The sequence below is a fragment of the Afipia birgiae 34632 genome (assembly GCF_000308295.2).
Taxonomy (GTDB): Bacteria; Pseudomonadota; Alphaproteobacteria; order Rhizobiales; family Xanthobacteraceae; genus Afipia; species Afipia birgiae.
Genome location: NZ_HG326652.1, coordinates 1,904,322 through 2,019,664, shown reverse-complemented (window position 1 = coordinate 2,019,664; position 115,343 = coordinate 1,904,322). Strand labels below are relative to the sequence as shown.

Genomic DNA, 115,343 nt, shown 5'->3' with positions numbered 1-115,343 from the left:
GCGGCTGACGAACATTTCGCGGCCGCCGGTACCCAGCGCAGCTGCGCGGCCGAGCATCGACGGTGTTTCGATGGTGCCGGGGCAGATCGAGTTACAGCGGATGCCCTTGGTGATGAAATCGACAGCCACGGCGCGGGTTAATGCCGCGACGGCGGCCTTCGTCGCGCTGTAGACGTAACGATTTGGCGCCGCCTTGAACACACCGGCGGCAGAAGCGATGTTCACGATCGATCCGCCGCCGCCCTCCAGCATCGAAGGCAGGAACGCGCGGATTGTGCGATGCATCGACTTGACGTTGAGGTCGAAGGAAAAATCCCAGTCAGTATCGGAACAGTCCAGTACGGTGCCGTTGTGGACGAAGCCTGCGGCATTGAGCAGGATGTCGACCTTGCCGACCTTTCTGGCCATCGCTTCGACTGCCGCTGTGTCGCGCACATCGAGTTTATGTGTTTCGGCGACGCCTTCCTTTTTCAAGGCGGCGAGGCCGACCTCATCGATGTCGGTCGCGATTACGGTAGCGCCTTCGCGGGTGAAGGCGAGGGCGCAGGCGCGGCCGATGCCCGCAGCGCCTGCGGTCACGAACGCGCGCTTGCCTTTCAGTCGGTCAGACATGTTTTGTCCTCATGTTGATTGGTTGTCATTGCGAGGAGCGAAGCGACGAAGCAATCCAGTTTTCCGTCGTTATTTTCTGGACTGCTTCGCTGCGCTCGCAATGGCGCCGACTTAGTGATTATCCCGTGCGACGCCGATGGTGCCCGCGATGTTGCGATAACGCGTCGCAAGCTCGAGGCACGCTCCGGTCGCCTGCTGGCCGACGGTGTCGCGATAGAGCTCCTGCCATGGTGTCTGGTTCTTCGGGTAAGGGAAGCCGCCCTTGGCCATCAGGTCGGCATGGCGTTTCTTCACCTCGGCATCTGAGATCAGGATGTTCGCCTCGCCCTTTTTGAGGTCGATGCGCACGCGGTCCCCGGTCTTCAGGATCGCGAGCCCGCCATTGGCCGCAGCTTCCGGCGACGCATTGAGGATCGACGGCGAGCCGGATGTGCCGGATTGCCGTCCGTCGCCGATGCAGGGGAGTGAGGTGATGCCCTTTTTGATCAGCGCAGCAGGCGGCTGCATGTTCACGACTTCCGCGCCGCCGGGATAGCCGATCGGCCCGACGCCGCGCACGAACAGCATGCAGTGCTCGTCGATATTCAGGGATTCATCGTCGATGCGGTGATGATAGTCCTCCGGTCCCTCGAACACGATGGCGCGGCCCTCGAAGGCTTCGGGGTCCTTGGGGTTGGAGAGATAGCGGTCGCGGAATTCCTTCGAGATCACGCTTGTTTTCATGATCGCCGAGTCGAACAGGTTGCCGCGCAGGACGAGGAAACCGGCATCCTTTACCAGCGGCTTGTCATAGGTGCGGATCACGTCGCTGTCGGGCGCGGCCGCGTCCCTGCAGTTCTCGCCCATGGTCTTGCCGTTGACGGTCAGCGCGTCCTCATGAATGCGCTTGTGCTTCATCAGTTCGCGCACCACCGACGGCACGCCGCCTGCGCGGTGATATTCCTCGCCGAGATAGAACCCGGCCGGCTGCATGTTCACCAGCAGCGGCACGTCGTGGCCAATCGTCTGCCAGTCCTCGATGGAGAGATCGACGCCGATATGCCGGGCCAGCGCGTTGATATGGATCGGCGCGTTGGTCGAGCCGCCAATCGCCGAATTGACAACGATGCAGTTCTCGAACGCCTTCCGGGTCAGGAAGTCGGAGGGCTTGAGATCTTCCCACACCATCTCGACGGCGCGTTTGCCGGTTTCATAGGCAATCTGGCCGCGCTCGCGGTAAGGCGCCGGGATCGCCGCGCAACCGGGCAACGAAAAGCCGAGTGCTTCCGCAAGCGAGTTCATGGTCGACGCGGTGCCCATGGTGTTGCAGTGACCGACGGACGGCGCGGACGAGGCCACAATATCCATGAATTCGTCGTAATCGATCTTGCCGGCCGCCATTTCCTCGCGCGACTTCCAGACGACGGTGCCGGAGCCGGTGCGTTCGCCATTGAACCAGCCGTTGAGCATCGGTCCGCCGGAGAGAACAATGGCAGGAATGTTGACAGTTGCTGCGGCCATCATGCAGGCGGGGGTGGTCTTGTCACATCCCGTGGTGAGGACCACGCCGTCGAGGGGATAGCCGAACAGGATTTCGACCAGGCCGAGATAGGCAAGGTTGCGGTCGAGCGCGGCGGTCGGGCGCTTGCCGGTTTCCTGAATGGGATGGGTGGGGAATTCCATCGCAATGCCGCCGGATTCGCGGATGCCTTCGCGGACCCGCTGCGCTAGCTCGATATGATGCCGGTTGCAGGGCGAAAGGTCATTGCCGGTCTGGGCGATCCCGATGATGGGCTTGCCGGATTGGAGCTCATGCCGGGTGAGCCCGTAGTTCAGATAACGCTCGAGATAGAGCGCCGTCATTCCGGGGTTGTCCGGATTATCGAACCAGAGCTGGGAACGCAGTTTTCGCTTTGCGCCATTTTTTGTTGCGGCGTGGTCGTCGTTTTTTTTCACAAGATTTCTCCCGCACTGCACACTTGTGCATCCGCGCATAGGTAATGTTTGCATGTCGAAGCGGCATCTGCAACGCTGTCAGTTCAAACATCCGATCTTTGGGACAGAACCGGAAATCTCTGCTAATACGTCTGTCTAATAGCAAGAACGGGCAAACCGCAGAGAATAGGTCGACGCGCTTCCGAACATCGAAACAAAAAACAGAGCAGCGACGGCTTTCGCCGGACGACGCCGAGGCGACAGGGAGGAGAAGCTATATGGCGTCCGTGCATATTCACGACGTGCGTAAATCGTTTGGCGGATTTGAAGTTCTGCACGGCGTGACTGTTCCGATCGAGGACGGGGAATTCGTCGTTCTGGTCGGTCCCTCCGGTTGCGGCAAGTCGACCTTGTTGCGGATGCTGGCCGGTCTGGAAAAGATTTCTTCGGGAACGATTTCGATCGGCGATCGCGTGGTCAACGATGTCCAGCCGAAAGAGCGGGATATCGCCATGGTGTTCCAGAATTATGCGCTGTATCCGCATATGACAGTAGCCAAGAACATGGGGTTCTCGCTCAAGCTGCGTGATGCGCCGCAGGGGGAGATCGACAAGCTCGTGCAGCGGGCTGCCGACATCCTGGCCTTGACGCCACTGCTTGACCGTTATCCGAGGCAGCTGTCCGGCGGGCAGCGTCAGCGCGTCGCCATGGGCCGTGCTATCGTGCGCGATCCCCAGGTATTTCTGTTCGATGAACCGCTCTCGAATCTGGATGCGAAGCTGCGCGTCGCCATGCGCACCGAGATCAAGGAACTGCATCAGCGGCTCAAGACCACGACCGTCTACGTCACTCACGACCAGATCGAGGCGATGACCATGGCGGACAAGATCGTCGTCATGCATGACGGAATTGTCGAGCAGATGGGCTCGCCGCTCGAACTTTATGATCATCCGGACAACAGGTTCGTCGCCGGCTTCATCGGTTCACCGGCAATGAATTTTCTCGAAGGCAGGCTGGTTGGCAGCAACACGCCTCACGTCGAAACCGCAAATGGCAGCAAACTTCCGCTGGCCGCGTCGCGCACTGGCCTGGATGGCAAGCCGGTGATCTACGGCATCCGCCCGGAGCACCTGGAGTTTGCCGACGACGGCATCGAAGCCGAGGTCATTGTGGTCGAGCCGACGGGATCGGAAACCCAGATCGTCGCCCGCATCGGTCAGCAGGATCTGATTGCAGTCATTCGCGACCGTCGTCCGGTAAAGCCCGGCGACAAAGTCAGGCTGCGGCCGAATCCGGCAGCGGCCCATGTCTTCGACAAGGAGACCGGAAAGCGTTTGATCAACTAGCGTTACGTTGCACCGAAAATCATAGCCAACAGCCGGCCGAAACAATCAAGAGCCGGTACAACAGGGAGAAGTCAATTATGAGCAGCTTCACACCAGATCGCCGTTCGCTTCTGAAAGGCGGCGCGTCCGTACTCGCGGGCGCTGCGACCGTATCCGCCGATCAACTGCTTGGTTTCGCCAAGGCTTGGGCGCAGACCGCACAGTGGAAGCCGGAAAAGGGCGCCAAGATCAATCTGCTGCGCTGGAAGCGGTTCGTGGAAGCCGAAGATGTCGCCTTCATGAACATCATCGCAGCCTTCACCAAGGCCACCGGCGTTGAAGTCAATGTTTCCAATGAATCCTACGACGATCTTCAGCCCAAGGCGTCGGTTGCGGCCAACACCGGGCAGGGCCTCGACATGGTGTGGGGTCTTTATTCGCTGCCGCATCTTTTGCCGACGAAGTGCGTCGACGTCACGGACGTCGCCGATTATCTCGGCAAGAAGTATGGCGGCTGGGCCGAGTCCGCGAATGCCTATGGCAAGGCGAAGGACGGGAAGTGGATCGGCATCCCGGTCGCCTGCACCGGCGCGCTGATGAACTACCGCATCAGCTCGATGGAAAAGGCCGGATTCAAGGAGTTCCCGAAGGACACGGCGGGCTTCCTCGAACTGTGCAAGGCGCTCAACAAGAACGGCACGCCTGCAGGCATGGCGCTCGGCCACGCATCGGGCGACGCCAACACCTGGTTGCACTGGGCGCTGTGGACGCATGGAGGCTACCTCGTCGACAAGAACGACAAGGTGATCATCAACTCACCGGAAACCGCGAAGGCGCTCGAATACATCAAGGAGCTTTACGGGACCTTCATTCCCGGCACAGCGTCGTGGAACGACAGCTCGAACAACAAGGCATTTCTAGCCGGACAGCTTCACTGTACCGTCAACGGAATTTCGATCTACGTGACGGCATCGAGGGAAAACAAGGCGATCGCCGACGACATGAACCACGCCTATATGCCGATCGGCCCGGCTGGCAAGCCGACCGAACTGCATCTGCCGTTTACGATGCTGACCTTCAACTTCACGAAGTATCCGCAGGCGTGCAAGGCACTGACTGCGTTCATGATGGAGGCCGATCAGTTCAATCCCTGGCTGACGTCTGCGTCGGGTTATCTGTCGCCATTCCTCAACAGCTATGACAACAACCCGGTATGGACATCGGATCCGAAGAACACGGTGTATCGCGACGTTGCCAAGCGCACGTTGACACCAGGCGGTCTCGGCTCGCTCGGCGAAAACGCGGCGGCGGCGATTGCCGACTTCGTGGTCGTCGATATGTTCGCCAACTACTGCACCGGACGTGAGGATCTGAAGGGCTCGATCGCCTTCGCCGAACGTCAGGCCAAGCGGTTGTATCGCTAACTTCTAGCATCGCCGGCGCGGGCACATCTCGCGCCGGCGATGTTCTAAATCAACCATCTGTGCGTGATCTTTCCGCAAGGCCGGTTTCCATTTGCGGACGATGCGACAAAGGTTCGGACCATGACCGCGATCCCTGCAAGCGCACCCGCCGCGAAGCCTTACGTCAGCACGCAGTCGACCTGGCAGCGCCTGATGACGAATAACAACTGGGTCGCATTCTGGTTCATGCTGCCTGCGGCGGGTTTTCTGATCCTGTTTCTGGCTTATCCGCTCGGCCTCGGCGTCTGGATGAGTTTCACAGACGTGCGCATCGGCCGCGACGGCGTTTTCATCGGGCTCGAAAACTATCAATGGCTCTGGGAAGACGGCGTCTTCTGGCTGTCGGTATTCAACACGCTCGTCTATACGATCGTCGCCAGCGCCATCAAATTCGCGCTTGGGCTCTATCTCGCGCTGCTGCTCAATCGCAGCATGCCTTTCAAGGCGCTGATCCGCGCCGCTGTGCTGATCCCGTTCATTGTGCCCACGGTTTTGTCGGCGATCGCGTTCTGGTGGATTTACGACTCGCAGTTTTCGATCATCTCGTGGTCGCTGACCAAAATGGGGTTGATCAATCAGAACATCAATTTTCTGGGCGACTCCACCTGGGCGCGCGTCAGCGTCATCATCGCCAACATCTGGCGCGGCGTGCCTTTCGTCGCGATCACGCTGCTGGCCGGCCTGCAGACGGTGTCGCCCTCGCTCTATGAGGCCGCAACGCTCGACGGCGCGACCAACTGGCAGCGCTTCCGCTACATCACCTATCCGCTGCTGACGCCGATTATCGCGGTGGTCATGACATTCTCGGTATTGTTCACGTTCACCGATTTCCAGCTGATCTGGGCGCTGACGCGCGGCGGTCCGGTCAATGCCACGCATCTGATGGCGACGCTGAGCTACCAGCGCGGTATTCTCAGCGGCCGGCTGGGCGAGGGGGCGGCGATTGCAACCGCCATGATTCCGTTCCTACTCGCAGCCATCACCATCTCATGGTTCGGTATGCAGCGGCGCAAATGGCAGCAGGGGTCCGACAATGACTGATCACGCCGCGCCGCTGAAGTCTCTGGTTTTGCGCGAACGGGGCAAGCCCCGCGCGCGCATGGCGCAAATGGCAGCAGGGGTCTGACAATGACTGATCACGCAGCACATCCGCCAGCAGCCGCAACGCAGTCGTCGACCGACAACAGCGAGGGCATGAGCTATCTCGAGACGCTGCCCAGCAGGATTGTCACGCTCTATATCCCGCTGTTCATCATGGTCGTGATCCTGCTGTTCCCGTTCTACTGGATGGCGTTGACATCGATCAAACCCGACGAACAGCTGATCGACATGGAGACTTACAACCCGTTCTGGGTTGTTAAGCCGACGTTGAAGCATATCCAGAAGCTGCTGTTCGAAACGCAGTATCCTCGCTGGCTGTGGAACACGATGTATGTCGCCGGTGCGGCAACACTTATCTCGATCATTGCCAGTGTGCTGGCGGCCTACGCCATCGTCCGCTTGAGGTTCAAGGGCGCCAATGCCGTCAGCGCCTCGATTTTTCTGGCCTATCTCATTCCGCCGTCGATCCTGTTCATCCCGCTGGCGTCGGTGATCCATTCATACGGCCTGTTCGATTCGCCGCTGTCGCTGATCCTGGTCTATCCGACGCTGTTGATTCCGTTCTCGACCTGGCTGTTGATGGGGTACTTCAAGACCATTCCCTATGAGCTGGAAGAATGTGCGCTGATCGACGGCGCCAGCCGCTGGCAGATTTTGACCAAGATCGTATTGCCGCTGGCGGTGCCGGGGCTGATATCAGCGTTCATCTTCTCGTTCACGCTGTGCTGGAACGAGTTCATCTACGCGCTGACGTTCCTGTCCTCGACGCAGAACAAGACGGTCCCCGTCGCCATCGTCAACGAATTTGTCGACGGCGACATCTACAAATGGGGGTCGCTGATGGCGGGTGCGCTGGTCGGTTCGCTGCCGCTGGTCATCCTCTACGCCTTCTTCGTCGAGCACTACGTGTCCGCGATGACCGGTGCGGTGAAGGAATAGGCTTGATATCAAGAAGAAACTTCACGGAAGGACGAAGGCTTTGCATATTCTTGTTCTCGGCGCGGCCGGTATGGTCGGGCGCAAACTTGTCGATCGGCTGACGCGCGATGGCAGACTCGGCAAGTCCGAGATCACGCGCATGACGTTGCAGGATGTCGTGGCCCCGGCGAAGCCAAACGCATCGATTCCTGTTGAGGTCGTGACGTGCGATGTTGCCGAGCAGGCCGCAGTGGCAAAGCTGGTGGCGGCAAAGCCGGATGTGATTTTCCATCTTGCTGCGATCGTGTCGGGTGAGGCGGAAGCGGATTTCGACAAGGGTTACCGGATCAATCTCGACGGAACACGCTATCTGATCGATGCCATTCGGGCCATCAGCGGTGGCTACAAGCCGCGCGTGGTGTTCACCTCATCGATTGCGGTGTTTGGCGCGCCGTTCCCGGACAAGATCGGTGACGAGTTCTTCACGACGCCGCTGACGAGCTACGGTACCCAGAAGGCTATCGGCGAGCTTCTGATTTCGGATTATACCCGCAAGGGCCTGCTAGACGGCGTCAGCATTCGTCTTCCCACGATCTGCGTGCGGCCCGGTTTGCCAAACAAGGCTGCTTCGGGCTTTTTCTCCAACATCATCCGCGAACCATTGGCCGGCAAGGAAGCGATCCTTCCTGTGTCCGAGGACGTTCGCCATTGGCATGCGTCGCCGCGCTCAGCCGTCGGCTTCCTGCTGCATGCCGCGACCATGGATACCGGTAGCATCGGCCCACGCCGGGCGCTAAGCATGCCGGGGCTCTCGGCGACGGTGGGCGAGCAGATTGCCGCGCTGACACGTGTGGCGGGTCCAGGCGTGACGGCGCGCATCAAGCGTCAGCCGGATCCGACCATCGTTGGCATTGTGGCTGGATGGCCTCGCGACTTCGTCACTGACCGCGCGCTCAAGCTCGGTTTCACAACCGCCGAGAAAACGTTCGACGATATTATTCGCATTCATATCGAAGACGAACTCGGCGGCACATTCGTAAGCTGACAACCCCGGTAGAACGATGACGACAGTGGCCTGCATTGGCGAATGCATGATCGAGCTGTCGCAAGGCGCGGGTGACCAGCTCACGCGCGCCTATGGCGGCGACACGCTGAACACGGCGGTCTATCTCGCGCGCCTCGGTGTGAATGCGGACTACATCACCGCGCTCGGCGATGATCCGTTCAGCGACGAAATGGTCGAGGCCTGGAAGGGTGAGGGCGTCGGCACGACACACGTGTCGCGCGTGCGCGGCAAGCTGCCGGGTCTCTATGCGATCCGGACCAGCGAGGCAGGCGAGCGGTCGTTCTATTACTGGCGCGAAAACGCCGCGGCGCGCATGCTGCTCGAACCGCCGGAAACCGGTGCGATGCTCGCGGCGCTGTCGGGCTACGATATGGTTTATCTCTCAGGCGTCACACTGTCGCTCTACAGCGCCGATGGCCGGCAGCGGCTGATCGATGCCCTGCGAAAGGCGCGCGAGGGTTCGACCCGCGTGGCGTTCGACACCAATTTCCGTTCGCAAGGCTGGCCGGTTCTGGACACTGCGCGTCAGGTCTATCGCGATATACTGGCCGTTGCGGACATTGTGCTGGCCTCTGTCGACGATCTCACTCCGTTGTTCGGAGCGCGCATGCACGGTGAACTGATCGACCGCATGGCCGCACGCGAGGTCGTGCTGAAACTTGCCGTGCCGGGCAGCGTTGTCAGACATAACGGCGCGGAGCATACCGTGAAGGCGGAACCGGTCAGCAGGGTGGTGGACACCACGGCGGCAGGCGACAGTTTCGCTGCGGCTTACCTTGCAGCCCGGCTGGACAGCGCAACGCCGGTCGAGGCGGCGCGGGCCGGGCATCGTCTGGCGGGTGTCGTGGTCGGCCATCGCGGCGCGATCATCCCGCGCGAGGACATGCCGCCGGAGGTCAGCCCGCCATGACCCGAATGGAGCGATCATCATGACCGGCCTATCGGCGTCTGAAAGACAGGCCGCGCTTGAGAAGATCCTGACCCCGGCGCGGATCGTTCCGGTGCTGACCATAGACCGCGTCGAGGATGGCGTGCCGCTGGCCCGCGCCCTCGTGGCGGGCGGTGTAAAGGTTCTGGAAGTGACGTTCCGCACCGAAGCCGGAGCCGCTGCTGCAAAGGCGATCATCGCCGAGGTTCCGGAGGCCGTTGTCGGGATCGGCACCGTGCTCAATGCGGACGACCTTGAGCGTGCAAAGGCGCTCGGCGCGCGGTTCGCGGTCAGTCCGGGCGCGACGCCCGAACTGCTCAACGCGGCGGCCACGAGCGATCTGCCGCTGCTACCTGGCGTGGCCACCGCATCCGAAGTCATGCAATCGCTGGCGAAGGGATTCAGTCTGCTGAAGTTTTTCCCCGCGGAGCAGGCCGGTGCCATTCCGATGTTGCGGGCGTTGGCGGGTCCGTTTCCCAATACGCGCTTCTGTCCGACCGGCGGAATTGGTGCTGCGAACGCTGCAATGTGGCTGGCGGAACCAAATGTGATGTGCGTCGGCGGCTCCTGGCTGTGCCCGGCGTCGGACATCAAGGCCGCCAACTGGGAAGTCATCACCGGCCGCTGCATTGATGCGATGAAGCATCTGCGGCGGAGGTAGGCCCCGTCTTTGGCTAACGCCGAAAAGTTGAGTCTCGCAAAGTGGTTACGGCCGTGGCCGTAACCGGGCTGGAAACGAAAGCTGAACTTCAGATCAAGTTGCGCGTGAAGATGAGAAGCGCCGCTTAAAGACTCTGTTCGGTTCCTAAAATCCCATCGCGGCGCCGTCGCTGCGCGGGTCGGTCGCGCCCTCGAACATGCCGTCGGCATGTCGTACCACTGCACCGGCATGACCCATGGTCGAGGTGAAGTCCGGCAGGATTTCGATGTCGTGGCCGACGTCCCGCATCGCCTGAACCACCGCCGGATCGAAACGGTTCTCCAGCTTCAGCGTCACGGTGGCATCGCCCCATGTTTTGCCGAGCAGCCAGCGCGGCGCGGTGACGGCCGCCTGTAAGCCTTGGCCGTACATGGCGTAACGGCTGAACACGGCGGACTGGCTCTGCGGCTGGCCTTCGCCGCCCATGTTGCCATAGACCATGCGGCGGCCGTCGTTGAACAGCGCCATTGCCGGATTGAGGGTATGGAACGGCTTGCGGCCGGGGCGCAGCGCGCGGGGACCATCGCCCTCCAGCAGGAAGCTCGAGCCGCGGTTCTGCCAGACGATGCCGGAGTTCTCCAGCACGCAGCCGGAGCCGAATTCGAAATAGATGCTCTGGATGAAGGAAACGGCGACGCCGTTGCTGTCGATCGCGCCCAGCCAGACGGTGTCGCCAGGATTGGTCGGCACCGGCCACGGCAGCGCGCGGTGATGAGCGACGCGCGAGGCGAGTTCGTCAAGAATCTCAGGCGTCAGATAGTGTTCGGCTTGCTCCGCCATAAATGCGGGATCGCCGACGATGCGGTCGCGGACCAAGAATGCCTGCTTGGTGGCTTCGACGATGCCATGAAGGTATTCGAAGGTCTCCGCCTCCTTGATGCCGAGCCGCTCGAAGATCGCGAGGATCATCAGCGAGGCGAGGCCCTGCGTCGGCGGCGGGAAATTGTACAGGGTCGCACCCTTGACGGCGACAGACAGCGCATCGCGGCGCTGCGCCTTCTGCGCGGCAAGATCGGCGAGTGTCACCGGCGATCCGCAGCGCGCGAGATCCGCCGCGATTTCCTTGGCGAGTGCGCCTGTGTAGAAATCCATCGGTCCATGGTGGCCGAGCCGCTTCAGCGTCGCGCCAAGCGCCGGCAGCTTCATCAACTGACCTTCCTTCGGCAGCTTGCCGCCGAGCAGAAAGGTATCGACGAAGCCCGGCGAGTCCTTCAATTCGGCGAATTTCGTCTCGGTCAATTCCTGCTGGGTTGCAGTCACCGCAAAGCCGTTTTCAGCCGACCACACCGCATCTTCCACCAGACGCGACAGCGGAAGCTTGCCGCCCATTTCCTGGTTGATCGCGATCACCTCGGCCCAGCCGGACAGCGTGCCGGCGACGGTATTGGCGGCGAGAGGACCGCGCGGCGGAATCGCGGAAAGGCCTTTGCCTTTATAGAATTCGGGTGTTGCCGCCGCCGCAGCCGCGCCGCAGCCATCCACTGCGATTGGAGGTTTGCCGTCTTTCGAAATCAGCCAGAAGCCGTCACCGCCGATCGAGTTCATGTGCGGATAGACCACCGGCAGGCTCGCGGCCATGGCCAGCGTTGCCTCGATGGCATTGCCGCCCTCGCGCAGCACCCGGAGTCCGGCTTCGCTGGCGAGATGATGGGGCGAGGTCACCATGCCGCGGCGGGAGCGGGGCGTATTCAGCATCGATCGTATCCATGTTCTAGCGTTGATGCGCCGACAATGGACGCGATGCCCCTATGTAAGTGAAAACTTCACTTTTTGCAAAATGCAAAATGCCCGGTTTTCACCGGGCATTTGCACGGGAGGAGCCGCTATTCGGCTGGCGCCGCCACGGGAGTACCGCCGACGGCAAGGCCGAACCACTGCGCGCGCCAAGGCTTCAGCACAAACAGCGCCAGCAGGCCGGTCAGGACGTCCATGACAATGATCAGGCTGAAGACCGGCATCCAGCTTCCCGTGGATTCGCGGATCATCGCCGCGACAGGACCGCCGAGCACGGAGCCGACGCCTTGCGCCATATAGAGGAAGCCATAGTTGGTGGTCGCATTCTTGGTGCCGAAGGTGTCGGTGAGCGTCGATGGAAACAGCGAGAAGATCTCGCCCCATCCGAAGAACACGACGCCCGATAACAGAACAAACGCGAGTGTGTTGTCGCGGAAGGCAACCATCAACGCGATGGCTACGCCCTCGAAGATGAATGCAAGGCCCATCGTGTTCTCGCGGCCGATCCGGTCGGAGACCCAGCCAAAGAACGGCCGTGTCAGGCCGTTGGTGATGCGATCGATGGTGAGCGCGAGCGGCAGCGCGGCAAAGCCCCAGACCATGACATTGGCGACGCCGAAGTCTTTTGTGAAGTTCGCAAATTGCGAAATCACCATCAGCCCGCCGGTGGACATCATCGTCATCATAACGAACATCAGCCAGAAGATCGGCGTCCTCAGCATTTGCTTCGGTGCGTAGTCAACGGCCGTGGTTGCGACCTTGATCGAGGTTGCCGCAGCCGCGGTTTCGCCGGGTTTAGGATTGCGCAAACCGAGCGCGGCGAGGAAGCCGACGGCTCCGAGAATGATGCCGAAGGTGATCAGCGTCGCCTGATAGGTCGAGCTCTTCAGCATGGCATCAATGGGGAAGGTGGTCAGGATGGCACCGAAGCCATATCCGGCAGCAACCATCCCCGTCGCGAAGCCGCGCCGGTCGGGGAACCAGCGCACCATCAGGCCGACAATGCCGATGTACACGATGCCGGTGCCAATGCCGCAAAACAAGCCATAGGTTGCATAAAGCGCGGTCAGGGAAGTTGCGTAAGCCGAAAGCACCCAGCCCAGTCCGCTCAGAACGGTGCCCACGGCGATCAGAAGCCTTGGCCCGAAGCGGTCGATCAGCCAGCCCTGTGCGGGCGATAGCCACGTTTGCAGGACGATAAGAAGCGAGAAGGTGATCTGGATTGCGGGAAGCGTTGCGCCCGTGGTGGATTGAAAGGATTTGACGAACAGCGTCCAGACATATTGCGGGCTGGAGATCGCCATCATGGCGATGACGCCCAGCAACAGTTGAACCCAACGTGCGTTACTTGTCTTTGAATCGGTCGTGGCGCTCATCCCGGTCTCTCCATGTTGTTGGAGAAACACAGCAAGGCATGTGCCACCTACCTCATTCACGCTATGCGTTTATGAAGTGGCGGCACATCCATTTTGTAGGGAATGAAACTTCCGAGAAGGTGTTGGTTACACCTTCACCATTCGCTTGCCGCGATTTTCGCCAGCAAGAAGTCCGATCAGCGCCTTCGGGGTATTCTCAAGGCCACTGATAATGTCTTCCTGTACCTTGATCTTGCCCGCCTTCACCCACGACTGGAGATCGGCCATAGCGGCCTCGCGCTGGTCGTTGAAGTCGGTAAAGATGAAGCCCTGCACGATCAGGCGCTTGACGACGATCAGACCCGGGACGCCCCTGGGGCCATGGGCCGGCGGTGTGCCGTCATATGCCGAAACTGCTCCGCAGCAGGAAATGCGGCCGTGCTGGTTCATCTGGGGCAGGCAGGCCTCAAAGATATCGCCGCCGACATTGTCGAAATAGACGTCGATGCCGCTCGGCGCGGCGGCCTTCAAGGCCTTGAACACGGGCTCGGACTTGTAATCGACCGCGGCGTCGAAGCCGAGCTCCGAAACCAGCCAGTTGCACTTCTCCTTGCCGCCCGCGATGCCAACGACGCGGCAGCCCTTGATCTTGGCGATCTGGCCGACGAAGGAGCCGACCGATCCTGCCGCCGCAGACACCACGACGGTTTCGCCGGCCTTCGGCTTGCCGACATTGAGCAGACCGAAATAGGCCGTGAGACCTGCCACACCATAGACGCTCAACAGATTGGTGATCGGATCGATGCGCGGCACTTTGACCAGATGCTTTGCGCGGACGGCGGCGTAGTCCTGCCAGCCGGTATCGCCGAACACCAGATCGCCGGGCGCGAAGCCGGGCGCGTTGGATTTCACCACTTCGGCGATCGCGCCGCCCGCCATTACCGTATTGGCCTCGACGGCGGCGCGGTAGGTCGCGCCCTGCATCCATGCGCGGTTGGCAGCATCGAGCGAGATGTAAAGCACCCGCAGCAAGACCTCGCCGTCCTTGGGCTCTGGAATGGCGGCTTCCGCCATCTTGAAATTCTGAGGTAACAGCTTGCCGGTGGGTTTTTCGACCAGCAGGATCTGGCGGTTGGTTTGTGTCATGGGCGGTCCTCCGCAGGCTTGCGTCTTTTGTATTGCGACGATAGCAGCCTTTGATCCAGGATTGGAGCCGGGCGGAACCAGGGCTGCCGAGCGGGCGGGCGTTGTTCCCGGAATGGTCCGCAGCTCGCTTATCCGAATAAGGTTGCGTTGAGCGCGGGGCTACCTCCTTGGAAGCGCCCTAATCTCACCTGAATCTTAGCGCAACTGCACATCTTGAGAGCAGGGGGCCTGATGAGAGACGTGGTAAGTCCTTCCATTCGTCGTATCCTTTGTGTTTTTCCCCGATATTCCCCCTCATTTGGCACTTTCGAGTACGCATATCCCCTGACCGACGGCGTTCAGGCTTTCATGCCTCCCCAGGGGCTGCTGCTGATCGCGGCCTCGCTACCGGCGGGCTGGGAGGTCCGTTTTATCGACGAGAACATCAAGGCGGCGACCGATGATGACTTCATCTGGGCCGACGCGGTGTTCGTCAGCGGGATGCATATCCAGCGGCCGCAGATCAATGATATCTGCCGGCGGGCCCATGAACACCACCTCGCCGTGGCGCTCGGCGGGCCGTCGGTCAGCGCCTGTCCGGAATACTATCCTGAGTTCGACTATCTGCACGTCGGCGAGCTTGGGGACGCGACGTGTGAGCTGTTCCGGCGTCTGGGGCGCGATACGTCGCGACCGGATAGGCAGGTCATCCTGACCACGCAGGAACGGCGCGAGATGTCGGACTTTCCGCTTCCGGCCTATGAGCTTTTGCCGCTCAACCGCTATTTCATCGGCAGCATCCAGTTTTCGTCGGGCTGCCCTTATCAATGCGAGTTCTGCGACATCCCTGCGCTCTACGGCCGCAACCCGCGTCTCAAATCGCCGGAGCAGGTGATCGCCGAACTCGACAAGATGCTGGAGTGCGGCCTCGCCGGTGCGGTGTATTTCGTTGACGACAATTTCATCGGCAACCGGAAAGCGGCGCTGGATCTGCTGCCGCATCTTGTCGAATGGCAGAAGCGCAACGGATATTCGATCCAGTTCGCCTGTGAAGCGACGCTGAATATTGCCAAGCGCCCGGAAATCCTGTCGCTGATGCGCGATGCTTACTTCACGACCTTGTTTGCCGGTATCGAGACCCCGGATCCCGACGCGCTGAAAGCGATGTCGAAGCAGCACAACATGATGGTGCCGATTCTGGAGGGCGTGCAAACGCTGAACAGTTACGGGCTGGAAGTCGTGTCCGGCATTATTCTTGGGTTGGACACTGACAAACTCGATGCCGGCGAGGGTATTCTCGAATTCATCGACCAGTCCCAGATTCCGCTGCTGACGATCAATCTGCTGCAGGCGTTGCCGCGCACGCCGTTGTACGACCGGTTGAAGCGCGAGGGGCGGCTGATTGAGGACGACAATCGGGACTCCAACGTGGATTTCTTCTTGCCCTACGATCACGTCGTTTCCACATGGCGCGAATGCATGGGCCGGGCCTACACGCCCGAGAAACTGTTCGCGCGATTCGAGCATCAGGTCCGCGAGACCTACCCGAACCGGCTGCAGCCGCCGAACAGCAAGCAGCGTTTGTCATGGCGCAACATCAAGCGCGGCATGACGATGCTCTCAAAGATTATCTGGCATGTCGGCGTGAAGAGTGACTATCGCCGCGAGTTCTGGAAATTTGCGTGGCCGCGCCTGAAATCCGGCGATATCGAGCGCGTCATCAGCGTTGGTCTGGTCGCCCACCATCTGATAGTGTTCGCCCGGGACGCATCAAGCGGGCAGCAGAATGCATCGTATTATTCGACCAGATTGCGGGATTTGCCTGTCGCTGCTGAATAACGCGGCGTGATCATGGTCACGCCGATCGCGCTATCGCCTGAGCGCCTATGAAGCATCCGCTGGTTTACGACGTCGTCATCCTCGGAGGAGGGGCGGCAGGTTTGATGTGCGCCGGTGTTGCCGGTAGGCGCGGCCGGCGCGTGGCAGTGATCGAGCAGGCGAAGCGTCCGGCCGAGAAGATCCGCATTTCCGGCGGCGGGCGCTGCAATTTCACCAACCTGCACACCACACCTGCGAATTTCCTGTCCCGTAATCCGCATTTCTGCAAGTCGGCGCTGAGCGGGTATACCCAGCACGACTTCATCGCGCAGGTCGAGAAACATCGCATCGCTTATCACGAGAAGACACGCGGGCAGCTGTTCTGCAACGGCTCGTCGCAGCACATCATCGACATGCTGCTCGATGAATGCGGAGCGGCCGGCGTAACGCTGCATCCGGGTACGAAAATCTCATCGATCGCGAGGGGCGAGGACGGCTTCACCGTTGTCACGGATCGCGGAGAAATGCGCGGGCGCTCGCTGGTCGTCGCCACCGGCGGCCCGTCCATTCCCAAGATGGGATCGAGCGGCTTCGGCTACAAAGTCGCCGAACAGTTCGGTCTCAAGATCGTGCCCCCACGGGCAGGACTTGTCCCGCTGACATTCGATGAGGCTTTGCTGGCGCGATCAAAAGACCTTGCCGGAGTTTCCGTCGAAGCGGTGGTGAAATGCGACGGGACGCAGTTCGACGAGGCGATGCTGTTCACCCATCGCGGATTGAGCGGTCCGGCAATTCTGCAAATTTCATCCTATTGGCGTGACGGCGACGATATTCAGATCGATATGGCGCCCGGCATCGACGTCTTCGCGGCGTTGAAAGAGATGCGGCGCGATCATCCGCGTCAGGAATTGGCGACGGGACTTGCGCGATTGCTGCCAGGGCGGCTGGCGCAAATGACCGCAGGGGCGGGCGGGCGGGCCTCGCGCATGGCGGATCTGTCTGACCGGCAATTGCAGGCGGTCGCGATGTTCGTGAACAAGTGGCAGGTGACCCCGCGCGGCACCGAAGGCTACCGGACGGCGGAGGTCACCCTGGGTGGGGTCGATACGGCGGAATTGTCGTCCAAGAGCTTTGAAGCCAAGTCCGTGCCGGGATTGTTCTTTGTCGGCGAGGTCATCGATGTCACAGGCCACCTCGGCGGCTTTAATTTCCAGTGGGCGTGGTCGTCGGGTTTCGCGGCTGGCCAAAACGTCTGACGGTTCCCTGAATCGGCCCTGATACGGCGAAGCCGCCCGCTAGGTGCCCAGCGCGCCTCTGGAGCGTGGCCATAAAATACTGAAATAACAGGTATATTTCCCCACAGCGGAGGATTGTGCTAGGAGGCGCGAACCTGCTAATCGACTGCAGCGGAGGCCTGTGCCATCGCCGTTCAACCCTGCTCGTGAGCCTGAATTGTTTGCTCAAATCTCATTGGTCGTCGCCGTACTCGCTCTCGCGATCTGGATCTATCTGATCGCGGCCCGGGGCGACTTCTGGCGAACGCAGAAATTCGATGACCTCGCGCCTGCTCCCGGCTTCATGAACTGGCCATCGATTGCCGTCGTCGTGCCGGCGCGGGACGAGGCTGCGGGTGTCGGCGCTTGCGTGACTTCGATTCTGAGCCAACGTTATCCCGGCGTGTTATCGATGATCCTGGTTGACGATCAAAGCCAGGACGGTACCTCGCAAATTGCGAGCGAGGCCGCCGCTGCGATTGGGGCCTCGGATCGTCTCACGGTGTTGCAGGGGCGTCCGTTGCCGTCAGGCTGGACCGGCAAGCTGTGGGCGGTGAAGCAGGGCCTCACAACGGTCGAGGGACGATCGTCGCCTCCGGATTACGTCCTGCTGACCGATGCGGACATCGTCTATACCGGCGATGTGCTGATGCGGCTGGTGGCGCGCGCGCAGAATGACAAATTCGCGATGACGTCTGTGATGGCGAAGCTCCGTTGCGAGAGCTTTGCGGAAAAATACCTGATCCCCGCGTTCATCTTCTTCTTCGGAATGCTTTACCCGTTCGGCTGGGTTCGCAATCCCGCGCGCTCGACCGCGGCTGCGGCTGGCGGCTGCATTCTTGCCCGCTGGGATGCGTTGAAAAATGCCGGCGGTATCGATGCGATCCGTGGATCTCTGATCGATGACTGTGCTCTCGGCGCGAGGCTGAAGACGCAGGGGCCTGTATGGCTTGGTTTTTCGCAGGACGTCAAAAGCGTTCGCGCATCGGATACCATCGCCAGTGTCGGGCAGATGATTTCCCGGTCGGCCTATGCGCAACTGCGATACTCAGTGGTGATCCTGATCGGAACCATTCTTGCCATGTGTCTCGTGTTTCTGGCGCCTGTCCTGATCGCACTGTTCAGCCACGGTTTTGCTGCGATGTTTGCAGCGGCGGCATGGGTGCTGATGGCGCTCGCGTTCCAGCCCACCCTGCGATATTATGGGCAATCCGCGCTTTGGGGGCCCGCGCTCCCCGTAATCGCAATCGCTTACATGGTTTTCACGGTCAATTCCGCGGTCCAGCATTTTCAGGGACGTGGCGGAATGTGGAAAGGCCGCGCCCAAGCACAGGTATCCGGTTCGTAATGACAACAGCAGGCGAATTGCGTTCAGGCAAAGGCCATAAGGACGAGAACTTTCCGGTCGCATCGTGGATCATTCATCCGCGTCATCGCGCGTTGATTCTTGCGTTCTATAACTTCGTGCGTACCGGTGACGACGTTGCCGATCATGCATCGCTGGCGCCGCAGGACAAGCTGGACAAGCTCGACTTGCTGGAGGCTGAACTGCTGGGCAAGGGCGACAGCCAGCCTGAAGCTGTGGCGCTGCGGGCTGCATTTGCCGAACGCGGGATGTCGCCGAAGCATGCGCAGGATCTGCTGAATGCGTTTCGTCTCGATGTCACCAAGCTGCGTTACGAAAACTGGGACGAGCTGATTCACTACTGCTCGCTCTCGGCGATGCCGGTCGGCCGCTTCATGCTGGATGTCCACGGCGAGGATCGCTCGACGTGGGCGGCGTCCGACGCAATCTGCGCCGCCTTGCAGATCAACAACCATCTGCAGGATTGCGGCAAGGACTACCTCGACCTCGACCGCGTTTATATTCCACGCGATGCGCTTGCCGCTGCAGGTGCGACGGTGGAGATGCTGGGCGAGGGGCACGCGCCGCCCGCCTTGCTGAAATGCCTGCAAGATCTGGCGCGCCGGACGGAAGCGCTTTTGAATAAGGGACGCTCGCTTCCCGGCGAAGTGAAGGATACGCGTCTCGGGCTGGAGATCGCCGTGATCGATGCTTTCGCCGACAGGATCGTCAATCTGCTGAAGGTCCGCGATCCGTTGAGCGAGCGCGTTCATCTTTCCAAGCAGCAGATGCTGGGCGTTGCGCTCTCGGCAATGGCGCGCGCCTTGTACCAGCGCGCGACCGGGCAGACGCCTGTGGTTCGGCACGTTTCCGGCGCGTGATGCATCATGACCACTGCTGATATCACGTCAAAAATCACGCCCGAAGGTTCGGCCTCCGGCAGTTCGTTCTATGCAGCGATGCGCATTCTGCCGCGCGAGCAGCGCGAGGCGATGTTCCAGATCTACAGCTTTTGCCGGCAGGTCGATGACATCGCCGATTCCGACGGTCCGCGCCCCGAGCGACTGAAGGCGCTGGATCAGTGGCGGCACGATATCGACGCGCTTTATGCCGGAAATCCGCCGCCGCATCTGCGCGACTACGTGTCGTCGGTGAAGCAGTTCGGACTGCGCCGCGAAGATTTCATCGCCATTATCGATGGCATGGAGATGGACGTGCCCGCCGACATCCGCGCGCCGGATGCGCGGACGCTCGATCTTTATTGCGACCGGGTCGCGAGCGCGGTGGGACGGTTGTCAGTGCGGGTATTCGGCCTCGGCGAGGACGACGGCATCCTGCTGGCGCATCACCTCGGCCGTGCGCTTCAACTGACCAACATCCTGCGCGATATCGACGAGGACGCCGGTCTCGGCCGGCTATACCTGCCGCGTGAAGACCTCAACGCCGCCGGAATCATGTCGAACGATCCGCTGGTGGTTGCATCAGATCCGCGGCTGCCACGGGTATGCGAAGGCATCCTGAAGCAGGCGCGGGATCACTTTGCCAAGTCGAACGACATCATGGCGCGCAATTCACGACGCGTGGTCCGCGCGCCGAAGATCATGTCGGAATACTACCACGCGATTCTCGAAAAGCTGGTTGAGCGTGGCTTCGCGTTGCCGCGCAAGCCGGTCAAGCTCAGCAAGGCAGCCAAGATTTTCATTCTCATTCGGTACGCATTCATCTGATGGCAAAAGCTCATATCATCGGCGCCGGAGTTTCCGGCCTGTCCGCGGGTGTTCGGCTCGCGAATGAAGGATTTGAAGTCCACGTTCACGAGGCGACACAGCAGGCCGGTGGCCGCTGCCGCTCGTATTACGACGGCGCGACCGACATGGTCATCGACAACGGCAACCACCTGCTGCTGTCGGGCAATCTGCACGCACGCTCCTATGCCCTGTCGATCGGAAGCGAGGATGGCCTGGTCGGGCCGGAACGCGCGCAGTTCGATTTCGTCGACCTGAAGAACGACAAGCGATGGAAGCTCGATCTCGGCAATGGCCGTTTGCCGACATGGGTGTTTTCCAGGGATCGCCGCGTGCCGGATACCGGCGTTGGAGATTATCTCGCGCTGGCTCCGCTGGTCTGGGCAGGCAATGACGCGCTGATCGGCAAGACGATTACGTGCGAAGGCAAGCTCTATGACCGCCTTGTTCAACCTCTGATGCTTGCGGCGCTCAATGTCGATCCGCCGGAGGGCTCGGCGGGCCTCGCGGGCGCGATCGTGCGCGAGACGCTGCTCGCCGGTGGCAAATCCTGCCGTCCGCTGATCGCGCGCGAGGGGCTCAGCACAGTGCTGGTCGATCCTGCGCTCAAGCTGATCCGCGAGAAGGGCGGCACGGTCAACCTCGGCCACGAGCTGCGTCAGGTGCTGATGGCAGGCGAGACAATCTCGGCGCTGGAGTTCGGCGACGACACGATCACGGTGGCACCGAGCGATGTTGTGGTGCTCGCAGTGCCGCCACGCTCTGCATCATCCATCCTGCTCGGGTTGAAGACGCCGACAAAATTCCGCGCGATCGTCAACGCGCATTTTCGCTACGATCCGCCGGACAACATGCCGCCAATGATGGGCGTGGTCGGTGGACTGATCGAATGGCTGTTCGCGTTTCCGCAGCGGCTGTCGATCACCATCAGTAATGCCGACCGGCTGGTGAATGTGCCGCGTGAACAATTGGCGCGCGACATCTGGCACGACATCTGCAAGGCCGCCGGTCTTAGCGATGATGTAGCGAACGGGCCGCTGCCGCCATGGCAGATTGTGCGCGAACGCCGTGCCACATTTGAGGCAACCCCGGAACAAAATGCCATGCGTCCAGGGACTGCCACCGATTGGAAAAACCTGTTCCTCGCGGGCGATTGGACTGATACGGGACTCCCAGCGACCATTGAGGGGGCTATCCGCTCAGGTGATCAGGCTGCCGATATGGCCCTGAAAATGCAATAAATTCAGCATTTTACGGAGTTCCATGACTCTCCTTGACGACCATAAGGCCGATGCTGCGCCAACTGCGCCGGCCCTCGAAAGCAGTATCGCAGCTGCCAGCCGCGCGATTCTGGATACGCGTATGCCTGACGGACACTGGGTGTTCGAACTGGAGGCCGACGCAACGATTCCGGCCGAGTACGTCTTGCTGCGGCACTATCTGGCCGAGCCTGTGGATGCCGTGCTGGAAGCCAAGATCGCGAACTATCTTCGCCGTATCCAGAACGAGAACGGCGGCTGGTCGCTGTTCTACGGCCACGAGTTCGATATGAGCGCCAGCGTGAAGGCCTACTTCGCGCTCAAGATGATCGGTGACTCGCCCGATGCGCCGCATATGAAGAAAGCGCGCGAGGAGATGCTTCGACGCGGCGGCGCGATCAAGAGCAACGTGTTCACCCGCATTATGCTGGCGCTGTTCGGCGTCGTGACATGGCGTGCCGCGCCGATGATGCCTGTTGAAATCATGTTGCTGCCGCGCTGGTTTCCGATCCATCTGACCAAGATTTCGTACTGGGCGCGCACTGTCATCGTGCCGTTGCTGGTGCTGATGAACAAGAAGCCGCGCGCGCGTAATCCGCTGGGCGTCGGCATCGATGAACTGTTTCTCGAAGATCCGAAGTCGATCGGCATGACGGCGAAGGCGCCGCACCAGAGCCAGCTCTGGTTCACGGGCTTCAATCTTCTCGACAAGGTCTTGCGCGTTGTCGATCCGCTGTTTCCAAAAGCCCCGCGCCAGCGCGCTATCGACAAGGCGGTGGCGTTCGTCACCGAGCGCCTGAATGGCGTTGACGGTCTCGGTGCGATCTTCCCGGCGATGGCCAACACCGTCATGATGTATGATCTGCTCGGCTATCCAAAGGATCATCCGCATTATGTGCTGGCGCGGCAGTCGGTCGAGAATCTGCTCGTCATCAAGGACGGCGAAGCTTACTGCCAGCCGTGCGTGTCGCCGATCTGGGATACCGCGCTGACCGCACACGCCATGATCGAAGTCGGCGGGGAGAAGGCTGAAGCGTCGGCGAAGGCCGCGCTTGACTGGCTCAAGCCCAAGCAGGTTCTCGATATCGAGGGTGACTGGATCGAGAAGCGGCCAGGCGTGCGGCCTGGCGGCTGGGCGTTCCAGTACAACAATGCGCATTATCCGGATCTCGACGATACCGCTGTTGTCGTTATGGCGATGGATCGTGCGCGCGGTACCCTAAGCGCAGGCGCCAAATACGACGAGGCGATCGCGCGCGGCCGCGAATGGCTGCTGGGCCTGCAAAGCAAGGACGGCGGCTGGGCTGCGTTCGATGCCGACAACCTCGAGTACTATCTGAACAACATTCCGTTCTCGGATCACGGCGCGCTGCTTGATCCACCGACTGAGGACGTCACCGCGCGCTGCGTCTCGATGCTGGCGCAGCTTGGCGAGACGGCCAAGACCAGCGAGGCGTTGGCGCGTGGCATCGAATACCTTCGCCGCACCCAATTGCCGGATGGCTCATGGTTCGGCCGCTGGGGCGTCAATTACATTTACGGGACATGGTCCGTGCTCTGTGCGCTGAACGCAGCCGGCGTCGATCACGACGATCCGGTGATTCGCAAAGCCGCTGACTGGCTGATCGCGATTCAGAACAGCGACGGCGGCTGGGGCGAGGACGGCAACAGCTACCGGCTCGATTACAAGGGCTACGTGAAGTCGGAAACCTCAGCCTCGCAAACGGCTTGGGCGACGCTGGCCCTGATGGCGGCCGGGAAGGTGGATCATCCCGCGACCCAGCGTGGCATCGCCAATTTGATTCAAAATCAGACCAGGGATGGGCTATGGACCGAGCCCCAGTACACCGGGGGCGGGTTTCCACGTGTGTTCTATTTGCGATACCACGGGTATTCCAAGTTCTTCCCGCTGTGGGCGCTGGCGCGGTACCGGAATCTGCGTAATACTAACAGCCGCTTCGTGGGGATAGGAATGTGATTATAGGCGCGGGCGGGGACGCCGCACACGACGGGCTGCCGGTCCTGATTGTTACTGGCTTGAAACAGGAGGCCCGCATCGCTGCCGGGCCCGGTCTCACCGTCATCTGCAGTTCCAGCAATCCAGTTCAGCTACGCGAAATGATGACGTCGTTCGACCCGGCGAGCATTCGCGGCATCGTGAGCTTTGGCGTGGCAGGTGGCCTCAATCCGTCGCTGAAGTCAGGTGACGTCGTCGTCGCATCCCGGATCGTCACCGCAAGCGCGCGCTGGTCGACAGAAGCGTCTCTGACAGAGAATCTCGTCACGTTGCCGACGAAGCGCCGCCGCTCGATCGTTTCGGGCGTCCTTGCGGGCGTCGAAGAGGTCGTAACGGGTAAGGTGGCCAAGGCCGCGCTGCGCGCCACCACCGGCGCCGATGCGGTCGACATGGAGAGCCATATCGCTGCGAGATACGCTGAACACAACGGCCTGCCGTTTGCGGCGGTGCGCGTTATCAGCGACCCTGCGCACCGCGCGCTTCCGGAACTGACGATGAGCGCGATCAAGCCGAACGGCAATGTCGATATGTGGAAGGTAATGCGCGGGATCGCGCGTAACCCGAAGTCGATCCCGCATCTGATTTCGACGGGGCGCGACTTCAGCCGCGCCCTCAAGTCGCTGCGCGGCTGCCGAGAAGCGTTGGGCTAGCGGCTCTCTTTCTTCGTCATTGCGAGCGAAGCGAAGCAATCGAGACCGAACAACGGCCGAGTTAAGGTGGATTGCTTCGTCGCAAGCGCTCCTCGCAATGACGCCAGTCAACTAACCTCTAAGGTAACAACAATAAAAAAGGCGCGAGCTCGCGCCTTTTGAATGAGTGCGGTCTGAAATCAGGCGGCGGTCGATGCGTTGGTTGCCGGAGCTGCGGTCTGCGCAGCGAGCTTCGCTGCCTTGGCTTCCGCCGCCTTTGCTTCGTCGGTACGGATTTCCGACAGGCGCTTCTGCACTTCCGACGAGAACACGTACTGTGCCGGACGCTGCTTGGAGAGATCGATCTCGGGCGCCATCGGACCTTCGGTCTTGATGCCGAACATCGCGACTTTCAGCGCCTTGAACGGATTGCTCACCGCAGCATTGGCAGCCGTCGGCTCGTAGCCGCAATGGGCCATACAGTCGGCGCACTTCTCATACTTGCCGGTGCCGTAGGTATCCCAATCGGTGGTTTCCATCAGCTCCTTGAAGGTCTTGGTGTAGCCTTCACCGAGCAGATAGCAGGGCTTCTGCCAGCCGAAGATGTTGCGGGCAGGCATGCCCCACGGCTCGCACTCGAAGTTCTGGTTGCCGGCGAGGAAGTCGAGGAACAGGCCGGAGTGCATGAAATTCCACTTCTTGCCCTTGCCGAGCGCGAAGACGTCGCGGAACAGATTCTTGGTCTTGGTGCGGTTCAGGAAGTGCTCCTGATCCGGCGCGCGCTCATAGGCGTAGCCCGGCGACATCGAGACGCCGACTCCAAGCTCGGTCGTGAAGTCGAGGAACTTGGCGATCTCCTCGGCCGGATGGCCGTCGAAGATGGTCGCGTTGACGTTGACGGTGAAGCCGCGGGCCTTGGCAGCCTTGATCGCGGACACGGCGCGATCGAACACGCCCTTCTGCGACACGGCCTTGTCGTGATGATCCTTCAGGCCGTCGAGATGCACCGAGAAGAACAGGTAAGGCGAGGGCTCGAACAGATCGAGCTTCTTCTCGAGCAGCAGCGCGTTGGTGCAGAGCGAGACGAACTTCTTGCGCTCGACCAGGCCGCGCACGATTTCGCCGATCTCCTTGTGGATCAGCGGCTCGCCGCCGGGGATCGCAACCATCGGTGCGCCGCATTCGTCGGCGGCGTCCCAGCACTCCTGCGCCGACATGCGGCGATTGAGGATTGCATCGGGATAATCGATCTTGCCGCAACCGACGCAGGCGAGGTTGCAGCGAAACAACGGCTCCAGCATCAGCACCAGAGGATAACGCTTACGGCCAAGCAGCTTCTGCTTAACAAGGTACGAGCCGATCTTGATCTCTTTGAAAAAAGGTATCGCCATGAATGTTTATCTTTCTTGCATCACGGGAGAGAGCCGCGGCTGGCGTTGGACCAGCTCGGCCGGCAGTCTGAATTCGATATTTTCCTCCCGGCCCGGCAGCACGGACACTGTCACCGGTCCGATTCTCCGCAGGGCGTCAATCACATCGTCTACCAGCACCTCCGGCGCCGAGGCGCCCGCGGTGATGCCGACGGTTTTCGCGTCCTTCAACCATTCTGGATTGAGCTGGCTGCCGTCGGCGATGAGGTAACTCGGGACGCCAACTTCGGTCCCGATTTCGCGGAGGCGGTTGGAGTTGGAACTGTTGGTTGCGCCGACCACCAAAATGACGTCGACGAGCTTGCTGAGGTCTCGCACCGAAGACTGGCGGTTTTGTGTCGCATAGCAGATATCGCGGGTATCCGGGCCTTCGAGGTCGCTGAAGCGGTCCTCAAGGGCCGCGATGATATCGCGGGTGTCGTCGACGCTGAGCGTGGTCTGGGTGATGTAGGCCATTGGCTCGTCGCTCGGCAGGTCGAGCGCCGCGACGTCCTCGACGCTCTGGACGAGGATCACAGGGCCGGGAACCTGACCCATGGTGCCGACGACTTCAGGGTGGCCTTCGTGGCCGATCAGGACCAGCTTGCGTCCCTTGGAGACGTAGCGCTTGCCTTGATTGTGAACTTTCGTGACCAGCGGGCAGGTGGCGTTGAGGACCGGAAGACTGCGCGATGCGGCTTCTTCCTCGACGCTCTTGGCGACGCCATGGGCGCTGAACACCGTGATCGCGTTGGCCGGGACCTCGTGGAGATCCTCGACGAACACTGCGCCCTTGGCTTTCAGGCTTTCGACCACGTACTTGTTGTGCACGATCTCGTGGCGGACGTAGACCGGCGGCCCGTACTTCTCGAGCGCGCGTTCGACGATCTCGATCGCGCGTACAACGCCAGCGCAAAACCCGCGGGGCTGAGCCAGCAGGATTTTCATCTCGGCTTTTTGGGGCACGTGATTAAGCAAGCTGCACCGCGCTGATCTCGCCTTCGCGGCCAAGCGCCTCGAAGACGCGCGTCACGATGCCCTTGGCGTCGAGACCGGCCTTTGCATACATCGCGGCAGGGCTGTCCTGATCGATAAACGTATCCGGGAGAACCATCGAGCGAACCCTCAGTCCTTTGTCCAGGGCGCCGTTCTCTGCAAGCGTATGCAGGACCTGCGCGCCAAAGCCGCCGATCGAGCCTTCCTCGACGGTGACGAGCACATCGTGATCCCGCGCCAGACGCAGGATCATGTCCGTGTCGATCGGCTTGGCAAATCTGGCATCGGCAACGGTCGCCGTTAAGCCATGGGTTTTTAGAATATCTGCAGCTTTCAGGCACTCCTGAAGGCGGGTTCCGAGCGATACCAGCGCTACCGAGGTGCCCTCGCGGATGATCCGGCCCTTGCCGATCTCCAGCGGAACGCCGACCGACGGCAGGTCCACACCGACACCGTCACCGCGCGGGAAGCGGATGGCGGAGGGGCGGTCGTCGATCGCGGCGGCGGTGGCGACCATGTGCACCAGTTCGGCCTCATCGGCCGCGGCCATCAGCACCATACCCGGCAGGCAGCCGAGATAGGCCAGATCGAACGAACCCGCATGGGTCGGTCCGTCGGCGCCGACGAGACCGGCGCGGTCGATGATGAAGCGGACCGGCAGGCCCTGAATGGCGACGTCGTGCACCACCTGGTCGTAAGCACGCTGCAGGAAGGTCGAGTAGATCGCGACGAACGGTTTCATGCCTTCGGACGCAAGACCGGCGGCGAAGGTCACGCCATGCTGCTCGGCGATACCGACGTCGAACGTGCGCTCAGGGAAGGCCTTGCTGAAGATATCGACGCCGGTGCCGGATGGCATCGCAGCGGTGATGGCGACGATCTTGTCGTCCCTTTCGGCCTCCTTGACGAGGCTGGTGCCGAACACCTTGGTGTAGGCGGGGGCGTTGGCCTGGGCCTTCGCCTGCTTGCCGGTGGCCACGTCGAATTTGACGACGCCGTGATATTTGTCCGAAGCGGTCTCGGCGTGGGAGTAACCCTTGCCCTTTTCGGTCACGACGTGGATCAGCGTCGGGCCGACCTTCGAATCGCGTACGTTCTTCAGAACCGGCAGAAGATGATCGAGGTTATGGCCGTCGATCGGACCGACATAGTAGAAGCCGAGTTCCTCGAACAGCGTGCCACCCGAGAGCATACCGCGGGCATACTCCTCGGCGCGCTGCGCGCCCTTCTCGACGAATTTCGGAAGGCGCTTGGCAACCTGCTTGCCGATTTCGCGCAGCGAGCGGTAGGTGTTGCTGGACGTCAGGCGCGACAGATAGGACGACATTGCACCGACCGGCGGCGCAATCGACATCTCATTGTCATTGAGAATAACAATCAGGCGCGAATCCATCGCGCCGGCATTGTTCATCGCCTCGTAGGCCATGCCGGCGGACATCGCGCCGTCGCCGATCACTGCGACGATATTTCGCTCTTCACCGGCAAGATCGCGCGCGACGGCCATGCCGAGGCCTGCTGAAATGGACGTCGACGAGTGGGCGGCGCCGAAACAATCGTATTCGCTCTCTGCGCGCTTGGTGAAGCCGGACAGGCCGCCAACCTGACGCAGGGTCCGAATCCGGTCGCGCCGCTCGGTCAGAATCTTGTGCGGATAGGCCTGATGGCCGACGTCCCAAATGACGCGGTCGGAGGGCGTATTAAAAACATGATGTATTGCAACCGTCAGTTCAACGACACCGAGACCGGAGCCCAGATGACCGCCAGTGACCGCAACCGCGCTAATCGTTTCCGCGCGGAGTTCCGCAGCGACTTGAGGCAGTTCGCTTTCCTTCAGCTTGCGAAGGTCTGCGGGCGATTTGATTGCGTCGAGCAATGGGGTCGATGAGGTCATACCAAGGCTTCCAATGCGACTGTGGAACAAGACGGGAACATTTTGCAGTGTAGCATTATTGCAGCTATTCAGCAGTAGTTCTGAGGAACCGCTGGCTAAATGCCACTATTGTGTGACTTAAGGGCATCGTTTGAGGCATCAGTAAGTTAACACGCTGCCTCCCCGGCAGTTGCCTTTACCCCAAGCTGGTCGCCAGAAATAGAAAGAAAACCTGTGCTGACAAGGACTATTGTATCGCTTGTTCGTTTTTGCACGCGCCATGCATGGCTGGTCCTCCTGGCCGGCGTGGCTTTGGCAGCGGCGGCAGGCGTCTATTCCCAACGGAACTTCGCCATCAATACCGACGTTGCGACGCTGATTTCTCCTAATCTGGACTGGCGAAAGCGCGAAATTGACTTCGAAAAGGCATTCCCGGGCCGAAATGACAGCATTTTGGCCGTTGTGGAGGCCCCGACGCCGGAACTCTCGCGGCAGGCCGCCGCCGCTCTTGAGAAGAGGTTGCTCCCACAGACCGATAGGTTCATTTGGATCAGGCGTCCGGGTGGCGGGCCGTTCTTCGATAATAACGGACTTTTGTTCTTGCCGACCCCTGAGGTCGCCAAGCAGGCCGGCCAATTGGCCTCGGCAGCCCCGCTTTTCGACATTCTGGTGGATGACCCCAGTCTGCGCGGCCTGACGGGCGTGCTTGAGTTCGGTCTGGCTGGGTCCCAGCGGGGACAGTATTCGCGCGATTCCATGGCCCGGCCGCTGAATCTGGTCGCCGAGACCGTCGAGAAGGTGGCTGCGAACAAGCCTGCGACCTTCTCCTGGAAGGAACTGTCCGGCAACGAGCCCCTGACGGAAGCCGACAAGCGAACGCTTCTGATGATGCGGCCGGTTCTCGACTTCAAGGCGCTGGAGCCGGGTGGGGCTGCCACCGAGGCGATCCGCAAGGCGGCTCAGGACGCGAATCTCGCCGGTCAATACAACGCCAAGGTCCGCCTCACCGGACCCGTCCCGATCGCGAATGACGAGTTCGCCACGGTGCAGGAGGGGGCGCTCGTCACCCATACCGGCACGGTCCTGATCGTGCTGTTCATTCTGTGGCTCGCGTTGAAGTCACCCAAGATTATCGCCGCCGTTTTCATCACGCTCGTGATCGGACTGTCGGTCACCACCGCCGTCGGCCTGATGCTGGTCGGGGCGTTCAATCTGATTTCGATTGCGTTCTTCGTGCTGTTCGTGGGTCTCGGGGTCGATTTCGGCATCCAGTACAGCGTGCGCTATCGCGCTGAACGGCACGAAAAGGACGAGCTTGATTCGGCGCTTGAGAAAGCCGCCGAGTATTCCGCGATTCCGATCACACTTGCGGCGGTGGCCACGGCTGCAGGTTTCCTCTCGTTCTTGCCCACGGACTACAAGGGCGTGTCCGAACTCGGGAAGATCGCCGGCGCAGGCATGATTATCGCGTTCGTCGCTGCGATTACGGTGTTGCCCGCGTTGCTCAAGATATTCAATCCTCCGGGCGAAGCCGAACCGCTGGGCTTCAAGTCCCTGGCTCCGGTCGATAGTTTCCTTGAACGCCATCGGGTCGGTGTTGTTGCCGCGACGCTTGGCGTGGCCGTTCTGGGCCTGCCATTGCTGTATTTCCTGCAGTTCGACTTCAACCCGATGAACCTGCGCAGTGCGAAGGTTGAATCGGTTGCGACCTATCTCGATCTGCGCCGCGATCCCAATACCGGCACTAATGCCGTCGAAGTCCTCGCGCCGTCTGTCGCGGCTGCCAAGGAAATTCAGGCTCGCCTCGCAAAAATTCCCGAGGTATCGCGAACGATTTCCCTCGACACTTTCATCCCGGAGGATCAGCCCGCAAAGCTCGCGATCATTCGCAAGGCGGCGGCGTCGCTTAATCCAATCCTGAACGAGACATCGCGCGGCGCCGCTCCGTCAGACGAGGAAAATGTCGCTGCGCTGAAGGGTGCGGTGGACAGCCTGCGCAAGACAGCAGGCGACGACAAGGGGCCCGGCGCTGTGGCAGCACGCCGCCTCGCGGACGCGCTGGCGAAGCTCGCGCAGGCCGACAAGGCCATGCGCGACAAGGCCGAGACGACATTCATTTCCCCCTTGAATGTCGCGCTGGACCAGGTTCGCAGCCTGCTCAAGGCGCAGCCGGTCAGCGTAAAAACCTTGCCGCACGACATTCTGGCCGACTGGACCTCCTCCGATGGACGGACCCGCGTCGAGGCCCAGCCGAAGGGCGACCCCAACGATAACGATACGCTGCGCAGTTTCGCGGCCGCGGTCCTGAACGTCGAACCAACCGCCATCGGCGGACCGATTTCCATTCTCAAGTCAGGCGACACCATTGTGTCGGCCTTCATCCAAGCGGGTGGCTGGGCGCTGCTGTCGATTGCGATCCTGCTGTGGATCGTTCTGAAGCGCATCGGCGACGTGCTGCTGACGCTCGTGCCCCTTGTCCTTGCGGGCGTGGTGACGCTTGAAATTTGCGTTCTCATCGGGCTGCCGATGAACTTCGCCAACATCATCGCGTTGCCGCTGTTGCTCGGCATCGGCGTCGCGTTCAAGATCTACTATGTGACGGCGTGGCGGGCAGGACAGACCGACCTGCTGCAATCGAGCCTCACACGCGCAATCTTCTTCAGCGCGCTGACAACTGCGACGGCATTCGGTAGCCTTTGGCTATCAAGCCATCCCGGTACGTCGAGCATGGGCAAATTGCTGGCGCTGTCGCTGGTCACCACCCTTGCAGCGGCGGTGCTGTTTCAGCCTGCTCTGATGGGGCGTCCCCGGGATACTAACGCGGAGCGCTAGCGATCTCCGGAAGCAGACAAATCTCCGACGTCGCAGCATCGGGCGATCCTGCTTTGGCTCCGGCTTTCGGAGCAGGTGATGTCGTTGGCTTGGGTGTGCCGACCGGTGTCGGAAATGGTGCTGCGGTACTCTTCGGCGCGGTGGCCTTTGGAGCGCCGGGTGCAGGCGCCGGAATGCCCTCAACGACTCGCGTCCAAGTCTGGCCGCCACAGAGAATCATGGCCACGCAGCCTTCGATGCGTAGGGTGTTGGCCGTTTTGACTTGAATCGAGGAATCGTAGGTTTTGCCGCTGGTCGCGTCGTAAACCTTGCCTTCCCACTTGTCCTTCTCGTCCTCGACCTTCTTCATGTTCAGAAGAATGGGCATACCCAGCAGGGGGCGGGTCCGCTTGGCCTTGTCTGGATTCTTGCTGTCGACGCCGCCGGGTATAGAGTCGGAGGCGACGACACCCCACAGCCGCGAATTGCAATCGACGATTCGAATGATTGCCTTGCCGTCTTCGTCGCGCCAATCACCGAGCGGTTCTGCTGCGGAGGCAGCACCAGCAGCGGCGAGCAGGAACATTCCACCAAGGGCTATTTTTCGCATGAATCCTCGCGTGCATTGCAACGAATTTAAACACAAAAGCCGTTCGTTGTTCCAGAGATTGACAAATCGACGCATTTATTAATTTCAGTTGACTAGACGCCCGGCAAACGAAGTATGTATGACATCATGCAGCCAAATCTAGACATTATGCAGCCAAATCTAGACATTTCGGAGATGTTCGCGGATCGCCAATTCCAGCGCAACGCTCTGCACACGCGATATCTGAACGAACAGCTTGTCCGGGTTCTCAAAACCATCGGTTATGACGTCGGCTTCCAGCGCGGGCAGGGACAGTATCTGTTCGATCGTGACGGTGATCGCTACCTCGATCTCTTGAGCGGATTTGGCGTCTTTGCACTTGGCCGCAATCATCCGATCGTCAAAGACGCTCTCAAGAGCGTCCTTGACAGCGACCTGCCCAATCTCGTTCAGCTCGATCTGTCCACGCTGGCCGGCATTCTGGCCGAGCGCCTGATCGCGCATGTGCCCTATCTCGATAAGGTGTTTTTTGCGAATTCAGGGACGGAATGTGTCGAAGCTGCGATTAAGTTCGCGCGCGGCGCGACTGGCCGCGCCGGTATTGTCTATTGCGACCATGCCTATCATGGGCTGTCCTACGGCGCGTTGTCTCTGACTGGCGACAGGAATTTCCGCGATGGCTTCGGTCCGCTGCTGCCGGAGTGCACCTCGATTCCGTTCAATGATCTTGCCGCACTCGAGCAGGCGCTGGCTTCTCGCCAGGTTGCGGCCTTTATCGTCGAGCCCATTCAGGGCAAGGGCGTCAACATGCCCGACGACGGTTACCTCGCGGGCGCCGCGGCGTTGTGCAAGCGTTACGGCACGCTGTTCGTGGCTGATGAAATCCAGACCGGCTTGGGTCGCACCGGGCGTTTCCTTGCAGTCGAACACTGGAGTGTCGAACCCGACATGGTGCTGCTGTCGAAGTCGCTCTCCGGTGGTCACGTGCCGGTCGGAGCCGTGCTGACGCGCAAGGCGATTTTCGACAAGATTTTCGATCGAATGGACCGTGCTGTTGTGCACGGATCGACGTTTTCCAAGAACGATCTCGCCATGGCTGCCGGGATCGCGACGCTGGAAGTGCTCAAGCAGGAAAAGGTGATCGAAAACGCAGCAGCGCGTGGCGCCGAGCTACTTTCGGCGCTGTCCGCAATGGTTCCGCGTTACGAGTTGCTCAAGAATGTGCGCGGCAAGGGGCTCATGCTCGGCGTCGAGTTCGGGCCGCCGAAGTCGCTGGCGCTCAAGGCGTCCTGGACGATGCTGGAAGCGGCGAGCAAGGGCCTGTTCTGTCAGTTGATTACCATTCCGCTGTTCAAGGATCACAAGATCCTTAGTCAGGTGTCCGGCCACGCCAGCCACACGATCAAGCTGCTGCCGTCGCTCACGATCACGCAGGATGACTGCAACTGGGTCACGGGTTCGTTCGATTCAGTGATCGAAAGCAGCCATCGCGTGCCGGGTGCGATCTGGTCGTTGGGCAAGACGCTGGTCGATAACGCAGCAAGAAAATCAGCCTGACCACGTCAGGCTGATTGGTTTGGCTCATTCAACAAGTGTGGAAGCGCGGTCGCTTACTGGCCGTGGCTGCGCAGAACCGCATCGCATTTCTTGCTGATCTTCGGGCGGTTAGCCTGCAGGCAGCCCAGGATCACGAAATCGCCATCGTTCATCACGGTACGGCAGTGACGTGAGACGTCCGGAGCGCAGGCCTTCTGTTCTTCCGGTGTGCCGCTGCGCTGTGGGGCCTGCGCATACGCGCCCACAGTTGCCGAGACGAGCAGGGTGGTCGCGAGAAGTGCTTTGAACATCATAATCCCTTGGGTCCAGCGTTCGAATTGACCGAACTATAGGTCGAACACGTCAGAATGCCAGATACAAGTCTTTCGCGTCGGGATAAGGGCGGCGTATTTCCGCAGGTGTGGCGTCGCTGCAAGGCCTTCTTCGCGGCAGCAGCATAACGGAACGCGAGTTGTCGCCACATTTCCCTTGGTGTTCGGTGGCGCGCCATGCGCCGGCTTTGAAATCCAGATCTAGTGAGCCGAAATTTTCGTCGGTGTAATCGGGTTCCGCCTTACGAGCAGGAGGGCAAGGATCACCGTCGGAACCAGAATTGCGAGGCCCAGCGCCATGATCTGCAATTGCGAGATCGGCATGATGCCTCCGCCCGGCGTAGCGATTGTGAAACCGCCGACGATCAGCAGCACACGAAGCGGCCATTCCATAAAGCCCGCCCGCCGGAGATCGCCGACATACGCCTGATAACCCTGGATGCCTCCGCAGATAAAGACGATTCCGAAACATGCGATGGCCGTGAGACCGAGCGCCTCAAGATACGGATTTTCGCCCTGGAGCAGCAGCGCGGGATTCAGCACAAAGAAGAAGGGGATGAAGTAAATGATGCTGCCCACCCACATGCTTTCCCATCCGGTTTTCATGGCTGGTGCTCCGGCTATACCGGCGGCTGCAAACGATGCGATGGCGACTGGCGGCGTGATCGACGAGAGCATGCCCCAATAGAAGATGAACATGTGTACGGCCATCTTGTTGAGGCCGAGCTTCTCCAGCGCCGGTGCCACCAGGATTGCCAGAAAGATGTAGCAGGACGTGGTCGTCAGTCCGAGCCCCAGAATAAGGCTCGTGATCGCGCACATGATCAGCAACAGGAAGGCGTCGCCGCCCGCGATCTTGAGAAGATCATTGGCGAGACTCGAGATCACGCCGGTCAGGGAGAATGCGCCGATCAGCAAGCCGCAGCCCGCCAGGATCGCGATAAGCTCCACGAAAGTCTTTCCGTTCAATTCCAGGAATTGAAGCCACCGGCCGCCCCCCCAGTTCTTTCCCGGAAAGAACTCATTCATGAGGGCCAGAATGCACATCCCCCACAGGAAGGGATTGCCGATATCAAACCACAGCATGGCGACAGTCAGCGCAATCGACAGTAACAGGACTGCGGTGTTGGCGCGTTTCCAGGGCGCGGGTACCGACCATTGATGCAGGATGACCAGCAACGCGGTTGCATAAAAAGGCGCGTGGCTCTCGCGTTTGAAGTAAAGCAGCATCACGACGAGGACGATGATGACGAAGAGGTAGTACCACCCCTCCTTGAATGCGTCCCAAAAGCGCGGCAACTCTCTGCGTGGCAATCCCTTGAGTTGGTGGCGGGCTGCGTAGGCGTCGACCTGCGCGAACAAGCCGAAATAGTAAAGAACTGACGGAATAGTTGCCGCCAATGCAACGTCCGAGTAACCCGTATTCAGATACTGAGCCATGACGAACGCGGTAGCCCCAAGCACCGGAGGCGCAAGGACAGCGCCGGTGGAGGCGCATGCTTCGACCGCGGCGGAATAGGACGGCGTGAATCCTGTTTTCTTCATCGCCGGGATCGTCATGGTGCCCGCGGTGAGGACGTTCGACACGATGCTTCCGCCTACTGTGCCGAGAAGACCGCTTGCGAAGACGCAGACCTTGGCGGCGCCGCCACGAAATGTTCCGCAGAGCGCGAATGCAATGTTGATGAAGAATTTGCCCGCGCCGGTCATCATCAGCGCCGTGCCGAACACAAGGAAGCCGATCACGGTGTCCGCAAACGCCTGGATCGGAATGCCGAGCAGGCTTTCGCCCGAGAGCATGTGATAGGCCGTTGTCTGCTCAAGCGTGGACTGTGTGCCCCGGAACGGCCCCAGCCACTTTGCGTCTGCGAACAGTGGATAGAGTGTAAAAGGGAGTACGCTCAGAAGCAGGCTCCAGCCGCCGGTGCGGCGCAACGCTTCCATGAGAACGAACCACATCACAAGACCGGCGGCGATCACGTTCCATGGGGCTCCCTCAAATTCCCAGCCGAGCGCTGCGGCCTTGCGGATGTTCATCATCAGCCAGATCGCGGCGCCGCAGGTCAAGACGAATAGCAAGGCGTCATACCAGGGGATGCGGTCGAGCGGCGCCCTGCTGGAGCCGGGAAAGATCAGGAATGTGAACGGCAACATCAGCGCAATGAGCAGATAGAAATATTCGGTGTTGAGCTGCGTGAAATCCATGAAGAAGCGCAGCGAGAATTGCTGGTTGATGCACAGGAAGATCGTTGCGGCTGTTGCCACCAGCAACGCCCAGCGCCATGCCCCACGCAGGGTCCTTACGCGCGTGACCTCGGATTCCTGAAGGTCGGCAACAGCGGCGTGCGGATCGCTGATCTGGATTGTCTCTGGTGCGGCTGCTCCGGCAACCGCCATCGATGCGGAGGCCGGAGCGCCTTTGTTGTCGGACGTGGCTGTCATGATCGATCCCGGATTAAATGGTAGCGCCGTCCGTCATGCAGAGATCGAAGTCGCTAGTCTTCAAAGCCGTTCGGCATGTTCGCCTTCGCGAGAGCTGCCTTGCGTGCGGCCATCCATCCGGAAAGGAATGCAGGCGGTTCTCCTGGTGCGCTTGCGGTGTTGTAGGCCTTCCATGCGTCAGCGAGAACACCTTGCCGTTTGATCAGGTCGTTGTTGTATTTCTCGTCGGCGTCGGTCCAGTTGCCGGCTTCCTTCAGTGCCTTGGCCGCGCCGGGATGGAATGGGATAACCCACTGCTTGGTCTGGCGCTTGGCTTCAAGACCGACCGAACCGGGTGAAGAATCCTTGTAGCTATCGAAGCCGTCGATCATCGCCTTGGTGATGGAATAAACCTGATCCACAGGTTGCGTCGCATAAGTGGTCGCGATCGGATAAGGATAGGTGGCGAGCTGCTGAGGCTTGGAGGCTTCGATGGCTGCGCCGCAGGTCGTCACGTGGGGGTTAAAGAATGCCCCGACCTTCTTGACGCGTGCCCATGCCTCCTTGTCTTCTGGCGGAAGCGGCGGCCAAACCAGACCGCGGGGCGAGTTCTCAACTTCCTTCGCTGGGCCGGTCACGGTGGAGGCGAATGCGCCGTCGGCATCGTTGTTGACGAGGCCTTTCCACATCGCACCGTAGCTTGCGAATTCAACAATCTTGACGTCCTTCTGCGTAAGGCCGCCATAGGCGATGATCGCGAGTGCGTTCTGGTTCAGGGCAGGCGAGCCGACCACGAAGCCAAGCCGTTTGCCGCGGAAATCCTTCCACTCCTTGACGCCGGCATCCTTTGTCACGCCGACGGAGAGGCCGTTACAGTCGACCGTCGAGAGGGTCATCTGCAGCGCCTGCGGGCCCCATTCCTTGACGCCAAACTCGAACACGCCTTCCTGCGCAAAATAAACGCCCGTGCCCATCCAGGCCAGGACTGCGCGATTTGCGCGGAGTGGAGCAAGACGTGCGACGTCGTTGCCGGCCGGAAGTACGCGAACGTCGGAGCCGTATTTGTCCTTCATCATCTTGCCGACGCCAACGGCGATGTTGAAGCCGGATGTGCCGGTGTCGTAAGCGGTGAATGCCATCGTCGGCGCGAGTTTGACCTCTTGCGCCAGCACTGGCGAAATCGCCGTGCTCGCAACAACCATCGCTGCAACTGTCGTGATACCTCGCCTCATAACTCCCCCTCCCATTTGCTTTCGCTGTTCGAAATGCTTTTTTTGATTTTGCCGGATCATGTCATCGTGCAGGCACCAGTGCAACGGCTGCAAGCCTACTAAGGTGGACTAGACAGTTTGTCGCGGAGAGGCCGCGCATTACGCTTCGAGCGTCGCGATCGTCTGCCCCTCAGCCACGACGTCGTCGACGCTGACAAGAATGGATTTGATTTTTCCTGCGGCGGGCGAGGGGACGGGAATTTCCATCTTCATGGCTTCGACGAAGACGACGTCGTCACCGATTCCGATGCTGCCGCCCATGCTCGCTGCAATCGCGCAAACGCGCCCGGCAACCTCGGTGACGATCTTGATCTCTGCCACTGATTTTCCCCCATCCGCTTCGTGCAGGGCATGCACGCGCGGCTTGTTGTTGTGACGAAAGATTGCCCGAGGTAGCGTGTTCCGCAAGGGGAAACTTTACTCCGCAGAATAGAACAGGAATGTTCGCGGTGCGTACGCCAAGGAGTGACGATGAACTGGAAGCCTGAACTTGACGAACTCGCGCGGCGCGAAGCATTTGCGAAAGAGATGGGCGGCGCAGACAAGGTCAAGCGGCAGCACGATCAGGGCCGGCTCACCGTTCGCGAACGCATCGACAAGCTGGTCGATCCGAAGAGCTTTCACGAGATGGGAGCGATTTCAGGCACAGCCGAGTACGACGAGAAGAATGAGTTGAAGACGCTCACTCCGGCCAACTGCGTGTTCGGCCGCGGCAAGATCGACAAACGCCCCGTTGTGGTGGTCGGCGATGATTTCACTGTGCGCGGCGGTTCGGCGGATGCGTCGATCTCTGCAAAGCCGACAATGGCCGAGCAGATGGCGCACGATTTCCGGATGCCGATCATCCGCGTGATCGAAGGGTCCGGCGGCGGCGGCTCGGTCAAAACTATTGAAACGAAGGGCGCGGCGAATCTGCCGGGCGGCGTCGGTGGCACGACCTGGTATTGGTACACGACGGCGAACATGGCGCGTGTGCCTGTCGTGGGTCTCGGTCTTGGATCGGTTGCAGGTCTTGGCGCGGCGCGCCTCGCAGCCAGTCATTATTCAGTCATGACCAAATCATCTGCGATGTTTGTTGCCGGTCCACCGGTGGTTGCGCGTCTCGGACAGTCGCTCGACAAGCAGGAGCTTGGCGGCTGGCAGATTCAGACCAAGGCCGGCGGCGTCGATCACGCGGTCGATACCGAGGAGGAAGCGTTTGAGTGCGCGCGGAAGTTTCTGTCTTACTTGCCGTCGTCGGTGTTCGATGTGCCGCCCACCACGCCTTGCAACGATGATCCGGAGCGCAGCGACGAAGCGCTGCTCAACATCGTGCCGCGTAGCCGCAAGCAGATCTACAAGATGCGGCCCATCATCGAGTCGGTGGTCGACAAGGGATCATTCTTCGAGATGGGCCAGAATTTCGGGCGCTCGGTAATCGCCGGATTCGCACGGTTCGACGGCCGCGCCGTGCTGTTGCTGGCGAGCGATCCTTATATCTATGGCGGATCGTGGACCGCCGAAGCGTGCCAGAAGGTGGTGCGCTTTGTCGATCTCGCGGAAACCTTCCACCTGCCGGTAGTCTATCTGATGGATTGCCCGGGCTTCATGATCGGGCTTGAAGCGGAGAAGGCCGCAACGATCCGGCATGGCGTGCGGGCAATGACAGCCGTCAACCAGACGACCGTGCCGTGGTGCACGATCATCGTTCGCAATTCATTCGGCGTTGCGGGAGTTGTGCATCAGCCGGCAGGCCGGTTTTCGATGCGTTATGCATGGCCATCCGCCTACTGGGGTTCGCTGCCGCTCGAGGGCGGCATCGAGGCGGCTTACCGCGCCGACATTGACGCAGCAGAAGATCCCAAGGCGAAACTCGCCGAGATCGAGGACCGGCTGAACAAGCTACGGTCGCCATTCCGCTCGGCGGAGAAGTTCTGGGTCGAGGAGATCATCGACCCGCGCAAGACGCGCTCGCTGATTTGCGAATTCGCGCGGCTCGCCGAGCCATTACGCACGCCGGGTGTTGCAAAGATGGCGATGCGGCCCTGATTATTTGGCGTCGGCGATGATCATCGCCGCGCCTTTTTCCGCGATCATTGCGGTCGGCGTGTTGGTGTTGCCCGACGTGATGGTCGGCATCACCGACGCGTCGATGACACGCAGTCCCTTGAGGCCGTGAAGGCGCAGGCGTTCGTCAACCACGGCAAGCGGATCGCTGGAGGCACCCATCTTCGCGGTTCCGACCGGATGAAAAATCGTGGTGCCGATGTCGCCGGCGGCTTTGGCCAGTGATGCATCGTCATCGCCGACGGACGGGCCGGGGAGATACTCCTGCGGATGGTAGGCGGCGAGAGCGTGCTGCTTCATCAGCCGCCGCGTGACGCGGATGGCGTCGGCAGCGACCTGTCGGTCTTCCGGGGTAGAGAGGTAGTTCGGCGCGATCGCAGGTGCCTCGTCGGGCGCATTCGACTTGATGCGCACGCTGCCGCGCGAGGTGGGCCGCAGATTGCAGGCCGCGATGGTGATGGCCGGGAAGCGGTGCAGCGGTTCGCCGAATTTGTCGAGCGACAGCGGCTGGACATGAAACTGGATGTTGGCGCGTTCCTGACGCGTATCGGATCGCGTGAAAATACCGAGTTGCGATGGCGCCATGGTCAGTGGTCCGCGCCGCCGCAGCAGATAATCGACGCCCATCCAGCCGCGCCGGAACAGATTGTAATACGTCTCGTTCAGCGTGCGGACGCCCTCGACCTTGTAGATGGCGCGCTGCTGCAGGTGGTCCTGCAGATTGCGGCCGACACCCTGACGATCCAGCACGGTGTCGATACCGAGCGGCGAGAGCCATTCCTGCGGGCCGATGCCGGAGCGATGCAGAACCTGCGTCGAGCCGATGGAACCGGAGCAAAGGATCACCTCGCCCTGCGTTCGCGCTTCGATGGTCTCGCCGTTTTGGCGGAAGCGCACGCCAACGGCGCGGCCGTTCTCGACGATCACCGTGTCGACCAGCACGTTGGTTTCCAGCCGCAGGTTTGGCCGCGCCAGTGCAGGCTTCAAAAATCCTCGTGCCGATGACCAGCGCCGGCCGCGTTTCTGGTTGACGTGAAAGTATCCGATGCCTTCGTTGTCGCCGGTATTGAAATCTGGTGTCTTGCGGATTCCCATTTCATGCGCGGCGTCAGCGACGGCATCCAGTACTTTCCATGACAGACGCGGCGCTTCGATCCGCCAGCCGCCGCCAATGCCGTGATGCTCGCTCTCGCCAAGAAAGTGATCTTCAAGTTTCTTGAATGCGGGCAGCACATCGTCCCAGCCCCAGCCACTCAGTCCAAGCTGCCGCCAGTGGTCGTAATCGGCAGCTTGCCCGCGCATGGAGATCATGGCGTTGATTGCGGATGATCCGCCGATCACCTTGCCGCGTGGATAGGCCAACGCGCGGCCGTTGAGACCGGCCTCAGGTTCGGTCTTGAACATCCAGTCGGAGCGGGGATTGCCGATGGCGAACAGATAACCGACCGGGATGTGAAACCAGATCCAGTTGTCCTTGCCGCCGGCTTCGAGAATGAGCACGCGTTTGCGGGGATCTGCCGAGAGACGATTGGCGACGATGCAACCGGCGGTCCCTGCGCCGACGACGATATAGTCGAAATCCCCCTCGATACGTTTCGCCATTCCCTGTCCTGCGTTTCTCTAGTCAAATTGAAGGCTTTTCTTCTTATGACCCCGGCCGGGGTTCGCTGTACAGTGTGGTTCCGCGCAAGTCCCGTTTGCGCGGATGTTGGGTCCCCTGCGGGCTCATGCTAGTTTTCCTTTTTCGAGCCGTTTTGTGAGGTTACCGCCGTGCCTATCCTCAACCGCATCGCCGATCTGCAACCCGAAATCATGGGCTGGCGCCGCGATCTGCACGCCCATCCGGAGTTGATGTACGACGTGCATCGCACTGCGGCATTCGTTGCCGACCGCCTGCGGGAGTTCGGTTGCGATGAAGTCGCGACGGGTCTTGGGCGCACCGGTGTGGTTGGCGTCATCAAGGGGCGTAAGCCCGTCAATGGCGGTGACCTGAAAGCCATTGGCCTGCGTGCCGATATGGACGCGCTGCCGATCGAGGAAGAAACCGGCGTCGCCTATCGCTCGACCGTGCCTGGCAAGATGCACGCCTGCGGTCATGACGGTCACACCGCAATGCTGCTGGGTGCCGCACGCTATCTCGCTGAGACGCGGAATTTCGCGGGTGACGCGGTGATGATCTTCCAGCCCGCCGAGGAGGGCGGTGCGGGAGCCGAAGCCATGATCAAGGACGGTCTGATGGACCGTTTCAAGATCGAGCAGGTCTACGGTATGCACAACAGTCCAGGCATGCCGATCGGCACATTTGCGACGCGCGTCGGACCTGCGATGGCGGCGACGGATCACATCAACATTCATATCGAAGGTCTGGGCGGGCACGCGGCGCGTCCGCACAAGAGCATCGACTCGGTGCTGGTCGGCGCCCAGTTGATCACTGCCCTTCAGTCGATCGTGTCCCGCAGCGTCGATCCGCTCGACGCAGCGGTGATTTCGATCTGCGAGTTCCATGCCGGGAACGCCCGCAACGTCATCCCGCAGACGGCGGAATTGTTTGGCACCGCGCGCACGCTGACGCCCGAGGTGCGTGATCTGATCGAGCAACGGGTGCGCGAGGTCGTGAACGGGGTCGCACAGCTCTCTGGCGCGAAGATCACGCTGGACTACGAGCGCAGCTATCCGGTGCTGGTCAATCATCCCGCGGAGACCGGAATCGCTGCCCGGGTCGCGGCTGATATCGCGGGCGAGAGCAATGTCAGTTCGGAGATTCCGCCGGTGATGGGCGCGGAAGACTTCGCCTATATGCTGGAAGCGCGGCCCGGCGCCTTCATCTTTATCGGCAATGGCGACAGCGCCGGGCTCCATCACCCGGCCTATAACTTCAATGACGACGCCATCATCTATGGCTCGTCCTACTGGATCAAACTGGTGGAGACCCAGCTCGCAGGCTGACCCGGGCGAGCGGAGGCGGAAACTGCTTCATGCCATTTACGCCGTAGGAACGAAGCGCATCACCTCGCGTTGAGAGGCGGGAAGCATCCTGTCACCATCAACCAGAGTGAGGACGCCATGTCCGCAGCAAAAGACAAAGACCTCAACGACCTGTTCCTTGATACCCTCAAGGACATGTATTTCGCCGAGAAGCACATCCTCAAGGCGCTGCCGAAAATGGCCAAGGCCGCGCATTCCAGTCAACTGCGCGCTGCGTTCGAGAAGCATGAAGGCGAGACAGAAGACCATGTGGAACGGTTGGAGAAGATTTTCGATCTAATGGACAAGCCGGCCCGAGGAAAAACCTGCGAGGCCATCCAAGGCATTTTGGATGAAGGCAAGGAAATCATGGACGAGTACAAAGGCACCGAAGCGCTGGATGCTGGGTTGCTTGCGGCGGCGCAGGCGGTCGAGCACTACGAGATTTCGCGCTACGGAACCTTGAAGGCATGGGCGAACAAACTCGGCATGGCCGAGGCGGCGAAACTGCTCGACGAAACTCTCCAGCAGGAACACAAGACGGACGAGGCACTGACCAGTCTGGCCCTTGCCGCAGTGAATTCCGAGGCGATGGCGGCCTGACAAGCCGTTCCGGCAGGCGATCATTCGTCCGGCATCTCATCAGGAACGCCGGACGTTGCCGCGTGGCCGGCGAAAGTGGCGCACCGCGATCTAAGTTATTGTTTAAAAAATGGAAAACTTAATCCGTGGAGTCCATTGACTCGCAGGCTTGTATTAGCTTTATATTAGAACATATCATGAACAAACAAGTCCGTCATTCGTTCAATCCGATGCGAATGACGGACCCGGATTTCCAGGAACGGCGCATGACCGGCGTACGCATGAACACGCTTGCGTCCCTGCGAGGGACCATCGGCCGCCTTGAGGGCGAACCGGATGGTCTTGCGCGCGTGGCGCTCGGCCATGCCTCGGCTGACGCTGTGCTGCAGGGCGGGCTGGCGCGGGGCGCGCTGCATGAGGTGTTCGCGGAAGGCGGCCGTCACGGTACCGCGGCGACAGGTTTCATCGCGGGTGTTGCCCATCGCCTGGCTGGGCGGCGGCCGCTGGTGTGGGTGCGGCAGGATTTCGCGGAACGGGAATCCGGCGCGCTGTCCATGAGCGGGCTGCAGGAACTCGGGCTCGATCCGCGTCTTCTGGTGACGGTGCGGGCGACAGATGCCGAGACGGCGCTGCGCGCTGCGGCCGATGCGATCGCCTGCGATGCGCTGGGCGCGGTGGTGCTCGATGTCTGGGGAGAGGTGCGTGCGCTTGATCTGGTGACGAGCCGCAGGCTGACGCTGGCTGCGCGCGCCTCGAACGTTGCGTGCCTGGTGCTGCGCACGGCGGCGATGCCATCCGCCAGCACGGCGGAGACGCGCTGGGCGGTGCGGTCAGCACCATCGCCATCCGCAATGGAGGCGTGGGGCGCGCCGATGCTCGATGCACAGCTTGTTCGCAACCGTCACGGCCAGACCGGACGATGGATCATGGAGTGGAAATGTGATGAGGGCCTCTTCCGTGAACCGGCGGCGTATCCTCAGCCTTTGGCTGCCGCGCCTGCCGACCGACCGATTGAAGCGCCAGCTTTCGGGGCAAGACGCCGCGCCGGATGATGCGCGTCCTTGTGTCGTTGTCGCGAAGCTGAACAACGCGCTGCAAATCTCGGCGCTGAACGACGCTGCCGCGAATATCGGCCTGGAGGTTGGCCTGCCGTTGGCGAATGCGCGCGCGGTCTGTCCCGACGTGCAGGTGTTCGACGCCGACGAGGCGGCGGACAGGAACCTGCTGGAAGCTGTCGCCGACTGGTGCGACCGTTTCACGCCGCTGGTGGCGCTCGATCGGTTTGATGGATTGCTGCTCGATATCAGCGGTTGCGCACATCTGTTCGGCGGTGAGGCCACGATGCTGCGCACGCTCTGTGCCTCGCTCGACCGGCAGGGTTTTGTCGTCAACGCGGCGATTGCGAGTACGCCGGTTTGCGCGCGCACCATGACGCGGGCCACGCGGGCTTGCATCGTGCCGGACGGCGAGGAGGCGCGCGCCGTCGCGCCGTTGCCGGTGTTTGCGCTCGGCGCCGATGATGCGATCACGCGCGGGTTGCGGCGGGCAGGCTTGAAGACCATCGGCGATGTTGCGTCGCGGGCGCCGCATGAAATTTCCGCGCGGTTTGGGGCTGCGTTCACCAGCCTGTTGCAGCAGGCGCTGGGGCAGGGCGATGCGCCGATCAGCCCGCGCAAGCCGCCGCCGGATTTCATGGTGGAGAAGCGTTTCGCTGAACCCGTCGCCACCGACAATGTCATTGCGGCGATCCTGTCCGGTCTGGCGCAGATGCTGGTCGCGGCGATGGACAAGCAGGGCAAGGGTGCGCGACAGTTAGAAGCGAGTTTTTTCCGCACCGACGGCGCGGTGCGGACCATCGCGGTGGAAACCGGACAACCTGTCACCAAGGTCAGCGTTGTCGATCGCCTGTTTCGTGAGCGATTGGATGCGCTGGCCGATCCGCTCGATCCGGGATTCGGCTTCGACCTCATTCGCCTGTCAGCCAGTCGCGTCGAGATCGTGGTCCAAGAGCAGCGCGACTTCGATACGCGTGCACAAGACAACGATGAAGTCGCAGCATTGGTCGATCGTCTTGCGGCGCGCATCGGCGGCAAGCGTGTCGTGGTGCATCTGCCGCTGGACACGCACATTCCGGAACGCGCCGTCGTTGCAACGCCCGCGCAGCAAAATCTTGCTGCGGCTTCTGTTGCCGAATGGCCTGTGCGTGCCGAGGCCGAGCCGCCGCTGCGTCCGTTGCGTCTGTTCGAGCGGCCGGAGGAAATCGAAGTGATGGCAGCGGCTGTTCCTGACGGACATCCGCCGCGATTCAAGTGGCGTCGTGCGACCCATGCGGTGGTGCGGGCGGAAGGTCCCGAACGGATCGCCATGGAATGGTGGAGGCATAAGGGAGAATCCCTGACGCGGGATTATTTCCGTGTCGAAGATGCGGAAGGAATGCGCTTCTGGATCTATCGCGACGGTCTCTACACCGAGCCTGTGTCTGAGAAAGATGAACCCATTCCTCCCAAATGGTTTATGCACGGACTGTTCGCATGAAAGCCACCGACTACGCGGAAATCGGCATTACGACCAATTTCTCGTTCCTGCGTGGCGGTTCGCAGCCGCAGGAATATGTGCATCAGGCAAGCGAGCTTCTCTTGCCGATCATTGGCATTGCCGATCGCAACACGCTGGCCGGTGTCGTTCGTGCTTACAAGGAACTCGAAAGTCCAGAGGTCTCATGCAAGCCGAAATTGCTGATCGGTTCGCGTCTGGTGTTCATGGACGGAACCCCGGATATTTTGATCTATCCGCGCGACCGTGCCGCCTATGGCCGGCTGTGCCAGTTGTTGACGCGCGGCAAGCTCAAAGCCGGGAAGGGCGAGTGTCATCTCGCATTCGATGACCTGCTGGATTTTGCTGAAGGGCAACTGCTCGTTGTGACGCTGCCGCATCGCTTTGAAGTCACAGCAAACCTGAAGGTCCTCGATCGGTTGAAGCGCAGTCGTGCTGATGGGGTCTGGCTCGCGGCAAGTCTGCTGTATCGCGGCGATGACAGGCGGCGTTTGACGAAGCTCCAGAGGGTCGCTTCAACGGCCCGCATTCCGCTGCTGGCAACCAACGAGGTACTTTATCATCATCCGGCGCGCCGTCCCCTGCAGGACGTCCTGACCTGCATCCGGGAAAAGACGACGATCATGAATGCCGGCAAGCGGCTCGAAGCCAATGCCGAGCGGCATCTGAAGCCCGGCTATGAGATGGCGCGTTTGTTTCGTGACTACCCGGGCGCGATTGCTGAAACCATGTGCTTTGCAGAGCGCATCAGTTTTACGCTCGACGAGTTGAAATATCAGTATCCGGATGAGCCTGTGCCGCCGGGCAAGACGGCGCAGCAGCATCTCAAAGACCTGACATGGGCGGGAGTCGACAAATATTTCCCTAAAGGAACCGATGACAAGCTGCGCGCCACGTTGAACAAGGAGCTCAGGCTGATCGAAAAGCTCGATTATGCGCATTACTTTCTGACGGTTCACGACATCGTTTGTTACGCGCGTTCGCAGGATATTCTCTGTCAGGGCAGGGGATCGGCCGCCAATTCCGCCGTCTGTTACATGCTTGGCATCACCTCGGTGAATCCCGTCGAGACGGATGTGCTGTTCGAACGCTTTATTTCGGAGGAGCGGCTGGAGCCGCCGGACATTGACGTCGATTTCGAGCATTCGCGCCGCGAGGAGGTGATGCAATATGTCTACAGGCGCTATGGTCGCCACCGCGCAGCAATCGTCGCAACCGTAATTCACTATCGTCCGCGCAGCGCCATTCGCGATGTCGGAAAAGCTCTCGGATTGACAGAGGATGTTACCGCTGCGCTGGCGGATACGGTGTGGGGAATCTGGGGGACAGGCGTCAGCGACATGCAGATCAGGCAGGCAGGATTCGACCCGCAAAACGGGATGATCCGCCGCGCAGTCGAGCTCGCCACCGAGCTGATCGAATTTCCCCGACATCTGTCGCAGCATGTCGGCGGCTATGTGCTGACGCAGGACCGGCTCGACACCTATGTGCCCATCGGCAACGCCGCGATGGACGATCGCACTTTCATTGAGTGGGACAAGGACGATATCGATACATTGAAGATGATGAAGGTGGATGTGCTGGCGCTCGGCATGCTGACCTGCATCCGCAAGTGTTTCGATTTCATCGCGGATCACAAAGGCGAGCGCTATGAGCTGGCGGACATCAAGGCGGAAAATAAAGACAGCAGTGAAGTCTTCGACATGCTGTGCAGGGGCGAATCTCTCGGCGTGTTTCAGGTCGAGAGCCGCGCGCAGATGAACATGCTGCCGCGCCTGAAGCCGCGCACGTTTTATGATCTTGTGATCGAGGTGGCCATTGTGCGACCCGGACCGATCCAGGGCAACATGGTGCATCCGTACCTGAAACGGCGAAGCATGAAGCCGGAGGAGATCGAATATCCTTATCCAAAAGGTGGGAACAAGGACGAACTGAAGCAGGTGTTGCACAAGACTCTCGGCGTGCCGCTGTTTCAGGAGCAGGCGATGCGCATTGCCATGCAGGCAGCGGAATTCACGCCCGAGGAAGCCAATGGATTGCGCCGGGCCATGGCGACGTTTCGTAATGTCGGCACGATGCCGAAATTCGAAAGACGTATGGTCGATCGCATGATCGCCCGGGGCTACGATCCTGAATTCGCGGTGAGTTGCTTTGACCAGATCAAAGGGTTCGGAAGCTATGGCTTCCCCGAAAGCCACGCGGCTGCTTTCGCGCAGCTTGTCTATGTGTCGTCATGGCTCAAGCATTATCATCCCGATGCTTTTTGCTGCGGCCTGCTGAACTCGCAGCCGATGGGTTTCTACGCGCCCGCGCAGATCGTGGGTGACGCACGCAAAAATGGCGTCGAGGTGCGCGAGATCGATGTGTCGTTCAGCTTTGGCCAGAACACTCTGGAAGAGAGGTCTGGAAATTGTTGCGCCGTGCGGCTCGGCTTTCGTCAGATTGACGGCTTCGAAGTGTTTGATGTCGATGACAGGCTTTCCGAGAAGTTCGGAAAATCTGAGAAAAAACCGCGCCATGATTACTGGGATCAACGGATCGTTGCCGCCCGTGCGCAAAAGCCGTTCGCCTCGCTGGAGGATTTTGCGCGCGAGACGCGGCTGCCGAAGCGTGCCCTGATCCTGCTGGCCGATGCCGATGCGTTCCGCTCTCTGGGGCTCGATCGGCGCGAAGCCTTGTGGACGGTGCGGCGTCTGCCGGACGATGTCCCGCTGCCGCTTTTCACCGCAGCGGCGGCGCGCGAGCAGCCCGACGAAGCCGCACAGCCGTTGCCTGCGATGCCGCTGCCTGAGCAGGTCGTGGCGGATTATCAGACCATCCGGTTGTCGTTGAAGGGGCATCCGATGGAATTCCTCCGGCCGATGTTGAACCAAGAGGGCGTGGTAGCATGTGAGGCGATTGCTCATGCCCGCGACAAGCAACATGTCCGTTGCGCCGGTGTTGTGCTGGTGCGGCAGCGGCCCGGCAGCGCCAAGGGCGTCGTCTTCATGACGCTGGAGGATGAGACCGGCATCGCCAATATCGTGGTGTGGCCAAAGGTGATGGAGAAATTCCGCAAGGAAGTGATGGGCGCTAGGCTGATCGAGGTGCAGGGGACCATTCAGAGTAGTCCGGAGAAGGTGGTCCATCTGGTGGCCGAGCATCTGTTCGACCGCTCGTACGATCTGATGAACCTTGCCAACGACGCGCTCGGCGGAAAACATCCGATCCCGCCCGGCGCGGATGTGATCGAGCCGCTGGAGGATGATCGCCGCGCGCATCCTGATAATCCTGCGCAGAGGGGGCGTCATCCGCGCAATGTCCGTATTCTGCCGCGCTCACGGGATTTCCATTGAACATCCTTGATGCAACGCACTTTCGGCGCGATGCTCCGTGGAATTCTGCCGGAGGCGTTCATGCAGTCACCTCGCGAAATCCTCTCTGATCTCTGGATTCTCGGCGGTGGTGAACCGTCCGCGATCGATATTGTCACATTGACGGGAAGCGAGCCCATACTGCCGTCGTCGTTCCGCGTTGGTGCTGCGGCGCAGGTTACGATCGCGGCCGCCGGTCTCGCCGCGGCGGAAGTATGGAAAGCCCGGAGCGGTGAGGCGCAAGGCATTTCCGTCGATATGACGCATGCGGCCGTTGAATGTCGCAGCGAGCGTTATCTGCGCGTCGATGACAAGCCGCCCCCGCCCGCCTGGGACGTCATTGCCGGTGTTTACAAAACCGGCGACGGCCGCCTTGTGCGTCTCCACACCAATTTTCCGCATCACCGCGACAACGTCTGCGAGGTCTTGAACTGCAAGCCGGAACGCGACGACGTGCAACGCGCGCTGATGCAATGGAAGGGCGAGGAATTCGAAACCGCCGCCTATGCCAGTGGCTGCGTCGTCTCGATGATGCGCTCGCATGACGAATGGCTCGCAACCTCGCAGGCGCAAGCGATCGAGCAATTGCCGCTGATCCAGATCGATAAAATCGGCGAGGCTGCACCGAGACCTTGGCCAAACGGTCGTCGTCCGCTGGCGGGATTGCGTGTACTCGATCTGTCACGCGTCATCGCTGGTCCGGTCGCGGGCCGCACCTGGGCCGTGCATGGCGCCGATGTCATGCTGATCTCGTCGCCGAACCTGCCGTCGATTCCATGGCTGGTCATCGACACCAGCCGGGGCAAGCTGACGAGCTTCGCCGATCTCAAAACGGGGCAGGGCCGGGACACGCTGCGCGGTCTGCTGGCGTCGGCGGATATTTTCTCTCAGGGCTATCGGCCACAACCCATCGCCGAACTCGGCTTCTCGCCGGAGGATGCGGCCCGGATTAGTCCCGGGATCGTTTATGTCTCGCTGAGCGCTTATGGGCATGCCGGGCCGTGGGCCGGTCGGCGCGGCTTCGATTCACTGGTGCAGACCTCGACCGGTTTCAATGACGTGGAGGGCAGGGCAGCCGGAGTCGCGGGACCGAAAGAACTGCCGATGCAGATTCTCGATCACGCCACGGGCTATCTGATGGCGTTCGGCGCAATGATGGCGCGGCTAAGACAGGCCCGTGAGGGCGGAAGCTGGCATGTCCGGGTCTCGCTGGCGCAGACCGGACGCTGGCTGCGGAATCTCGGCAGGCTCGAAAAGGGCCTTGCCGCGGTGGACCTCGCGGCGGATGATGTTTTGCCGTTCATCGAGCAAAGCTCTTCGGGTTTTGGTGCACTGCGGGGCATCCGTCACGCCGCTGTGATGTCGGCGACCCCCGCATTTTGGCAGCGTCCGGCTATGCCACTTGGCTCAGACGCCGCGGAGTGGCCGTCACGGGTCTGACGTTAACCCAAAATAATGTCCATACGGACGTTTTTGGATTGTCCAAAATCTGAAAGTGGCACTATACGCATCTGCGTCAGCTTGTCGCAAGAGTGGTTCCGTGACTGATAGAAGCTCCAGATCGCCACCCACCGCCCGGTTTCAGGGCCTGACCCGGCAACGCCTTATGATCGGTGCCGGGCTTGTCGTCCTCGCGGGTGCCGCCGCGTTCAGCTTGATGGGTGTGTCCGGCACGTCAAAACATCATTCAGATGTATCGAGCCAATCGCGGAAGGGGCTGCTGCGCTATACGCCGACGGCCGCTGAATGGGCCAGTCTGACGGTGCAGCCGGTGGTGGAGCGAGCCTTTCGCGCGGAGCACGTCACCGAAGGCAAAATCGCGGTCGATGAGGATCGCTCGACTCCAGTGTTTTCGCCTTATGCCGGCCGTGTCACCAAGCTCTTGGCCCGTCCGGGCGACAAGGTCACGCAGGGGCAGTCTCTGTTCATCATTGAGGCCGCGGACAATGTACAGGCGCAGAACGATTTCATCACCGCGTCGACCGCGTTAAACAAGGCGACGTCGCAGCTCGAACTGGCGCAGATCCAGGACAAGCGCGCCCACGATCTTTATGAGGGCAAGGCGGCGCCGCTGAAGGATTATCAGCAGTCGCAGGCGACACTGACTTCTGCACAGAATGACATGCGCTCAGCCACCACGGCCTTGGAGGCCGCACGCAACCGCCTGCGGATTCTCGGACTGACTGAAGAGGCGATTGCTGCTTTTCAGGAGAAGGGCAGCATCAATCGCGAAACGACAGTCTTCTCGCCGATCGCCGGAACGGTGGTGCAGCGCAAGGTCGGTCCGGGACAATACGTCAATGCAGGTGCGAGCGACCCCGTGTTCGTCGTCGGAGATCTGTCCACGGTCTGGTTGACGGCGTTTGTGCGTGAGACCGAAGCACCCGCCATCGAGGTCGGGCAGGAAATCGCCTTCAGCGTTCTTGCTTTCCCGGGACGCACCTTGACCGCGCGTATCAATTACGTTTCGGCTGCGATCGATCCGGCCTCACGCCGGCTGATGGTGCGCGCGACTATCGACAATCCCGGCGGTGCGCTGAAGCCGGAAATGTTCGCCAATGTCACGATCTACTCCGCCGGCGACCGTGCCGCTGTAGGCGTGCCGAAGCAGGCCTTGATCTACGAGGGCGATCAGGTCCGGGTCTGGGTGGTGCGCGACGACAAGTCCATCGAGCTCCGCCAGATCAAGATCGGCCTCGCCAATGGCGATCTGGTCGAAGTCAAGAGCAATTTGTCCCCCGGCGAGCAGATCGTTACCAAGGGCAGCCTGTTCATCGATCGTGCTGCATCCGGAAGCTAGTCTGGTCCGTGTCTTTCCCTGACGTCATCCGCTCTCGCTGAAAGACCCGGTCTCGATGGATCGTCTTGTCGCTCTCGCTGTGAACCGCCGCTACCTCATGGTGGCGCTGTTCGTCATGACGCTTGTCGGCGGCGTGATCGCTTTTCAGCAACTCAACATCGAAGCCTATCCGGATCCGACGCCGCCGATGGTCGACATCGTGACGCAAAGCCCCGGCCTGTCGGCTGAGGAGATCGAGCGCTATATCACGATCCCGATCGAGACTCAGGTCGCTGGCCTCAAGAACCTGCGCACCATCCGTACCATCTCGCTCTATGGCCTCTCTGACGTCAAACTGCAGTTCTCGTTCGATTACACCTATGACGAAGCCTTGCAGCAGGTGCTCAATCGCCTGTCGCAATTGAGCCCATTGCCGGGCAACGTGCAGCCGCAGATTTCGCCGCTGAGCCCTATCGGTGAAATTTTCCGCTACCGGCTGGTCGGCCCGCCGAACTACAGCGTGCTCGACCTGAAGACGTTGCAGGACTGGGTGTTGCAGCGCCGGTTCCGCAGCGTGCCTGGCGTGATCGACGTCACAAGCTGGGGTGGCAAGACCAAGACCTACGAGATTCAGGTCGATTTCAACAAGCTGATCGCCTATGGCCTGACGCTGCCGCAGCTGCTGCAGGCCGTCGGAAACGCCAACATCAATGTTGGTGGCAATACGGTGAACATCGGTGCGCAATCCGCCGTGGTGCGCGGTGTCGGCCTGATCCGTTCCATTGATGACCTTGCGACCACGATGATCGCGCAAAGCGGTGGAAACCCTGTTCTGGTCCGCGACGTGGCCAACGTCACCGTCGGCGAAAAACCGCGTCTCGGCATCGCTGGCATGAACATGGACGACGACATCGTTCAGGGCATCGTGTTGATGCGCCGGGGCGAGCAGAGCTCGCCGACCATTGCGCGGGTAGAGCAGCTTGTTACCTCGATCAATAAATCCAGCATCCTGCCGCCGGGCGTGCGGATCGAGCGCATTTATGACCGCAAGGATCTGATCGACACCACGACGCACACCGTTTTGCACAATATGGTGGTCGGCATGATTCTGATCGTGCTGCTGCAATGGATGTTCCTCGGCAATCTGCGCAGTGCGGTGATCGTGGGCGCCACCATTCCGTTCGCGCTGTTCTTCGCCGTGATCATCATGGTATTGCGCGGTGAATCCGCCAATCTGCTGTCGGTCGGTGCCATCGATTTCGGCCTGATCGTGGACGGCACAGTCATCATGGTCGAGGCGATTTTCCGGAGATTGTCGCAAACGACGGAGCTCTCCGCGTCGGAAGAGAGTGCGATCTCGCCGGACACCATCATGGGCATGAAGACCCATGCCATTCTCAGCGCGGCGGCGGACGTGTCACGTTCGATTTTCTTTGCTGCTGCGATCATCATCGCGGCATTCCTGCCGCTGTTCACGCTCAGCGGCGTGGAAGGTCACATTTTCGGACCAATGGCGAAAACCTATGCCTATGCGCTGGCGGGTGGACTGCTTGCGACCTTCACGATCACGCCGGCGCTGAGCGCGATCATTCTTCCCGCGCACATCCAGGAGACCGAAACCCGCGTCATGCGCTGGCTGCACCGCATCTACATGCCTCTGCTGCGGTGGGCCATCCGGAATCGAGGGATCGTGATGACGGCGGCGGGTGGACTCGTCGTTCTGACGTTTATTGGAATTCGTCTGCTTGGACTTGAGTTCTTGCCGAAGCTCGAGGAGGGCAACCTCTGGATTCGCGCCACACTGCCGCCGACCATTTCGCTTGAGGAGGGTAACTCCTACGTCAACGAAATGCGCAAGGTCATTCGTGCGCGACCGGAAGTGGAATCGGTGGTGTCGCAGCACGGGCGGCCTGATGACGGTACTGACGCTGCGGGACTGTTCAATGCGGAATTCTTCGCGCCGCTGAAGCCTGCAAGCGAATGGCCCGGTTCTCGTGACAAGGACGAATTAACCGCCGAGTTGCTGGCGCAATTGCAGAAGAGATTTCCCGGCGTCGAGTTCAATTTCTCGCAATATCTGCAGGACAACGTGGCCGAAGCAGTGTCAGGCGTGAAGGGCGAGAACTCGATCAAGCTCTATGGCAACGATCTCGTCGAACTGACCAACACGGCCAACAAGATCAAGTCGGTGCTTTCGACCGTGAAGGGCGTAACGGACCTGTCGGTTTTCACCTCGCTGGGACAGCCGACGATCCAGATCGACATCGATCGCGCCCGGGCTGCACGCTACGGGTTGTCGCCGGGTGACATCAACGCGACCATCCGCGTCGCCATTGGCGGCGACAGCGCGGGGGATCTTTACGAACCGGGGAGCGACCGCCATTTCCCGATCATCGTCCGTCTCGCGCCGGAGTATCGCAAGAGCGCCGAGGCGATTCACAATCTACGGATCGGTGCGCAGGGGCCGAGCGGAATTCAGCAGGTCCCCCTGTCGGAGGTGGCTTCGATCAAGCTGGTCTCGGGGGCGGCTTATATCTATCGCGAACAGCAGGAGCGTTACCTGCCAATCAAGTTCTCGGTGCGAGAACGCGACCTCGGCGGCGCCATTAAGGAAGCCCAGGACAAGGTCGCGGCGCAGGTCCAGTTTCCGTCCGGCTCGCGAGCCGAGTGGGTCGGCGAATTCGGCAATCTGCAGGACGCGATCAAGCGGCTGTCCGTTGTCGTTCCGATCAGTCTTGCCCTGATAGGAATCCTGCTGTGGTTTAACTTCGGATCGATGGTGGACACGCTGTTGGCCATGAGCGTCATCCCGATGGCGGTGTTCGGCGGTGTGCTCGGGCTCGTGGTCAGCGGCATTCCGTTCAGCGTGTCGGCTGCGATCGGTTTCATCGCGCTGTTCGGCATCGCGGTGATGGACGGCATTATCATTCTGTCGCAATACAATCAACTGATCGACGAGGGTGTCGACCGCATCAGGGCGGTGATCCGCACCGGCGAACTGCAGTTGCGCCCGGTGCTGATGACCTGCGCTGTCGCGGGCATTGGTCTGCTGCCGGCGGCGATGTCAACCGGCATTGGGTCTCAGGTGCAGAAGCCGCTCGCGGTCGTGGTGGTGACGGGCATGGCGGTGGCGCCGCTGGTCATCTTGATCACGCTGCCGGTGCTGATCTCGATATTCGCGCGTCGGATACGCTGAGAACGCTACCGTCCTGACGGGATGCGCACGCCGTGCCAGGCGTCCCGCACCTGATGATAGTGAACTTCAGGCAGATAGTCCGGCGTGTTGAGACCGAGCGTGCGGACATCGAGGCGGCCAATTGCACTCAGGAGTGTGTAGGATGCAATTACGCGATCGCGCTGCGCCAGAATCTGGCGAGAGCGCGCTGCGGTAAGATCCTGCTGGGAATTAAGCACGTCGATGGTGGTGCGCTGTCCCGCCTGCGCCTCGCGCCGCACGCCCTGCAAGGCAATGTTGGCAGACTTTACTTCGGCTTCGGCAGCAGCAAGCGCGACCTTGGTGCCTTCGCTGCTGACCCAGGCGCCAATCGCCGCCGTGCGCGCCTGATTTCTGACCTGTTCCAGTACGAGGCGGCTTTGCACCGCGGTTTCTTTGGCCTGTCGTGTTTGCGAAGCTGCCGTGCCGCCATCGTAGATCGGCAGGCTGAGCTGTCCGACCACGGATGCTGTATCCTCCCGCTTGGTGCCAAGCATCGTGTCGGTGTTGTAGCTGCGGTTGACATTGCCAACGACATTGGCCTGCGGCAACAGGCTACTTTCGGCCACGCTGATGGTTGTGGTGGCGACATCGACATCGTAGGTGGCGGCAAGCACCGCCGGATTTTCGCGGATCGACGTGTCGATGGCTTCCTGCCGGCTGCGTGGCACGAAGCGGTCCACTGTTTGCGCGGCCGCCAGGCTGCCGGGCGAATTGCCGATCACCTGCGCGTAGATTGCGCGGCTGGTCTCAAGCGCGACTTCAGCGGCATTCAGATCAGCAAGGCCGCGGCTCAGCCGCGCATCCGCCTGCGCCGTATCTGTTGGTGTGACGTCACCCGCGTCGAGACGTTTTTTTGTAACGCCGAGCGTTTCGCGCAGAAAGGCGACATTGCCCCGCTGGGTTTCCACCAGCGCCTGATTGGCAATCACGTTCATATAGGCAGTCACCGCGTCGAGCAGAATGCCCTGACCGGTGTTACGAAGGGCTTCGCGGCCCGAGCGGACCTGAAACTCGGCGACGCGGACACTGTTGGCTGTCTTGAAGCCGTTGAACAGGTTTTGTGTGACGGTGATGCCGATAGTCCACGGTTTTAACGTCGCGGTCTGGATCGTATTGTCAGGAAGTAAATTGCGAACCGGTTGCAACCCGGCGCTAAGACTTGCGACGATTTGCGGGCGATAACCAGCCAAGGCCTGAGGCACATTCTCGTCGTTGGCGCGCTGCGAGGCCCGCGAGGCATTGAGTGCTGGATTGGTTTGATAGGCCTTGGCGAGGGCTTCGTTCAGCGTATCGGCCCGGGCCGGGAGCGCGAAACCAACAGACAGCGTAATACCGATGACGGCGCTCGACACACCAAAGCGCCAGCCAGTGTCGCCCAACCCTAAAGCACGCCGAACCATCGTTTCCCGCAACAATCCATGATCACAGCCGCGGTGGGATTGTATCAATCCGGCACCGGCCCGCTTCATTGGTACACTGTTTAGAGGCCTATGTTCGCGCGGGCAAACCTCCAAACACAGAAAATCGAAGAGTGTGACAATGTGCACTGATTTGTTATCGGGCAGGGCGGTATTTTCTTGACCGTTTAATGCCCTATTGTGAAATTGAAGGCAGGCAAGCCCAATCGCGAGCAATTTGCCGTCCTTCCGCGTGGGTCCCCCGGCGGCGTGTCCGGCGCAGTGGATCGACAGATATCCGATGCCAAGAATCTTTTCCGACCCGGAGGCAATCGCGGACGACATCATTCGCGAGGTCGGGACAAGGCTGGTGGTCGGCCTTCCGCTAGGACTTGGCAAGGCCAACCACATCGTCAATGCGCTGTTTCGGCGCGCGGCCAGCGACCGTTCGATCCATCTGACCATTTTCACGGCCCTGACGCTGGAAAAGCCGACGCCGTCGGCTGATCTCGAGCGGCGGTTCATCTCGCCGGTAATCGACAGGCTGTTCGGCGGATACCCCGATCTCGACTATGCCAAGGCGCTCCACGCGAGGACCTTGCCGCCGAACATTGAGGTCATCGAGTTCTTCTTCCTGGCTGGCAAATGGCTCGGCAAGGCCTATCCGCAACAGCACTACATCTCGGCCAACTATACCCACGCGTCGTCCTATCTGCTGACGCGTGGCGTCAACGTGATTGCTCAGCTTGTGGCCAAGCGTGTGGTCAACGGCCAGACGCGCTACAGCCTGAGCAGCAACACAGACACGACGCTCGACCTCATGAAGGCGCGGGCAGAGGGGCGCATTGCCTTCAAGATCGTGGGGCAAGTGAACTCCGAACTGCCATTCATGCCGGGGCAGGGCGATCTGGCCGCCGACGAATTTCATGCCGTACTGGACAGCCCGGAAACCGACTTCCCGCTGTTTGCTCCGCCGTCGGAGCCAATCTCCGATACGAAATACGCGATCGGGCTTCACTCTGCGGGACAGGTACGTGACGGTGGCACACTGCAGATCGGCATCGGACAGGTCGGCGACGCACTGGCGCAAGGCCTGATCGTCCGTCATCGCGACAACGGGGCTTATCGCGGAATCATGTCGCGGCTTGCGCCCGCGCAACCGCCGCGCGAGGCGGAACCGCTCACGACAGGTCTTTACGGCGTCAGCGAAATGTTCTTCGAGGCGTTTCTCGCGCTGATCGATGCTGGCGTGTTGAAGCGTGAGGTCGATGGTGCATTGCTGCACGCCGCGTTTTTCCTCGGACCGAAGTCCTTCTACCGCGCCCTGCGTGAGATGAAGCCCGAGCAGATCGAACGTATCCAGATGGTGCCGGTGTCCTTCACCAACCAGCTCTATGGGAATGAGGACGCCAAGCGGCGCGCGCGCGTCGATGCGCGGTTCGTCAACAATGCCATGATGGCGACCTTGATGGGCGCCGCGATCTCCGACGGTCTCGATAATGGTCAGGTCGTCAGCGGTGTCGGTGGACAGTATAATTTCGTCGCGCAGGCGTTTGCGCTTGAAGGCGCGCGCTCGATGCTGACGCTGGAATCGACCCGGACTTCCGGTAAGGCAGTTGCGTCGAACATTCGCTGGTCTTACGGCCACACCACGATCCCGCGTCACTTGCGCGATGTCATTGTCACAGAGTATGGCGTCGCCGATCTTCGCGGCCAGTCGGATGCCGATGTCATCGCGGCGATGCTGAGTGTTGCGGATTCACGCTTTCAAGCCGAATTGACGCGCCAGGCCAAGGATGCAGGGAAGCTGCCGGCGACCTATGAAATACCCGCCGCCCATCGCGAGAATTTTCCGGATCGGATAGCTGCCGCCTTGAAGCCGGCCCGCGATGCAGGATTGCTGCCGATGTTTCCATTCGGCAGCGACTTTACCGATGTCGAGCAGCGGCTGATTCCTGCCTTGCAGATTCTAAAAGAAGCCACGGCCAGCAAGCTCAATCTGCTCGAGCTTGGCTGGCAGGGCTTTCGTGCGGGGCCGCCGGATGCAGAAACCGCGGCCGGTCTCGCGCGATTGCAACTCGACCGGCCTCAGTCGTTTTCGGATCGGCTCTATCGGGCGCTGGTCCATGCCGCCATTGCCCGGAGCCGCAACTAATCGCGTATACTAGCGGTTTTTGAAATTCGGCTTCCGTTTCTCGATGAAGGCGGCCATGCCTTCGGCGCGATCCTCGAGCGCGAAGGTGGCGTGGAAAAGATCGCCTTCGACGTTCATGCCCTCTGCGAGCGATGTCTCCAGCGCGCGGTTGACCGCACTTTTTGCCATCGCGGCAACGGGCTGAGACATCGCAGCGATCTTGTTGGCAATCGCAAGCACCTCTTCCATCAGCTTGTCGGCTGGGAAGATGCGGCTGACGAGGCCGGAGCGCTCGGCTTCCGCCGCATCCATCATGCGTCCGGTCAGGCACAGGTCCATCGCCTTCGATTTCCCGACGGCGCGAGTCAAGCGCTGTGTACCGCCGAGACCCGGAATGGTGCCGAGCGTGATTTCCGGCTGCCCGAACTTGGCGGTGTCTGACGCGATGATGATGTCGCACATCATGGCAAGTTCGCAGCCGCCGCCGAGCGCGTAGCCGCTGACCGCCGCGATTGTTGGTTTCTTGCAGGTCGCGACGCGATCGCCGCCGATATCCATAAAATCCTGACTGAACATGTCGATAAATTGCTTCGGCTGCATTTCCTTGATGTCGGCACCGGCGGCAAATGCTTTCGCGTTGCCGGTGACGACGATACAGCCGATGGCATTGTCTTCTTCGAGGTCGTCAATGGCCGTCGCGATTTCGCTGAAGACATCGAAGGAGAGAGCATTGAGCATCTTGGGCCGGTTGATTTGCACGATGCCGACCGCGCCCTTGCTCTCAACAATGATGTGTTCGAATGCCGTCATGTGTTGCCCCTTGAAGAATGTCTGACAATCAGCGCGTAACGCGCCGTTGGCCGCAATGTGCCTTCAGGGGCCTATCTCTGCAAGACCAGCGATACTGGGGTGATCATCACCAAATCCAGCAAAAGCGCGGGTTCGCGGGGCGCGAACCCGCGTTTGCGTCTGATGCAGACGGGGTTTGCGTCAGAAGATCAGCAAGCGGGCTGCCGATGCCAGCGTCAGCAGGCTTCCGAAGGCGATGAAGATCTTGCCGATCAGCGAGGTTTTGTTCCAGGGATCGCTGTCGTCAGTCTTGAACACCGGCTTGTCTCCCGTCGAGATCGGCCGCAGAATCTTGCTGTTGGAGCCCGGTGTTGGCGGCGGGGATACAGCAGGGGCCACTACGGTGGTGTCCTGTGCAACGGCCGTGTTGTTCTCTGGAGCGGGGTTGCCGCTGCTCACTATATCTGCGGCTGCGACTTGCATGCCGGCCACAACATCGGTGCTATCGAGCGCGGAAATGTTCCGTGCTTCATCATCCGCCAACGCCTGGGCGCGGGCGTTGGCCACCGACACCGGCAATTCGTTCTCGTTCGCATCGGCCAAGACCTTGTTCTCGGCGGGCGGTTTGTCGGCAAATTTTTGTGCAAAGACTTTGGCTTTCGACGAAATTTTGGACGCGGCTCTTTTGGTCTGTCGCGCCTGGGCCGTTCGAGATTTCTTTGCGGCGTGAGCACGCTGCTTCTTGAATTTCGACAGAACAATTGGGCGATCGGCGGCGGCTACGCTGGTTTTCGCGGCCTTCGCTGTTTTGGCAGCGATTGCCGGCTCGCCCGAAAAGCTTATCCAGATTCCGGCAGCAGCAACCAGGGCCGCTAAACCTGCACTCCTCATCCGCATGGCAATTTCCCTCTTTGCCAGAGTCTTCAGCACAGGGAACAGACCGGTGCGGAATGGCCACAGGACGGCAGAAAAAGGGAATCTTGTGATCCTTTGCCTTAAAAACGGCTTAGATCAGATGTCCCGGATCGGGCCGCCCGGTTCCCCAAACAGCCTTACTCACGATTGCGTGATTGCGGTTCCCGCCCGTAACACTTTAGGAACAGGAGCGAATTGCCCTGATAGGAGCGCGCGTGCGCGGACGTGAAGACGAATGGACCGATCTGATGCGATCGGCCAATGCCGGAGACAACGCCGCATATCATCGCCTCCTCAAGGCTGTGACGCCGGTTCTGCGAGCAGGGGCGCGTCGTGGTCTGGCACGGGCCGGTCAGCCCATCGACCAATCCGAGGACATCGTGCAGGACATTTTATTCGCAGTGCATCTGAAGCGGCATACCTGGGATCCGAACGCCCCGTTCGCGCCATGGCTGTTCGCCATTGCACGCAACAAACTGATCGACGCTCTTCGCCGTCGTGGCCGGCGGATTTTCGTCAACATCGACGACTTTTCGGAGACGTTGGCTGGTGCGCCAGTCGAGGAGAGCGTTCCGGCCAGCGAAGTGACAACCCATCTCAATGGGTTGCCAAAGCGGCAGCGGGACGTGCTGCAATCGATCGCCGTCGACAGCGCGTCGATCAAGGAAACGGCGGCGAAACTCTCGATGACTGAGGGTGCAGTGCGTGTGGCGTTGCATCGGGGGCTGACGGGCCTCGCAAGCAAACTGCGGAAAGAGTGACCATGGATACCAACGATCTTATCCGCACGTTCGCCGCCGACAACGACGTCCATGAACGCCCTGTCGGCAACCTGCTGCTGGTTGCACTGGTGCTCGCGGTGCCGGTCTCGACTGCGCTGTTCCTTGCCGGACTTGGCGTGCGGTCCGACATTATGATCGCCATGCGCAATCCATTCTTCGATCTGAAATTCGTGGTCACCATGGCGCTGGCAGCGGCTGCCGTCGCCATCAGCCTGCATCTGTCGCGGCCGGAAGCCTCGCTTGGACGTTGGGCGTGGCTGCTGGCTATTCCGGTCGGACTACTCGGCATCGGTATGATGGGTGAGATGATGATGCCGAATCGCGCGCCGATGTCGACACGGTTGATTGGCTCCAATTCGAAGGTCTGCCTGATAGCCATTCCGCTGCTGTCGTTGCCTTTGCTGGCGGCCGCGTTGTTGGCATTGCGGCGAGGTGCCCCGTCGCGGCCGGCTGTGACGGGCGCGTTCGCCGGATTGCTGTCGGCAGGACTGGCCGCAACGCTTTACGCAGCGCATTGCACCGACGATTCGCCGATGTTCGTTGCGACCTGGTACACGATTGCTGTTGGGCTCGTGGCTGCGATTGGCGCGCTCGCAGGATCACGCGTTCTGAAATTCTAGTTTCGCGGAGTCGGCGCAGTTGGTCTCAAGCTGGCTCGGTCTGCGCGGTGTCCTGCCGCATCCGGTAGAAACGCAGCACCTGTTGGGCAGTTGACGGGCGCAGCATATCGTAGCTCGATTTGTGATCGTCGATATTCTCGATTTCGGTTTTCGCCGTGCCGCCTCCCAGTTCAAGAACGAGCTTGAGAGACATCCAGGACAGCCCGGCGACCTTGGCGAGAACCATCAATCCTTCGGAACGCGATTCAATCATCATGTTCTCGACCGTCGCGACCGGAATGTTCGCAGATATCGCGAGCGCCGCGCTGGTTTCCTCAAACCGCCCGGCGGCGGCAAACTCGGCAATCTGCCTTTCGTCAAGGCGCCCGTCATCAAAGAGAGATTTCACAAGCTGCTGGGCATGGGCCGCTTTCCCGCCCGCTCCGTGACCGACACTGAAGGCGGCCTGCTCGACGGCTGCCGAGATATCATCCGCCGCGCGCGGGTTGGCGGCCTGGAGGCGCGCTCGCACAGAGTCCGAGGCCCTTGCAATCAACTTGAGATAATGGGGTCTCGGAATTCCCCGCCTGGTCCCGAGGCATGTTGCGAGTTCATCATTGCCTTCAGCGCGAGAAACAAGTTCCGTGAACCCCTTGTCCGAAAATTCCGCACCTGGATTGTTGATCGCGCTCTCGACAACTTCGTTGTTGCCGCGCTCGACCAGCACGTCGGTCACCGCGTTGCTCAGGACTTTGCGTTTTGAAATAGCGAGCAAGTGACCCTGGCTCTTGCTGCGCGCGTTTTCGATCAGCATGTCGTCATTCAGCCTTTCCGAATGCGACAGCACGGGCGCGGCAACTTCGATCTCGTCATCGAAGGCCAGCGTATAGATCAGGCGCGGCGGGGCCTTGGGCACGGGCGCGAGGCGGTTCGCCAGGAGCGACTTCGCGGACGTTTCGATTTTTTCAATCAAGCAATGAAAGACGTCATCGAAAACTTCGATCTGCTCGTCGGAATAGTCAGCCACGCCATACAGAAAGAGATCGGTGACCCGGCGTAACGTTTCCACGCGGCGCGCTACAGTGCCGTGCGCGAGAGCATTCTGCAGCTCAGTGAGAAGATTTGCCGGCCGCGCTGTTGGTCTCGAACTCATGACTTTCTGTCCTGGAAACGCCGAAGCAAGAAATGCCAGCCAGGTTCTTGGCTGGCGGAAATTTCAACTAGGCCGCAACAACCCGATTTCGCCCCATGTCCTTGGCCTGATAGAGAAGCTGGTCGGCGCGGGCGAGTATGCTCTCCGCGGTGTCGTCCGCGTGAAGCGTTGCAAGACCTGCCGACATCGTGACGCTCATGTCCTGTGAGATCGCGCTCCAGTCGAGGGCCGCTACGATCCCGCGCAACCGGTCGACGGTGCGCAGCGCGGCACCATCCGACGTTTCCGGAAGAATGAGCAGAAATTCCTCGCCGCCGTAACGGCCGAACTTGTCGATGCTGCGAATGTTGGCGAATACGGTGATTGCAAAGGCCCGCAACGCTTCATCGCCGGCGGGGTGCCCAAAGCGGTCGTTGATCCGCTTGAACCAGTCGAGGTCGATCAGTGCGACGGCGCAAGGTACATTGCAGCGCCGGGCGCGGATGATTTCCTCGTCGAGCGCCTGCATGATGGAGCGGCGGTTGAGCGATCCGGTCAGTTCATCGAGTTCGGCGAGTTCTTCAATGCGCTGATAGGCCTTTTTCAGTTCAATGCCGCGCCTGTAGAGAGATTCGTGCAGCGAACTGCTGAACAACCCGACGACCATCCCGCGTCCAAGCACCAGAATGAAAACCAGCATGGTCGCGAAGCGCTCCAGCGGTGTGCCGGTGGGCATGCCGATGGGTTTGTCAGTCAGGAGAAACAGAACCGTCAGGCCGATGGCAGCCGTCGTCCATCCGATGATGGTCTGACGGGGGGTGGACCGCAGTGCGCCAAACGTGAAGACCAGGAAAATCGAGCAGAGAAACAGGCTGCCGACTTCCGGCGCGAAGTAGATGAACAGCAGCATGATCGCCAGGCTGATGCTGGTTTGCTGCGAAATGAAGTAGTGATCCCGGAACCGGTCGTTCACCTTGGCTTCGGAAATCGCGATGTACACCGCCACGGAGAGCAACCCGCAGGCCGCGTACGCCGGCGCAATCACGAAACTCGTGGTGCCTGCATAGGCGTAGATCAGCAGGATCGCGGCGTCGATCATGTAGCTGACGCCGGTCATATCGAGCATTTGCCGCCGCTGCTTTGCGCGGCGCGCGAGAATCTCTGGTGACAAGTCGATCTCGACGGCCGAATGCTTTCGGTCGAAACCACCTATCAGGGATACGGGGGCCGATGACGTTGCGCCGCGCATGAACTCGCCGTGAGGGAATGCAATGCGGGACAGTAGGCGGGAAAGCCTTTAGGTTTGGTATCATTGGGAGGGAGCGAAAGGCCCAACGTTTCTTGGTGTCGAGACTTGATGAATTTTGGTAAATTAATACCTCTTTCTGCCAAAAGGGCCGAGTGACTTGCCCTTGTCCATGAATCAGGGGCATTTTGCGTCGCCACCCCGGCCAATTTCGGGAAATCGCGAAGATTTTCACTGATTTGATCGAACCCCTTCCCAGTCGCGCGCGACCAACCTTGCGAGACGGCCATTGAGTGCAACCCACGCGACGTCGGACGAGGTTCTGATCGGTCGCATCGCCCAAGGTGACCGGCTCGCCATGCAGGTGCTTTACGGAAGGCACCATGTACGGGTGTTCCGCTTCTCGCTGAGGCTCGTTCGAAACGAGTCCATCGCGGAAGATCTCATCAGTGAGGTTTTCCTCGATGTGTGGCGTCAGGCCGGCAAGTTCGAGGGCCGGTCCGCCGTCTCTACGTGGTTGCTGGCGATCACCCGGTTCAAGGCCCTGTCTGCCCTCCGCAAGAGGAAGGACGCGGAACTGGACGATGAGACGGCTGCCGCGATCGAGGACACGTCCGATAACCCGGAAGTCACGGTCGCGAAGAAGGACACGGGTAACGCATTGCGGAATTGCCTCACCGCACTTTCGCCAGAACATCGGGAGATCGTCGATCTCGTCTACTACCACGAGAAGTCCGTGGAAGAAGTGGCCGAAATCGTGGGCATCCCGGAGAATACGGTGAAGACGCGCCTATTTTACGCGCGAAAGAAATTGGCTGAGCTGCTCAAGGCAGCCGGCATAGAGCGAGGTTGGCCATGACTGCCACGAGCAAGCAAACCGATCGCGAGCCCACCGAGATCGAGGCTCTGTTGCCGTTCCATGCTGCGGGCACGCTCAACTTGCGTGACGCCCGTCGCGTCGATGAGGCGCTCGCCAGTGACCCCGATCTGGCGCGGCAATATGCGGCGATTCAGGACGAATATGCTGAAACCATCCTGCTGAACGAGAGCCTTGGCGCGCCGTCGTCGCGAGCCATGCAGAAGCTGTTCGCCGCCATTGATGCCGAGCCAGCGCGCAAGGGCGCGGCGTTCAACCCCGTGATGCGTATCGCAGGATTCTTCTCCAGTCTGTCGCCACGCACGCTGGCCTATGCAGGCGTTGCCGGTGCGGTGTTGGTCCTGCTGCAGGCGGGGGTGATCGGAACCGTGCTGGTCAAGGATCGCGCGCCCGGTAACTTCCAGACGGCTGCGTTTCCGGCCCAGTCGACGGCGGGTACCTTCGGCTTGCTCCGGTTTGCGCCCGATGCGAAGGCCGATGACATCACGCAATTGCTGAATAACTACAACGCATCCATCGTTTCGGGTCCGAAGGCCGGCATGTTCCGTGTTCAGTTCGGGGACAAGGCAATGTCGAAACAGGAGGCAGCGCAGTTGATGACACGCCTTCAGGCCGAAAAGATTGTCAGCCTCGTGGTGAGCGCCGACTAACCGTTGATCTGGGCATTTGTAGAATGCCGTAGAAAGTTTCGGGCTTGGCCGGCAGCACGGTCAAGCTTCGGGCGGTGAGGGACATGACCCCGCGCGCCGCGCTGGCGCGCCGATGAATTTGCGAGGACGCCAGATGACAGAGACAGGCAAGAGTAAGCGGGGCTTCATCCGAAGGGCACGTCTTATGCGGCCGGCAAGATTGGTTGCCGTTTTCGCGATCACCTTCTGCCTCGCATCTCCGCAGGCATTCGCACAGTACAGCGGCATGAGCATGCGTACCGGTCCCAGCATGAACGTGGGACCGCGCATCAACATCAATCCGACGATACGTTACTCGCCGAACATTCGATATGACGGATATGACGATCCGAGGCCGCGTCCCCGGATCATACAGGAGTTGAATCAGGGCCCGCCGGATGATGGCTACACGCCCCGTCGCGGCGCGAGCAAGGCCAAGGCGAAGTCAAAACCCGCCGCCACGGACAATACCTACGTCGCGAAGGAAGTGTTGATCGAGATCGCGGGTAGCCCAACAGACGCGCAGGCTGATGACATCGCACGGCGTCACCGTCTGACGCGGGTTCAGTCGCAGAATTTCCCCCTGACCGACAGCACGTTCTTCCGATGGCGGATTACCGACGGGCGCTCGGTCGACGCCGTGGTGCGCGAACTGGTCGCCGGTGGGAACGTCAGGGCGGCACAACGCAACAACATCTTCAAACTTCAACAGAATGCGCCCCCTGCGGCTGTAAAATCCGAGGGCGATCCGCTGCAGTATGCGCTCTCCAAGATGCGTCTGCCTGAAGCGCACGCGCTCTCGGTCGGCGCGGATGTAACGATTGCGGTGATCGATTCGGGGGTCGATGTCACCCACCCAGAACTGGCCGGCGTAATCACAGGCACGTTCGACGCACTGAACAATGGGGAAGGGCCGCATCATCACGGCACCAGTATCGCAGGCGTCATCGCTTCCCATGCGCGCCTGATGGGAACGGCGCCGTCGTCGCATCTGCTGGCGATCCGGGCGTTCGGCTCCCAGAAAAGCGGTGCGGAAAGCACGTCTTTCCTGATTCTGAAGAGTCTCGATTACGCGATCGCAAAGAATGCGAAGATCATCAATATGAGCTTCGCGGGTCCGCACGATCCGGCGATGGAGCGTGGGCTTGCCGCCGCCGCCGCAAAGGACATCGTTCTGGTGGCCGCCGCCGGCAATGCGGGCGCGAAGTCGCCGCCGCTCTATCCCGCGGCGGACCGTAACGTGATCGCCGTGACAGCAACCGATCAGTCGGACCGGCTGTTCGCGCAGTCAAATCGCGGTAGCTATGTCGCGATCTCCGCGCCTGGAGTGGACATTCTTTCGCCCGCGCCTGACGGCAAGTATCAGATGTCGTCCGGGACCTCGCTGTCTGCCGCCTATGTCAGTGGCGTGGCGGCGCTGATCATCGCTCGGAATCCAGAGATTTCATCGGCTGACGTTCGTGCGACACTGACGTCGACGGCACGAGATCTCGGGCCAAAGGGGCGCGACGACCAGTTCGGCGCTGGGCAGGCCGATGCGTTCAGCGCGGTTTCGGCCGTGATACCTGCACCGGTGGCTGCTGCATCGGACAGCACGTCCAAACGTTGACGGCATAATTTGCGGGATTGTTGACCGCCCAGGGGAGCTCCGGGGAGGCTACGGGCGGCTTCATACGAATTTTGCTGCGAAAAGTATTTTTGTGAAAGACACTGCGGCATGCAGAATCGATTTGGGCGAGTTGGATTTGTCAGGGGCGCGGCCCTGGTTTTGGTCTTTTCTTGTTGTCCCGCATTGCTTCATGCGCAGTCGCTTGAGGACAAGATCGGAACGGCGCTGCAGGCCAAGAAGCCGCTGACGCGCAGTGTCGCGGCGGCGCCGGATCCGAGGGCCGAGGCAGAAAAGCAGGTTGTCGACCGTTTGCGGACACGCTCCATCAGTGTTGAACCCGCTCAAGCGCCGACTGCCGATGAGCGGGCGCAGATCGCGGAAATCGCGCGCGACAAGCCGGCCATCGATCTCGAAATCCCGTTCGAATATAACTCGGCCGACATCAGCCCGAGGGCGATCCCGGCTCTGGTTTCGCTCGGCAATGCATTGTCGCGGCAGGACCTGAAGGGGGCGGTGTTCTTCATCAACGGCCATACCGATGCTGCGGGTAGCGCGGACTACAACCAGATGCTGTCGCAACGCCGCGCGAATTCGGTACGGCGCGTTCTGATCGAGCAATACAGGCTCGCTCCCGATACGCTGATCGCGGCGGGCTTCGGCAAGGAGCAACTCAGGAATCCAGGCAACCCGCTTGGTGAGGAGAACCGCCGCGTGCAAATCGTTAACACCACCGTGCAGGCAACAGCGGGGCGTTGATTGTCTGAACCCGCCCGGCTGCTGGCGCGACCAATCCGTGACGTTGATGGCCAAACCGACGGTTTTGAGGGGACATATTGATGAGCGGGTTTGCGGCGATTGCTCTGCGTGCGTTTGGCATAGCTGTTGCGGTGGGAGTGATTCTCGGCGTCACCGGACCGTCGGCCGCACAGGATGCGAAGAAGGATACGCCCGCGACGGCAATCGCAATCGTTCCGCCAACTGACCCGGTTGCTAAAGCCGCGTTCGATGTCCTCGATGCCCACTGCGCACGTTGTCATCAGCAAGGCAAACTGGCTGATCGCGAGCGGCCTGCGAAGAATTTCGGCAATGTTCTCAAGCTTGATGAGCTTGCGGCCAACCCGCATTACATCTTGCCGGGAAATCCGCTGGGGTCGAAGCTGTTCCGCCAGATCGTCGACAAAGAGATGCCCTACGACATCTATTACGAGGGCTCATCACATGCGCCGCCGTCAGAGGCCGATCTCAAGGCGCTTGAGAACTGGGTCAGCGCACTCGGCGCCAAGGCCGTTGCCGGTTGCGAAGCTCACAAGTTTGTCACGCCTGACGACATGGTGTCCTTCATGGTCGCCGACCTCGATAAGCAGCGGCCGCAGCGCCGGGTAACGACGCGCTACCTGACGCTGACTCATCTCACCAATATCTGCGTCGATCCGGCTGCGATGAAAGTCTATCGGCAGGCGGCAGTGAAGTTTCTCAACTCGCTGAGCCGCTCATCCGACGTCGTCAAGCTGGAAACGATTGATCCAGAAGGCAGCATCCTGCGCTTCAATCTTCTCGATCTCGGCTGGAAAGCTGCCGACTGGGACAACGTGACTGCGGTGTATCCGTACAACGCTGTGCCGGATTCCGAATCCAGTCGCACGCTTGCCTCCGGCACGGCGACGCCGATTCCCTATGTGCGCGCCGACTGGTTCGCGTTCACCGCGTCGCAGCCGCCGCTCTATGATGTGCTGCTGCAACTGCCGAACACCTTCCAGCAACTGGCGAGGGAGCAGGGGGTGGACGTCGAGGGTAATATCCGCAACTTCGTTGCACAGCGTGCGGCGTTCCAGCGCTCTGGTGTCAGCCAGAACAACCGCCTGATTGAGCGGCATCCCTCGCGCACCGGATTCTTCTGGACCTCGTATGACTTCGCGGGCAACCGCGACCGTCAGAGCCTGTTCGATTTCCCGCTTGGTCCGAACGGCCCGAACGCTTTTCATCACGACGGCGGCGAAACGATCTTCAGCCTGCCGAACGGCTTCCAGGCCTACTACCTGAACACGGCGAAGGGCGACCGGATCGACAAGGGGCCGACCGCCATTGTGCGCGATCCGTCGCGCAAGGATTTTTCGGTGACCAACGGCATTTCCTGCATGGGCTGCCATGATCAGGGTATGCGCAAGGCCAAGGACGACGTTCGCGAACTGGTTCTGAAGGGACGGGTGTTCCCGAAGGATGTTCGCGATGCCGTGGAAGAATTGTATCCGCCGCATGACAAGATGGATGCGTTGATCGAAGACGACGCGAAGCGGTTCGCGGATGCAATGAAGCGCGCTGGCCTCGATTCGACGCTGAAGCTGAACGGCATCGAGATGATCAATGCGCTGGCCAAGCGCTATGAGGACGATCTCGACCTGACGCTGGCGGCATCAGAGCTTGGCCTCAAGAAGGCCGAATTCAATGAAGGCATCGCGGATGTCGACCAGAAATACCGGCTGCTGGTCCGACGGCTCGCGCAGGGTGCTGTTCCGCGCGACCAGTTCGAAGTGTCGTTCCGCGGAATTGCACCGGACCTCACCGATCTCAAGATCATCGCGATCAGGCATACGCGGCCGTCCCAGCCCGTGCCACAGCCGATCCGCAACAGTGATGACCTGTCCCTGACGTCGGACCGGGACAGCTACCGATTCGGCGATACGCCGGTCTTTACCGTCGTGGCGCCACGTGACTGCTTCCTGACCCTGACGGACATTGACGAAAGGGGTGAGGGGACAGTGCTGCTGCCTAACACCTTTCAACGAGACAATTTCATCAGAGCCGGGGTGCCGATCCAATTCCCGGGTGCCGGTGCGCCATTCCAGTTCCGGATGAAGGACAAGGGGATCGAGACCGTGACCGCGGTGTGCGCCACCCTGGCGGGGGGTGGGGACCGTATCCAGCACGATTTCAACAAGAACCAGTTCACGCCGGTACCGAATTACACCCAGACTCTGGCGCGTTCGATTGCGGTCGAATCCGTCAGGCCCGGTACACCTTCTGTTGCGGGAACGACGAATGCTGGCACGGCCGCAGTCTCCGGCCGTGATCCGCCGTCGGTAGGATCGCGGACGTCGCTCCGCGCCGCGATCCGGCTTCAGGTGCGTTAATCAACCGAGTGCTTTCGTGCCGGCGTTCAGTCCGGGTCACGAAAGTTGCATGTATCTGTGGCAGAGGTTGAGGTAGGTATTGTACTTGTTGCGAAGTTCGAGCGATTCGTTGCGTTTGCGTGATTTTCTGAACGTGCTTTTTCAGCGATATTTCTTGGAAGCGAAATGGCCAATTCCGGCAATGCCGAACACGGGCGAAGTGTCGTAGCGCGCTGGCGCATGCTGGCGGAGCGACGCCTTCAGTATCTGATCGAGCTCTACGAAACCGGCCGCTGGAGGGTTTATTACAAGGAGCCGGAATTCCTGAAAGTCATTCAGGAGGCCCGGGTGGCGCTGGCGACGTGGGAGCAGCTTGCTCCTCCTGATCCGGTTCAGGACAAGCCGGCCGAGGTGGCTATCGCGCAAACTGAGAACGCCGCCAGCCCACCGTCGCCATTCACGCAAATGCTGTCAGCGAACGGCGTTGAGACCAAGCACGATTTGCGAGAAGCGTGACGTTCCGTCCGCGCCGAGATCGGTCGTCACCGTCTTGGCATGATCGAGCCCGACGATCGCAGAGCCCCTCGATCCTGAAATCAGGTTGTTGCTGACGAGTGCCGTGCCGGCCCCGGGCACCACTGATACGCCGATCCCGACGAAAGCATTGCGCACGACGTTGCCGGTAATGGTTACGTCGCGCAGATATTTTCCCCAACCGGCCATGATGCCGAACGAGGGCGCGTTCTCGATCACGTTGCCGGTGACTGCGGCGTCGGCTTCCACGACGATCCCGATCCCGGCGTCGTCATCAGGCGCGGTCCCGATCGGGCGCTTGGGCAACATATTCCGGATGACGTTGCCATGGACGGTCACGATGCGGCCGCCTTCGTTGAAGTTGGCCACCGACACACCAACAGCACAAATGTCGACAGTGTTGTTGGCGATCACCGCGCCTTCGAATGAGAACTCCGAGTAGAGCGCGACTTCGCGGACATTGCTGACGCTGTTGCCGGTAATCTGGATGTTCGATGCCGAGTTGCCGCGTACGGCCGAATAGTCACAGTTGCGGATGCGGTTGCCGCTGACAATGACATTTGCGGCACGGAACGCATTGATGGCGTTGCCGTGCTGGCCGGAGCCGCCGGGACCTGCCTTGATGTCATCGATACGGTTGTTGACGACGATGGTGCCATCATCGCCGATCGCATGACGCAGGATTTCGATGCCGTTGTCCGATGCATCCTGAATGGTGTTCTGCGCGACCAGCAGCCCAAGCGCGTCGAACGACGTGAATGCCGTATTCGCCGTTTTCCGAATGCTATTGCCGCTGACTTCGCCCGCGATGCTTTCGAACCAGATGCCGTTTCCGACGCTTCCGACGATGTCGCAGTCCTGGACACGGACATCGAGGCCATTCTCGAAATGCACCAGCCCGCGCCGCTTGGGGAGCTTGATTCCGGAGCCGTCGAGCGCGAGGCCGGCGAGGGAGATACCGCTCGCGCCTTGGCTGCCGACCAACGACGCTCCGCCAGTAAATTGAAGAACCGTCGCGCCGCGGACGCCGACAAGCCGGGCGCCGCTCGGCAACTTTAGCGCGCCGGTGCGATAGGTGCCGGGCGGCAGCGCCAGCGGCATCTGGGCGTTGGAAGCTTCGTTGATGGCGCGCTGGAGGGCGCGGGTCTGGTCATCGGGACTGTTTGGCCGCACGCCGTACTGCGTGGCGTCTCGCCCGAGCGTCGATGTCAGCGGCGCAGCTCGTGCAGGCTCAGGCGCAGCCGCTAACGCTCCTGCCGCGGCTCCGGCGGCGGTGGCGTTGATGAGCTTGCGGCGGCTAATGTCCATGCGGCGGCCCGATCGTCTGATAGCGCTTCCGAACCGGAAACGCATCGTAAGACCTAATGCAGGAATGCAGCGAACGATGCCCGCGCGGGCGCATTTGCAGAGGATTGTCGATGGTAGGGTTAATGGAATCGAGCCGGAGAAACCGTTAAACCGGCACGTTATGCGGCGTGAACAGGCGGCCTTTCTCGACCACGAACACGACAGCAAGCGCCACCACCGAACTCAGCAGCGCACCGGTCGCCAGCGGAATCAGTGTGCCGTCATAGTATTGGCCGATCGCGGTGCCGACAGCGATTCCGATTAGCGTCGTGACCGATCCGAACAGCGACGAGGCGGTTCCTGCGATGTGTCCCTGAGGCTCCATCGCGAGCGCCGAAAAATTGGAGAACATCAGTCCAAATGTAAACAGGCTGGCTGTCGCGAGGATCATGAACAGGGAGAGCGAAAGCCATCCGGTGAGGGCAGCAGTCAGCATGACGGTGGCGATGGCCAACTGGCCGACGAGGGCGATATGCGAGATCATGCGCATGCCGTAGCGTCCGACAATACGTGAATTCAGGAAGCCGGCGATGGCGATCCCGATGGCGATCGCGGCGAACGCCAGCGGAAAGTAATGGCCAAGCCCGTAGATGCCGGTGAAGATCTGCTGCGACGACAAGACGTAACCGAACAGGATTCCCTGAACGCTGCCTGCGGCAATTGCATAGCCGAAGGTCTGTCGGTTCTTGATTGTCTGAAGAAAGTTGTTTGCCACCTCGCGGACGGCAAGAGATTTGCGTTCGGTGAGCGGCAAAGTTTCCGGCAGGCGAATGATAATCCAGCTCAGTGTCAGCACACCATAGACCAGCAGGACGATAAAAATGCCGTGCCATTCCGCGAGCAGCATGATCGCTTGTCCGAACGATGGCGCAATCACTGGCACCGAAATAAAGATCATCATGGCCAGCGACATCACGCTCGCCATGCGGCGGCCGCTGTAGCAGTCCCGCACGATGGATGTGGCGATCACCCGTGCCGCCGCAGTGCTGAGTCCCTGCAATCCGCGCGCAAGCAGCAGTGTCTCGAAAGATGGCGCAACAATCGCGAGCAGGCTGGCGATACCGTAGACGGTCAAGCCGCCGAGCAGGATGGGCCGCCGCCCGAAACGATCCGCCAGCGGCCCGATAATGAACTGGCCGGCGCCGAACCCGGTCAGGAACACCGACAGGACGGCCTGCACGTGGTTGGCGTTACTGATGTGAAACGCCGAGGCCACATCAGGGAGGGCAGGCAGCATCAGATCCATGGCCAGCGGATTGAGCGCCATGATGGCAGCAACGATCGCCACGAACTCGCGAAAGCCCATCGGGCGGTGGGTCGATGAAACCCAAGCGTTGGCGCTGGTATCGGTCATGGAGAAATCACTCGGGTAGAGAGGAGCTCTTCACTTAGGCCCCGATATTGCGGCGCACAACGCTACTTCCCGAATGGCTGCCAGACGGATTTGCGGACGGAAATCAGTCTGCTCGATCTCGCGCCAGACGCCGGGCCAGATTTGCCACCTCCATGAGCATCGCTTCGCCTGCGTCCACCAGTTGCACGAACGTCACCCGGTTCGGTGAACCTGAGTGGCGCTCCGCTGTGCCGCGCGGCACCAGCGGTACATGAACGAAGCTAGCGATACGAGGGCCGCCATTCGTCCGCGTGGCTTCGATGGCGCGCCAGCTCAGATAGTTGCAAAGATAGTATCCCGCACTCAGAGAGGCGCGGGCGTCTACGCCCGTGCTTTGCGCCGCGCGTAACACCTTGAGGGTGTGCGGCCCGAAACGGCGGGTCGAATCCGCACCGCCAACGATGGACCGGCTGCGGACACGCGTGTGTTCGGCGTCGGGCCAGATCTGGGTAACGGTGTTGCGTGCGCGGGTCTCGATGCGCACGAAAGGCGTGCGCGTGGCGAGGCCGAACATCAACAGTGCCTCGGGTCGATGAGATGCAATCAGGGAAGGCAATTCGCGATCGACCGCGCCGTAAGCCACCGGGAAAATGTGCCCGATCCGTTCGATATCGTCGAGCGCGGGACGGCGCAGGCGGAGCAGCCGCTCGACGAGTTTCTCCGTCGGATTGTAGGGCGCGCCCGGGAAGGGCCGGAAGCCGGTGACGAGAATACGCGGCTTGTCGCCCATCACTGCTCCAGCAGCGCCGCGATTGTTTCCGCCGCGACCGCAGGCGTCACGCGGCCGCTGGCAACGGCGGCTTCGGTTTGCTTCACCTTGGCGCGGATCGCCGGATCGGATCGCAAGCGCGCGTGCAGCCGGTCCTCCAGGATGGTCCACATCCATTTGACCTGCTGGTGACGCCGCCGGGTCTCGAAGTCACCCGACGCGATCATCGCGGTGCGATGCGCGAGAACTTTCTCCCACACGGCCTCGATCCCGTCGCCGGTTAACGCAGAATAGGTGAGGACCGGCGGAAACCAGTGCTCGGAGCGCGGCGCGAGAATATGGAGCGCGGCGTTGTATTCGGCAGCGGCTGCTTTCGCGCGCTTGAGGTTGTCGCCGTCGGCCTTGTTGACAGCGATCATGTCGGCAAGTTCGACAAGCCCCTTCTTGATGCCCTGCAGCTCGTCACCCGCGCCCGGCAGCATCAGCGCGAGGAAGAAATCCGTCATATCGCAGACGGCCGTTTCCGACTGGCCGATGCCGACGGTCTCGACCAAAACCACGTCGAAGCTGGCGGCTTCGCACAACAGCATCGCCTCGCGCGTTTTGGCCGCGACGCCGCCGAGCGTGCCGGACGACGGGGAAGGGCGGATGAACGCATTGTTCTCGGCAGACAGTCGCGCCATTCGTGTCTTGTCGCCGAGGATCGACCCGCCTGTGCGCGCCGACGACGGATCGACCGCCAGCACTGCGACCTTGTGGCCCTTGCCGATCAGCGCCATGCCGAGCGCATCGATGGTGGTGGATTTTCCGACACCCGGCGATCCGGTGATGCCGACGCGCACCGCGTTTCCGGTCAGCGGGAGCAGGGTCTGCACCAGGTCGCGCGCCTGTTCCTGATGGTCGGCGCGGCGGCTTTCGATCAGGGTGATGGCGCGAGCAAGCGCGGCGCGGTCGCCGGAGCGTACATCGTCAGCAAGCCGGGCGGACGTCACGGAGCTTTTCATTTTTCGGATTTTCCACTCTCCGCCGGGCGCTCGCCACCGAAGATTGCCAGACCTTCCGGCGAAAGAAACGGCTTCAGTATGCTCCATGGCACAAATGCTTCATAGGAGCCTTCGGCGTAAGCGCCCACCGCGTAGGGCCCATACTGAAATTCAAGGCCTGAGCTTTTTCCGAGCTCGGTCGAAGGTGCCAGAAGAACAGGGCCGATCTTCATGAGTTTGGGTTCGATGTACTTCTGCCAGCCGAGATCGTCGGGGAAATAAGTTCCTCGCGCTTTCTTTTCCTCGATCAGCGATGCGATCACAGCCTTCAGGATGGCAGCCAGCGCGGGGCCGTCGTCCTTCAACTCGGTGAAGAACGGGCGGATGCTGATCGGCTTCTTGGCCTGATCATCCCAGAGAAACGTCTCGAATCCGCGATTGGGATGCGCGCCGCCGGTGAAGGTGAATTCACTGCGCAGAATGCTGACATAGCGATTGGCGACCGTGGATTGGAGTGTGTAGTCGCGCTCCAGTTCCCAGCCGCGGCCGTCGCGGAAGAATTCCGGCGACTCCTTGAGTTGCTTGTTGGCCTCGGCGAGGTGGCTGTTCGCCCACTTCTTGCCGTCAGCTAGCAGATAGGCTGCGAGTTTTGCATTGACCCTGATCTTCGCGTCCAGTGTGACGCTAATCTCGGCGGCCTTCGATTTAAGCGCAATATTGGGCTTTGGCTCCGCTGCGAGGACCGTTACGGCCGCGCTCAGGAGAACGCAAAAGCTCAGCAGGGTAGACCAGACGAAGCCGACCGGCGACGTGCCTTTCACGAGCAACTCCATCACGGAATAAGGATGCGGTTACTCCGCCGCTTCGCTGGAATGCCCGAGCCGCACGTTGAGCTTACGGATCAGCTCTTCCGCTGCATCCGCGATCACGGTGCCCGGCGGGAAGATTGCTTCGGCGCCCGCCTTGTAGAGCGCATCGTAGTCCTGTGGCGGGATCACACCACCGATGATGATCATGATGTCCTCGCGGCCGCGCTTCTTGAGCGCTTCCTTCAATTCCGGGACGGCCGTGAGATGGGCTGCGGCGAGCGATGACAGGCCGAGCATATGAACGTCATTCTCGACAGCTTGCCGCGCGGCCTCGTCGGCGGTAGCAAACAGCGGCCCGATATCGACGTCGAATCCGACGTCGGCGAACGCCGAGGCGATGACTTTCTGTCCGCGATCGTGACCATCCTGGCCGATCTTGGCGACCAGAATGCGTGGGCGTCGGCCTTCCGCATCCTCGAACGCATCGATCAGCGCTGCAAGTTTTTCGACCCGGTCGGACATGGTGGCGGCCTCGCGCTTGTAAACGCCGGTAATGGATTTGATTTCGGCGCGATGACGGCCGAATACCTTTTCCATCGCGTCGGAAATTTCGCCGACCGTGGCTTTCGCGCGTGCCGCATCGATCGCGAGCGCCAGCAGGTTGCCGTTGCCTTCGCCTGCGCTGCGCGTCAGTGCCGCAAGGGCTGCATCGACGTCGGCCTGTTTGCGCTCGGAGCGCAGCCGTGCCAGCTTGTCGATCTGCAGGCGACGCACGGTGGAATTCTCCACCTTCAGCACGTCGATTGCGGCTTCATTCTCGGGCTTGTATTTGTTGACGCCAATGACGGCCTGCTTGCCGGCGTCGATCCGCGCCTGCGTCTTCGCGGAAGCTTCCTCGATGCGAAGTTTTGGCACGCCGGCCTCGATGGCCTTCGCCATGCCGCCGAGTTCCTCGACTTCCTGAATATGCGCCCATGCCTTGGCGGCGAGATCGTGCGTCAGCCGTTCCACATAATAGGAACCACCCCATGGATCGATGATCCGCGTGGTGCCGCTTTCCTGTTGCAGGAACAATTGCGTGTTGCGGGCGATGCGCGCGGAGAAATCCGTCGGCAGCGCCAGCGCTTCGTCGAGCGCGTTGGTGTGCAGCGACTGAGTGTGCCCTTGAGTGGCCGCCATCGCCTCGATGTTGGTGCGAACAACGTTGTTGAACACGTCCTGCGCGGTGAGCGACCAGCCCGAGGTCTGGCAATGCGTGCGCAGCGACAGCGAGCGCGGGTCCTTGGGACTGAACGGCTTCAGGAGCTTGGCCCACAGCAGCCGGGCCGCGCGCATCTTGGCGACTTCCATGAAGAAGTTCATGCCGATCGCCCAGAAGAACGACAGCCGGGGGGCGAAGCGATCAACATCGAGACCGGCGGCCAATCCGGCGCGGAGATATTCGACGCCGTCGGCGAGCGTATAGGCGAGTTCAAGATCCTGCGTCGCGCCGGCTTCCTGCATGTGATAGCCGGAGATGGAAATCGAATTGTACTTCGGCATCTTCTGCGATGTGTACGCGAAGATATCGGAGATGATCCGCATCGATGGCGTCGGCGGATAGATGTAGGTGTTGCGCACCATGAATTCTTTGAGAATGTCGTTCTGAATGGTGCCCGACAGTTTTTCAGGCGGCACACCCTGTTCCTCGGCCGCTGCAACGAACAGCGCGAGGATCGGCAGCACCGCCCCGTTCATGGTCATCGACACGCTCATCTGATCGAGCGGAATTCCGGCGAACAGCGTGCGCATGTCGTAAATGGAATCGATCGCCACACCGGCCATGCCGACGTCGCCGGACACGCGGGGATGGTCCGAGTCGTAGCCGCGATGGGTGGCGAGATCGAAGGCGACCGAGAGGCCCTTCTGGCCGGCGGCGAGGTTGCGGCGATAGAAGGCATTGGAATCTTCCGCCGTCGAGAAGCCGGCGTATTGGCGCACGGTCCACGGCTGGTTGACATACATGGTCGGGTAGGGCCCGCGCAGGTAGGGCGCAATGCCGGGCCAGGTATCGAGGAAGTCGATGCCCTGAAGGTCGGCTTCGCTGTAGCTCGGCTTAACGAGAAGACCCTCGGGCGTGAGCCACGGCGCGGCATTGCTCTCGCCGCCGGTAACAGCGGCCTGCTCGAATGCAACGTCGGCGAAATTCGGAATGCGGGTCATTCTGTTGTCTCGAGTTTTGCGCGGTATCAGGCAACGCGCATTTACGTATTATGGTCCGGATGCTGATAGCTGACAATGCTGGCTGCTTCTGCAGAACCTGCGGCTTCTGATGTCGTTTTGCCGGGAAGGTTGTGCAGATGGCTGATCCAGGCGAGCTTCGATTCAACGCCGATTTGATAGGTCGGAATGACGTGATCGGGCCGATCGAAAGCACCGGTCAGCAACTCGATCACCGTCCCGTCGATCTTGCGATAGCTCAGCGGTGTTCCGCAGGCTGCGCAAAAATCTCGCTCCGCCAGCGATGATGAGCGAAACGTCGCCGGCGTGCCGCGGGTCCAGGCAAAATCACCATGCGGTATTTCAACAAACGATGCGAACGGCCCGGCCACCGCCTTCTGGCACATCCGGCAGTGGCAGACGCTGATCCGTCCCGGCTTGGTGTAGGACGCAAAGCGCACCGCGCCACATTGGCAACCGCCGGTCAGAACGGGAACTCGTTCCTTCATGGCTTCACCCCAAACGTTTGTAGGCCGTCTTGAGCATTGCGAGGGCATCGCCTCCCGCAAAGATGAACTCGCCGACGCCTGCAGTCCGCAGCGCGGCTTCGAGTTCTCCGGGCCGGCCTGCCAGATAGATATGCTTTGCGCCGGCGTCATGAAGGGCCCTTGCGGCGGCCTCGGCCCCCACGGCATAGACCTTGTCGGACGAACAGAGGCAGACGAGGGCGGCGCCGGACGATTTGAAGGCTGCAGCGAGCGCCGCCGGATCGGAGAAGCCTTCGGTATCGATGGCCTCGATGCCGCCGGTCTCGAAAAAGCTCTTCGCGAACGTTGCCCGCGCGGTGAAATCGGCAGCGGTGCCGAGGTTGGCTAGGAATATCGCCGGGCGTTTGCCGGATGTCTTCAGCAGTCGATCGGAGAGGTCACGCAAAGTCTCGAAAGGTGCTGCGAGCCGGATGGGCGCGAGCGCATCAAACCGGATCACGATTTCCTCAGGCGATAGCGCCGTCACCGGCTTTGCATCCAGTACGGCTGGCGTCTTCTCGTGAAGATTCGGAAACTCGCTGGCTCCGGTCAACACATCCTTGCGTTTCGCGATATTGACGTCGCGCGCATCGCGCACGGCGGCCACCTTGGTCTGGATAATGTTCCTTTCGAGAGCCGCGAACGGGCCGCCGGCCGATTCGATGTTCTGAAACTGCGCCCATGCGGCTTCGCAAAGCTGCCTGGTGAGGGTTTCGATGCCGCCTGACCCGGCTGCCGGATCGGAGACCTTGTCGAGATTGGATTCTTCCAGCAGCACAAGCTGGGTGTTTCGCGCAACGCGGCGCGCGAATGCATCCGGCAATCCGAGCGCCAGCGTATGGGGCAGGACGTTGATGCTGTTTGCGCCGCCAAGGCCCGCCGAGAACGCCGCGATGGTCGCGCGCAGCATATTCACGTCGGGATCGCGCTGCGTCAGCATTCGCCAGGCGGTATCCGCCGCGATGAAAAGCGGCTGCGACGTGAGTTCGCAACTTTGCTCAACCCGCGCCCAGAGCAAGCGCAGCGCGCGGAATTTCGCCATGGTGAGAAACTGATCGGCATCGGCGCTGAGGCGGGCGTAAATCATCCGCCGTGCGTCGTCGAGTGCTATGCCGGCAGCTTCCAGTGCGCGCAGGTAAGTGACACCCACCGCGAGGACGTAAGCCAGTTCCTGTGCCTCCGAACCGCCGGCATCGTGGATGACCCGGCCGTCGGCTGGCGCGAAGGGGCCGCGAAAGCCGAGCTTCGCAAGCTTCGCAATCTTGTCGCCGAACACCTTCGCGATCGAATCCCAGCTGCCGTGGCTGCTGCCACGCACACCGCCACCGCCGATAGGATCGAGACCGAAGCGGACGTTGACAGCAGAGGGCGGGATTTTGCGCGCGGCAAGCAACTCGGCGAGGTGCTGTCCCATGTCGCGCGACTGCGGACCGATCTCGAACTCAATGCCGATACCGGCGTCGAGGTACACACCATCGAGGACGCGCGCCAACGCCTCCTTGGTCGGCGGCAGACCAAAACCCCGCGCGCCGTTGGCACCTGCGAAGACGATCGTCAGACCGGTCGCGCCGTTCTCAAGATCATGCAACGCCTGCGCGTTGGCGATCGCTGCATCGGGATGATCCACCCGCTGCATGATCTGCCAGGGGCTACCTGCCGTGCGCGCGGGAATGGTCATTGCATTGCGCGCGCGCTCATAGATTGGGTCGATCCGCAGCCCGTCGTAGGTTTTGCCGACCAACTTCTCGAACGGCGCGCCCTTCAGGACACCGTCGGCAAGCTTCCGCCAGTCATCGCGGGAAGCAGGGGCGAAGTCGGCTGCGAGCGGCAGGTCGTCGGTTTCAGCGGACATTCAGAGGGTTAGCTCCCGGAAAACAGCTTTGTCGATCTGAAAATGCCATGCGGCGGCGCGCAAGCCAATTGGTTGTTTCAGGCGTTTAGCGCAAATCAGGCAGGCGTTCGATGCCATCAGCGGAGATCCTTGCAAGCGCCTGACGCGGGGTCTGTCCTGCGATTGAGCGATTGGGGGCGATCTCCGCCAGCGGTACCAGCACGAAGGCCCGTTCGAACAGGCGAGGGTGCGGGAGGGTCAATTCGGGTTTGTCGAGGCGGACGTCGTTATAGGCGATGATATCGATGTCCAGCGTGCGCGGACCCCAGCGCCGTTCGCTGGCCCGGTCACGGCCAAACTTCTTCTCGATCTTGTGCAGCGTGAACAGCAACGCGTGCGGATCGAGGCTGGTCTCGATCTCGACACACGCATTGACGAACGGCTCCTGATGCTCATCGCCCCAGGGCGGCGTCGTGTAATCCGAAGAGCGTGCGATCAGGGCGGCCTGCGTCATGCCACAGATGTTGGCGATGGCCTTGACGAAGGTCGCACGGACATCACCGACATTGCCGCCAAGGGCGATCAGGACGCTCGCCATGCTAGTGTTCCGTATCCGACGTTCGCTTCACTGTGCAGCGCCTCCCGAGCGAACGTCGGATACGAAAGGACACTAGTAATTTATGATTCGAGTGATCCTTTGGTTCTGACATTCGTGAAAGTGCCTGCGAAAGGTATGATACGAATGTTAGAATCGGATCACTCGGCTCAAGCCCGGGTGCGCATGATGACGACGCCAACGTCGTCGAAAATCGCGGCGATCGGTGCATGCGGCTTGTGGACCGTTACCTTCACGGCGCTGACGCGAGTGAAGGCGGCGAGGATCGATTCCGCCACAGCACCGGCTGCACGTTCCAGCAGGTAGTAGTTATGGCCCTTGAAGGCCGCGCTAGCGGTCGCGACCACGTCCGAATAGGACACGGTGTCGGCGAGCTTGTCGGTGCGAGAGGACTCTGCAAGGTCTATCGACAGCTCAAGGTCGATCACGAAGCGCTGGCCCACCTCCGCTTCATGGTCCATGACCCCGTGGCGGGCGTGGATCAAAAGTCCCTTTATGAAGATCACGTCGCTCATCGCTTGTCCTCGATTGCCGATGCGACGCGTAGCGCCTGCACCGTTTCCGCCACGTCGTGTGCACGGATGATTTTGGCGCCGCGCTGAGCCGCCAGAATGTGCGCCGCGATGGATCCGCCGAGCCGTTGATCTGGTTCGGACGGTGTTATCGTTGAAATAAACCGCTTGCGCGAGGCGCCGACCAGTAACGGCAGGCCGAACTGATTCAACTCATCGAGCCGGGCGAGTGCCGTCATGCTCTGGTCCGGTGTTTTGCCGAAACCGATGCCTGGATCGAGGACGATACTTCCCTGCGGGATAATCGCCTTGGCTGCGATGTCGAGTGAACGCGTGAAGAACGCCACCATGTCTGTCATGATATCGATAGCGGGATCGACGCTTTCGCGGTTGTGCATGACGATTACCGGCGCACCGTGATCCGCGATCACCTGCGCCATATCGGGATCGCGTTGCAGGCCCCAGACATCGTTGGCAATGACTGCGCCGTTGCTCAACGCCCATGCGGCCACCGATGCCTTCATGGTATCTATCGAGACCGGGCTCCCCAAGCGGGCAACCGGGGGCAGGATATCCCGTAATCGCTGCAATTCCTCGTCGGCTGTGACCGGCTTCGAGCCATAGGGCCGGGTGGACTCCGCGCCGATATCGAGGATACCGGCACCCTCCGCGATCATCCGTTTTGCCTGCGCAAGGGCCAGTTCGGGCTCGCTGAACCGGCCTCCGTCGGAGAACGAATCCGGGGTTACATTTAGCACGCCCATGACCACGGGAGGGGGACGGACGAACAGGTCCCGCAGCACCGGATGAAGCTGCGCGGCAGCCGGATCTGATCGGGACGGGGCGGCCATCATGAGGTGGCTTTGCGCGGTCCCTGCTGGCAAGTCAAGCGATGGTGGTGCGGGCTGTGGCCCAAGCGGTTTGGCGCGGCGATCGGGACGGGCGCCGTGGGCCGTTCAGTAGGAGATCTTCAGCGGCAGCTTGCGGGCGCGCTGGATCAGTTCAGCGACGGATTTGTCGGACGGAAGGACCTGAACCAGCTTGCGCTTGTCGTTGGCTTCCTTCATGGCCTGCGCGAGGCGCTGGGGGTTACGTTGCACGAACTCGCGCACGGTCACGACGCCTGCCCCTCGCAGTAGCTCGGCCTTGGCCTTGCCCATCCCCTTGATGCGCATGCAGTCTGCAATGTTCGCCCAAGCCAGCAACTGTTGCTCGCTGAGGCCGGTCTTTGCGGCGAGCAACTTCCGGCCCCTTGGGGTGCTGGCGCTGTCGAGCAGCGTGGCGGTTGTGCGAATACCGTGCGCCTTGAGCTTGGCCTGGGCGTGCGCGCCAAGGCCATCAATTTTCGAGAGAGGGTACGATGAAAGAGGATTGGACATGATACTCGAACTTGAAAGTGAATTTACGCGAACTTGGAAAGGCCGGGCGTTTCGGCAATGATCGTACGCATCCCGTCCGCACCAATTTTGTCGCGGCCAAATCTGAAGAGTTCACGGGCGAGGTTCTGAATCTCGCTCATTCCCAGGCCCAATCCCATCAACTTGGCGCCAAGCGCCATGATGCCGCCGCCAAGCATTCCCGCGAGACCGCCGCCGGAACCGGCAGCTTTGATCGCGTCTTCAGCACCCGGAATTTGCTCGATCAGCGAACGCACCTGTTCAGCCGGTCCCTCCTTGCGAAGGAACCCAAGCATGGCACCTACGGCCTTTTCGGCCACAGCGTTGTCTATGCCGGCTTTCGCAGCCAGCTCGCCAATGAACTCGTCCACTAAATTGCCCCGTTACCCGCCGGCTTGCTTGCCGGATCTTTGCTTGTGATTTTATCTTGAGCGCGTGCGCTGCGAATTACAAGCGATGACGCTTTTTGAAACCGCAGTTTGAGCGCAATCGATCGTGAAGTGTTGCAACCGTGCAAGAATCATCGCCGATTTGGTGATCATTTGCAGTGCCAAAGGTGACAAATTGGTTAGCGCGGCTCCGAACGACGTAGCGAACGCGAATTCGTTTCAATCCGTCGGCCGATTTGCGATGCGGCCCGCAATGCCAGGAGTCGGGCGGGCTTGACGGCGCGGAGCAAGAATTCACTCAGTCGCAACGGCGGAACAACATATATATAACGCCATACATAATGCAGCGCGGTATCGACTGATGCGACCAATGCGTCCTGCGGGTTGACCGGCGGGTTCCAGACTGCAAGATCACACATCATGCGCCGTGTTTCGACGGCGGGACAATCCGAAGTCTGCACGAGGCGAGAGATGGCAAAGAGGGCGTCCAAAACTGCTTCTGACAAGGCCGCAACGGCGGCTGCGCCGGCTGGCGCGGGAAGCGCTGCATCCGCCGATACCGACAAGACGATCTTCATCGGACGGGGCGATGAGCCCGCATTTCTAACGCTCGGACTTGCGAACCGGCACGGTCTCGTCACGGGCGCTACCGGTACGGGAAAAACGGTCTCGCTTCAGGTCATGGCCGAGGGGTTTGCGCGCGCCGGAGTTTCAGTATTTGCCGCGGACATCAAGGGCGACCTCTCAGGCATTTCTGAAGTGGGCGAGGCCAAGGATTTCATTCTCAGTCGCGCCAAGACGATGGGGCTGGATTTCAAGCCGGACCAGTTTTCAACGGTGTTTTGGGATGTATTCGGCGAGCAGGGCCATCCGGTGCGCGCCACCGTTTCGGAAATGGGCCCATTGCTGCTGTCACGGATGCTCGATCTTAACGACGTGCAGGAAGGCGTGCTCAATGTCGCTTTCAAGGTTGCTGACGAAGGTGGCCTCCCGCTGGTCGACTTCAAGGACTTGCGTGCCATTCTGGATGCCATATCCCCCGCCGACGGCAAGAAGAACGGGGATGATACGAGCGAAGCCATCCTTGAGCTCAAGCGGGCGGCACAGAAGTTCGGCAATGTCACGAAACAGACTATCGGCACGATCCAGCGCCAGCTTCTGGTGCTGCAGAACCAGGGAGGCGAGCAGTTCTTCGGTGAGCCGGCGCTTCAACTGAAGGATTTCATGCGCACCGACGCCAATGGCCGCGGCATGGTCAACATTCTGGTCGCCGACAAGCTCATGCAGAGCCCGCGGTTGTATGCAACGTTTCTTCTCTGGATGCTGTCTGAGCTGTTCGAGGAATTGCCCGAGGTCGGCGACCCGCCGCAACCGAAGCTGGTGTTCTTTTTTGACGAAGCGCATCTTCTTTTTACCGATGCACCGAAGGCATTGCTCGACAAGATCGAGCAGGTTGTGCGGCTCATTCGTTCAAAGGGGGTCGGTGTCTACTTTGTGACCCAAAACCCCATCGACGTGCCGGACAGGGTGCTTGCTCAGCTCGGCAACCGGGTCCAGCACGCGTTGCGCGCATTCACGCCGCGCGACCAGAAAGCTGTTCAGGCGGCAGCGCAGACGTTCCGGCCGAACCCCAAGCTCGATACCGCTCAGGTGATCACCGAACTGGGTAAGGGCGAGGCGCTGGTGTCGTTTCTTGAGGGCAACGGTACGCCGGCCATGGTCGAGCGTGTCATGATCCGCCCGCCGACTGCGCGGATCGGGCCGATCACGCCGGAAGAGCGCAGGGCGATCCTGGCGGCGAGCCCCGTGAAGGGCAAGTACGATACGGCAGTTGATTCCGAATCTGCCTACGAGATGCTGCACAAGCGCCTGACTGAAACCGCGGCGCCGGCAGAAGGAGATTCGGGTGGCGGTGTCCTCGGACAGATTGGATCGATCGTCGGGACCATTTTCGGTACCAACACGCCGCGCGGAAGGTTGACCACCGGCCAGGTGATCGCGCGCAACGTCACGCGCTCGGTCACCAACAAGGTCGCGGGCGACGTTGTCGCCGGTATTGGCAAGTCGCTCGGCGGGTCGCTTGGCAGTTCGATCGGCCGCTCGATCGTGCGCGGCACACTCGGCAGCTTGTTGCGACGGTAACCGACATCTCGCACCACCCGGATTTGAGGAAACCAGACGATGTCCGCCACGCTCCAACTTGCCGCCGTTCTCGACCATATCGACAAGGATTTCGACAAAAGCCTCGAGCGGTTGTTCACGCTGCTGCGGATCAAGTCGATTTCGGCCGATCCAGCCTTTATTGATGACTGCAAAAAGGCTGCGGACCATCTCGCGGCCGATATCGCATCCATCGGGTTTTCGACCGACGTGCGTCCGACCGCTGGTCACCCGGCCATTGTCGGCAAGAGCAACGGTCACGGCGGCGCGCATGTGCTGTTCTACGGCCACTACGACGTGCAGCCGGTCGATCCGCTTGACCTCTGGCATCGGCCGCCGTTCGAGCCGGTGGTGACCGACCACGCCGATGGCCGCAAGATCATCGTTGCCCGCGGCGCCGAGGACGACAAGGGCCAGTTGATGACCTTCGTCGAAGCCTGCCGCGCCTGGAAGAACGTCACCGGATCGCTGCCGCTCAATGTGACGATCCTGATCGAGGGCGAAGAGGAGATCGGCTCGAAGAACTTCGGTCCCTTCCTCGACAAGCACAAGAAGGACCTGGCTGCCGACTTCGTGCTGGTCTGTGACACCGGCATGTGGGACCAGAACACGCCCGCGATCACGACCTCGCTGCGCGGCCTCGTGTATGACGAGGTCAAGATCAAGGCGGCGAACCGCGATCTGCATTCGGGTATCTTCGGCGGCGGCGCGCAGAACCCGATCCGCGTGCTGACGCGCATTCTGGGAAGCCTGCATGACGAGAACGGTCACATCACCATTCCGGGATTCTACGACGGGGTGAAGGATCTGCCGCCCGACATTCTGGCGCAGTGGAAAAATCTCAATCTTTCTCCGGAAACTTTTTTGAAGCCCATCGGCCTTTCAGTGCCGGCCGGTGAGAAAGACCGGTTGTTGATCGAGCAGGTCTCATCGCGTCCGACCTGCGATATCAACGGCATCTTCGGCGGGTATACGGGTGAAGGCTCCAAGACGGTTATTCCGGCGGAGGCCTCCGCAAAGGTGTCGTTCCGGCTGGTGGAGGGCCAGCAGCCCGAGAAAATCCGCAAGGCCTTCCGTGATTTCGTCACCTCGCGCTTGCCCGCGGACTGCACGGCCGAGTTCATCGATCATGCCGGTGCGCCGGCCATCGCGCTTGACTGGGGCATGAAGCCGCTGGCGGCGGCGAAGCGTGCGCTGACGGATGAATGGGGCAAGGACGCGCTCCTGATCGGTTCGGGTGCATCGATTCCGATTGTTGCGGATTTCAAGAAGACGCTGGGGCTGGAAACGGTGTTGATCGGGTTCGGGCTTGAAGATGACAACATCCATTCGCCAAACGAAAAGTACGACCTGAAAAGCTTCCACAAGGGCATCCGCTCGTGGGCGCGCATTCTCGCGGCGTTCGCGGACACGCCGCGCTGAGGTCTTGAACGATCTCTCACCGGTCGTCCCCGCGAAAGCGGGCCCATACTCCCTGAGCGGGCGACTGTCCGCTATGACGATCGTCGATGTTGCGCGCGCGTCACGCCGATTTCCGATTCAATTTTTCGATTTTCAAACAGCCCGTTCATTCACGCACGCGTATTCGCTCTCGCGCATCGCGCGAGGTGAGCTTTGGTCTTGCCCCCCCAAAAGGTGAGGGGCATGGAGCGCCGCGAGGCGCAAATGTGTTGCTTCGCTTCCCGTGCGAAGGGAAGCGCGTCGCCTTGCGGCGCTCCGCAGACAAGTTCACGCAGTCTGCGCAAGCTTGACTGCTATTTGGCGGCGATTTTGGGCGAGGGGAGCGTGCTTCCGGGACAGGACAGGCGCGACACGCGCCCCGATCCGGCTGGCTTTCGCCGGCCTTCATCCTGTCCGCGTCCAGCCACTGAAGGCAGAGCCACGTAGTTGGCCCGGACGCTGACCCCAGCCTCCCGGACGGCGTGTGTGCGAGACACGCGCGCGGGCGCCGCATCCTGCTCCGCTTCAAAAGCGCCCTCGAGAAGCGCCCCTCACGAACAGGACGATGAAGAATATATTCCTAGATCGCGACATGTCAAGGAGAGGTCGGAAATCTCGACACGTCGTCCCGGCAAATGCCGGGACCCACACTCCCTGAGATATCGATTTGAGGGAGATGCCGGAGCGATCGCCCCACTGTCATTATGACGTTCGGTGGTTATGGGTCCCGGCATTCGCCGGGACGACATCGAGAGTCTGTAGCCCCGATTGCGCTGCGCCCCATCCGGGCTGCGCGCGCTCGCCACTATCCGCTGTCATTCCGGGCCTGCGCCAGGCGGCGCATCCCGGAATGATGGATTGCCGCTTTCGCGGGGACGACATTGAGTATGTGGTCTGGCGGCGGGACAACGTCACGTCAGACCAGCGTAAACGCAAAAACGCCGCCCGGGATTGGGCGGCGTTTGCAGTCCGGTCAGTGTAGAGGCTGACGGATCAATTTCTATAGCTGGGGTCGATCCTGTCAAGTTTGCGCAGCAGCGGCGGCCAGACCAGCTTGGTGGAACGCAAATCCGAGCGCACCGGGTCGGTCACAAGTTTTTCGTTCTTCTCGATCACAAGCTTGTCGACCGGGTAGGCAGTCGGTCCCAGCATGCGGGTGCGGACCTGCATCGTGCAGGCGCGCTCAAGATGATACATGCGCTCGAATGCCGAGGCGACAGAACGGCCAACCGTCAGTGTGCCGTGATTGCGCAGCAGGAGGTGGTTCTTCTGGCCCAGGTCTTTCTGGATGCGTGGACGCTCATCGTGATCCAGCGCGATGCCTTCGTAGTCGTGATAGGCGAGGTCGCCGGTCACAAGCTGCGCCGTCTGGTTCAGCGGCAGCAAACCTTCCATGCAACTCGCGACAGCGGTGCCGTCCGCAGTATGCAGATGCATCACGCAGCCGGCGTCTTCGCGCACTTCATGAACGGCGGAGTGAATCGTGAAGCCGGCGGGATTGATGCTATAGTCGCTTTCGCTCAACTGGTTGCCGTCGAGATCGACCTTGACTAGGCTCGATGCGGTGATTTCGTCGAACATCAGTCCGTAGGGATTAATCAGGAAGTGATGTTCCGGACCAGGGACCCGCGCCGAGATGTGCGTATCGACCAGATCATCCCAGCCATAGTAGGCGACCAGACGATAGGCGGCTGCGAGGTTGACCCGCTGCTCCCATTCGGCCTCGGATATCGTGGATTTGACTTCCTTGAGACGTGCCTCGGCCGGTGACATGACGATTTTCTCCCGCGATTTATTTTGGTCTTGGTCGGGGAGGAGCCTAGTCCTGCGATACCGCTATCGCAACATGCGACGCCCGCAGGGGCGCCATGTGGCAGGTCAGGGCGCGGGTATGGCGAGCAGGCTGGCGATGCTCTTGCCACGGATGTCGTAAACCCGGGCGAACACCACATCGTCACGCTTGATCTCGACGACCACAGGCGCGTTCAGGCCCTTGCAGTAGAATTCGCCCAGCGTCATGGCGAAGTCGGCGGCATGACTGTCCCAGCCGATTGTGAAATCCGGGCCGAGCGCAACCTGGGCGGGGCGCTGAGGTCCGCAGACCGCGACACGCCACTTGCGGTTCCTCGGTGCGGGCTCCTGGCGCTCCTCGATTTCCTGCCGCAGCCCTTCGGACGCCTGCTTCAGTGCGAGCCCCCAGTAATCGAGCATGTAGCGGTCGTCGGCGGCGCGCACCGTTCCGGCGATATGGTTGAAGTGGGTGTACTGATAGGGATGCAGCCGGATCATCTCATTGAGCGGCAACGTCAGTCCAAGCAGGAACATCGCGGCAAACACGGCCTGCGCGGCGCGGCTGTGCTGTTTCAGCCAGCCGACGATCGCGGCAAAGGCGACACCGGCAAGAACGGCCATGGGCGGGATGACGAAGATGAAATGGCGAATGCCGTTATAGAGAGCAGGGCGCTTCACCATCGCAATGATGAGCGGGAGCGTCGCGGCCAGCGTCAGCATCAGCAGAATGCTCTTGCGCTTGGTATCAACGTTCGAGTGTACCAGCGCCACGAACGTGCCGACGACACCGGCGCTGAGCAGGCCGAGCATCACTTCAGGAAGCTGCAATGCGAACAGCGTGGGCAGATAAGACCATGGCATGTCCGGCACCGAGACGATCGCGCCGTTGAACAATTCCTTCCATGGCTTTTCGAAGAAATGGGAGAAATATGTCAGCGCATGAAACGGATTGGCTGGATCGATGATCGCCCACGGCCAGATCAGGCCCATAACCAGATATCCCAGCAGCACGCCGGGCAGCAGAACGTATACAACATGGCCAAGACGACGGGCCGCTTCTCGCAAGCCATGCACGCGGATGTCCGAAATCCAGATCGGCAGGAAGCCCACCACGGCGTAGATCAGCGCCAGTCCGCCCAGGATACGGCAACCGATCGACAGGCCGGCGCCGAGGCCGATGATCAGAATCGTGTGAGGCGTGGGCGCGGGATATTCCTGCGCGAGACGCACGAGCCCGAGCATCAGGATCACCATCGACACCGCGAAAGGCGCATCCTTCGGGTTCATGAACATGTGCCCGTAGAATATCGGACACAGTGCGAGCAGAACGATCGCCGCGAGACCGGCGACAGGGCCGCCGACGCGCCGCGCGAGCCGCCATGTGACACCGAGGCCGATCACGCCGACGATGGCGCCCAGCAGCCTCCGCGTCTCGAACAGTTCGAGCGGAACGATCTTGTGCAGCAGCGCCGCCGCCATGTCGAAGCCGCCGCCGTACATATAGAGATTGGCGAAGGACAGGGCGCTGGTGTCGGTAAAGCCACTGCCGAACATCTTGAGAAGCAGATCGGCATATTCCGCGTGAGTATAATCGTCCCAGCCAAGACCATAATCTTTGAAGGTCAGGCCTGCGACGACTGCAACAACGGCCAGCACGGCGAGCGCAAGATCGTCGCACGTCTGCTCGATCGAGCGCCCGGCAGGCGTGTCGAGTGCCGATGTTGTGATGGATGACATCTCAGCTACTGGACCCAGCGTTCCCGCGCCTGCGTATCTTCCGGGCAGGCTTCCCGGGAACTTTGTATCTCAGTTCGGTGTTTAGGTAATTGCCAATTGTGGCGCATTTTCTAAAATTGCAATGCAACATTGCAGTCAGGGTAAAGTTACAACCACGCTCCGAGTGCCGCACGCGCTGGGCAGATTAGGCTCGCGAATCTGAACGGTGCCTGACCAACGGAAGCGTATTTCGTCGAGGAGCGCTCAATTACCAATTGGTAATGCGCCGACTTGAAACTATTATGGAACTCTACCTGTTGAGTCCGCTGGCGCGGGTTTGGAGCTTGTAATGATTGCGCTATTGATCGGCGGAACGGTCGTTTTGTGTATCGGCCTTCTCGCGGTCGTTTTCGGGATTCCGATCAAGGAATTCAGCTTCGGCAACACGATGATCCTGGCAGGGGCCGTGGTGTCCTGCACCGGGCTGGTCCTGATTGGACTGTATTTCGTTGGCCGGGAATTCAGAAACCTTGCGCGGCGCTTGGAAACCGGCGTGCCTGCGCCAGTCATGCTGCCACGCGAGCCGGCGGCTGAGGTCCCTGCAATTCGACCGGCGCGAACCCTGCCGGAACTGCCGGCGGTTCCTCGTCAGGTGCCCCCAAGGCCCGCCCGTGGAGAAAGGCCAGTCCACGAAGACACATTGTTCACCCGCGACCAGCCGCCCGACGAGACCCCGGACCGGGACGATTTCGCAACAGACGATGCTCACGATCGGCGCAGCCCAGCAGAACCGGCTGCGTGGGATGAACATCCGGTCACCCGCAACCGCAATCCGGCGCTGTCCGCCGAACCGTTCGAGCCGCCTGCCGAACCGGCGCCGCGCCAGCGGCGCAACATCATGTTTTCGTCGTCCCGGCGAGACAAGAGCCGCGAACTGCCGCCGCGCGATCCGCCGCCGGATGAAATCCCGCATCGGTCCTCCACAGAGGATCTTCAGCGCGGCGACGCTGACGCCAATGCACCTGATCCCTTCGCCAACGCATGGCCGCCGTCCAGCAGAGCGCGGCAGGACTCACCCTCGTTTCAAGGTTCCTCGTTTCAAAACGGGCGGGCTGCACCGCCGCCAGCCGCCGCTGATGAGGAGGAGACGCCTGAACCTGTCCGCGAGCGATTTCAACTGCCAAGGCGCGCCGATGCGTCGTCGGTGACGATCGTCAAATCGGGTGTCGTCGATTCAATGGCGTATTCGCTGTATTCTGACGGCTCAATCGAAGCGCAGTTGCCCGAGGGCATGGTGCGATTTGCCTCGATCGATGAATTGCGAGCGCATCTTGACCAGCGCAGCTAGTCACTGAGGCCGGGGCGCGGACTGCGGCGCACCAAATAAAGCGCCAAAGTATTCCAGTTTTTCTTGTCAGGCCGACGGCATCTCTTCCATACTCACCAAGTATAGACGACGTCGAAGCCGTCGCGTGGCGCCTGTTTGCTTGAGCCAGCTCGTTTTTAACTGCACATCCGATTGCGTCTGAAAGACATCACCATGAGCGAGACCGCCCCCAAGGGATTCGTCGACCTGACCGCGTCGATTGTTTCTGCCTATGTCAGTAACAACGCGACCACCGCTGCGGAAATCCCGGCCCTTATCAGCCAGATTCATGCAGCGCTTGTACGGGTCTCAACCGGCGGCACCGAAGCCGCGGCCGAGCCAGCCAAGCCCGCAGTCTCCATCAAAAAATCGATGACGTCCGATTACCTCGTGTGTCTGGAGGACGGAAAGCGCTTCAAGTCGCTGAAACGGCACCTCCGCTCCCAGTACAACATGAGCCCGGAGCAATACCGCGAGAAATGGGGCCTGCCGGCGGACTATCCTATGGTGGCCCCAAACTATGCCGTGGCCCGTTCGCAGCTCGCCAAAAAAATGGGTCTCGGCCAGCAGCGCCGACGTCGAAAGTAATCCCGGGCTCGGACAGCGGGCCTGGAAGAAGGCGGGCCTGACGGTAACGGGCTTGCCGCGGCTTAGGAATAATTCCACATTGCGGTGATCCCCGGAGTCAAGCCGGGATCACCTCTTTTTTTTGGGGGGATCCTAGTGAGGTTCCGATGCTTGAAGTCCGATCGACCATTTTCGGTTTTCCCCCGCCGCAATCCTCCAGTTCCGTTGAACTCCACCCGAGCGGCATTTGCCGTTTGGTGGCCGCCTGCGTTGCTGCCGACTTTGGCCTCGCCGCTGCCGCGCTTGAAACAGGGCTGCGCGGATCGCAGCCCGCGGCTCATGCGCGGCAGATCGCGATGTATCTCGCCCATACTGGCTTTGGGCTCAGTTTCGAGATCATTGGACACGCCTTCGGACGCGACCGCACCACCATCGCCCATGCATGCCGCGTCGTGGAGGATGCCCGCGACGACATCCGGTTCGACTGCCGTGTCGCCACGCTCGACTTGATCTGCCGCCGGGTGGCGACCGGTGGAGACGGCCGATGAAGCGACAGCAAGGCCGCCCGTCGGGCCCAGGCAAGATTCGCCAGCAAACGGCGCGAGTTTCCGGCGATGAGGTCGGCGCATTCCGCGCGCAACATCTCGATCTGTCGGTGCGCGATCTCATGACGGAGACCGGCGTGACGCAGGTCCTCGTTAACGACAGCGAAAGCCCGCTGGGATGGCTGGCGCGCCGCAAGGGTCGCGATGGCCGCGCGATGATCGGACCGGATCAATTCATCGCCGGCGAACGCCTGCGTGCGGACTTCACGCGCGGACACCTGTCGCCGCGTATCACGTCGAGCTGGACGGGCATCGGGCGAACACACGGAGCCGGCGGTGGCGGTGACATGACGGACCTGATCGTCGCGTCGCGCCAGCGCGTGCGTTTGGCGCTGGAAGCCTGCGGCCCCGAATTTTCCGGGCTGCTGCTCGACGTTTGCTGCTTCCTGCGCGGTCTGGAGGATGTGGAGCGCGAGCGTGGCTGGCCGTCACGTTCGGCGAAAGTCGTGCTGCAACTGGCGCTCGACCGGCTGGCCCGCCATTACGGACTGCGCAGCGATCCCAACGGCACCGGCGCGGCCATCAGGACGTGGCTTGCCGACGACGCGAATTTCAAGCCGTGAGGTTTAGGAGGCGGAAGCCAGCGTTTCGCGGGCGTCGTTCTTGATACGCTCGACCATGGCCCGCAGGCCGTTGGAGCGCTGCGGCGTCAGGTGTTCGCGGAACCCGAATTCGTTGAAGACGGCAATCGGATCAGTGTCCAGAATTCCCTGCGGCGTCTTTCCCGACTGGATGGTCAGCAGGATTGCGATCAGCCCGCGCACGATATGCGCGTCGCTGTCGCCCTTGAAACTCAGGACCGGCTCGCTGCCGCTACGGTCGATGGAGCGCGACAGCCAGACCTGGCTTGCGCAGCCTTGAACCTTGTTCTCGGCGGAATGCTCGGCATCGGACATCGGGGCCAGCGTGCGGCCAAGCTCGATCACATAGCGGTACCGATCGTCCCACTCGTCGAGCAGCTCGAAATTATCCCTGATCTCGTCGATGGTCATGGCAGCCCGCGAACTCGTGTCAAATGTCTTGCGCCAAAGATCTTGGCACGAGCCTTATATGAGATCGCAGAGGGTCGATAGCCATAAGTTCCCGGCCTTTTCGACCCGAATATTACGGATTTCGGGGTTCTATGGGCCCGTTGTCGTCCCGAAGGCCGGTGGCCGCCAATCGATGGCGAGATCGTCCTCAGTCAATGTCTGATGCACAATCGCGACGGTCTGGGATTCGTCAGGGTCACGGTCATCCGGCATGCTGATCGATCCGGTATGATCCGGCGCCTTCTTGTTGGCCTTCTCGGTGGGCTCAGGCGCTTTCTTGTCGTTCTTTTCGTTCTTCTCGGCCTTGTCCGTGATGAACTGATAAACCTTCTTGGCGCCGGACTGGGCGCGTTCGCCGATCACGGTCGCAGCCTGTCCGCCCACCGTGCATGCCGCCGGCTGGCGGTTGCAGAACTGGCTCATGTCGGAGACTGCTGCGGTGGCGGCTGAGATGGCTTCCGATGCGCCGATCTGCGGACCCTTGTCAGGATCGGACGACTTGTCGGTCGGCAGCAGCACAAGCACCAGCCCCAGCCAGAACGCCATGCGAAGAAGGAAGAACATCACACACCCCGTCGATCGCTTCACGGAGTTGCTTCATCACGCTGAAGCGCTCCGCCCCGTTGCGATTGATCTCGCAATCATCATCCGTCGTATCAGACGCGGATAAATCCGGGGTTCGTGTGCTGTGTAAAATTTGAATGGTTTGATTTGGCGTAAATTTTCAATTGATAAGAAGCAATTTCGCTTTGAATGATGTGAGGCTGCCTTCGAGCTGCCCATTCGCCATGCACGATTTCGAAACCATAAGGCTGCGGGACGGAAACTTTGCGTTCACCATTCCCGCCGAATGAAATCGCTGATTTCGCGCGAAAAGCCGCATCCGGCTGACGTAACTCGCAATCGGCCGCGCGCCTTAGCGTTCGCTTAAGTTCACTCTGACACCATTGGCCAAACGAAAAACGGGGGCGTTCCGGCAGTCGATTCGACGACCGGCCGAGCGGTGAGAACAACGTGAGATTGTCCGGCATCATACGCGACCATCTGGACTCGCTGCTGCATCCGTCAGCGCGGCGGGACTTGATGACGAAAGCCCGCCACCGCGCCTTCATCGGGCCGCGGCTGCTGGGCGGCCTTGCCGCGCTTGCTTCGCTTCCGCTTTATCTCGCTGTTCGCGGAGCGCCGCAAGAAGTCGAGGTCATGGTGTTTGCATGGCTGATCGCGCCGATCCTCGTCTCATACTATCTGTCGCGCACAGGTCATTATGAGCGCGCGCACATCCTGTCGTCGACCGCGCTGGCCGCAGTAGTCATGGCGGTTTGCATTAACACGGGAGGAATTTCGTCGTTCGCCGCGATCTGGCTCGTGGCCGTTCCGCTCGATGCGGCACTGTCGGCCTCGCGGCGTGCAGTCGTTTTCGCCGTCGCGCTGGCGCTTGGCTGTGCGCTTGGGCTCGTCATGATCGATGCCTTTGGCGCCTTGCCGGTATCGCTGGTTCCTGCATCATACAGCTCGCTGTTCGATGCGCTCGGTATTGCCACAGCGACGATCTATGCGTCGGCGCTGGCATTCAGCGCCGAATCGCTGGCGCAGATGAGCAGGAAGCTGCTGATGGTCGAAGAGGAGCGTTACCGCCTTCTCGCGCACAACATCAGCGACGTGATTTCCCGGCACAGCCGCAACGGCGCGATCCGGTTCATTTCGCCTGCTGCGGAAGCCTTGCTCGGAACACCGGCGGCGCTGCTGCTGGAGCACGGGTTGTTTGACCGCGTTCATGTCGCAGATCGTCCGGCCTATCTGACCGCTCTCTCGGAGGCTGCCCGCAGCGGCGACGAGCGTAGCGTCGAATTCCGTGTAAAACGCGATTCCGCACGTGACTCTGATCATGATCGCACGCCAGCTGCCGACTTCGTCTGGATCGAAATGCGATGCCGGCCGATCGATGCGACATCACGGTCGCTCGCCGGTCCAGGTGTTGACGTTGTCGCGGTGATGCGCGACGTCACCGAGCGCAAGCTCCAGGAACAGGCGCTGGAGATGGCGCATATGGAAGCTGAGCGCGCGGGTGCATCCAAGTCGCGCTTCCTCGCCACGATGAGCCACGAACTGCGGACGCCGCTGAACGCCATTATCGGGTTCTCTGAAATGATCGTTCGCGAGAAGGAGATGATGATCGATGCGACGCGCCGGCAGGAATATGCGCAGCTGATCAACGAATCCGGCCTGCACCTGCTGTCGGTCGTCAACGGCATTCTTGATATGTCGAAGATGGAAAGCGGAAATTTCGAGATTCTTCCCGAACTGTTTGCGCCGCGCGAATCCCTGATCGGATGCTGCAATCTGATGGTTCTGAAAGCGCGTGAAAACGGGATCGATATCGTCACCCGCGCACCGGCGGACTTGCCGCAGATCACCGGTGATCCGCGTGCCTTCAAACAGATGATTCTGAATTTGCTGTCCAATGCGATCAAGTTCTCGGAGCGCGGCGGCACCGTCACCGTCACCGCAGGCGTGGAAGGATCGCGCCTGCTGGTGCGCGTAATTGACAGCGGTGTGGGTATCGGCGCGGAGGACCTGAAGCGGATCGGCGACCCGTTCTTCCAGGCTGGAAAGACCTATCAGCGCCGCCACGAAGGCACCGGCCTTGGGCTCTCCATCGTCAAGAGCCTTGTCGCCATGCATGGCGGCGAGATGACGGTGCAAAGCCAGATCGATGTCGGCACGACCGTGACCGTTGCATTGCCGATGGTCTTTACGCCGCCGATTGAGAAACCAAGCAATATCGCCACCCTCGCGCCGCAGCGCGCCGAACCTCAAGATTATCAGGTGAAGAAAAGTGCCTAAACAGATCGCAGACGATGACGAGAAACCCCGCCGCCGACGACGTGCGGCGGCGGTTGCAGTTGAGGCCGAGCCGGAGCGTGGCCTGATCCTGCGCGTCCTGCTGCACAGCCCGAAGGACACACTGGCGGCAAGCGCGGCACTCGCGGCTGTTATCGCCATCGTCACCAATGCGATGTTCCTGCAGGCAGGGCGCCATCCGTCGCCGATGTTCAGCACGGCTGCCGTATCGTCGCTGTCGGCGCTTGCGCCGTCGCCGGCGCCGTTGCCGCGAGTCCGGCCACCTGAAGCCGAGGCACGTGTCATCGACAAGCCTCTGGAATCGGCAGCGACGGCTCCTGCGAAGCCGGTCGCAGCACCAGCTACACCGCGCCCCCCGGCGGCCGTTCACGCGGCAAAGAGCGATCCGGTCGGTGATCTGATTGTTTCAACCCGGCGGATTGCTGCGGTCCAGCGTGCGCTGACCGAGTATGGCTACGGCCAGCTCAAGCCGACCGGCGTTATCGGAACGGATACACAGGCAGCGATCCAGAAATTCGAGCGCGATCGCAAGATGCCGGTCACGGGCCAGTTGTCCGATCGCCTGATCCGGGATCTGACGGTTCTGACTGGCCGGCCGATCGAGTAACCGGCCTCTACCGTCATTGGATAGATGGGCTGCTACCATCGTCGGCTCTGACTATGGTAGCACCTCCCTGTCTTTCCATTCGCCCGATCGGTTCAGATCCATGTCTCGCCTGAAATCATCCATCTGGGTCGCGGGTTATCTGCGGCGATGCCAGAGCGCCGGCATGTTCGGCGCGGTCCGGCGTCGCGGCGCGGAAGAGGCGGGCGCGGTATTCGTGAAAGTGGCTCTGATGGACGGCACGGCGATGCTGTTCGTTCCGGCGCCGCAAACCTCCTACGATGACAGCCGTCCCGTCGAGCGCGTTTTCATCCAGTCGCCGCCGCAAGCGGTGGATGAAACTGCTATCGAAGCGCGCCTCGCAAAGGAAATCGGTTTCGATCCGGATGTGTGGATTGTCGAAGTCGAGGACAGGGAAGGGCGCCACTTCCTCGATCTGGCGAAGAAAGTCTAACCGCGCGATGTGTTGCGTGTTGTGACGTGCGTCCCAGGCGGAACCGCGGGACGCGATTGCGGCGGCGCTGAACGGGCGCGCTGGCGCTCATCGTCATAGAGCGTAGGGCGATATTTCGCCCGCGTAGCGGCCAGTGCCGCGCCGCGCCACGCGGCAAGCATGATCAGCGCAGTGCGCAACTCGACCACTTCGTAAAGGCGCGCCAGCCGGTAGACGTCCATCACCGATGCGCCGAGCGACGGATTCAGGAACAGCAGCACGCGTTGATAAGATTCGCCCGGCATGCCGAGCGCCTTGAGCGCGCAGGCCAGCGGTTCACCGCCCGGTTCGTTGACGATCTGGGCCGCGACCCGGGATGTCAGGATCAGGGCATCGGCGAGTTCGGCCGTAAAGCCTGAGGCATCGGCCGCCAGTGCCGCCTGCTCCAGCGCTGTAACCGCGCGGGCCGCGCGGCGGGGATCGACCGGTGTCGATGGTTTCAGCGGTGTATCCGTCAGGCCGTGCAATATCTGAGCACGGTGACTTTTATCGGCGGCCAGAAACATCTCAATCAACTGCGCCGCATCGTCCGGCTGCATCGACATCGTCGGCGCGGGCGTCATCGCAGGAGCGACCGACACTTCAGGCTCCGACACGATCTCCAGATCCGCTGCAGGATCGAGCTCGAAAGTTTCTTCAAGCCGCGGCCGATCGTGTCGCGAAACAGGCGCGCGTTTCTCTGCCAGATGAGGCCTCAGTTGCAGCTTCCACGCAATTTCGTGCGGGGTGTTCGGGTAGATGGCAAGCCGCGCCCGCACGGCGGCGCGCGTAGCATCGTCCACCTCGTCGATCAGGCGCGAGGCCAGTTCGGCGAACTGCCGCTCCTCATCCCGGGTATGGTCGGCGGTCTGGACATAGAGGTCCGTCAGCACGCGGAGCAGCGTCGGGCGAATATCGACGCCCTCGCGCCGGGACAGAGTCATCAGGCCATCGAAGCCGTGAAACATCGGGAGTGTCGTCATGCCGGATACGCGAGGTTAAGTCTCGGCCAGACGTTATCCGCCGCCTGTTAACAAGCCATTAACCATGCTCACTCTTAATGACCGGGTGCCGCCGATCCTTGGGGAAAAGCTGGGCGGCCAGGAGAGATTAAAATGGGCACCATTGTTGAATTTCCGGTCGATGCAGCGGCGCGTCGCGCCGGACCGGATGTGAACATGGCCCCGCGCGAGGGAACGGCAACCATCCTGATTCTCCCCGCCATCCGGATCGAACGCTACGCTGACGAAGCCAGCGATGGAATCGGACCGGAGGAGGGAACGGCTCCAGGCCGCCGTCGCAAACGCCGGGCGCGTTCCTGACCAGACGTCAGATTCTTTGCCGGCGCGAGGCTCGCCGGACCGGCAACTCTCTAACCACGAACTGCGATGTGTAATCCGCTCTATCTTCTGCCATTCGTCGCCAGCCTCGCTTGCCCAAGCGACGACTTCGGCCGCACGCGCTCGACATTTTATCACGAAGACATGCACAAGTGGGTCGGCGTGGAGGCTACCACGGCCCTCGGCGGTCAACCTTCGCAATTCCAGTTGACCGATCTGGAACGATCGCTGCGCGATCTTGCCTACTACTTCATCGAGCCACCGCACTCGCGCCCAGCCTGGAAAGCAGTGTTCGGCGATTACCAAACGATACCGGCGCCCTGGCGGCAGTCGGTCGTTTTCGACCGGACGATCTATGGCCGGCGCATGATCGATGAACCGCACCGGTCGCAGGCCGCAGCTTACGGCGGACTGATGGAGGATGTGCGCAACGACGGCGTGATGCTCGATCAGTTCATTCCTGTCGCCGTGCGGGTCAACGATCTCGACATCAAGCGCAACAAGGCGCTCGGAATCGTCGGGGAACTATCCCCGCGCGAATATGCCGATGCGCAGGCGCGCATGCGTGAGAATGTTCTGGTCGTGCAGTGGGTGCAGCAGTGCCTGCAGCAGCGTGTGGCATCCTACCGGTGGGCGCTGGACCGGCTGGTGATCCATGCACCTGATCCCATGGCTGCGGATGCCGATCGCCTGATCGTCCAACTGTCCCAGCGGGCATCGGACGTGTGGATCAAGGCGACCCCCGTCGTCGGCCGCGCGTTGCGCGTCGGCGGATAACTCCCTTCTGGTTCCATCGGCGCGTCCTGCGACGTTCGGACACGCGACGTTCGGACACGCGACGGAAGGTCGCGTTGTTTCCGTCCGCGATCGGCTGTTTTCTTTGGGCGTATCGAGCCACTGATTTGCTGTGAGATAAGAATGGGGGATGGAATGACAGGTTCCCCAATGGCGAGAATGTTTCTGTTTGGCAGGAACTTTGGGACTCTGATTGCGCTGAGTTTCGCCGTTGCATTACCTGCGTTTTTCATCGTCTATTCGCTTGAACAGCATCTGGTGTTGCCTGCATTAAGCGTGCTGTTTTTTGGAACAGCGGCGCTGGCTGCAATCATGGCATTCTCGATCAAGGCCAAGAAAAATACGGAGACCCTGAATCTCTGGGATATTGCGGGCGGTCTTGTTATCACCGGTTGCGCCGCGTCAGTAATGGGTGAGCCGGAGCAAGTCGCACAATTGTTCGAGCATCTGTTCGAACGTCGAGCTTACGAAGGGAGATAGGTAGAACTTAGTACGCAGAACGTCGACGACCAGGCCGGGCCCCTCTGGCAGCCGTATGGCTGCGATGTCGGACTGGAATTCAATTGGAGTGGCCCTTTAGATACGCGGCAATGTCCGGCACGTGCGATGCACTGTCTCGATCGAGTTGGTGGACGATACGTACTGTGACGAGTCCGTATTTGCCTGTGACAGGAGGCCGCTCTTCCATACAATAGGGAAGCCCGGCTTATGTTTGAATTCCTCACCCCAGAAGTTTTGACTGCACTCTTTCAGGTCATCCTTATCGACCTTGTTCTTGCCGGCGACAACGCCATCGTCATCGGCCTCGCTGCTGCTGGCCTGCCAAAGGAACAGCGCAACAAAGCGATCCTGATCGGCATTATCGCCGCCACGGTGCTTCGCATCGTGTTCGCAGGTCTTACAACCCAGCTACTGGCCATTGTCGGCCTGCTGCTTGCGGGCGGCATCCTGCTGCTGTGGGTCTGCTGGAAGATGTGGCGCGAACTGCGCTCTGGCGCCGGGCACGAAGAAAATGCCGTGACGGAGGAGGGGGTAGCGGTCGAAGGCGCGCCGACCAAGACGTTGGCTCAGGCCACCTGGCAAATCATCGTCGCCGACGTCTCGATGTCGCTTGACAACGTTCTGGCTGTCGCAGGCGCCGCCCGCGAACATCCATGGGTCTTGGTCTTCGGCCTGGCGCTCTCGATTGCGATGATGGGTATTGCCGCATCGTTCATTGCAAAATTGCTGCAGAAGCACCGCTGGATCGCCTATGTCGGCCTTGCAGTCATTCTCTACGTTGCTGGCGAGATGATTTACCGCGGCGCGCTGGAGATCTGGCCGCATGTGAATAATGTGAAGTGAGGGATGCTGAAAACGCCGCCCGCAGTTTTGATTGCGGGCGGCGTTGTTGCGCGTTCAGGCAACCTTGACCAGGTTGTGCACCGGCAGCGGACCGCCTGGAAACTGGACAAGCTTTCCACCCACGGCGAGCGATCCAAGATCGATGCCGAAGAAGCCGAGCTGGTCGATCAGTGCTGCGACTTCCGCTTTCGCGGCGTTATCATCACCGGAATAGAGCAGTACACGCTTGCCGCCATCGGCTTGAGGGTCACTTGCGAGCACGTGCGCTTGCAGGTGGTTGAAAGCCTTGACCACGCGTGCGCCTGGTACAAATCCAGCGAAGACTTCGCTCGAGATCCGGCCATTCAGTTCAGCGGGCTTGAATAGCGGCGCTTCAATCGGGTTGTTGGCGTCGATCACAATGCGGCCGTTCCAGGAGGGCAGGCCGGCAAGCGCGGCCGGCAATTTCGACCAGTTGACCGCGACCAGGACGATGTCCTTGCTCGCGGCTTCTGTCACCGTCCCGGCCGTGATGGAGGGGCCAATCTCGCGAACGAGATCTTTTAGTGAAGACGGGCCGCGGCTGTTGGCGATGGTTGCTTCTATACCGGTGCTGGCAAGCCTGCGTGCGAAGGCTGAACCGATCGAGCCAGATCCGATAATTCCAATGGTCTTGGTCATGGTGTGTTCCTTTCAGGTCTTGGATGTGTGGATGATTGCAAGATCGGCTCAGCGCGCGCTGATCTGGCGCATCAGCGCGCCGATGTCGGTGACGCCCCAGTGGTCGGTGATCTGACCGTCGCGGACGCGCATGATGTCGATGGCCTCGAAGGTGATGTCGCGGCCGGTCGGGGCGACGCCATTGAATTCTCCGAGATGCTTGCCGTGGTAGGTCTTGTGCGATGTTACGAGATCGCCCTCGGCAACCTGACGATGAATGACGGCGCGGAAGCCGGGGAAGGCCTTGCGAAGCGTGAGGTAGACGTTGCGGGTACCCTCGCGGTCGTTGGCGAATCCCGGGAAGGCGGTCCGGTCGACGTAGCCAGGCGCAAACAGCTTTTCGAAATTTGCGAAGTTGCCGTCGCGTTGCACTTCCTCGATGACCGTGCGCACCACAGCCTTGTTGGCTTCGAGGTGAGCGCCGGTGTTCTGGGCGAATGTCTGGGTGACACTGCCGGCAAGTGCGAGGCCGAGCAGAAAACCGCGGCGGGTGGGGGAGATTGGCTGGAACATTGGTCGGCTCCGTTGGCTGGTGACGGACCCGATATCGCCTGTTTATTGGCCTCAGATTAGACCGTAATGACTGGAATTATTTTCAAGCATTGCTATAAGATGGCGAAATTGAAACACTGGCCAATCTCGAGTCCTTCGTTCAAAGCGCTGAAAATGGGGGGTTTTCTGCCGCCGCCCGCCGTCTTGCGCTAACGCCGGCTGCAGTCAGCCGGAACGTCGCGATGCTGGAGCGGAATCTCGGAATCCGCCTGTTTCAGCGCAGCACGCGCAAGCTCACACTGACGGAAGCCGGTGAGCGTTTTCTGCTTGAGATCCGGGGCAATCTCGAAGGCCTTCAGGCGGCCATCGCAGGCGCGGCGACAGACCATGGCGAGCCTGCCGGCGTGCTGAAGGTCAGCCTCAGTCCGACATTCGGCTCCGAGTATGTTCTGCCGCTGCTGCCCGCATTTCTCGCCCGCTATCCGCGCGTTCGGGCCGACTGGCAATTCGACAACCGGCAGGTGGATCTGATCGCGGAAGGGTTCGATGCGGCTGTCGGCGGCGGCATCGAACTTGCGCCGGGCCTCGTCTCAAGACCGCTTGCGGCCCTGCATATTATCGCGGTCGCGTCGCCCGCCTATCTGAAGGGCCGAACACTGCCGATAGATCCTTCGGGACTAGCCGCATTCGATGGCATTGTGATGCGCGCTGCGCGGACTGGGCGCGTGCGGCAATGGACCATGCGTAACGCTGTGGGTTCGAAAGCCGATGTGCAATTGCCCGGTACGATCGTGTTCAACGATCCTGCCGCGATGTGCCGCGCTGCGCTGCTTGGCCTCGGCGTGACATTGATCGCCGTGCCGGACGCGCTGCAGCACCTTGAAAGTGGCGCGCTCGTGCGCGTTGTGCCGCAGTGGTACGCCGATGCAGGGTCCATCTCGGTTTATTACGCAACCCGCGCCTTGCTACCGGCAAAGACGCGTGCGTTTGTCGATTTCGTCGGCGAAGCCTTCCGCCGCGAGCGCCTCGCCGAAAGATTTGCGGGCAGCATCGGCTGACAGGCTTATCGCTTGGCTTGCGGCGTATCGGTTTGTACGCGGCAGTTTGCAGCGGCCAGTGATGCCTGCGCCTGCGCCATCAGTCCGGGCTCTGCTGCCAGAGCCTTGAGCAGGATCAGGCCGGTCGTGGTCGGCGAGTCGATAATCAGTCGGTCCGCCGCGGTGACTTCTTCGTCTTCGGGCAATTCGGCATGCTGTGCCTCAGTCATCAGGTCGAGTTCGATCACGCGCCGCCCGGCGGAACGGTCGTTGATCGCGTAATACGCGACGTCGTTGCGCGTGTAGAACGACACCGACGTGTAGGCCTGACTCACCGGCACGGTGAGTTTGAGCGGGCCGTTCGAGAGATCGTAGCGGCAGGCGGCGCTTGCGAAAGCGGGGTCCATGAACGGCATCGGCGCGCTGCCGGGCTCTGCCGCAGGCAACGCCGTGACGGCGTTGAGCTTGGTGATCGGCGCGAGGCGCGAATAGGCATCGAGCGTGGCGACGCGGGGAAGCACCAGTACGCTGACGAGGTGCACAACACCACCGAGCAGCGCGCCGCCGATGATTGCGAACAGCCATCGGATCATGGGCATCCCACCGTCATGATGGAGGGCATCGGCGCATCCTTCTGCGTGCGCGTCCCGACGCCGACAGGCGTATCGTAGAGCCGCAGCGCCAGCATGTAACGGTCGAGACCGCCGGTCGGGAGCCAGTTTCCGGCGCGCGACCGCGATGTGATTCGAATCTCGAAGCTGCCGTCCGACCCACGAACGATTTCCTGACTGGTGAAACCGTGACGCTGCAGCGAATTGGCAACGAGTCGTCCCTTGGGATCGTAAAACGTCAGGGTCCAGAACCGTGCGGCGGGCGTGACGCCCTTCACGACAACATCGCATCGTCCGTCGAGCTGGCGGCCGGTATCGTCGGTCGTCGCCGTGAACATGACGCCGTCGCCGGTGCCGACAGGGAGTTCGCCGCTGCGCGCCACTGAGGCGCGCGAGTAGGGGTCGATGTCACTCGTGCCGGTTCTTGGACGTGCGGTCCACGCGCCAATCTTGATGGTGCCGACGTTGACGCCGCGCGTCGCCGTCATCCATGTCGTGCCGAGGCCGACAATGGTCGCGATCATCAGTGTAACAAGAGTGATAAGGATCAGCCGCACGAGGGAAGCGCTATCATGACGCGGTTAATTCTTGCGCGGTGGCACGGGCGCCGCCGGGTCGGAAGTTGCCGAGGCGAAACTGTCGGGGAAGGCCACGCTGGAAGGGGGAGCGGGCTTGCCGGTGTCATTGGATGACGTCTTGCCGGGCACGATGGCTGTCTTCGCGGCGTCGTCGAACAGTTTTTCGACGCGCACAAGAATGTTAGCGCCGCGCCGGGTCAGGATCGGCGGCGGACCGGGGTTCACTTCGGGGACCTTGGCGTTCGCATTGGCTGCCGCGACCGCATCCGGCGGAAGTTTCTTACCGGCGCCGACGCCGGGAAGATCGCGGATCTCGACGCCCTGATGGGCGACGACCATGATGTCGTGCCATGTTTGCGCGGGGAGCGAGCCGCCCGTCATGCGGTTGGTCGATGAGTAGTCGTCGTTGCCGTACCACACCGCCATCGTGAAGTTGCCGGTATAGCCGACGAACCATGCATCCCTGAATGCGTTGGTCGTGCCGGTCTTGCCGGCAGCTGGAATGCCGTCGAGCCGCGCACGCCGCGCCGTACCTTCGTCGACCACGTGGCTCATCATTTCCGCCATGTCTGCGGCAACCGAGGCTGGGATCGCCTGCGTCGGCTTCTTGCCGTCGCGATCCCAGCGCCAGACCAGATCACCGGTGCCGGTCCGTACCTCGAGAACGGAATGCGGCTTCACCGCGCGTCCCTTATTGGGGAAGGTCGCGTAGGCAACCGCGTGTTCGACGACGCTGACCTCGGTGGAGCCGATCGGCAACGACGGCGTATCGATCAGGGGAGCCGTGATGCCCATCTTGCGCGCGGTCTCGACGATCTTCGCGCGGCCTTTCTTCGCGGACTCCCACTGGTTGCGCGGAATGCCGCCGATAGCGATTGAAAGCTTCACGGGAATAACGTTAATGGAGCGGGTGATCGCGGTTGTCAGCGTCATCGGGCCCGAATGAGAGCGTCCGTAATTTTGCGGGCACCAGTTACCGAGGCAGACTCCGCCGTCGACAACGATCGACTTCGGCGTGTAGCCGTTCATCAGCGCAGTGGCATAGACGTAAGGTTTGAACGACGAGCCGGGCTGGCGCATCGCGTCGACGGCGCGGTTGAACTGGCTGGCGCCGTAATCGCGGCCGCCGACCATCGCGCGCACGCCGCCGTCGAGATCGGCCAGGGCAACCGCGGCCTGCGTCGCGTGATAGTCACGGCCGAACTGGCGCAACTGGTTTTCGACCGTTGCTTCCGCGGCGTGCTGCACGTTCATGTCGATTGCGGTGCGAACGACGAACACGCGCTCGGTGTAGGACTTCGGGAACGTCAGGACGAGCTTGCGCATCTCGTCGAAGGCATAGTCGAGATAGTAGTTCGGCGAATTCTCGTCGCGCCGGTCGACCGCGTTGGCGGGGTTGCGGCGGGCGCCGAACACCTGACCCTCGGTCATGAATCCGGCATCGACCAGATTGTCGAGCACGACGTTGGCGCGGGCACGGGCTGCGGGCAGGTTGATGTGCGGCGCGTATTTGGTCGGCGCCTTGAACAGTCCCGCAAGCATCGCGGATTCCGCGAGATTCACGTCGCGCGCGGACTTGTTGAAATAGAAATGAGCCGCGCCGTCGACGCCGAAGGTGCCGCCGCCCATATAGGCGCGGTCGAGATAAAGCTTCAGAATCTCGTTCTTGCTCAGGCGCGTTTCCAGCCAGATGGCGAGGAACGCTTCCTTCACCTTGCGCTCGATGGTGCGCTCGTTGTTGAGGAACAGGTTCTTGGCGAGCTGCTGCGTGATCGACGAGCCGCCTTGCCGGACGCCGCCGGCCTGCGCGTTGGTAACCAGCGCGCGTGCCGTACCTGCGATGTCGATACCGAAATGGTCGTAGAAGCGACGATCTTCGGTGGCCAGCGTCGCCTTGATCAGATTGTCGGGAAAGTCTTCAAGCGGGATCGAGTCGTTGTGCTTGATGCCGCGGTTTCCGATCGGATTGCCGTAGCGATCGAGGAACGACACCGCGAGATCGGATTTCTTCAGCCAGTCGTCGTCGGAGGTTTCGCGGAAGGCGGGAATCGCCAGCGCCAGCATCAGCACGAGGCCGGCAAGACCAATGGTTGCGCCTTCAGAAATCGGCTCAACAAAAACCCAGCGCTTCCAGCGGCCGACATAGAAGCGGTCCATGAAGGTCGAATAGCGCTCCCAGAGTTCGCGCAATCCGACGGCCGACGAAAACAGCGTGGAATCGATCCGCGCGTCGAGGTCCAGCAGGAAATGCCGGAACCGCCTTTTCCACTCGCTGGGTACGATCTGGCGCACCGGAACCCTTGAAAATAATGCGGCGACCTGGTGTCCGCGTATCCGACGTTCGCTTCACTCGCAGCGCCTTCCGAGCGAACGTCGGATACGAAAGGACGCTAGCAAACTATATTTCTCGTGATCCTTTGGTTCTGATGTTCGTAAAAGTGCTTGCGAAGGAAATCATGCGAATGTCAGAACCGGATCATGGGCCGCCGGATGAAAAAGCGCTGGTTAGACGATGCTGATCAATTTGCGGCATCCCCAAGGCGATCGGAGAGGCGATTTCGCCGCCGGGAATCCGCAATCTTCTAGCCGACCATGAACCATAAACCAATGGCCGCGTTGGTTTTTTGATGGTGAGGGTGAACGCCGCCCACGCTTTTCGATGCCGGAAAGGCCAGCCTCCATCTTGCCGCTTGCGCCGCCGCCGCCATGGTCCATAAAGCGTGCATCTCGCGTAAGTATGTTCCGCGACTTCGACAGGTTCAAAGCCATGACAGTCCGGCCTCGGCCGCCTTCGCCCCAGAGCGAATCTTTCTGGAAAACCAAGACGTTGGAGGAGATGTCCGACAGCGAGTGGGAAAGCCTGTGCGATGGCTGCGCGCGCTGCTGCCTGGAAAAGCTGGAAGACGAGGATACGGGCAAGATCTACTTCACCCACATTTCCTGCACGCTGCTGGATGCCGGGTTGTGCGCCTGCAAGGACTATCCGAACCGGTCCGCCAAAGTATCCGATTGCGTGCGTCTGACACCGGAGAACGTCCGCACGTTGAGCTGGCTGCCGCCAAGTTGCGGCTACAAGCTCGTGGCGGAGGGGCGGGATCTTTACTGGTGGCATCCGCTGATTTCCGGCGATCCCAACACGGTCCACGAAGCCGGCGTATCGGTGCGGGGCCGGGTGTGGGGCACCGAGGATGAGGTCGATGAGGCGGACCTCGAGGACCATATCGTGCAGTGGCCCGGCGTGATTCCAAAACGCGCGCGACTGAAGAAACGGCCGGCGCCCAAATAGCTCACGCTGTTCCGTTAATGGACCCGCAGGCATCGATAACGCGCAGGTGATGGTCCCTCCGCGCGGTGCACCCATGCGCCCGCGCCGCTTATGAAGTTCTCCGAAACAGGATAAACCAAACGTCATCCCGTGCATTTCAGGGTCAGGTCTTTTGAGGCCGGACCATTCTCCGGAACGTTCCTCTCACGCATATGGCCGAGACACATCGACAGCGCGGTGACGCCGACGAAGCGCAGGCGCTGGATCCGGACGATATTTCCAGCATCGCCACCGAAGTCATCGATCTCGCTGAAGCGCCGCCGATCGTGCCGGCGCCGCCGCTGTCGAAGAGCGAGGTCCGGACCATCCTGCTGAGCCTAATGCTCACGATGTTCCTGACCGCACTCGACCAGACCATCGTCGCGACCGCGTTGCCGACCATCGGCCGCCAGTTTCACGACGTCAGCAATCTGTCCTGGGTCATCACCGCGTATCTGTTGTCGTCGACGGCGGTTGCGCCGGTCTACGGCACGCTGAGCGACATCTACGGCCGCCGCGCGATGATCATCGTCTCGATGGCGCTGTTCCTGATCGGCTCGGTGCTGTGCGCGATCGCGCCGAACATTCTCACGCTGATTCTGGCGCGCGCGCTTCAGGGCATCGGCGGTGGTGGCATCCTGCCGCTGGTGCAGACCGTGATCTCCGACGTGGTGTCGCCGCGCGAACGTGGTCAGTATCAGGCTTATTTCTCGTCGGTATGGGTTGCGGCGGGCATCGGCGGTCCCGTGCTCGGCGGCCTGTTCGCCGAACATCTGCACTGGTCGGTGATCTTCTGGATCAACCTGCCGCTCGGCGCGCTGTCGCTCGGGCTGCTGCTGCCGCGCATGAAAAAGATTCCGGTCTTCCATCGCAGGCGCAAGGTCGACTGGCTCGGCGGCGTCCTGCTGATGGCGTCTGCCGTGATCGTGATGCTGGTGCTGACATGGGGCGGCAACCGCTTCGCGTGGGCCTCGCCGGCAATCCTCGCGATGATCGGATCGGCGCTGTTCCTCGGTGTGGCTTTCGTCTGGCATGTGCGCAGGGTTCAAGAACCTTTCCTGCCGATTCCATTGCTGTCGGGAACGGTGGTGCCGTATGCGATGGCCGCCGGCGGCTGCGCCATCGGCACAATGATCGGTCTCACCGTGCATATGCCGCTGTACTACGAAGTCGTGTACGGCCTCTCCGCAAGCGAAGCGGGACTCGCCTTGATTCCGCTGGTCGCGGTGTCGGTGCTTGGCGCATGGGCCGCGGGCCGCGCGATGATGTACACCAAACACTACAAGCGGGCGGCGATTGGCGGCGTGAGCCTTGCGGCCTGTGCCGCGTTCGCGCTCGCATGGGCGACGCCGCTGCCGCTGTGGCAACTGCTTGCGGCGCTGTCGCTGATGGCGGTCGGTCTCGGCACCGTGTTTCCCGTCAGCGTCGTCTCGATTCAAAATGCAGTGCCGCGCATGCAGGTCGGCACTGCGACCGGCGCGATGAATTTTTTCCGCTCGCTGATGGCGTCGTTCACGGTCGCGGTCTTCACCGCGATCCTGCTGATGGTGCTCGGCGGCAATCTCACCATCGGCGCCGAGCATCAGATCGGCTCCAAGCATGCGATCGCCGCGAGCGACATGATCGTCGCGTTCCGTTATGTGTTCGGTGCCGCCGCTGCGTTGCTTGCAACCGCCGCGACACTGGTGATGCTGATGGAAGAGCGTCCGCTCGCCGGGCCGCAGCAGGCCGCCGCAACAGCCGAGATGGCGGAGTAGGGCGTGGTCCCGAACGCCGTTCGCGCGAACAGGCGAAACGGTGACGAACTCCGGCGCATAAGGCGAACTGGTGACGGCGGTTCGGGAGAGCGCGTCCGCATTGCGCGGAACATCAGGTCGTGCTGCTCTCTCCCAAACGGAGCAGGTGTCATGCTGAACGCGGCGTGGCTGATCGTCCATCTGATCGCAAGCGCAATGCCGGGGACCGCCGCCGCCGGGCAGGCGGGCGTGACCTGCAGCTATGAGGCGTGCATGGCGAAGTGCTCTCGGCTCAACGGGCCCATCTGCAACAGCTATTGCGATGCCAAAATCCCGCAACGGGTGACCGCCGGTATCTGCGCCTCGCAGGATGCCGGCCCCATCGACGATGATATGGGAAAATAATCCTTGACAGCGTGACGCTGCCGGGATAGGGTTCCGGCATACTCCAGAATTGCATGTTCCGGTTGTCTGACAGCAGCGCGATGAACCATTGACGCCCGCAAGGGAGGTTCCTATCTTATGCAAGACTGCAGAGGATAGGCCAATGCCTGCAAAACCGCAGACATCCACGGATATTATTCCTGTCGACCGCCACGGCCTCGCGCTGGAAGGTTTCTTCCGCATCATGGCCCGGTGGGGCGTCGGCAATGGCGACGCGCGGCGCATCCTCGGCAATCCCGCGGAGCGCACGTTCTTTCAATGGAAGAGCGGAAAGGCAGCGCGCCTGCCGGACGATACGTTGCGCCGGATCGGCTATGTCGCAGGCATCTGGAAGGCGTTGCAGATCGTCTATTCCGATGCCGCGCTCGCCGATGGCTGGGTGCTGCGCCCGAACCGCTCTTTCGCGGGACAAACGCCGCTGGCGCGGATGACCGCCGGCGACGTCACGGATCTCGCGGCCGTGCGCGCTTATGTCGATGCCGCCCGCGCGCCGTGGTCGTAACGGCAAGAGCACCTGCCACCACGCGCGTGCGCTGGCGGGAGGCGTGGCGCATCATCGCGTCGCGTTATCCGCCGATCGCGCTGTTCGAGCGCGTCTCGGACAATCCCGCCGTATGGGATGTGCTGATCGAACTCGAACAGGCGACCAATCCGCGCGTGCGCGACGAGCTAGGGGAGATCGCACTGGTGCCGCCGGAGCGCCGCGTGACCGGGCCGAACGCATCGTGGGTGATGGCGCCGTTCACCCATGTGAACCGTAACGGCTCGCGTTTTTCGGACGGCAGCTTTGGGGTCTATTACGCCGCGCGCACTTTGCAGACTGCGATCAGGGAGACCGGCTATCACTTCGCGCGCTTCGCGGCGGACTCGAACGATCCGCCGCGCCGCGAGGACATGCGCGTGCTGCTGGGAAGCGTGAGCGCAACACTGCACGACATTTCGAAACTGGATGAGAAGACAAGGCGGCTGATCCTGGACAGGGAGAGCTACGTTCATAGCCGGCCGTTCGCTTTGAAAATCCGCGACGACGGTAGCGACGGCATCGTCTATCCCAGCGTTCGCGACGCGGACGGCTCATGCATCGCGGCGTTCTGGCCGGATGTCGCGGGCGTGCCGGTGCAGGAACGACACCTGCAATACGAATGGGACGGCAGGCGCTTCAGTCGCTGGTTCGACTATAAGGAGGAGAGGTGGTGGAGCGTTTAGCCGCAGCCATCGCCGCGCCAGCCGCTTCCAGATTCAGAACATTGACGGCGTTCGTCAGTTCTTCATCGTCGAAGATCACAAACAGCCGCGCCAGCGTTTGCCCGCAGTCGTGAGGGCCCGGCTCGATGTACTGAGCCAGAATGCCCCGTGCCCGCAGAACCGCGTCGAGAACGCACTCTTGGGGTGACTCCTGGAGCGTCATGACCGATCTCCACATGATGTCGGAGGGAAATCTCCGCGTACCTGCTCGGGTTCCGCACCGAGTTCCGTTCGCTCACGAAAAGAGCCCGCCGTGGTCAAGCGGGCTTTCTCAACGTTCGTTCAATCCGACTCAAATGCGAGGCTCTGTCTCGCGCAATCTGGTGTCTTCGAATTTTGTGAGTTGTGCTGCGCGCTTCTCCAGAAGTTCAGCAACGAAATCGGAGACCTCGTCGCGCACCTTGCGTTCCTGTTCCGGCGTCATCTGCTTGTGCTTTTGTGCAAACGCCTTCATCACCCGCTCCACGGCCTCTTTCATGACGCACCTCGTTTCCGTTCAAACGTGCTGCAATGCAATTCGTTCCGGACTATTTTCCCTGAACTACATCGCCGCCCGTGCATTGGCTTTGTTCATGGAATGGGAGGCAACGATGGGACGCGCTCCAAAGCATACCGTTCTCGTGGTTGAAGACGATCAGTTGCAACGCGAACTCGTCAGTCTGATTTTCGAAGAAAGCGACATGAACGTCATCCAGTGCATGAGTGCGGAAGCTGCCGCCGTGGTTCTGGAAAAGGCGGGAAACGAACTGACGCTGATGTTCGCCGATATCGATCTGGATGGTGACATGTCCGGTCTTGAACTGGCGTCGATCGCAAGGCAGCGCTTCCCGCATATCGATGTCATCGTGACGTCGGGGCAGAGCGTCGAGGACATTCCGGAGGATGTGCTGTTCATGCAGAAGCCGTGGCTGCCGCTTGAGCTGCTGCGGCAGGCGGAAATGTCGCGTCAGCGGCATACCGTGCATTGAGAGTCGTCGTAGGAAAATAATCCTTGACAGCGTGACGCTCCCGCAGTAGGGTTTCGGCATGCTCCAGAGTTGCGCGCTGAAGGCATCTCAAAGAAATGCCCAGTGAGACCGTCAGGCGCCGCACAATCAGGAACCACATCTGTCATAGGGCGTTGCCCTCCATACGCTGCGCGGGCTGGTTCGCGCATTCGAATGAATGAGGACGCAATGGCAAAAGTCGAACACGTGCAAGGCGAACGCCGGATCGTCGAAACGCCGACAGAAGCGCGGCAGGCGGAGCCGGGTCCGTCCATTCTGGCGCTGCTGACCGTCAGCACCATCGCCGCGATTTTCGTGCTGGCAATCGTCTGGTTTGTTTTCTTCCGGACGTAACCGAGGCCCAACTGCCTTGGCGCGTGAGACATTCTCTGCGTCATTGCGAGGAGCGCTTGCGACGACGCAACCCAGTCGTGTCTTGTCGCACTGGATCGCTTCGCTTCGCTCGCAATGACGGAAGCATAACCTGTCTATTGACCGCCGCGCCTCGAGCGCGGCGTTTTCGTTTCAGCGTGAAAGTCCGTCATCATGCCGAAGAAGCTTTCCTCCGCACCGGTGAAAAAACCGGCGGCGAAGAAGGCCGCGCGCAAGACCGCTGTAAGGAAGACGATCAGGACAACCGCCGTCAGAAAGACCGCCGCCAAAAAGATTGTCGCCAGGAAGACGGTAAAGAAACCGGCGATCACAAAGCCGGCGACGGCGAAGCGCTTCCGTGCAAAAGTCATCAACCAACATCCCGGCAATCTTGTCGCGGATGCAAGCGATCGTGTGGCGATTGATGCTATCGAACGTGCGAATGCGAAAGCCGAGCGCGCCGCGCGGAGACCACGCAAGCGCACGGCGGTGGATATCGCCGCCGAACCGGTGCTGGATCAGCCTGCTGCGACGTCGCTGGTTGCGCGCGTCAGCGATGCTATCGAGCGCGAACTGTCCAAGATCGAACGCATCATCGGCAATCCGACGCGCATCGCTCCTGCGCAGCGTATCGAGACCGAAAGCCGCGCCCGCGTGCTGGCGTCGCTCGCGCGCACGCTGAAGGAAGTGATGCGGCTGCGCGAGCAGGAACGCGGGGCGGGAGACGACACCACGAAGGCCGCCGATGACGACGCCATTCCCCGAGACCTCGACGAATTCCGCCGCGAGCTTTCGCGACGCCTGGAGGGGCTGGTCGCAGGCACAGCGCCGGTTCCTGATCGAGGGAATGACGAGGCGTGAACTCGAACTGCTCTTGTCGCGCTGGGACGTGTTCGCGCACGATCATCAGGTGCCGTCGCCATTGGCGCCGAACGGCCAGCCCTGGCTGACATGGCTGCTGATTGGCGGGCGTGGCGCCGGCAAGACGCGGGCCGGCGCGGAATGGGTGAGGGCGCAGGCTCTCGGCCTCGCGCCTCTGGCCTCTGCACCGGTTTCGAACATCGCGCTGGTGGGCGAGACCGAACACGACGTTCGCGAGGTGATGGTGGAGGGAATTTCCGGCCTGCTGGCGGTGCATCGGCGCGACGAGCGTCCGGTGTGGACGTCGTCGCGGCGGCGGCTCGAATGGAGCAATGGCGCGGTGGCCTATGCGTTTTCCGCCGAAGATCCGGAAAGCCTGCGCGGGCCGCAGTTCGGTTGTGCCTGGTCCGACGAGATGGCGAAATGGCGGTATGCGCAGGCGACGTTCGACATGCTGCAGTTCGGTTTGCGGCTCGGCCATCAGCCGCGGCAACTGATCACGACGACACCGCGGCCGACCGCGCTGATCAAGCGGCTGATGCTGGAGCCAACGAGTGTTGTGACGCGTGCGGGGACAGAGGCCAATGCCTATCATCTCGCGCCGACGTTCCTGAAAGGCGTGCTTGCACGCTACAAGGACACGCGTCTTGGGCGGCAGGAGCTTGACGGCGAGATCATCGAGGACCGGCCTGACGCGCTGTGGTCGCGGGCGCTGATTGAGAGCAGCCGCGTTTGGGAAACGCCGCCGCTGGCGCGCATCGTGGTTGCGGTCGATCCGCCCGCTTCAAGCGGCAAGCGCGCCGATGCCTGCGGCATTGTCGCGGCGGGCATCACGGAAGAGGGCGTGATTCATGTGATCGCTGACGAGACGGTGTCGCAGGCGACGCCATCGGTCTGGGCAGCGAAGGCCATCGCGTTGTGGCGGCGGCTCGAGGCCGATGCGCTGGTTGCGGAAACCAATCAGGGCGGCGAGATGGTCCGCTCGGTGATCAACGAGGTGGACGCCAGCGTGCCGGTGGTTTCGGTGCGCGCATCGCGCGGCAAGTGGCTGCGCGCCGAACCTGTTGCGACGTTATACGAACAAGGCCGCGTCAGACATGCGGGAAGCTTTCCGGCGCTGGAAGACGAGATGTGCGATTTCGGCCCCTCGGGTCTGTCGTCGGGCCGCTCGCCGGACCGGCTCGACGCGCTGGTGTGGGCGATCGCGTCGCTGAGCTTCACGACACGGGCACAGCCGAGGGTGCGGGGGTTGTAGAACCCCCACCCCGGGCGCTTCGCGCCGACCCTCCCCACAAGGGGGAGGGAGAAGAAAGCGAAGAGTGCGTGA

Annotated in this window: 103 protein-coding genes (1 of these 103 only partly in view); 58 read left to right on the top strand and 45 right to left on the bottom strand. The window is 61.1% G+C overall.

The window, feature by feature from the left end:
• Nucleotides 1-612 carry part of the coding region annotated (locus tag BN32_RS09590) for an SDR family oxidoreductase (RefSeq protein WP_019197956.1) on the bottom strand (this coding region is incomplete at its 3' end). The annotated region extends 50 nt beyond the left edge of the window, so 612 of the 662 annotated nt are shown.
• Between the two features lie 111 nt (nt 613-723).
• Nucleotides 724-2,586: an IlvD/Edd family dehydratase gene (locus tag BN32_RS09585; protein ID WP_244438163.1), complete on the bottom strand. Its 1,863-nt coding sequence runs from the start codon at nt 2,584-2,586 to the stop codon at nt 724-726.
• Between the two features lie 218 nt (nt 2,587-2,804).
• Between BN32_RS09585 and BN32_RS09580 the strand changes: the two genes are divergently transcribed.
• The 7 genes from BN32_RS09580 (at nt 2,805) to eda (ending at nt 9,988) form a co-directional block, all read left to right on the top strand.
• Nucleotides 2,805-3,872, top strand: coding sequence for an ABC transporter ATP-binding protein (locus BN32_RS09580; RefSeq protein WP_019197954.1), 1,068 nt, complete (start codon nt 2,805-2,807; stop codon nt 3,870-3,872).
• A gap of 77 nt (nt 3,873-3,949) precedes the next feature.
• Entirely contained in the window at nt 3,950-5,275 is a 1,326-nt protein-coding gene (locus BN32_RS09575) for an ABC transporter substrate-binding protein (protein ID WP_019197953.1), read from the top strand.
• 120 nt (nt 5,276-5,395) lie between these two features.
• On the top strand, nt 5,396-6,355 hold the full coding sequence (locus BN32_RS09570; protein ID WP_040426205.1) for a carbohydrate ABC transporter permease: 960 nt from the start codon (nt 5,396-5,398) through the stop codon (nt 6,353-6,355).
• 87 nt (nt 6,356-6,442) lie between these two features.
• Nucleotides 6,443-7,354 (top strand): carbohydrate ABC transporter permease, encoded by a 912-nt coding sequence (locus tag BN32_RS09565; protein WP_019197951.1) that lies wholly within the window; start codon nt 6,443-6,445, stop codon nt 7,352-7,354.
• A 40-nt stretch (nt 7,355-7,394) separates the two neighbouring features.
• Entirely contained in the window at nt 7,395-8,378 is a 984-nt protein-coding gene (denD, locus tag BN32_RS09560; RefSeq protein ID WP_019197950.1) for a D-erythronate dehydrogenase, read from the top strand.
• A gap of 16 nt (nt 8,379-8,394) precedes the next feature.
• Nucleotides 8,395-9,309: a sugar kinase gene (locus BN32_RS09555; protein ID WP_019197949.1), complete on the top strand. Its 915-nt coding sequence runs from the start codon at nt 8,395-8,397 to the stop codon at nt 9,307-9,309.
• Between the two features lie 19 nt (nt 9,310-9,328).
• Nucleotides 9,329-9,988, top strand: a complete 660-nt coding sequence (gene eda, locus BN32_RS09550) for a bifunctional 4-hydroxy-2-oxoglutarate aldolase/2-dehydro-3-deoxy-phosphogluconate aldolase (protein WP_019197948.1) — start codon at nt 9,329-9,331, stop codon at nt 9,986-9,988.
• Between the two features lie 144 nt (nt 9,989-10,132).
• On the opposite strand, the gene BN32_RS09545 is transcribed toward eda, so the two are convergent.
• The 3 genes from BN32_RS09545 to BN32_RS09535 form a co-directional block, all read right to left on the bottom strand.
• On the bottom strand, nt 10,133-11,722 hold the full coding sequence (locus BN32_RS09545; protein ID WP_040425611.1) for a gamma-glutamyltransferase family protein: 1,590 nt from the start codon (nt 11,720-11,722) through the stop codon (nt 10,133-10,135).
• Between the two features lie 128 nt (nt 11,723-11,850).
• Nucleotides 11,851-13,137, bottom strand: coding sequence for an oxalate/formate MFS antiporter (gene oxlT, locus BN32_RS09540; protein WP_019197946.1), 1,287 nt, complete (start codon nt 13,135-13,137; stop codon nt 11,851-11,853).
• 126 nt (nt 13,138-13,263) lie between these two features.
• Nucleotides 13,264-14,262, bottom strand: a complete 999-nt coding sequence (locus tag BN32_RS09535; RefSeq protein ID WP_019197945.1) for an NADP-dependent oxidoreductase — start codon at nt 14,260-14,262, stop codon at nt 13,264-13,266.
• Nucleotides 14,263-14,493: 231 nt separating this feature from the next.
• On the opposite strand from BN32_RS09535, the gene BN32_RS09530 reads away from it, so the two are divergent.
• The 8 genes from BN32_RS09530 (at nt 14,494) to BN32_RS09495 (ending at nt 24,349) form a co-directional block, all read left to right on the top strand.
• Complete coding sequence (locus tag BN32_RS09530) at nt 14,494-16,080, top strand: B12-binding domain-containing radical SAM protein (protein WP_040425610.1); 1,587 nt, start codon at nt 14,494-14,496, stop codon at nt 16,078-16,080.
• Between the two features lie 47 nt (nt 16,081-16,127).
• A complete protein-coding gene (locus tag BN32_RS09525) occupies nt 16,128-17,315 on the top strand; it encodes a BaiN/RdsA family NAD(P)/FAD-dependent oxidoreductase (protein WP_019197943.1) in 1,188 nt (395 codons plus the stop codon).
• 196 nt (nt 17,316-17,511) lie between these two features.
• Nucleotides 17,512-18,681, top strand: a complete 1,170-nt coding sequence (locus tag BN32_RS09520) for a glycosyltransferase (RefSeq protein WP_040425609.1) — start codon at nt 17,512-17,514, stop codon at nt 18,679-18,681.
• Nucleotides 18,681-19,559 carry a squalene synthase HpnC gene (hpnC, locus tag BN32_RS09515; RefSeq protein ID WP_019197941.1) on the top strand — a complete coding sequence of 293 codons (879 nt, stop codon included), beginning with the start codon at nt 18,681-18,683 and terminating at the stop codon, nt 19,557-19,559. Before BN32_RS09520 ends, hpnC begins: the two co-directional genes overlap by 1 nt.
• A gap of 6 nt (nt 19,560-19,565) precedes the next feature.
• Nucleotides 19,566-20,405 (top strand): presqualene diphosphate synthase HpnD, encoded by an 840-nt coding sequence (hpnD, locus tag BN32_RS09510; protein ID WP_019197940.1) that lies wholly within the window; start codon nt 19,566-19,568, stop codon nt 20,403-20,405.
• Nucleotides 20,405-21,664, top strand: a complete 1,260-nt coding sequence (gene hpnE / locus BN32_RS09505) for a hydroxysqualene dehydroxylase HpnE (RefSeq protein ID WP_019197939.1) — start codon at nt 20,405-20,407, stop codon at nt 21,662-21,664. The genes hpnD and hpnE overlap by 1 nt, the downstream gene beginning before the upstream one ends.
• A gap of 22 nt (nt 21,665-21,686) precedes the next feature.
• Nucleotides 21,687-23,660 carry a squalene--hopene cyclase gene (gene shc / locus BN32_RS09500; RefSeq protein ID WP_019197938.1) on the top strand — a complete coding sequence of 658 codons (1,974 nt, stop codon included), beginning with the start codon at nt 21,687-21,689 and terminating at the stop codon, nt 23,658-23,660.
• Nucleotides 23,657-24,349 (top strand): phosphorylase, encoded by a 693-nt coding sequence (locus tag BN32_RS09495; RefSeq protein WP_019197937.1) that lies wholly within the window; start codon nt 23,657-23,659, stop codon nt 24,347-24,349. The genes shc and BN32_RS09495 overlap by 4 nt, the downstream gene beginning before the upstream one ends.
• A 179-nt stretch (nt 24,350-24,528) precedes the next feature.
• Here the strand turns inward: BN32_RS09495 and hpnH are convergent, their stop codons facing one another.
• Genes hpnH through dxs form a run of 3 tightly spaced genes read right to left on the bottom strand, consistent with a single transcriptional unit; the run spans nt 24,529 to nt 28,624 of the window.
• Complete coding sequence (gene hpnH / locus BN32_RS09490) at nt 24,529-25,719, bottom strand: adenosyl-hopene transferase HpnH (RefSeq protein ID WP_019197936.1); 1,191 nt, start codon at nt 25,717-25,719, stop codon at nt 24,529-24,531.
• A gap of 6 nt (nt 25,720-25,725) precedes the next feature.
• Complete coding sequence (ispH, locus tag BN32_RS09485) at nt 25,726-26,685, bottom strand: 4-hydroxy-3-methylbut-2-enyl diphosphate reductase (protein ID WP_040426204.1); 960 nt, start codon at nt 26,683-26,685, stop codon at nt 25,726-25,728.
• Nucleotides 26,686-26,707: 22 nt separating this feature from the next.
• Complete coding sequence (dxs, locus tag BN32_RS09480; RefSeq protein WP_019197934.1) at nt 26,708-28,624, bottom strand: 1-deoxy-D-xylulose-5-phosphate synthase; 1,917 nt, start codon at nt 28,622-28,624, stop codon at nt 26,708-26,710.
• A 213-nt stretch (nt 28,625-28,837) separates the two neighbouring features.
• Between dxs and hpnN the strand changes: the two genes are divergently transcribed.
• Nucleotides 28,838-31,435, top strand: a complete 2,598-nt coding sequence (hpnN, locus tag BN32_RS09475; RefSeq protein WP_019197933.1) for a hopanoid transporter HpnN — start codon at nt 28,838-28,840, stop codon at nt 31,433-31,435.
• Here the strand turns inward: hpnN and BN32_RS09470 are convergent.
• Nucleotides 31,419-32,024, bottom strand: coding sequence for a DUF2147 domain-containing protein (locus BN32_RS09470; protein ID WP_040425608.1), 606 nt, complete (start codon nt 32,022-32,024; stop codon nt 31,419-31,421). The two genes, hpnN and BN32_RS09470, sit on opposite strands and share 17 nt — an antisense overlap.
• Nucleotides 32,025-32,168: 144 nt before the next feature.
• On the opposite strand from BN32_RS09470, the gene hpnO reads away from it, so the two are divergent.
• Nucleotides 32,169-33,560, top strand: a complete 1,392-nt coding sequence (gene hpnO, locus BN32_RS09465; protein ID WP_152343908.1) for an aminobacteriohopanetriol synthase HpnO — start codon at nt 32,169-32,171, stop codon at nt 33,558-33,560.
• Nucleotides 33,561-33,613: 53 nt separating this feature from the next.
• Here hpnO and BN32_RS09460 read toward each other — a convergent pair whose 3' ends face one another.
• The 4 genes from BN32_RS09460 to BN32_RS09445 form a co-directional block, all read right to left on the bottom strand.
• Entirely contained in the window at nt 33,614-33,850 is a 237-nt protein-coding gene (locus BN32_RS09460) for a hypothetical protein (protein WP_040426202.1), read from the bottom strand.
• A 222-nt stretch (nt 33,851-34,072) separates the two neighbouring features.
• Nucleotides 34,073-36,313 carry a TRAP transporter permease gene (locus tag BN32_RS09455; protein WP_019197929.1) on the bottom strand — a complete coding sequence of 747 codons (2,241 nt, stop codon included), beginning with the start codon at nt 36,311-36,313 and terminating at the stop codon, nt 34,073-34,075.
• A 53-nt stretch (nt 36,314-36,366) separates the two neighbouring features.
• On the bottom strand, nt 36,367-37,524 hold the full coding sequence (locus tag BN32_RS09450) for a TAXI family TRAP transporter solute-binding subunit (RefSeq protein WP_040425606.1): 1,158 nt from the start codon (nt 37,522-37,524) through the stop codon (nt 36,367-36,369).
• A 138-nt stretch (nt 37,525-37,662) separates the two neighbouring features.
• A complete protein-coding gene (locus BN32_RS09445; protein ID WP_040426199.1) occupies nt 37,663-37,884 on the bottom strand; it encodes an acyl-CoA carboxylase biotin carboxyl carrier protein subunit in 222 nt (73 codons plus the stop codon).
• 150 nt (nt 37,885-38,034) lie between these two features.
• On the opposite strand from BN32_RS09445, the gene BN32_RS09440 reads away from it, so the two are divergent.
• A complete protein-coding gene (locus tag BN32_RS09440) occupies nt 38,035-39,591 on the top strand; it encodes an acyl-CoA carboxylase subunit beta (RefSeq protein WP_019197926.1) in 1,557 nt (518 codons plus the stop codon).
• On the opposite strand, the gene BN32_RS09435 is transcribed toward BN32_RS09440, so the two are convergent.
• Nucleotides 39,592-41,211 carry a GMC family oxidoreductase gene (locus BN32_RS09435; protein WP_019197925.1) on the bottom strand — a complete coding sequence of 540 codons (1,620 nt, stop codon included), beginning with the start codon at nt 41,209-41,211 and terminating at the stop codon, nt 39,592-39,594.
• Nucleotides 41,212-41,379: 168 nt separating this feature from the next.
• On the opposite strand from BN32_RS09435, the gene BN32_RS09430 reads away from it, so the two are divergent.
• The 8 genes from BN32_RS09430 to BN32_RS09395 all read left to right on the top strand — a co-directional run bounded on the left by BN32_RS09430 (nt 41,380) and on the right by BN32_RS09395 (nt 55,036).
• Nucleotides 41,380-42,555, top strand: coding sequence for a M20 aminoacylase family protein (locus BN32_RS09430; RefSeq protein ID WP_019197924.1), 1,176 nt, complete (start codon nt 41,380-41,382; stop codon nt 42,553-42,555).
• Nucleotides 42,556-42,672: 117 nt separating this feature from the next.
• Nucleotides 42,673-43,176 carry a YciE/YciF ferroxidase family protein gene (locus BN32_RS09425; protein ID WP_019197923.1) on the top strand — a complete coding sequence of 168 codons (504 nt, stop codon included), beginning with the start codon at nt 42,673-42,675 and terminating at the stop codon, nt 43,174-43,176.
• Nucleotides 43,177-43,421: 245 nt separating this feature from the next.
• Nucleotides 43,422-44,207, top strand: a complete 786-nt coding sequence (locus BN32_RS09420) for an ImuA family protein (protein ID WP_040426198.1) — start codon at nt 43,422-43,424, stop codon at nt 44,205-44,207.
• Nucleotides 44,098-45,690, top strand: coding sequence for a Y-family DNA polymerase (locus BN32_RS09415; protein ID WP_040425605.1), 1,593 nt, complete (start codon nt 44,098-44,100; stop codon nt 45,688-45,690). The genes BN32_RS09420 and BN32_RS09415 overlap by 110 nt, the downstream gene beginning before the upstream one ends.
• Nucleotides 45,687-49,043: an error-prone DNA polymerase gene (locus tag BN32_RS09410; RefSeq protein WP_019197920.1), complete on the top strand. Its 3,357-nt coding sequence runs from the start codon at nt 45,687-45,689 to the stop codon at nt 49,041-49,043. The genes BN32_RS09415 and BN32_RS09410 overlap by 4 nt, the downstream gene beginning before the upstream one ends.
• A 60-nt stretch (nt 49,044-49,103) precedes the next feature.
• Nucleotides 49,104-50,501, top strand: coding sequence for a CoA transferase (locus BN32_RS09405; RefSeq protein ID WP_040426197.1), 1,398 nt, complete (start codon nt 49,104-49,106; stop codon nt 50,499-50,501).
• 166 nt (nt 50,502-50,667) lie between these two features.
• Nucleotides 50,668-51,861 carry an efflux RND transporter periplasmic adaptor subunit gene (locus BN32_RS09400; RefSeq protein WP_019197918.1) on the top strand — a complete coding sequence of 398 codons (1,194 nt, stop codon included), beginning with the start codon at nt 50,668-50,670 and terminating at the stop codon, nt 51,859-51,861.
• Between the two features lie 55 nt (nt 51,862-51,916).
• A complete protein-coding gene (locus BN32_RS09395) occupies nt 51,917-55,036 on the top strand; it encodes an efflux RND transporter permease subunit (RefSeq protein ID WP_019197917.1) in 3,120 nt (1,039 codons plus the stop codon).
• A gap of 5 nt (nt 55,037-55,041) precedes the next feature.
• Here the strand turns inward: BN32_RS09395 and BN32_RS09390 are convergent, their stop codons facing one another.
• On the bottom strand, nt 55,042-56,457 hold the full coding sequence (locus tag BN32_RS09390) for a TolC family outer membrane protein (RefSeq protein ID WP_040425603.1): 1,416 nt from the start codon (nt 56,455-56,457) through the stop codon (nt 55,042-55,044).
• Between the two features lie 298 nt (nt 56,458-56,755).
• Between BN32_RS09390 and BN32_RS09385 the strand changes: the two genes are divergently transcribed.
• On the top strand, nt 56,756-58,609 hold the full coding sequence (locus tag BN32_RS09385; protein ID WP_040426196.1) for an acetyl-CoA hydrolase/transferase C-terminal domain-containing protein: 1,854 nt from the start codon (nt 56,756-56,758) through the stop codon (nt 58,607-58,609).
• 9 nt (nt 58,610-58,618) lie between these two features.
• Here the strand turns inward: BN32_RS09385 and BN32_RS09380 are convergent, their stop codons facing one another.
• Together BN32_RS09380 and BN32_RS09375 are read right to left on the bottom strand one after the other, a co-directional pair.
• A complete protein-coding gene (locus BN32_RS09380) occupies nt 58,619-59,398 on the bottom strand; it encodes an enoyl-CoA hydratase (RefSeq protein ID WP_019197914.1) in 780 nt (259 codons plus the stop codon).
• Between the two features lie 180 nt (nt 59,399-59,578).
• Entirely contained in the window at nt 59,579-60,307 is a 729-nt protein-coding gene (locus BN32_RS09375) for a hypothetical protein (RefSeq protein ID WP_244438120.1), read from the bottom strand.
• Nucleotides 60,308-60,507: 200 nt separating this feature from the next.
• On the opposite strand from BN32_RS09375, the gene BN32_RS09370 reads away from it, so the two are divergent.
• Together BN32_RS09370 and BN32_RS09365 are read left to right on the top strand one after the other, a co-directional pair.
• Nucleotides 60,508-61,053, top strand: coding sequence for a sigma-70 family RNA polymerase sigma factor (locus BN32_RS09370; RefSeq protein WP_019197912.1), 546 nt, complete (start codon nt 60,508-60,510; stop codon nt 61,051-61,053).
• A 2-nt stretch (nt 61,054-61,055) separates the two neighbouring features.
• Nucleotides 61,056-61,694: an NrsF family protein gene (locus BN32_RS09365; RefSeq protein WP_019197911.1), complete on the top strand. Its 639-nt coding sequence runs from the start codon at nt 61,056-61,058 to the stop codon at nt 61,692-61,694.
• Nucleotides 61,695-61,719: 25 nt separating this feature from the next.
• Here BN32_RS09365 and BN32_RS09360 read toward each other — a convergent pair whose 3' ends face one another.
• The gene (locus tag BN32_RS09360) at nt 61,720-62,826 is read right to left on the bottom strand and encodes a DUF2336 domain-containing protein (protein ID WP_019197910.1); all 1,107 of its coding nucleotides are present in this window, start codon (nt 62,824-62,826) and stop codon (nt 61,720-61,722) included.
• Nucleotides 62,827-62,893: 67 nt separating this feature from the next.
• Nucleotides 62,894-64,054: a GGDEF domain-containing protein gene (locus BN32_RS09355; protein ID WP_019197909.1), complete on the bottom strand. Its 1,161-nt coding sequence runs from the start codon at nt 64,052-64,054 to the stop codon at nt 62,894-62,896.
• A gap of 286 nt (nt 64,055-64,340) precedes the next feature.
• On the opposite strand from BN32_RS09355, the gene BN32_RS09350 reads away from it, so the two are divergent.
• The 6 genes from BN32_RS09350 (at nt 64,341) to BN32_RS09325 (ending at nt 70,828) form a co-directional block, all read left to right on the top strand.
• Entirely contained in the window at nt 64,341-64,910 is a 570-nt protein-coding gene (locus BN32_RS09350; protein ID WP_019197908.1) for a sigma-70 family RNA polymerase sigma factor, read from the top strand.
• A complete protein-coding gene (locus BN32_RS09345; RefSeq protein ID WP_019197907.1) occupies nt 64,907-65,578 on the top strand; it encodes a hypothetical protein in 672 nt (223 codons plus the stop codon). The genes BN32_RS09350 and BN32_RS09345 overlap by 4 nt, the downstream gene beginning before the upstream one ends.
• Before the next feature lie 184 nt (nt 65,579-65,762).
• Nucleotides 65,763-67,205 carry a S8 family serine peptidase gene (locus BN32_RS09340; protein WP_019197906.1) on the top strand — a complete coding sequence of 481 codons (1,443 nt, stop codon included), beginning with the start codon at nt 65,763-65,765 and terminating at the stop codon, nt 67,203-67,205.
• Nucleotides 67,206-67,388: 183 nt separating this feature from the next.
• Nucleotides 67,389-67,961 carry an OmpA family protein gene (locus BN32_RS09335; protein ID WP_019197905.1) on the top strand — a complete coding sequence of 191 codons (573 nt, stop codon included), beginning with the start codon at nt 67,389-67,391 and terminating at the stop codon, nt 67,959-67,961.
• An 80-nt stretch (nt 67,962-68,041) separates the two neighbouring features.
• Nucleotides 68,042-70,333 (top strand): DUF4384 domain-containing protein, encoded by a 2,292-nt coding sequence (locus tag BN32_RS09330; protein WP_019197904.1) that lies wholly within the window; start codon nt 68,042-68,044, stop codon nt 70,331-70,333.
• 165 nt (nt 70,334-70,498) lie between these two features.
• Nucleotides 70,499-70,828 (top strand): TIGR03809 family protein, encoded by a 330-nt coding sequence (locus tag BN32_RS09325; protein ID WP_019197903.1) that lies wholly within the window; start codon nt 70,499-70,501, stop codon nt 70,826-70,828.
• On the opposite strand, the gene BN32_RS09320 is transcribed toward BN32_RS09325, so the two are convergent.
• The 13 genes from BN32_RS09320 to BN32_RS09260 form a co-directional block, all read right to left on the bottom strand.
• A complete protein-coding gene (locus BN32_RS09320) occupies nt 70,784-72,154 on the bottom strand; it encodes a TIGR03808 family TAT-translocated repetitive protein (RefSeq protein WP_019197902.1) in 1,371 nt (456 codons plus the stop codon). The two genes, BN32_RS09325 and BN32_RS09320, sit on opposite strands and share 45 nt — an antisense overlap.
• 145 nt (nt 72,155-72,299) lie before the next feature.
• The gene (locus BN32_RS09315) at nt 72,300-73,547 is read right to left on the bottom strand and encodes a multidrug effflux MFS transporter (RefSeq protein ID WP_019197901.1); all 1,248 of its coding nucleotides are present in this window, start codon (nt 73,545-73,547) and stop codon (nt 72,300-72,302) included.
• Between the two features lie 103 nt (nt 73,548-73,650).
• A complete protein-coding gene (locus tag BN32_RS09310) occupies nt 73,651-74,316 on the bottom strand; it encodes a pyroglutamyl-peptidase I (protein WP_019197900.1) in 666 nt (221 codons plus the stop codon).
• Nucleotides 74,316-75,299 carry a methylmalonyl Co-A mutase-associated GTPase MeaB gene (gene meaB / locus BN32_RS09305; RefSeq protein ID WP_019197899.1) on the bottom strand — a complete coding sequence of 328 codons (984 nt, stop codon included), beginning with the start codon at nt 75,297-75,299 and terminating at the stop codon, nt 74,316-74,318. Before meaB ends, BN32_RS09310 begins: the two co-directional genes overlap by 1 nt.
• Entirely contained in the window at nt 75,296-76,111 is an 816-nt protein-coding gene (locus BN32_RS09300; RefSeq protein ID WP_019197898.1) for a DUF3298 and DUF4163 domain-containing protein, read from the bottom strand. The genes meaB and BN32_RS09300 overlap by 4 nt, the downstream gene beginning before the upstream one ends.
• 18 nt (nt 76,112-76,129) lie before the next feature.
• Entirely contained in the window at nt 76,130-78,289 is a 2,160-nt protein-coding gene (gene scpA / locus BN32_RS09295) for a methylmalonyl-CoA mutase (protein WP_019197897.1), read from the bottom strand.
• Nucleotides 78,290-78,330: 41 nt separating this feature from the next.
• Nucleotides 78,331-78,795: a GFA family protein gene (locus BN32_RS09290; RefSeq protein WP_040425601.1), complete on the bottom strand. Its 465-nt coding sequence runs from the start codon at nt 78,793-78,795 to the stop codon at nt 78,331-78,333.
• Between the two features lie 4 nt (nt 78,796-78,799).
• On the bottom strand, nt 78,800-80,665 hold the full coding sequence (locus BN32_RS09285) for a methylmalonyl-CoA mutase family protein (protein ID WP_019197895.1): 1,866 nt from the start codon (nt 80,663-80,665) through the stop codon (nt 78,800-78,802).
• Nucleotides 80,666-80,750: 85 nt separating this feature from the next.
• The gene (gene folK, locus BN32_RS09280; protein ID WP_019197894.1) at nt 80,751-81,242 is read right to left on the bottom strand and encodes a 2-amino-4-hydroxy-6-hydroxymethyldihydropteridine diphosphokinase; all 492 of its coding nucleotides are present in this window, start codon (nt 81,240-81,242) and stop codon (nt 80,751-80,753) included.
• A gap of 167 nt (nt 81,243-81,409) precedes the next feature.
• On the bottom strand, nt 81,410-81,775 hold the full coding sequence (gene folB, locus BN32_RS09275) for a dihydroneopterin aldolase (RefSeq protein ID WP_019197893.1): 366 nt from the start codon (nt 81,773-81,775) through the stop codon (nt 81,410-81,412).
• Entirely contained in the window at nt 81,772-82,626 is an 855-nt protein-coding gene (gene folP, locus BN32_RS09270; RefSeq protein WP_019197892.1) for a dihydropteroate synthase, read from the bottom strand. Before folP ends, folB begins: the two co-directional genes overlap by 4 nt.
• Before the next feature lie 102 nt (nt 82,627-82,728).
• Nucleotides 82,729-83,151, bottom strand: a complete 423-nt coding sequence (locus tag BN32_RS09265) for a DUF4332 domain-containing protein (RefSeq protein WP_019197891.1) — start codon at nt 83,149-83,151, stop codon at nt 82,729-82,731.
• A gap of 23 nt (nt 83,152-83,174) precedes the next feature.
• Nucleotides 83,175-83,540 (bottom strand): DUF2267 domain-containing protein, encoded by a 366-nt coding sequence (locus BN32_RS09260; RefSeq protein ID WP_019197890.1) that lies wholly within the window; start codon nt 83,538-83,540, stop codon nt 83,175-83,177.
• Nucleotides 83,541-84,029: 489 nt separating this feature from the next.
• Between BN32_RS09260 and BN32_RS09250 the strand changes: the two genes are divergently transcribed.
• A complete protein-coding gene (locus tag BN32_RS09250; protein WP_019197888.1) occupies nt 84,030-85,700 on the top strand; it encodes a helicase HerA-like domain-containing protein in 1,671 nt (556 codons plus the stop codon).
• Between the two features lie 39 nt (nt 85,701-85,739).
• Nucleotides 85,740-87,140 (top strand): M20/M25/M40 family metallo-hydrolase, encoded by a 1,401-nt coding sequence (locus BN32_RS09245; RefSeq protein ID WP_019197887.1) that lies wholly within the window; start codon nt 85,740-85,742, stop codon nt 87,138-87,140.
• A gap of 1,011 nt (nt 87,141-88,151) precedes the next feature.
• On the opposite strand, the gene BN32_RS09240 is transcribed toward BN32_RS09245, so the two are convergent.
• Together BN32_RS09240 and BN32_RS09235 are read right to left on the bottom strand one after the other, a co-directional pair.
• Entirely contained in the window at nt 88,152-88,931 is a 780-nt protein-coding gene (locus tag BN32_RS09240) for a class II aldolase/adducin family protein (RefSeq protein WP_019197886.1), read from the bottom strand.
• 105 nt (nt 88,932-89,036) lie between these two features.
• On the bottom strand, nt 89,037-90,686 hold the full coding sequence (locus BN32_RS09235) for a glycosyltransferase family 39 protein (protein WP_019197885.1): 1,650 nt from the start codon (nt 90,684-90,686) through the stop codon (nt 89,037-89,039).
• A 328-nt stretch (nt 90,687-91,014) separates the two neighbouring features.
• Here BN32_RS09235 and BN32_RS09230 point away from each other — a divergent pair, with 328 nt between their 5' ends.
• From BN32_RS09230 to BN32_RS09215, 4 genes are all read left to right on the top strand, one after another.
• Nucleotides 91,015-92,013 carry a hypothetical protein gene (locus BN32_RS09230; protein WP_019197884.1) on the top strand — a complete coding sequence of 333 codons (999 nt, stop codon included), beginning with the start codon at nt 91,015-91,017 and terminating at the stop codon, nt 92,011-92,013.
• A 192-nt stretch (nt 92,014-92,205) separates the two neighbouring features.
• On the top strand, nt 92,206-92,619 hold the full coding sequence (locus BN32_RS09225) for a Ros/MucR family transcriptional regulator (RefSeq protein ID WP_040426194.1): 414 nt from the start codon (nt 92,206-92,208) through the stop codon (nt 92,617-92,619).
• Between the two features lie 146 nt (nt 92,620-92,765).
• Nucleotides 92,766-93,146 (top strand): helix-turn-helix domain-containing protein, encoded by a 381-nt coding sequence (locus tag BN32_RS09220; RefSeq protein WP_019197882.1) that lies wholly within the window; start codon nt 92,766-92,768, stop codon nt 93,144-93,146.
• Nucleotides 93,143-93,766: a DUF6456 domain-containing protein gene (locus tag BN32_RS09215; RefSeq protein WP_019197881.1), complete on the top strand. Its 624-nt coding sequence runs from the start codon at nt 93,143-93,145 to the stop codon at nt 93,764-93,766. The genes BN32_RS09220 and BN32_RS09215 overlap by 4 nt, the downstream gene beginning before the upstream one ends.
• Before the next feature lie 3 nt (nt 93,767-93,769).
• Here BN32_RS09215 and BN32_RS09210 read toward each other — a convergent pair whose 3' ends face one another.
• From BN32_RS09210 to BN32_RS26770, 3 genes are all read right to left on the bottom strand, one after another.
• A complete protein-coding gene (locus tag BN32_RS09210; protein ID WP_019197880.1) occupies nt 93,770-94,195 on the bottom strand; it encodes a SufE family protein in 426 nt (141 codons plus the stop codon).
• Between the two features lie 129 nt (nt 94,196-94,324).
• Nucleotides 94,325-94,798, bottom strand: coding sequence for a DUF5330 domain-containing protein (locus tag BN32_RS09205; protein WP_019197879.1), 474 nt, complete (start codon nt 94,796-94,798; stop codon nt 94,325-94,327).
• A gap of 92 nt (nt 94,799-94,890) precedes the next feature.
• The gene (locus tag BN32_RS26770; RefSeq protein ID WP_152343864.1) at nt 94,891-95,268 is read right to left on the bottom strand and encodes a hypothetical protein; all 378 of its coding nucleotides are present in this window, start codon (nt 95,266-95,268) and stop codon (nt 94,891-94,893) included.
• A 49-nt stretch (nt 95,269-95,317) separates the two neighbouring features.
• On the opposite strand from BN32_RS26770, the gene BN32_RS09200 reads away from it, so the two are divergent.
• From BN32_RS09200 to BN32_RS09190, 3 genes are all read left to right on the top strand, one after another.
• Nucleotides 95,318-97,078 carry a PAS domain-containing sensor histidine kinase gene (locus tag BN32_RS09200; protein WP_430641900.1) on the top strand — a complete coding sequence of 587 codons (1,761 nt, stop codon included), beginning with the start codon at nt 95,318-95,320 and terminating at the stop codon, nt 97,076-97,078.
• Entirely contained in the window at nt 97,071-97,703 is a 633-nt protein-coding gene (locus BN32_RS09195; RefSeq protein WP_019197876.1) for a peptidoglycan-binding domain-containing protein, read from the top strand. The genes BN32_RS09200 and BN32_RS09195 overlap by 8 nt, the downstream gene beginning before the upstream one ends.
• Before the next feature lie 100 nt (nt 97,704-97,803).
• The gene (locus BN32_RS09190; protein WP_019197875.1) at nt 97,804-98,154 is read left to right on the top strand and encodes a DUF1491 family protein; all 351 of its coding nucleotides are present in this window, start codon (nt 97,804-97,806) and stop codon (nt 98,152-98,154) included.
• On the opposite strand, the gene BN32_RS09185 is transcribed toward BN32_RS09190, so the two are convergent.
• Complete coding sequence (locus BN32_RS09185) at nt 98,151-99,155, bottom strand: DUF2336 domain-containing protein (RefSeq protein WP_040425599.1); 1,005 nt, start codon at nt 99,153-99,155, stop codon at nt 98,151-98,153. The two genes, BN32_RS09190 and BN32_RS09185, sit on opposite strands and share 4 nt — an antisense overlap.
• Nucleotides 99,156-99,287: 132 nt before the next feature.
• Here BN32_RS09185 and BN32_RS09180 point away from each other — a divergent pair, with 132 nt between their 5' ends.
• The 4 genes from BN32_RS09180 to BN32_RS09165 all read left to right on the top strand — a co-directional run bounded on the left by BN32_RS09180 (nt 99,288) and on the right by BN32_RS09165 (nt 101,651).
• Nucleotides 99,288-99,494: a hypothetical protein gene (locus tag BN32_RS09180; RefSeq protein ID WP_019197873.1), complete on the top strand. Its 207-nt coding sequence runs from the start codon at nt 99,288-99,290 to the stop codon at nt 99,492-99,494.
• A 66-nt stretch (nt 99,495-99,560) separates the two neighbouring features.
• Complete coding sequence (locus BN32_RS09175) at nt 99,561-100,289, top strand: hypothetical protein (RefSeq protein WP_019197872.1); 729 nt, start codon at nt 99,561-99,563, stop codon at nt 100,287-100,289.
• A 153-nt stretch (nt 100,290-100,442) separates the two neighbouring features.
• Nucleotides 100,443-100,787 carry a hypothetical protein gene (locus tag BN32_RS09170; protein WP_051488498.1) on the top strand — a complete coding sequence of 115 codons (345 nt, stop codon included), beginning with the start codon at nt 100,443-100,445 and terminating at the stop codon, nt 100,785-100,787.
• 228 nt (nt 100,788-101,015) lie between these two features.
• Nucleotides 101,016-101,651 carry a TerC family protein gene (locus BN32_RS09165; RefSeq protein WP_019197870.1) on the top strand — a complete coding sequence of 212 codons (636 nt, stop codon included), beginning with the start codon at nt 101,016-101,018 and terminating at the stop codon, nt 101,649-101,651.
• A gap of 54 nt (nt 101,652-101,705) precedes the next feature.
• Here BN32_RS09165 and BN32_RS09160 read toward each other — a convergent pair whose 3' ends face one another.
• On the bottom strand, nt 101,706-102,311 hold the full coding sequence (locus BN32_RS09160) for an NADPH-dependent F420 reductase (RefSeq protein WP_019197869.1): 606 nt from the start codon (nt 102,309-102,311) through the stop codon (nt 101,706-101,708).
• 48 nt (nt 102,312-102,359) lie between these two features.
• The gene (locus tag BN32_RS09155; protein WP_019197868.1) at nt 102,360-102,863 is read right to left on the bottom strand and encodes an ester cyclase; all 504 of its coding nucleotides are present in this window, start codon (nt 102,861-102,863) and stop codon (nt 102,360-102,362) included.
• A 107-nt stretch (nt 102,864-102,970) separates the two neighbouring features.
• On the opposite strand from BN32_RS09155, the gene BN32_RS09150 reads away from it, so the two are divergent.
• On the top strand, nt 102,971-103,900 hold the full coding sequence (locus BN32_RS09150; RefSeq protein WP_040425598.1) for a LysR family transcriptional regulator: 930 nt from the start codon (nt 102,971-102,973) through the stop codon (nt 103,898-103,900).
• A 5-nt stretch (nt 103,901-103,905) separates the two neighbouring features.
• On the opposite strand, the gene BN32_RS09145 is transcribed toward BN32_RS09150, so the two are convergent.
• Genes BN32_RS09145 through BN32_RS09135 form a run of 3 tightly spaced genes read right to left on the bottom strand, consistent with a single transcriptional unit; the run spans nt 103,906 to nt 107,360 of the window.
• Nucleotides 103,906-104,472 carry a DUF1254 domain-containing protein gene (locus BN32_RS09145; protein WP_019197865.1) on the bottom strand — a complete coding sequence of 189 codons (567 nt, stop codon included), beginning with the start codon at nt 104,470-104,472 and terminating at the stop codon, nt 103,906-103,908.
• Nucleotides 104,469-105,047 (bottom strand): DUF1214 domain-containing protein, encoded by a 579-nt coding sequence (locus BN32_RS09140; protein ID WP_019197864.1) that lies wholly within the window; start codon nt 105,045-105,047, stop codon nt 104,469-104,471. The genes BN32_RS09145 and BN32_RS09140 overlap by 4 nt, the downstream gene beginning before the upstream one ends.
• Before the next feature lie 24 nt (nt 105,048-105,071).
• Nucleotides 105,072-107,360 carry a transglycosylase domain-containing protein gene (locus tag BN32_RS09135; RefSeq protein WP_019197863.1) on the bottom strand — a complete coding sequence of 763 codons (2,289 nt, stop codon included), beginning with the start codon at nt 107,358-107,360 and terminating at the stop codon, nt 105,072-105,074.
• Nucleotides 107,361-107,835: 475 nt separating this feature from the next.
• Between BN32_RS09135 and BN32_RS09130 the strand changes: the two genes are divergently transcribed.
• From BN32_RS09130 to BN32_RS09110, 5 genes are all read left to right on the top strand, one after another.
• Complete coding sequence (locus BN32_RS09130) at nt 107,836-108,354, top strand: YcgN family cysteine cluster protein (protein ID WP_040426191.1); 519 nt, start codon at nt 107,836-107,838, stop codon at nt 108,352-108,354.
• 191 nt (nt 108,355-108,545) lie between these two features.
• Nucleotides 108,546-110,129: an MDR family MFS transporter gene (locus BN32_RS09125; RefSeq protein WP_019197861.1), complete on the top strand. Its 1,584-nt coding sequence runs from the start codon at nt 108,546-108,548 to the stop codon at nt 110,127-110,129.
• A 150-nt stretch (nt 110,130-110,279) separates the two neighbouring features.
• Nucleotides 110,280-110,513 (top strand): hypothetical protein, encoded by a 234-nt coding sequence (locus BN32_RS09120; protein ID WP_019197860.1) that lies wholly within the window; start codon nt 110,280-110,282, stop codon nt 110,511-110,513.
• A 142-nt stretch (nt 110,514-110,655) separates the two neighbouring features.
• Nucleotides 110,656-111,054 carry an antitoxin Xre/MbcA/ParS toxin-binding domain-containing protein gene (locus BN32_RS09115; protein ID WP_019197859.1) on the top strand — a complete coding sequence of 133 codons (399 nt, stop codon included), beginning with the start codon at nt 110,656-110,658 and terminating at the stop codon, nt 111,052-111,054.
• On the top strand, nt 111,045-111,758 hold the full coding sequence (locus BN32_RS09110; protein WP_051488453.1) for an RES family NAD+ phosphorylase: 714 nt from the start codon (nt 111,045-111,047) through the stop codon (nt 111,756-111,758). The genes BN32_RS09115 and BN32_RS09110 overlap by 10 nt, the downstream gene beginning before the upstream one ends.
• Here the strand turns inward: BN32_RS09110 and BN32_RS26140 are convergent.
• Nucleotides 111,712-111,960: a hypothetical protein gene (locus BN32_RS26140; RefSeq protein WP_082773565.1), complete on the bottom strand. Its 249-nt coding sequence runs from the start codon at nt 111,958-111,960 to the stop codon at nt 111,712-111,714. The two genes, BN32_RS09110 and BN32_RS26140, sit on opposite strands and share 47 nt — an antisense overlap.
• A 129-nt stretch (nt 111,961-112,089) precedes the next feature.
• Nucleotides 112,090-112,275 carry a hypothetical protein gene (locus BN32_RS09105; RefSeq protein ID WP_019197857.1) on the bottom strand — a complete coding sequence of 62 codons (186 nt, stop codon included), beginning with the start codon at nt 112,273-112,275 and terminating at the stop codon, nt 112,090-112,092.
• 112 nt (nt 112,276-112,387) lie between these two features.
• Between BN32_RS09105 and BN32_RS09100 the strand changes: the two genes are divergently transcribed.
• The 4 genes from BN32_RS09100 (at nt 112,388) to BN32_RS09085 (ending at nt 115,271) form a co-directional block, all read left to right on the top strand.
• Nucleotides 112,388-112,765 carry a response regulator gene (locus tag BN32_RS09100; RefSeq protein WP_040426190.1) on the top strand — a complete coding sequence of 126 codons (378 nt, stop codon included), beginning with the start codon at nt 112,388-112,390 and terminating at the stop codon, nt 112,763-112,765.
• Nucleotides 112,766-112,972: 207 nt separating this feature from the next.
• Entirely contained in the window at nt 112,973-113,137 is a 165-nt protein-coding gene (locus BN32_RS27250; RefSeq protein WP_173405768.1) for a hypothetical protein, read from the top strand.
• Nucleotides 113,138-113,329: 192 nt separating this feature from the next.
• Nucleotides 113,330-114,016: a hypothetical protein gene (locus tag BN32_RS09090; RefSeq protein WP_040425597.1), complete on the top strand. Its 687-nt coding sequence runs from the start codon at nt 113,330-113,332 to the stop codon at nt 114,014-114,016.
• Nucleotides 114,003-115,271 carry a DNA-packaging protein gene (locus BN32_RS09085; RefSeq protein WP_019197852.1) on the top strand — a complete coding sequence of 423 codons (1,269 nt, stop codon included), beginning with the start codon at nt 114,003-114,005 and terminating at the stop codon, nt 115,269-115,271. The genes BN32_RS09090 and BN32_RS09085 overlap by 14 nt, the downstream gene beginning before the upstream one ends.
• Nucleotides 115,272-115,343 lie beyond the last annotated feature (72 nt).

Coding starts and splice junctions, on each gene's coding strand:
- BN32_RS09585 (WP_244438163.1), bottom strand. CDS start 2,586: ATGCGCGGATGCACAAGTGTGCAGTGCGGGAGAAATCTTGTGAAAAAA.
- BN32_RS09580 (WP_019197954.1), top strand. CDS start 2,805: ATGGCGTCCGTGCATATTCACGACGTGCGTAAATCGTTTGGCGGATTT.
- BN32_RS09575 (WP_019197953.1), top strand. CDS start 3,950: ATGAGCAGCTTCACACCAGATCGCCGTTCGCTTCTGAAAGGCGGCGCG.
- BN32_RS09570 (WP_040426205.1), top strand. CDS start 5,396: ATGACCGCGATCCCTGCAAGCGCACCCGCCGCGAAGCCTTACGTCAGC.
- BN32_RS09565 (WP_019197951.1), top strand. CDS start 6,443: ATGACTGATCACGCAGCACATCCGCCAGCAGCCGCAACGCAGTCGTCG.
- BN32_RS09555 (WP_019197949.1), top strand. CDS start 8,395: ATGACGACAGTGGCCTGCATTGGCGAATGCATGATCGAGCTGTCGCAA.
- eda (WP_019197948.1), top strand. CDS start 9,329: ATGACCGGCCTATCGGCGTCTGAAAGACAGGCCGCGCTTGAGAAGATC.
- BN32_RS09545 (WP_040425611.1), bottom strand. CDS start 11,722: ATGCTGAATACGCCCCGCTCCCGCCGCGGCATGGTGACCTCGCCCCAT.
- oxlT (WP_019197946.1), bottom strand. CDS start 13,137: ATGAGCGCCACGACCGATTCAAAGACAAGTAACGCACGTTGGGTTCAA.
- BN32_RS09535 (WP_019197945.1), bottom strand. CDS start 14,262: ATGACACAAACCAACCGCCAGATCCTGCTGGTCGAAAAACCCACCGGC.
- BN32_RS09530 (WP_040425610.1), top strand. CDS start 14,494: ATGAGAGACGTGGTAAGTCCTTCCATTCGTCGTATCCTTTGTGTTTTT.
- BN32_RS09525 (WP_019197943.1), top strand. CDS start 16,128: ATGAAGCATCCGCTGGTTTACGACGTCGTCATCCTCGGAGGAGGGGCG.
- hpnC (WP_019197941.1), top strand. CDS start 18,681: ATGACAACAGCAGGCGAATTGCGTTCAGGCAAAGGCCATAAGGACGAG.
- hpnD (WP_019197940.1), top strand. CDS start 19,566: ATGACCACTGCTGATATCACGTCAAAAATCACGCCCGAAGGTTCGGCC.
- hpnE (WP_019197939.1), top strand. CDS start 20,405: ATGGCAAAAGCTCATATCATCGGCGCCGGAGTTTCCGGCCTGTCCGCG.
- shc (WP_019197938.1), top strand. CDS start 21,687: ATGACTCTCCTTGACGACCATAAGGCCGATGCTGCGCCAACTGCGCCG.
- hpnH (WP_019197936.1), bottom strand. CDS start 25,719: ATGGCGATACCTTTTTTCAAAGAGATCAAGATCGGCTCGTACCTTGTT.
- ispH (WP_040426204.1), bottom strand. CDS start 26,685: ATGAAAATCCTGCTGGCTCAGCCCCGCGGGTTTTGCGCTGGCGTTGTA.
- dxs (WP_019197934.1), bottom strand. CDS start 28,624: ATGACCTCATCGACCCCATTGCTCGACGCAATCAAATCGCCCGCAGAC.
- BN32_RS09470 (WP_040425608.1), bottom strand. CDS start 32,024: ATGCGAAAAATAGCCCTTGGTGGAATGTTCCTGCTCGCCGCTGCTGGT.
- BN32_RS09460 (WP_040426202.1), bottom strand. CDS start 33,850: ATGTTCAAAGCACTTCTCGCGACCACCCTGCTCGTCTCGGCAACTGTG.
- BN32_RS09455 (WP_019197929.1), bottom strand. CDS start 36,313: ATGACAGCCACGTCCGACAACAAAGGCGCTCCGGCCTCCGCATCGATG.
- BN32_RS09450 (WP_040425606.1), bottom strand. CDS start 37,524: ATGAGGCGAGGTATCACGACAGTTGCAGCGATGGTTGTTGCGAGCACG.
- BN32_RS09440 (WP_019197926.1), top strand. CDS start 38,035: ATGAACTGGAAGCCTGAACTTGACGAACTCGCGCGGCGCGAAGCATTT.
- BN32_RS09435 (WP_019197925.1), bottom strand. CDS start 41,211: ATGGCGAAACGTATCGAGGGGGATTTCGACTATATCGTCGTCGGCGCA.
- BN32_RS09425 (WP_019197923.1), top strand. CDS start 42,673: ATGTCCGCAGCAAAAGACAAAGACCTCAACGACCTGTTCCTTGATACC.
- BN32_RS09420 (WP_040426198.1), top strand. CDS start 43,422: ATGACCGGCGTACGCATGAACACGCTTGCGTCCCTGCGAGGGACCATC.
- BN32_RS09415 (WP_040425605.1), top strand. CDS start 44,098: ATGAGGGCCTCTTCCGTGAACCGGCGGCGTATCCTCAGCCTTTGGCTG.
- BN32_RS09410 (WP_019197920.1), top strand. CDS start 45,687: ATGAAAGCCACCGACTACGCGGAAATCGGCATTACGACCAATTTCTCG.
- BN32_RS09405 (WP_040426197.1), top strand. CDS start 49,104: ATGCAGTCACCTCGCGAAATCCTCTCTGATCTCTGGATTCTCGGCGGT.
- BN32_RS09400 (WP_019197918.1), top strand. CDS start 50,668: ATGATCGGTGCCGGGCTTGTCGTCCTCGCGGGTGCCGCCGCGTTCAGC.
- BN32_RS09395 (WP_019197917.1), top strand. CDS start 51,917: ATGGATCGTCTTGTCGCTCTCGCTGTGAACCGCCGCTACCTCATGGTG.
- BN32_RS09390 (WP_040425603.1), bottom strand. CDS start 56,457: ATGGTTCGGCGTGCTTTAGGGTTGGGCGACACTGGCTGGCGCTTTGGT.
- BN32_RS09385 (WP_040426196.1), top strand. CDS start 56,756: ATGCCAAGAATCTTTTCCGACCCGGAGGCAATCGCGGACGACATCATT.
- BN32_RS09380 (WP_019197914.1), bottom strand. CDS start 59,398: ATGACGGCATTCGAACACATCATTGTTGAGAGCAAGGGCGCGGTCGGC.
- BN32_RS09365 (WP_019197911.1), top strand. CDS start 61,056: ATGGATACCAACGATCTTATCCGCACGTTCGCCGCCGACAACGACGTC.
- BN32_RS09360 (WP_019197910.1), bottom strand. CDS start 62,826: ATGAGTTCGAGACCAACAGCGCGGCCGGCAAATCTTCTCACTGAGCTG.
- BN32_RS09355 (WP_019197909.1), bottom strand. CDS start 64,054: ATGCGCGGCGCAACGTCATCGGCCCCCGTATCCCTGATAGGTGGTTTC.
- BN32_RS09345 (WP_019197907.1), top strand. CDS start 64,907: ATGACTGCCACGAGCAAGCAAACCGATCGCGAGCCCACCGAGATCGAG.
- BN32_RS09340 (WP_019197906.1), top strand. CDS start 65,763: ATGCGGCCGGCAAGATTGGTTGCCGTTTTCGCGATCACCTTCTGCCTC.
- BN32_RS09330 (WP_019197904.1), top strand. CDS start 68,042: ATGAGCGGGTTTGCGGCGATTGCTCTGCGTGCGTTTGGCATAGCTGTT.
- BN32_RS09325 (WP_019197903.1), top strand. CDS start 70,499: ATGGCCAATTCCGGCAATGCCGAACACGGGCGAAGTGTCGTAGCGCGC.
- BN32_RS09320 (WP_019197902.1), bottom strand. CDS start 72,154: ATGGACATTAGCCGCCGCAAGCTCATCAACGCCACCGCCGCCGGAGCC.
- BN32_RS09315 (WP_019197901.1), bottom strand. CDS start 73,547: ATGACCGATACCAGCGCCAACGCTTGGGTTTCATCGACCCACCGCCCG.
- BN32_RS09310 (WP_019197900.1), bottom strand. CDS start 74,316: ATGGGCGACAAGCCGCGTATTCTCGTCACCGGCTTCCGGCCCTTCCCG.
- meaB (WP_019197899.1), bottom strand. CDS start 75,299: ATGAAAAGCTCCGTGACGTCCGCCCGGCTTGCTGACGATGTACGCTCC.
- BN32_RS09300 (WP_019197898.1), bottom strand. CDS start 76,111: ATGGAGTTGCTCGTGAAAGGCACGTCGCCGGTCGGCTTCGTCTGGTCT.
- scpA (WP_019197897.1), bottom strand. CDS start 78,289: ATGACCCGCATTCCGAATTTCGCCGACGTTGCATTCGAGCAGGCCGCT.
- BN32_RS09290 (WP_040425601.1), bottom strand. CDS start 78,795: ATGAAGGAACGAGTTCCCGTTCTGACCGGCGGTTGCCAATGTGGCGCG.
- BN32_RS09285 (WP_019197895.1), bottom strand. CDS start 80,665: ATGTCCGCTGAAACCGACGACCTGCCGCTCGCAGCCGACTTCGCCCCT.
- folK (WP_019197894.1), bottom strand. CDS start 81,242: ATGGCGAGCGTCCTGATCGCCCTTGGCGGCAATGTCGGTGATGTCCGT.
- folB (WP_019197893.1), bottom strand. CDS start 81,775: ATGAGCGACGTGATCTTCATAAAGGGACTTTTGATCCACGCCCGCCAC.
- folP (WP_019197892.1), bottom strand. CDS start 82,626: ATGATGGCCGCCCCGTCCCGATCAGATCCGGCTGCCGCGCAGCTTCAT.
- BN32_RS09265 (WP_019197891.1), bottom strand. CDS start 83,151: ATGTCCAATCCTCTTTCATCGTACCCTCTCTCGAAAATTGATGGCCTT.
- BN32_RS09250 (WP_019197888.1), top strand. CDS start 84,030: ATGGCAAAGAGGGCGTCCAAAACTGCTTCTGACAAGGCCGCAACGGCG.
- BN32_RS09245 (WP_019197887.1), top strand. CDS start 85,740: ATGTCCGCCACGCTCCAACTTGCCGCCGTTCTCGACCATATCGACAAG.
- BN32_RS09240 (WP_019197886.1), bottom strand. CDS start 88,931: ATGTCACCGGCCGAGGCACGTCTCAAGGAAGTCAAATCCACGATATCC.
- BN32_RS09235 (WP_019197885.1), bottom strand. CDS start 90,686: ATGTCATCCATCACAACATCGGCACTCGACACGCCTGCCGGGCGCTCG.
- BN32_RS09230 (WP_019197884.1), top strand. CDS start 91,015: ATGATTGCGCTATTGATCGGCGGAACGGTCGTTTTGTGTATCGGCCTT.
- BN32_RS09225 (WP_040426194.1), top strand. CDS start 92,206: ATGAGCGAGACCGCCCCCAAGGGATTCGTCGACCTGACCGCGTCGATT.
- BN32_RS09220 (WP_019197882.1), top strand. CDS start 92,766: ATGCTTGAAGTCCGATCGACCATTTTCGGTTTTCCCCCGCCGCAATCC.
- BN32_RS09215 (WP_019197881.1), top strand. CDS start 93,143: ATGAAGCGACAGCAAGGCCGCCCGTCGGGCCCAGGCAAGATTCGCCAG.
- BN32_RS09210 (WP_019197880.1), bottom strand. CDS start 94,195: ATGACCATCGACGAGATCAGGGATAATTTCGAGCTGCTCGACGAGTGG.
- BN32_RS09205 (WP_019197879.1), bottom strand. CDS start 94,798: ATGTTCTTCCTTCTTCGCATGGCGTTCTGGCTGGGGCTGGTGCTTGTG.
- BN32_RS26770 (WP_152343864.1), bottom strand. CDS start 95,268: ATGATGCCGGACAATCTCACGTTGTTCTCACCGCTCGGCCGGTCGTCG.
- BN32_RS09200 (WP_430641900.1), top strand. CDS start 95,318: ATGACGAAAGCCCGCCACCGCGCCTTCATCGGGCCGCGGCTGCTGGGC.
- BN32_RS09190 (WP_019197875.1), top strand. CDS start 97,804: ATGTCTCGCCTGAAATCATCCATCTGGGTCGCGGGTTATCTGCGGCGA.
- BN32_RS09185 (WP_040425599.1), bottom strand. CDS start 99,155: ATGACGACACTCCCGATGTTTCACGGCTTCGATGGCCTGATGACTCTG.
- BN32_RS09180 (WP_019197873.1), top strand. CDS start 99,288: ATGGGCACCATTGTTGAATTTCCGGTCGATGCAGCGGCGCGTCGCGCC.
- BN32_RS09175 (WP_019197872.1), top strand. CDS start 99,561: ATGTGTAATCCGCTCTATCTTCTGCCATTCGTCGCCAGCCTCGCTTGC.
- BN32_RS09170 (WP_051488498.1), top strand. CDS start 100,443: ATGACAGGTTCCCCAATGGCGAGAATGTTTCTGTTTGGCAGGAACTTT.
- BN32_RS09165 (WP_019197870.1), top strand. CDS start 101,016: ATGTTTGAATTCCTCACCCCAGAAGTTTTGACTGCACTCTTTCAGGTC.
- BN32_RS09160 (WP_019197869.1), bottom strand. CDS start 102,311: ATGACCAAGACCATTGGAATTATCGGATCTGGCTCGATCGGTTCAGCC.
- BN32_RS09155 (WP_019197868.1), bottom strand. CDS start 102,863: ATGTTCCAGCCAATCTCCCCCACCCGCCGCGGTTTTCTGCTCGGCCTC.
- BN32_RS09145 (WP_019197865.1), bottom strand. CDS start 104,472: ATGATCCGATGGCTGTTCGCAATCATCGGCGGCGCGCTGCTCGGTGGT.
- BN32_RS09130 (WP_040426191.1), top strand. CDS start 107,836: ATGACAGTCCGGCCTCGGCCGCCTTCGCCCCAGAGCGAATCTTTCTGG.
- BN32_RS09125 (WP_019197861.1), top strand. CDS start 108,546: ATGGCCGAGACACATCGACAGCGCGGTGACGCCGACGAAGCGCAGGCG.
- BN32_RS09120 (WP_019197860.1), top strand. CDS start 110,280: ATGCTGAACGCGGCGTGGCTGATCGTCCATCTGATCGCAAGCGCAATG.
- BN32_RS09115 (WP_019197859.1), top strand. CDS start 110,656: ATGCCTGCAAAACCGCAGACATCCACGGATATTATTCCTGTCGACCGC.
- BN32_RS26140 (WP_082773565.1), bottom strand. CDS start 111,960: ATGACGCTCCAGGAGTCACCCCAAGAGTGCGTTCTCGACGCGGTTCTG.
- BN32_RS09105 (WP_019197857.1), bottom strand. CDS start 112,275: ATGAAAGAGGCCGTGGAGCGGGTGATGAAGGCGTTTGCACAAAAGCAC.
- BN32_RS09100 (WP_040426190.1), top strand. CDS start 112,388: ATGGGACGCGCTCCAAAGCATACCGTTCTCGTGGTTGAAGACGATCAG.
- BN32_RS27250 (WP_173405768.1), top strand. CDS start 112,973: ATGGCAAAAGTCGAACACGTGCAAGGCGAACGCCGGATCGTCGAAACG.
- BN32_RS09090 (WP_040425597.1), top strand. CDS start 113,330: ATGCCGAAGAAGCTTTCCTCCGCACCGGTGAAAAAACCGGCGGCGAAG.
- BN32_RS09085 (WP_019197852.1), top strand. CDS start 114,003: ATGACGAGGCGTGAACTCGAACTGCTCTTGTCGCGCTGGGACGTGTTC.